The organism is Alteromonas mediterranea DE, assembly GCF_000020585.3.
GTDB classification, from domain to species: domain Bacteria; phylum Pseudomonadota; class Gammaproteobacteria; order Enterobacterales; family Alteromonadaceae; genus Alteromonas; species Alteromonas mediterranea.
In genome coordinates, this window is the sequence record NC_011138.3 from 2,419,385 (window position 1) to 2,534,727 (window position 115,343).

Annotated in this window: 107 protein-coding genes and 2 pseudogenes (2 of these 109 running past the window's edge); 62 read left to right on the plus strand and 47 right to left on the minus strand. The window is 44.5% G+C overall.

Annotated elements, in window-relative coordinates; translation table 11 throughout:
* Positions 1–197, minus strand: the 5' portion of a protein-coding gene (locus MADE_RS10755; protein ID WP_012518629.1) for an AI-2E family transporter. The gene continues 877 nt to the left of window position 1, outside the view; only the first 197 of its 1,074 coding nucleotides appear in the window; it begins with the start codon at positions 195–197; its stop codon lies off the left edge, out of view.
* A gap of 329 nt (positions 198–526) precedes the next feature.
* Here MADE_RS10755 and bepA point away from each other — a divergent pair, with 329 nt between their 5' ends.
* Positions 527–1,990, plus strand: a complete 1,464-nt coding sequence (bepA, locus tag MADE_RS10760; RefSeq protein ID WP_012518630.1) for a beta-barrel assembly-enhancing protease — start codon at positions 527–529, stop codon at positions 1,988–1,990.
* Between the two features lie 15 nt (positions 1,991–2,005).
* Here bepA and MADE_RS10765 read toward each other — a convergent pair whose 3' ends face one another.
* On the minus strand, positions 2,006–2,512 hold the full coding sequence (locus MADE_RS10765; RefSeq protein WP_012518631.1) for a TlpA family protein disulfide reductase: 507 nt from the start codon (positions 2,510–2,512) through the stop codon (positions 2,006–2,008).
* A 258-nt stretch (positions 2,513–2,770) separates the two neighbouring features.
* Between MADE_RS10765 and arsC the strand changes: the two genes are divergently transcribed.
* From arsC to MADE_RS10780, 3 genes are all read left to right on the plus strand, one after another.
* A complete protein-coding gene (gene arsC / locus MADE_RS10770; protein ID WP_012518632.1) occupies positions 2,771–3,124 on the plus strand; it encodes an arsenate reductase (glutaredoxin) in 354 nt (117 codons plus the stop codon).
* Positions 3,124–3,726: an NAD(P)H:quinone oxidoreductase gene (gene wrbA, locus MADE_RS10775; RefSeq protein ID WP_012518633.1), complete on the plus strand. Its 603-nt coding sequence runs from the start codon at positions 3,124–3,126 to the stop codon at positions 3,724–3,726. Before arsC ends, wrbA begins: the two co-directional genes overlap by 1 nt.
* A gap of 92 nt (positions 3,727–3,818) precedes the next feature.
* The gene (locus MADE_RS10780; RefSeq protein WP_012518634.1) at positions 3,819–4,241 is read left to right on the plus strand and encodes a DUF2069 domain-containing protein; all 423 of its coding nucleotides are present in this window, start codon (positions 3,819–3,821) and stop codon (positions 4,239–4,241) included.
* Positions 4,242–4,396: 155 nt separating this feature from the next.
* Here the strand turns inward: MADE_RS10780 and hda are convergent, their stop codons facing one another.
* Positions 4,397–5,134 (minus strand): DnaA regulatory inactivator Hda, encoded by a 738-nt coding sequence (gene hda / locus MADE_RS10785; RefSeq protein ID WP_012518635.1) that lies wholly within the window; start codon positions 5,132–5,134, stop codon positions 4,397–4,399.
* 6 nt (positions 5,135–5,140) lie between these two features.
* Positions 5,141–6,538 carry a DUF2066 domain-containing protein gene (locus tag MADE_RS10790; RefSeq protein WP_012518636.1) on the minus strand — a complete coding sequence of 466 codons (1,398 nt, stop codon included), beginning with the start codon at positions 6,536–6,538 and terminating at the stop codon, positions 5,141–5,143.
* Positions 6,539–6,842: 304 nt separating this feature from the next.
* On the opposite strand from MADE_RS10790, the gene purM reads away from it, so the two are divergent.
* The 5 genes from purM to MADE_RS10815 all read left to right on the plus strand — a co-directional run bounded on the left by purM (position 6,843) and on the right by MADE_RS10815 (position 12,753).
* A complete protein-coding gene (purM, locus tag MADE_RS10795; RefSeq protein ID WP_012518637.1) occupies positions 6,843–7,883 on the plus strand; it encodes a phosphoribosylformylglycinamidine cyclo-ligase in 1,041 nt (346 codons plus the stop codon).
* Positions 7,880–8,530, plus strand: coding sequence for a phosphoribosylglycinamide formyltransferase (gene purN / locus MADE_RS10800; protein ID WP_012518638.1), 651 nt, complete (start codon positions 7,880–7,882; stop codon positions 8,528–8,530). The genes purM and purN overlap by 4 nt, the downstream gene beginning before the upstream one ends.
* A complete protein-coding gene (locus MADE_RS10805) occupies positions 8,490–9,233 on the plus strand; it encodes a DUF3108 domain-containing protein (RefSeq protein ID WP_012518639.1) in 744 nt (247 codons plus the stop codon). Before purN ends, MADE_RS10805 begins: the two co-directional genes overlap by 41 nt.
* 372 nt (positions 9,234–9,605) lie before the next feature.
* On the plus strand, positions 9,606–12,068 hold the full coding sequence (gene fadE / locus MADE_RS10810; RefSeq protein ID WP_012518640.1) for an acyl-CoA dehydrogenase FadE: 2,463 nt from the start codon (positions 9,606–9,608) through the stop codon (positions 12,066–12,068).
* 169 nt (positions 12,069–12,237) lie between these two features.
* On the plus strand, positions 12,238–12,753 hold the full coding sequence (locus MADE_RS10815) for a CAP domain-containing protein (protein ID WP_232363058.1): 516 nt from the start codon (positions 12,238–12,240) through the stop codon (positions 12,751–12,753).
* A gap of 26 nt (positions 12,754–12,779) precedes the next feature.
* Here the strand turns inward: MADE_RS10815 and MADE_RS10820 are convergent, their stop codons facing one another.
* Positions 12,780–13,415 carry a response regulator gene (locus MADE_RS10820; RefSeq protein WP_012518642.1) on the minus strand — a complete coding sequence of 212 codons (636 nt, stop codon included), beginning with the start codon at positions 13,413–13,415 and terminating at the stop codon, positions 12,780–12,782.
* Between the two features lie 173 nt (positions 13,416–13,588).
* Between MADE_RS10820 and cmoA the strand changes: the two genes are divergently transcribed.
* From cmoA to MADE_RS10865, 9 genes are all read left to right on the plus strand, one after another.
* Entirely contained in the window at positions 13,589–14,320 is a 732-nt protein-coding gene (gene cmoA / locus MADE_RS10825) for a carboxy-S-adenosyl-L-methionine synthase CmoA (RefSeq protein ID WP_012518643.1), read from the plus strand.
* A 59-nt stretch (positions 14,321–14,379) separates the two neighbouring features.
* Positions 14,380–15,378 (plus strand): tRNA 5-methoxyuridine(34)/uridine 5-oxyacetic acid(34) synthase CmoB, encoded by a 999-nt coding sequence (cmoB, locus tag MADE_RS10830; RefSeq protein WP_012518644.1) that lies wholly within the window; start codon positions 14,380–14,382, stop codon positions 15,376–15,378.
* A gap of 94 nt (positions 15,379–15,472) precedes the next feature.
* Positions 15,473–16,345, plus strand: a complete 873-nt coding sequence (locus MADE_RS10835) for a kinase (protein WP_012518645.1) — start codon at positions 15,473–15,475, stop codon at positions 16,343–16,345.
* Positions 16,342–17,151: an HAD-IIB family hydrolase gene (locus MADE_RS10840; protein WP_012518646.1), complete on the plus strand. Its 810-nt coding sequence runs from the start codon at positions 16,342–16,344 to the stop codon at positions 17,149–17,151. The genes MADE_RS10835 and MADE_RS10840 overlap by 4 nt, the downstream gene beginning before the upstream one ends.
* Before the next feature lie 12 nt (positions 17,152–17,163).
* Positions 17,164–18,387 (plus strand): glycosyltransferase family protein, encoded by a 1,224-nt coding sequence (locus MADE_RS10845; protein WP_012518647.1) that lies wholly within the window; start codon positions 17,164–17,166, stop codon positions 18,385–18,387.
* Positions 18,388–18,392: 5 nt separating this feature from the next.
* Entirely contained in the window at positions 18,393–20,147 is a 1,755-nt protein-coding gene (locus MADE_RS10850) for a sugar phosphorylase (protein WP_012518648.1), read from the plus strand.
* 80 nt (positions 20,148–20,227) lie between these two features.
* Positions 20,228–20,899, plus strand: a complete 672-nt coding sequence (locus MADE_RS10855) for a phosphoglycolate phosphatase (RefSeq protein WP_012518649.1) — start codon at positions 20,228–20,230, stop codon at positions 20,897–20,899.
* Positions 20,900–21,036: 137 nt separating this feature from the next.
* On the plus strand, positions 21,037–22,251 hold the full coding sequence (moeA, locus tag MADE_RS10860; protein WP_012518650.1) for a molybdopterin molybdotransferase MoeA: 1,215 nt from the start codon (positions 21,037–21,039) through the stop codon (positions 22,249–22,251).
* 130 nt (positions 22,252–22,381) lie between these two features.
* Entirely contained in the window at positions 22,382–23,755 is a 1,374-nt protein-coding gene (locus MADE_RS10865) for an MATE family efflux transporter (protein ID WP_012518651.1), read from the plus strand.
* A 17-nt stretch (positions 23,756–23,772) separates the two neighbouring features.
* Here MADE_RS10865 and MADE_RS10870 read toward each other — a convergent pair whose 3' ends face one another.
* From MADE_RS10870 to MADE_RS10880, 3 genes are read right to left on the minus strand one after another with little or no spacing between them, the layout of a single operon-like run.
* Positions 23,773–24,642 carry a nucleotidyltransferase family protein gene (locus MADE_RS10870; protein ID WP_012518652.1) on the minus strand — a complete coding sequence of 290 codons (870 nt, stop codon included), beginning with the start codon at positions 24,640–24,642 and terminating at the stop codon, positions 23,773–23,775.
* A gap of 19 nt (positions 24,643–24,661) precedes the next feature.
* Positions 24,662–25,843 carry a vWA domain-containing protein gene (locus tag MADE_RS10875; protein WP_012518653.1) on the minus strand — a complete coding sequence of 394 codons (1,182 nt, stop codon included), beginning with the start codon at positions 25,841–25,843 and terminating at the stop codon, positions 24,662–24,664.
* Complete coding sequence (locus tag MADE_RS10880) at positions 25,843–26,679, minus strand: AAA family ATPase (RefSeq protein WP_012518654.1); 837 nt, start codon at positions 26,677–26,679, stop codon at positions 25,843–25,845. Before MADE_RS10880 ends, MADE_RS10875 begins: the two co-directional genes overlap by 1 nt.
* Positions 26,680–26,949: 270 nt before the next feature.
* On the opposite strand from MADE_RS10880, the gene cysK reads away from it, so the two are divergent.
* The 3 genes from cysK to MADE_RS10895 all read left to right on the plus strand — a co-directional run bounded on the left by cysK (position 26,950) and on the right by MADE_RS10895 (position 29,039).
* Positions 26,950–27,915, plus strand: coding sequence for a cysteine synthase A (gene cysK / locus MADE_RS10885; protein WP_012518655.1), 966 nt, complete (start codon positions 26,950–26,952; stop codon positions 27,913–27,915).
* Positions 27,916–28,158: 243 nt separating this feature from the next.
* Complete coding sequence (locus MADE_RS10890) at positions 28,159–28,617, plus strand: nuclear transport factor 2 family protein (protein ID WP_012518656.1); 459 nt, start codon at positions 28,159–28,161, stop codon at positions 28,615–28,617.
* Between the two features lie 239 nt (positions 28,618–28,856).
* Positions 28,857–29,039 (plus strand): hypothetical protein, encoded by a 183-nt coding sequence (locus MADE_RS10895; protein ID WP_012518657.1) that lies wholly within the window; start codon positions 28,857–28,859, stop codon positions 29,037–29,039.
* 467 nt (positions 29,040–29,506) lie between these two features.
* Here the strand turns inward: MADE_RS10895 and MADE_RS10900 are convergent.
* Positions 29,507–30,680 (minus strand): annotated as a pseudogene (locus MADE_RS10900) (IS110 family RNA-guided transposase).
* A gap of 134 nt (positions 30,681–30,814) precedes the next feature.
* Here MADE_RS10900 and MADE_RS10905 point away from each other — a divergent pair.
* From MADE_RS10905 to MADE_RS10920, 4 genes are all read left to right on the plus strand, one after another.
* Positions 30,815–31,105 (plus strand): hypothetical protein, encoded by a 291-nt coding sequence (locus tag MADE_RS10905; RefSeq protein ID WP_023559733.1) that lies wholly within the window; start codon positions 30,815–30,817, stop codon positions 31,103–31,105.
* Positions 31,106–31,259: 154 nt separating this feature from the next.
* Positions 31,260–32,108, plus strand: coding sequence for a S1 family peptidase (locus tag MADE_RS10910; protein ID WP_012518660.1), 849 nt, complete (start codon positions 31,260–31,262; stop codon positions 32,106–32,108).
* A 564-nt stretch (positions 32,109–32,672) separates the two neighbouring features.
* Complete coding sequence (locus MADE_RS10915) at positions 32,673–33,098, plus strand: hypothetical protein (RefSeq protein ID WP_012518661.1); 426 nt, start codon at positions 32,673–32,675, stop codon at positions 33,096–33,098.
* A gap of 138 nt (positions 33,099–33,236) precedes the next feature.
* Positions 33,237–33,518 carry a hypothetical protein gene (locus MADE_RS10920; RefSeq protein ID WP_012518662.1) on the plus strand — a complete coding sequence of 94 codons (282 nt, stop codon included), beginning with the start codon at positions 33,237–33,239 and terminating at the stop codon, positions 33,516–33,518.
* Between the two features lie 243 nt (positions 33,519–33,761).
* Here the strand turns inward: MADE_RS10920 and MADE_RS10925 are convergent, their stop codons facing one another.
* Complete coding sequence (locus MADE_RS10925) at positions 33,762–34,799, minus strand: IS110 family RNA-guided transposase (protein ID WP_012517136.1); 1,038 nt, start codon at positions 34,797–34,799, stop codon at positions 33,762–33,764.
* Positions 34,800–34,978: 179 nt separating this feature from the next.
* Here MADE_RS10925 and MADE_RS10930 point away from each other — a divergent pair, with 179 nt between their 5' ends.
* A complete protein-coding gene (locus MADE_RS10930) occupies positions 34,979–35,356 on the plus strand; it encodes a hypothetical protein (RefSeq protein WP_012518663.1) in 378 nt (125 codons plus the stop codon).
* A 103-nt stretch (positions 35,357–35,459) separates the two neighbouring features.
* On the opposite strand, the gene MADE_RS10935 is transcribed toward MADE_RS10930, so the two are convergent.
* Positions 35,460–35,741 carry a type II toxin-antitoxin system RelE/ParE family toxin gene (locus MADE_RS10935; protein WP_012518664.1) on the minus strand — a complete coding sequence of 94 codons (282 nt, stop codon included), beginning with the start codon at positions 35,739–35,741 and terminating at the stop codon, positions 35,460–35,462.
* On the minus strand, positions 35,738–36,022 hold the full coding sequence (locus tag MADE_RS10940; protein ID WP_012518665.1) for a type II toxin-antitoxin system TacA family antitoxin: 285 nt from the start codon (positions 36,020–36,022) through the stop codon (positions 35,738–35,740). Before MADE_RS10940 ends, MADE_RS10935 begins: the two co-directional genes overlap by 4 nt.
* A 224-nt stretch (positions 36,023–36,246) precedes the next feature.
* On the opposite strand from MADE_RS10940, the gene MADE_RS10945 reads away from it, so the two are divergent.
* Both MADE_RS10945 and MADE_RS10950 read left to right on the plus strand, forming a co-directional pair.
* Positions 36,247–36,594: a type II toxin-antitoxin system RelE/ParE family toxin gene (locus MADE_RS10945; RefSeq protein WP_012518666.1), complete on the plus strand. Its 348-nt coding sequence runs from the start codon at positions 36,247–36,249 to the stop codon at positions 36,592–36,594.
* On the plus strand, positions 36,587–36,871 hold the full coding sequence (locus MADE_RS10950; RefSeq protein ID WP_012518667.1) for a helix-turn-helix domain-containing protein: 285 nt from the start codon (positions 36,587–36,589) through the stop codon (positions 36,869–36,871). Before MADE_RS10945 ends, MADE_RS10950 begins: the two co-directional genes overlap by 8 nt.
* A gap of 110 nt (positions 36,872–36,981) precedes the next feature.
* Here the strand turns inward: MADE_RS10950 and MADE_RS10955 are convergent, their stop codons facing one another.
* The 3 genes and pseudogenes from MADE_RS10955 to MADE_RS10965 all read right to left on the minus strand — a co-directional run.
* Positions 36,982–37,272 carry a type II toxin-antitoxin system RelE/ParE family toxin gene (locus tag MADE_RS10955; protein WP_012518668.1) on the minus strand — a complete coding sequence of 97 codons (291 nt, stop codon included), beginning with the start codon at positions 37,270–37,272 and terminating at the stop codon, positions 36,982–36,984.
* Positions 37,265–37,486 carry a TA system antitoxin ParD family protein gene (locus tag MADE_RS10960; RefSeq protein WP_012518669.1) on the minus strand — a complete coding sequence of 74 codons (222 nt, stop codon included), beginning with the start codon at positions 37,484–37,486 and terminating at the stop codon, positions 37,265–37,267. The genes MADE_RS10955 and MADE_RS10960 overlap by 8 nt, the downstream gene beginning before the upstream one ends.
* A 378-nt stretch (positions 37,487–37,864) precedes the next feature.
* Positions 37,865–38,491 (minus strand): annotated as a pseudogene (locus tag MADE_RS10965) (IS110 family transposase); the annotation flags it as partial.
* A 191-nt stretch (positions 38,492–38,682) separates the two neighbouring features.
* Between MADE_RS10965 and MADE_RS10970 the strand changes: the two are divergent.
* From MADE_RS10970 to MADE_RS10985, 5 genes are all read left to right on the plus strand, one after another.
* Positions 38,683–38,940 carry a type II toxin-antitoxin system Phd/YefM family antitoxin gene (locus MADE_RS10970; RefSeq protein ID WP_012518671.1) on the plus strand — a complete coding sequence of 86 codons (258 nt, stop codon included), beginning with the start codon at positions 38,683–38,685 and terminating at the stop codon, positions 38,938–38,940.
* The gene (locus MADE_RS10975) at positions 38,928–39,230 is read left to right on the plus strand and encodes a type II toxin-antitoxin system RelE/ParE family toxin (RefSeq protein WP_012518672.1); all 303 of its coding nucleotides are present in this window, start codon (positions 38,928–38,930) and stop codon (positions 39,228–39,230) included. The genes MADE_RS10970 and MADE_RS10975 overlap by 13 nt, the downstream gene beginning before the upstream one ends.
* Positions 39,231–39,326: 96 nt before the next feature.
* Positions 39,327–39,764, plus strand: a complete 438-nt coding sequence (locus tag MADE_RS10980; protein WP_012518673.1) for a hypothetical protein — start codon at positions 39,327–39,329, stop codon at positions 39,762–39,764.
* A 148-nt stretch (positions 39,765–39,912) separates the two neighbouring features.
* Positions 39,913–40,152, plus strand: a complete 240-nt coding sequence (locus MADE_RS20520; RefSeq protein ID WP_012518674.1) for a hypothetical protein — start codon at positions 39,913–39,915, stop codon at positions 40,150–40,152.
* A gap of 354 nt (positions 40,153–40,506) precedes the next feature.
* Complete coding sequence (locus tag MADE_RS10985; RefSeq protein ID WP_012518675.1) at positions 40,507–41,298, plus strand: PhzF family phenazine biosynthesis protein; 792 nt, start codon at positions 40,507–40,509, stop codon at positions 41,296–41,298.
* Between the two features lie 158 nt (positions 41,299–41,456).
* On the opposite strand, the gene ggt is transcribed toward MADE_RS10985, so the two are convergent.
* Positions 41,457–43,214 (minus strand): gamma-glutamyltransferase, encoded by a 1,758-nt coding sequence (ggt, locus tag MADE_RS10990; RefSeq protein WP_012518676.1) that lies wholly within the window; start codon positions 43,212–43,214, stop codon positions 41,457–41,459.
* Between the two features lie 14 nt (positions 43,215–43,228).
* A complete protein-coding gene (locus MADE_RS10995; RefSeq protein ID WP_012518677.1) occupies positions 43,229–43,993 on the minus strand; it encodes an enoyl-CoA hydratase in 765 nt (254 codons plus the stop codon).
* Between the two features lie 113 nt (positions 43,994–44,106).
* Here MADE_RS10995 and rrtA point away from each other — a divergent pair, with 113 nt between their 5' ends.
* Entirely contained in the window at positions 44,107–44,691 is a 585-nt protein-coding gene (rrtA, locus tag MADE_RS11000) for a rhombosortase (RefSeq protein WP_012518678.1), read from the plus strand.
* A 186-nt stretch (positions 44,692–44,877) separates the two neighbouring features.
* Here the strand turns inward: rrtA and MADE_RS11005 are convergent, their stop codons facing one another.
* Complete coding sequence (locus tag MADE_RS11005) at positions 44,878–47,373, minus strand: S9 family peptidase (RefSeq protein WP_023559737.1); 2,496 nt, start codon at positions 47,371–47,373, stop codon at positions 44,878–44,880.
* Between the two features lie 171 nt (positions 47,374–47,544).
* Between MADE_RS11005 and MADE_RS11010 the strand changes: the two genes are divergently transcribed.
* The gene (locus MADE_RS11010) at positions 47,545–48,099 is read left to right on the plus strand and encodes a glutathione peroxidase (RefSeq protein WP_012517950.1); all 555 of its coding nucleotides are present in this window, start codon (positions 47,545–47,547) and stop codon (positions 48,097–48,099) included.
* A gap of 408 nt (positions 48,100–48,507) precedes the next feature.
* Here MADE_RS11010 and MADE_RS11015 read toward each other — a convergent pair whose 3' ends face one another.
* From MADE_RS11015 to MADE_RS11025, 3 genes are all read right to left on the minus strand, one after another.
* On the minus strand, positions 48,508–48,714 hold the full coding sequence (locus tag MADE_RS11015) for a hypothetical protein (RefSeq protein WP_012517740.1): 207 nt from the start codon (positions 48,712–48,714) through the stop codon (positions 48,508–48,510).
* Between the two features lie 118 nt (positions 48,715–48,832).
* The gene (locus tag MADE_RS11020) at positions 48,833–49,048 is read right to left on the minus strand and encodes a hypothetical protein (protein WP_023559738.1); all 216 of its coding nucleotides are present in this window, start codon (positions 49,046–49,048) and stop codon (positions 48,833–48,835) included.
* 406 nt (positions 49,049–49,454) lie between these two features.
* Positions 49,455–50,057 (minus strand): FMN-dependent NADH-azoreductase, encoded by a 603-nt coding sequence (locus tag MADE_RS11025; protein ID WP_012519162.1) that lies wholly within the window; start codon positions 50,055–50,057, stop codon positions 49,455–49,457.
* A gap of 226 nt (positions 50,058–50,283) precedes the next feature.
* Here MADE_RS11025 and MADE_RS11030 point away from each other — a divergent pair, with 226 nt between their 5' ends.
* Positions 50,284–52,743, plus strand: coding sequence for a CHRD domain-containing protein (locus MADE_RS11030; RefSeq protein ID WP_012519163.1), 2,460 nt, complete (start codon positions 50,284–50,286; stop codon positions 52,741–52,743).
* A 109-nt stretch (positions 52,744–52,852) separates the two neighbouring features.
* Here MADE_RS11030 and MADE_RS11035 read toward each other — a convergent pair whose 3' ends face one another.
* Complete coding sequence (locus MADE_RS11035) at positions 52,853–54,094, minus strand: cystathionine gamma-synthase family protein (protein ID WP_023559739.1); 1,242 nt, start codon at positions 54,092–54,094, stop codon at positions 52,853–52,855.
* A gap of 96 nt (positions 54,095–54,190) precedes the next feature.
* Positions 54,191–54,826: a 1-acyl-sn-glycerol-3-phosphate acyltransferase gene (locus MADE_RS11040; RefSeq protein ID WP_012519165.1), complete on the minus strand. Its 636-nt coding sequence runs from the start codon at positions 54,824–54,826 to the stop codon at positions 54,191–54,193.
* 313 nt (positions 54,827–55,139) lie between these two features.
* On the opposite strand from MADE_RS11040, the gene MADE_RS11045 reads away from it, so the two are divergent.
* From MADE_RS11045 to MADE_RS11055, 3 genes are all read left to right on the plus strand, one after another.
* Positions 55,140–55,922: an NRDE family protein gene (locus MADE_RS11045; RefSeq protein ID WP_012519166.1), complete on the plus strand. Its 783-nt coding sequence runs from the start codon at positions 55,140–55,142 to the stop codon at positions 55,920–55,922.
* A gap of 147 nt (positions 55,923–56,069) precedes the next feature.
* A complete protein-coding gene (locus MADE_RS11050; RefSeq protein WP_012519167.1) occupies positions 56,070–57,260 on the plus strand; it encodes an amino acid aminotransferase in 1,191 nt (396 codons plus the stop codon).
* Positions 57,261–57,540: 280 nt separating this feature from the next.
* Positions 57,541–59,706: a S46 family peptidase gene (locus tag MADE_RS11055; RefSeq protein WP_012519168.1), complete on the plus strand. Its 2,166-nt coding sequence runs from the start codon at positions 57,541–57,543 to the stop codon at positions 59,704–59,706.
* A 95-nt stretch (positions 59,707–59,801) separates the two neighbouring features.
* Here MADE_RS11055 and MADE_RS11060 read toward each other — a convergent pair whose 3' ends face one another.
* From MADE_RS11060 to MADE_RS11075, 4 genes are all read right to left on the minus strand, one after another.
* Positions 59,802–60,260 (minus strand): YaiI/YqxD family protein, encoded by a 459-nt coding sequence (locus tag MADE_RS11060; RefSeq protein WP_012519169.1) that lies wholly within the window; start codon positions 60,258–60,260, stop codon positions 59,802–59,804.
* A gap of 25 nt (positions 60,261–60,285) precedes the next feature.
* Positions 60,286–61,047 (minus strand): SDR family oxidoreductase, encoded by a 762-nt coding sequence (locus MADE_RS11065; RefSeq protein ID WP_012519170.1) that lies wholly within the window; start codon positions 61,045–61,047, stop codon positions 60,286–60,288.
* A gap of 155 nt (positions 61,048–61,202) precedes the next feature.
* Positions 61,203–61,970: an SDR family NAD(P)-dependent oxidoreductase gene (locus tag MADE_RS11070; protein WP_012519171.1), complete on the minus strand. Its 768-nt coding sequence runs from the start codon at positions 61,968–61,970 to the stop codon at positions 61,203–61,205.
* A 111-nt stretch (positions 61,971–62,081) separates the two neighbouring features.
* On the minus strand, positions 62,082–63,884 hold the full coding sequence (locus MADE_RS11075) for an acyl-CoA dehydrogenase (RefSeq protein ID WP_012519172.1): 1,803 nt from the start codon (positions 63,882–63,884) through the stop codon (positions 62,082–62,084).
* Positions 63,885–64,026: 142 nt separating this feature from the next.
* Between MADE_RS11075 and MADE_RS11080 the strand changes: the two genes are divergently transcribed.
* Together MADE_RS11080 and MADE_RS11085 are read left to right on the plus strand one after the other, a co-directional pair.
* Positions 64,027–65,016 carry a GlxA family transcriptional regulator gene (locus MADE_RS11080; protein WP_041912896.1) on the plus strand — a complete coding sequence of 330 codons (990 nt, stop codon included), beginning with the start codon at positions 64,027–64,029 and terminating at the stop codon, positions 65,014–65,016.
* Positions 65,017–65,280: 264 nt separating this feature from the next.
* Positions 65,281–67,557 (plus strand): TonB-dependent receptor, encoded by a 2,277-nt coding sequence (locus MADE_RS11085; RefSeq protein ID WP_012519174.1) that lies wholly within the window; start codon positions 65,281–65,283, stop codon positions 67,555–67,557.
* A 98-nt stretch (positions 67,558–67,655) separates the two neighbouring features.
* Here the strand turns inward: MADE_RS11085 and MADE_RS11090 are convergent, their stop codons facing one another.
* The 4 genes from MADE_RS11090 to MADE_RS11105 all read right to left on the minus strand — a co-directional run bounded on the left by MADE_RS11090 (position 67,656) and on the right by MADE_RS11105 (position 74,752).
* On the minus strand, positions 67,656–68,012 hold the full coding sequence (locus MADE_RS11090; protein ID WP_012519175.1) for a hypothetical protein: 357 nt from the start codon (positions 68,010–68,012) through the stop codon (positions 67,656–67,658).
* 154 nt (positions 68,013–68,166) lie between these two features.
* Positions 68,167–70,326, minus strand: a complete 2,160-nt coding sequence (locus MADE_RS11095) for a prolyl oligopeptidase family serine peptidase (RefSeq protein ID WP_012519176.1) — start codon at positions 70,324–70,326, stop codon at positions 68,167–68,169.
* A 47-nt stretch (positions 70,327–70,373) separates the two neighbouring features.
* Entirely contained in the window at positions 70,374–73,508 is a 3,135-nt protein-coding gene (locus tag MADE_RS11100; RefSeq protein WP_012519177.1) for an efflux RND transporter permease subunit, read from the minus strand.
* Positions 73,508–74,752 carry an efflux RND transporter periplasmic adaptor subunit gene (locus MADE_RS11105; RefSeq protein WP_012519178.1) on the minus strand — a complete coding sequence of 415 codons (1,245 nt, stop codon included), beginning with the start codon at positions 74,750–74,752 and terminating at the stop codon, positions 73,508–73,510. Before MADE_RS11105 ends, MADE_RS11100 begins: the two co-directional genes overlap by 1 nt.
* Positions 74,753–75,138: 386 nt before the next feature.
* Between MADE_RS11105 and MADE_RS11110 the strand changes: the two genes are divergently transcribed.
* The gene (locus tag MADE_RS11110) at positions 75,139–75,447 is read left to right on the plus strand and encodes an isoamylase early set domain-containing protein (RefSeq protein ID WP_012519179.1); all 309 of its coding nucleotides are present in this window, start codon (positions 75,139–75,141) and stop codon (positions 75,445–75,447) included.
* Between the two features lie 75 nt (positions 75,448–75,522).
* Here MADE_RS11110 and MADE_RS11115 read toward each other — a convergent pair whose 3' ends face one another.
* Together MADE_RS11115 and MADE_RS11120 are read right to left on the minus strand one after the other, a co-directional pair.
* Complete coding sequence (locus MADE_RS11115; RefSeq protein WP_012519180.1) at positions 75,523–76,449, minus strand: electron transfer flavoprotein subunit alpha/FixB family protein; 927 nt, start codon at positions 76,447–76,449, stop codon at positions 75,523–75,525.
* A complete protein-coding gene (locus tag MADE_RS11120; protein WP_012519181.1) occupies positions 76,446–77,198 on the minus strand; it encodes an electron transfer flavoprotein subunit beta/FixA family protein in 753 nt (250 codons plus the stop codon). The genes MADE_RS11115 and MADE_RS11120 overlap by 4 nt, the downstream gene beginning before the upstream one ends.
* Positions 77,199–77,569: 371 nt before the next feature.
* On the opposite strand from MADE_RS11120, the gene MADE_RS11125 reads away from it, so the two are divergent.
* Both MADE_RS11125 and MADE_RS11130 read left to right on the plus strand, forming a co-directional pair.
* Positions 77,570–79,219, plus strand: coding sequence for an electron transfer flavoprotein-ubiquinone oxidoreductase (locus MADE_RS11125; RefSeq protein ID WP_012519182.1), 1,650 nt, complete (start codon positions 77,570–77,572; stop codon positions 79,217–79,219).
* Positions 79,220–79,341: 122 nt separating this feature from the next.
* A complete protein-coding gene (locus MADE_RS11130; protein ID WP_012519183.1) occupies positions 79,342–79,740 on the plus strand; it encodes an H-NS histone family protein in 399 nt (132 codons plus the stop codon).
* Between the two features lie 126 nt (positions 79,741–79,866).
* Here the strand turns inward: MADE_RS11130 and MADE_RS11135 are convergent, their stop codons facing one another.
* Positions 79,867–80,823 carry an IS1595 family transposase gene (locus MADE_RS11135; RefSeq protein ID WP_023559741.1) on the minus strand — a complete coding sequence of 319 codons (957 nt, stop codon included), beginning with the start codon at positions 80,821–80,823 and terminating at the stop codon, positions 79,867–79,869.
* A gap of 134 nt (positions 80,824–80,957) precedes the next feature.
* Between MADE_RS11135 and MADE_RS11140 the strand changes: the two genes are divergently transcribed.
* From MADE_RS11140 to fldA, 3 genes are all read left to right on the plus strand, one after another.
* Positions 80,958–81,650 carry an alpha/beta fold hydrolase gene (locus MADE_RS11140; RefSeq protein WP_012519092.1) on the plus strand — a complete coding sequence of 231 codons (693 nt, stop codon included), beginning with the start codon at positions 80,958–80,960 and terminating at the stop codon, positions 81,648–81,650.
* 124 nt (positions 81,651–81,774) lie between these two features.
* The gene (locus tag MADE_RS11145; protein WP_012519093.1) at positions 81,775–81,993 is read left to right on the plus strand and encodes a DUF2788 domain-containing protein; all 219 of its coding nucleotides are present in this window, start codon (positions 81,775–81,777) and stop codon (positions 81,991–81,993) included.
* 26 nt (positions 81,994–82,019) lie between these two features.
* Positions 82,020–82,544, plus strand: coding sequence for a flavodoxin FldA (gene fldA / locus MADE_RS11150; protein WP_012519094.1), 525 nt, complete (start codon positions 82,020–82,022; stop codon positions 82,542–82,544).
* Positions 82,545–82,679: 135 nt separating this feature from the next.
* Here fldA and MADE_RS11155 read toward each other — a convergent pair whose 3' ends face one another.
* A complete protein-coding gene (locus tag MADE_RS11155; protein WP_012519095.1) occupies positions 82,680–84,686 on the minus strand; it encodes a methyl-accepting chemotaxis protein in 2,007 nt (668 codons plus the stop codon).
* A 315-nt stretch (positions 84,687–85,001) separates the two neighbouring features.
* On the opposite strand from MADE_RS11155, the gene fur reads away from it, so the two are divergent.
* Positions 85,002–85,430: a ferric iron uptake transcriptional regulator gene (fur, locus tag MADE_RS11160; protein WP_012519096.1), complete on the plus strand. Its 429-nt coding sequence runs from the start codon at positions 85,002–85,004 to the stop codon at positions 85,428–85,430.
* A gap of 55 nt (positions 85,431–85,485) precedes the next feature.
* On the opposite strand, the gene MADE_RS11165 is transcribed toward fur, so the two are convergent.
* The 4 genes from MADE_RS11165 to MADE_RS11180 are packed head-to-tail and all read right to left on the minus strand — an operon-like array spanning position 85,486 to position 88,814.
* Positions 85,486–86,352 (minus strand): D-amino acid aminotransferase, encoded by an 867-nt coding sequence (locus MADE_RS11165; protein ID WP_012519097.1) that lies wholly within the window; start codon positions 86,350–86,352, stop codon positions 85,486–85,488.
* A complete protein-coding gene (locus MADE_RS11170) occupies positions 86,349–87,296 on the minus strand; it encodes a 5-oxoprolinase subunit C family protein (RefSeq protein ID WP_012519098.1) in 948 nt (315 codons plus the stop codon). Before MADE_RS11170 ends, MADE_RS11165 begins: the two co-directional genes overlap by 4 nt.
* Positions 87,286–88,020, minus strand: coding sequence for a 5-oxoprolinase subunit PxpB (gene pxpB / locus MADE_RS11175; protein WP_012519099.1), 735 nt, complete (start codon positions 88,018–88,020; stop codon positions 87,286–87,288). Before pxpB ends, MADE_RS11170 begins: the two co-directional genes overlap by 11 nt.
* Positions 88,021–88,076: 56 nt before the next feature.
* Positions 88,077–88,814, minus strand: coding sequence for a 5-oxoprolinase subunit PxpA (locus MADE_RS11180; protein ID WP_012519100.1), 738 nt, complete (start codon positions 88,812–88,814; stop codon positions 88,077–88,079).
* A 65-nt stretch (positions 88,815–88,879) separates the two neighbouring features.
* Between MADE_RS11180 and MADE_RS11185 the strand changes: the two genes are divergently transcribed.
* The 5 genes from MADE_RS11185 (at position 88,880) to MADE_RS11205 (ending at position 98,044) form a co-directional block, all read left to right on the plus strand.
* Entirely contained in the window at positions 88,880–89,764 is an 885-nt protein-coding gene (locus MADE_RS11185; RefSeq protein ID WP_012519101.1) for a CvfB family protein, read from the plus strand.
* A 73-nt stretch (positions 89,765–89,837) separates the two neighbouring features.
* The gene (locus tag MADE_RS11190; RefSeq protein ID WP_012519102.1) at positions 89,838–90,230 is read left to right on the plus strand and encodes an OsmC family protein; all 393 of its coding nucleotides are present in this window, start codon (positions 89,838–89,840) and stop codon (positions 90,228–90,230) included.
* 213 nt (positions 90,231–90,443) lie between these two features.
* The gene (locus MADE_RS11195) at positions 90,444–91,574 is read left to right on the plus strand and encodes an efflux RND transporter periplasmic adaptor subunit (RefSeq protein WP_012519103.1); all 1,131 of its coding nucleotides are present in this window, start codon (positions 90,444–90,446) and stop codon (positions 91,572–91,574) included.
* Positions 91,575–91,598: 24 nt separating this feature from the next.
* Positions 91,599–94,967 carry an efflux RND transporter permease subunit gene (locus MADE_RS11200; RefSeq protein ID WP_012519104.1) on the plus strand — a complete coding sequence of 1,123 codons (3,369 nt, stop codon included), beginning with the start codon at positions 91,599–91,601 and terminating at the stop codon, positions 94,965–94,967.
* Positions 94,964–98,044 (plus strand): efflux RND transporter permease subunit, encoded by a 3,081-nt coding sequence (locus MADE_RS11205; protein WP_012519105.1) that lies wholly within the window; start codon positions 94,964–94,966, stop codon positions 98,042–98,044. The genes MADE_RS11200 and MADE_RS11205 overlap by 4 nt, the downstream gene beginning before the upstream one ends.
* A 104-nt stretch (positions 98,045–98,148) precedes the next feature.
* Here MADE_RS11205 and MADE_RS11210 read toward each other — a convergent pair whose 3' ends face one another.
* Together MADE_RS11210 and MADE_RS11215 are read right to left on the minus strand one after the other, a co-directional pair.
* Positions 98,149–98,478, minus strand: coding sequence for a DUF3718 domain-containing protein (locus MADE_RS11210; RefSeq protein ID WP_012519106.1), 330 nt, complete (start codon positions 98,476–98,478; stop codon positions 98,149–98,151).
* Between the two features lie 399 nt (positions 98,479–98,877).
* Positions 98,878–99,672: a DUF2189 domain-containing protein gene (locus tag MADE_RS11215; protein ID WP_012519107.1), complete on the minus strand. Its 795-nt coding sequence runs from the start codon at positions 99,670–99,672 to the stop codon at positions 98,878–98,880.
* 272 nt (positions 99,673–99,944) lie between these two features.
* Here MADE_RS11215 and MADE_RS11220 point away from each other — a divergent pair, with 272 nt between their 5' ends.
* The 5 genes from MADE_RS11220 to MADE_RS11240 all read left to right on the plus strand — a co-directional run bounded on the left by MADE_RS11220 (position 99,945) and on the right by MADE_RS11240 (position 105,183).
* Positions 99,945–101,165, plus strand: coding sequence for a pyridoxal phosphate-dependent aminotransferase (locus MADE_RS11220; protein ID WP_012519108.1), 1,221 nt, complete (start codon positions 99,945–99,947; stop codon positions 101,163–101,165).
* Position 101,166: 1 nt separating this feature from the next.
* Positions 101,167–101,766 carry a 5'-deoxynucleotidase gene (gene yfbR, locus MADE_RS11225; protein ID WP_012519109.1) on the plus strand — a complete coding sequence of 200 codons (600 nt, stop codon included), beginning with the start codon at positions 101,167–101,169 and terminating at the stop codon, positions 101,764–101,766.
* A gap of 79 nt (positions 101,767–101,845) precedes the next feature.
* Positions 101,846–103,189, plus strand: a complete 1,344-nt coding sequence (locus MADE_RS11230; RefSeq protein WP_012519110.1) for an anti-phage deoxyguanosine triphosphatase — start codon at positions 101,846–101,848, stop codon at positions 103,187–103,189.
* A gap of 200 nt (positions 103,190–103,389) precedes the next feature.
* Entirely contained in the window at positions 103,390–104,397 is a 1,008-nt protein-coding gene (gene msrP, locus MADE_RS11235; RefSeq protein ID WP_012519111.1) for a protein-methionine-sulfoxide reductase catalytic subunit MsrP, read from the plus strand.
* Between the two features lie 108 nt (positions 104,398–104,505).
* Positions 104,506–105,183 carry a protein-methionine-sulfoxide reductase heme-binding subunit MsrQ gene (locus MADE_RS11240; protein WP_012519112.1) on the plus strand — a complete coding sequence of 226 codons (678 nt, stop codon included), beginning with the start codon at positions 104,506–104,508 and terminating at the stop codon, positions 105,181–105,183.
* A 24-nt stretch (positions 105,184–105,207) separates the two neighbouring features.
* Here the strand turns inward: MADE_RS11240 and MADE_RS11245 are convergent, their stop codons facing one another.
* Positions 105,208–105,639 (minus strand): YqaA family protein, encoded by a 432-nt coding sequence (locus MADE_RS11245; protein WP_231125022.1) that lies wholly within the window; start codon positions 105,637–105,639, stop codon positions 105,208–105,210.
* A 271-nt stretch (positions 105,640–105,910) separates the two neighbouring features.
* On the opposite strand from MADE_RS11245, the gene MADE_RS11250 reads away from it, so the two are divergent.
* From MADE_RS11250 to MADE_RS20590, 3 genes are all read left to right on the plus strand, one after another.
* Complete coding sequence (locus tag MADE_RS11250; RefSeq protein ID WP_012519114.1) at positions 105,911–106,321, plus strand: hypothetical protein; 411 nt, start codon at positions 105,911–105,913, stop codon at positions 106,319–106,321.
* A 249-nt stretch (positions 106,322–106,570) separates the two neighbouring features.
* Positions 106,571–106,981, plus strand: coding sequence for a YchJ family protein (locus MADE_RS11255; RefSeq protein ID WP_232363059.1), 411 nt, complete (start codon positions 106,571–106,573; stop codon positions 106,979–106,981).
* Between the two features lie 262 nt (positions 106,982–107,243).
* Positions 107,244–107,411 (plus strand): hypothetical protein, encoded by a 168-nt coding sequence (locus MADE_RS20590; RefSeq protein ID WP_012519117.1) that lies wholly within the window; start codon positions 107,244–107,246, stop codon positions 107,409–107,411.
* A 174-nt stretch (positions 107,412–107,585) separates the two neighbouring features.
* Here the strand turns inward: MADE_RS20590 and MADE_RS11260 are convergent, their stop codons facing one another.
* The 4 genes from MADE_RS11260 to MADE_RS11275 all read right to left on the minus strand — a co-directional run bounded on the left by MADE_RS11260 (position 107,586) and on the right by MADE_RS11275 (position 111,629).
* The gene (locus MADE_RS11260) at positions 107,586–108,560 is read right to left on the minus strand and encodes an NADPH:quinone oxidoreductase family protein (protein ID WP_012519118.1); all 975 of its coding nucleotides are present in this window, start codon (positions 108,558–108,560) and stop codon (positions 107,586–107,588) included.
* 74 nt (positions 108,561–108,634) lie between these two features.
* Complete coding sequence (locus tag MADE_RS11265) at positions 108,635–109,693, minus strand: phosphotransferase family protein (RefSeq protein ID WP_012519119.1); 1,059 nt, start codon at positions 109,691–109,693, stop codon at positions 108,635–108,637.
* Positions 109,694–109,695: 2 nt separating this feature from the next.
* Positions 109,696–110,931, minus strand: a complete 1,236-nt coding sequence (locus tag MADE_RS11270) for an acyl-CoA dehydrogenase family protein (RefSeq protein WP_012519120.1) — start codon at positions 110,929–110,931, stop codon at positions 109,696–109,698.
* Between the two features lie 11 nt (positions 110,932–110,942).
* The gene (locus tag MADE_RS11275) at positions 110,943–111,629 is read right to left on the minus strand and encodes a histidine phosphatase family protein (protein WP_020743764.1); all 687 of its coding nucleotides are present in this window, start codon (positions 111,627–111,629) and stop codon (positions 110,943–110,945) included.
* A 334-nt stretch (positions 111,630–111,963) separates the two neighbouring features.
* Here MADE_RS11275 and MADE_RS11280 point away from each other — a divergent pair, with 334 nt between their 5' ends.
* Complete coding sequence (locus tag MADE_RS11280) at positions 111,964–114,546, plus strand: TonB-dependent receptor (protein ID WP_012519122.1); 2,583 nt, start codon at positions 111,964–111,966, stop codon at positions 114,544–114,546.
* Here the strand turns inward: MADE_RS11280 and MADE_RS11285 are convergent.
* On the minus strand, positions 114,543–115,343 hold the 3' portion of the coding sequence (locus MADE_RS11285; protein ID WP_012519123.1) for an XdhC family protein. It continues 192 nt past the right edge of the window; the window shows 801 of its 993 coding nt (coding positions 193–993); its start codon lies beyond the right edge, outside the window; the stop codon is at positions 114,543–114,545. The genes MADE_RS11280 and MADE_RS11285 overlap by 4 nt on opposite strands.

Here is a 115,343-nt window from a genome sequence, read left to right on the forward strand (position 1 = left end):
CTCCCAAGCCCAACATTAACCAAGCGACACACCGGCCAATCGAGTAGATACGCAATGACCGCAGCTACAAGCACTGGCATGATTAATTCGCCCCACAGTAAAAGCACTGCGGTAGTCAGAAGAATAAGAATAAGCAGCATTGCTGCATCAGGATCGGAAAATTTGCGTCGGTACCATCGACCAAAAACGCTAAACATAAAAACGCCCAGAAATTACTAAGAATAGGACACGCATCATAGTTGATAGCGCTAGCAATTAGCAATAAGTAGCACTTAAGAATCTTTGAAAATCAAACTGGTATGATGTTTTTACAGTATATTAAGTGACAGATTGTTTTCTTATCATTAGTTGATTTACGCTACGGTAAGTGAGTTTGTAGCAAAAAGCGTAGTATATGTGCATCGACTTCGGCATTATATCCATTCGAAACGCACACACATAAGAAAAAAATAAAATTTGAAACTGTTTAGCAACTTAGCGCTCTAAGCGTTATGCATTATTAAACATGTACAACGATTGTAGGTTCATGAGAAAAAAGTTTTCAGCATCTTTAGTTGCCCTCTCCTTCGTGCTCACTTCGAGTATTACAGCTGTAGCGCAAGATGCCAATTACAGTAATAAAAACGCATTGCCTGAAATTGGTGTGGTTGCCTCAGATGCAATATCGCTAGACAAGGAAATGATTGTCGGTGATGCGGTTATGCGCCAAATGCGCGGTCAAAGCCCCGTTATTTCCGATCCCGTGCTTGACGAATATCTGCAGGACGTCGGTAATCGTCTTGTGGTTCATGCCGATAATGCAAAGTTTCCCTTTGAATTCTTTTGGGTGAATAACGATGCCATTAATGCCTTCGCTTTTTTCGGCGGTCATATTGGTGTTCACACGGGGCTTATGCGCCGAGCTGAGAATGAAAGTGAATTAGCTTCAGTACTGGCTCACGAAATCTCTCACGTGACCCAGCGTCACATTGCCAGGCGCATGCAGGCGCAGCAGCGCTCGTCTCCCTTGGCATTAGCTTCACTCATTGGCGGCGTACTTATTGCTATGGCCAACCCTGAAGCGGGTATCGCGGCTATGCAAGCAGGGTCTGCTGCATCCGCTCAGCTACAAATAGACTATACCCGCTCTAACGAACAAGAAGCCGACCGCATTGGTATAGCTATGTTGGCGCGCGCAGGTTTTGATCCCAACGCCGCAGCGTCTTTTTTCTCAACCATGGCAGAAGAGTATCGCATGGTTTCACGTCCGCCAGCGCGCTTATTAACTCACCCATTAACAGAAAGTCGTATCGCAGATGCGAGAAACCGTGCCGGCGATTATCCGCGCCGTTATTTGCCCATTAATAAACAGTTTGAGCTTGCTAAGGCGCGCATAAAAGCGCGTTATTCCTTTGAGCCTGACTACGCAGTGGAATACTATGAGGCAGCAGTCGAACAAAATGTTCAGCGCAGTAAAGAAGCGTCGCTTTATGGATTGGCACTGGCGTATATGCGCGATGATAAAACTGAAAAAGCAAAAAAAATCATGGACGAACTTATTGCAGGTGACAGCAGCAACCTCTTTTATCTTGATGCAATGACAGACATTCATATTTCGCTTGGCGAGCCACTTAAAGCGGTTAACTTGCTCAAACCACATGTTACGCATAACCCAAGAAATCAAGTTTTAGCACTTAACCAAGCGAATGCCTACATCAGTGCTCAAAATTACGATGAAGCGATTTCGCTGTTAAAAGACTTTTTACTGGTTAATAAGGATTATCAAATTGCTCATCAGTTAATGAGTGAGGCATATCAAAAATCGAAGCGCTTTTCACAAATGCATCAAAGCAAAGCGGAAGTCTATGCGCTTTATGGCGCCTACAACCGCGCCGTAGATGAGTTACAGTATGCCTACAACTTCGCCGGCGATGATCATTTAATAAAGCAAAGAATTAGAGCAAGAATAAAGCAATTTAGAGATCAAGAAGAACGGCTAGAACGCCTGTAGAATGCTTTCTTTTATTTACTCGCGCCTTAAAGCTTGAAGGCGCTGAGTTAAATGCGCAGCGGTTAATTCACCCATTATAGTGTCAACGACCTTCCCCTCTGGCCCTATAATAAAAGTGGCCGGCAAATAGGGCGGTTTCTCCATAGGAAGCGCCGTACTCTGTGAACTCACTATAACCGGAATGGTAATATTATATTTTTCTGTCATCTCTTTTAGCTCAGAGAGTGTTTTCAGGTCGTAGTTAACAGCGAAGAGCTTAGTATTGCTTGGCAGTGATGCATTAAATTTAGCAAGTTCCGGCATTTCTCGTAAACACGGTGCGCACCAAGGAGCGAAATAGTTTACTACAACCCACTGGCCTTTTAGTGTGCTCCAGCTATATGTTCGCCCTTCTAAGGTTTCAAAATCATGCTGAAGGTGCTGATACGTAAAAATCCCGCCCATGGCCGCCGTCACTAATAACAGCAGAGTTAAAAGCGGCTTTAGTTTGTTTGTATTGGCCTTTGCTTTTAATAACCCCATTGCGTTCCTCTATATTTGCGCTCTAGCACTGCATTGTGTAACAGCGTAATTTAATCATTTCACACACATTTCATATGCCACTTTGCTTACTCTAAGCTAATTTAGTGCGACGGGAAACCGCGATTTCATATGGATTGAATTACATTAAACATTAGTTATTGGCCAATTTTCTGGCAGTTATCGGTAAACTGCTTGATATTAGAAACCAAAAACGCAATAGTTCGCGCCAATTGAAAAAACTATGCAATGAGGTCGCTTATGACAGACATTACTATAATTCACAATCCTCGCTGTTCTAAAAGCAGACAGACACTAGCGCTGCTAGAAGAAAAAGGGTTATCGCCCGTGGTTGTTCAGTATCTAAAAGAGCCTCTCAACGCCTCAGCGCTTAAAGACATATTTAAAAAACTTAACGTTGAATCGGTTAGAGAGATGATGCGTACAAAGGAAAACGAATATAAAGACGCCAATTTAGGCGACGAAACACTGTCTGATGACGACCTGTTTAACGCGATGGAAGCAACGCCAAAGCTCATCGAACGCCCTATCGTTATAAAAGGTGATAGTGCGCGAATTGGGCGCCCACCTGAATCGGTGTTGGAAATACTATAGTGCAACCTGTTCTCGTACTCTATTACAGCCGCCACGGAAGCACCAAGCGCTTAGCCGATGCTATTGCGCAAGGGGTTTCATCTCAAAATGTACCGGTGATCGTGCGCACGGTGAAAAGTATTAGCGAAACAGACGGCGAAGCTTCGCCTGACAACGCCTCAGCAGAGGTACCCGTGGTGACCGCTCAGGAATTAGAGCAATGCAGTGGTTTAGCATTAGGCAGCCCTACTCGCTTTGGCAATATGGCCGCGTCCGTTAAACACTTTTTAGATTCTACGAGCAGTCAATGGCTTAAAGGCGTGTTAATTAACAAGCCAGCCTGTGTGTTTACATCCTCGTCATCGATGCACGGTGGTCAGGAGTCGACGCTACTCTCGATGATGCTACCGCTTATGCATCACGGCATGATTATATGCGGATTGCCCTACAGCGAACCTGAATTGCACAATACGATGACGGGAGGCAGCCCCTATGGGGTAACTCACGTTGCGCATCATAGCCATGCTTCGCCAGAGCAACTCAGTGATGATGAAAGAGCGCTCTGTTTTGCCCAAGGTAAACGGTTAGCTAGATTGGCTGAAAAGCTAAAAGAAGAACGTTAACGCTGTCACGTACAACGCTGAAAAAGACGCTTTGGAAAAACGCAAACACTTACGTTTTACATTTAAAAACACGATCTCATCGGAGAATTAATATGTCATCAGATACGCGCTTTTTTCGCTATCTCGCACTTCTTAGCCACACAGGGCTAATTATTTGGATAACATTATGGCAATTTACCTTTACTAAAGCACATACGTATTCGCCGATTTTTATTGCCCTGTTTTATATTTTACCTTTATTGCTACCCTATTGGGGCATACTCAAGGGCAAGCCTTACACCCACGCCTGGGCGAATTTCGTTGTCTTGTTCTATCTCATTCATGGTTGCACCGTAGCGTACGCCGTGCCGGCTGAACGTTGGTACGCCGTGGTTGAAATCATTTTATGTACGGGAATGTTCGTAGGTTGCAGTGCCTTTGCAAGGAAGCGAGGTCGGGAATTAGGGTTGGGCTTGAAAAAGCTAAAAGAAGAAATGAAAGAAGAAAAGGCCCGTTTCGAGCAAAATCAGCAGTAAAAAGCCTGCAGTAATAAGTAACATACCAAGAAAAAAACTTTTATTAAAAGGTGACAAGGGCACGTCGCTAGCCCAAGCGTTTAGCCATTTTTGTGACGATAGCGTTAGTTGCAATATGTATATGTGGAGGCGTTGGCTCTAGCGACGGCGTTTTCTTAACCTAAGTTAAGTTCACGTTTTACCATGGCTACTGATAGTCTCTTTTGCTCTTGCAGCGAACGTGCATCTAACCTTGCAAGTAGCGACATCAAGCTTTTCAAGTCTCGTTCGCTATGGTGTAAGAGAAACTGTAAGGCTTGGTTTGAAAGGGTTAACCCGCGCTCTTCAGCACGCAGCCGCACGGCTTCTTCACGCCCACCATCATCTAATTGATTTACATGGTAAATCACACCCCACGCTAATCGCGAGCGCAAGTCAGGCAACGTAAACGCCGGGTTCGATGGCCCAAGGTGACTGGTGCAAATGATCAACGCGCGCTTGGTCTCAATAACACGGTTAAAAAGGTCAAATAACGCTTCTTCCCACTGCACATTGCCTGCAATGGCGTGGATATTGTCCAACGCTATCAGTGAAAGGTTTTCAAGGCCTTCGAAAATGTCTAACGACCACGCCTGGTAGTCGTTTAAATTAAGATACAGGTGGCTTACAGACTTACCCGCCAATTGATGACAAGTAGCAAATAATAAGTGGCTCTTACCAATTGCGCTATTGCCTAGCAAAGTAACAAGGGGAAGCTGTAGTGAAGACAACGGCCCCAATGCGGGGGCCTCTCGCCAATATGGCAACGCTTCTGCAATTTGCCTGAGAATTGATACGACTTCTTCATTACCCTTATTTACGAAACTATCGAAGTTTTCGTCTACGGGTAACGTTATAGGCAAAGGCAGTTGCATGTTAAATTAATTGCTCCAATAGAAACTATGCCCTTTTACGGTTTGCCCGTAAGCGTCGGTAACTGAACGTAACCGACCTTCCAGCTGGATGCTATTAAGTAAATCATCAACCGTTCCTACCAAAGTTAACGAGTAAGTAGCCACTGTACCCGATTGTTCTACTAACGTAGCACTCTCAATGACACTTAAGCTATTAAGGTAGTCTGTAGCACTCGCATAGCTGTTTATTGAACCGATGTTTGCAATTGATACCGTAATCACTTCTCGTTCTGAAACCTCAATTCCAACAACAGCATACAGCGACGATAAGTAATTTGAATAGGCATCAATGAGCTGTTTACCCAAAGCCTGTGGTGAATCACCATAAATACTGCCGTAGCTGACCTTGCCGCCACCAACGAACACCCAATCTAATGCATATTTTCCTTCATCAGCGCGTTTAGCGTAATCGGCAAATTCGTTCATGGTAAATGGTACCGCGCTATCGTCACGGTTGTTTAGAGCTGCATCAAACGCTTGCTCGCTATTGCTCACGTTACCGTTGCTCTCTGTGTCGTCGCCATTCACTTCGCTCTGGGCCTCACCTTCTGCGCTATCACCGGTGACAGTGGCGTCAGCGCCCATTTCCGACATGGTGTCCTGACCTTCTTTGCTAAGCACATCGTCTAAAGACTCAACTGTACCAGAAGGCACCACGTTCTCCGGCAAATCAGGGATGGCACTAGGGTCGTTCGGATAAACACGTGCGCCGATAATATTATCGATATTGTAACGTACAGAAGCCTGACGCAAAGGCTCAACAAAGCGCCCCCATACATCATACGTAGAAATATTTACGTTATCGGTAAGGTCCATTAAAGGTAAGCTTATCGGCACGCCGCGTTCTTTTGCCGTTTTTTTAAGCGCCAGTTGTAGTTCTGTATTTACTGACTCATCGAGAATAGACCGGGTTTCATTTTCGGTCTCTTCAACAAGCCATACGATAGTTTCGGGTCGCCTGTCACCCCATAGTGGGAGCATTTCGCGTTGCAGTATCTCGTTAAGTTTAGCTTGGTCGAATTCAGCAACGTAATAAGTTTGACCATTTTCGTAGGCAAACCGGTATGAGCGAAGCAAAGATTGAGGAGAACTAAGTGCGGCTCTCACCCCTGCATTATCTAAAACATGAGTACTGCCAGACATCTTTATAAAAACTTGGCGAAGCGCTTTTTTAAGCGCAGCTTGCTGGGTACGTTGAGATTGATCATCTACTTGAATTTGCGCTTCGCTGACGACAACCCGCTGGGCGGCAAAGGTAAACGCAGAATAGTTTAGCAATGCTATTAGTGAAAGCCCTATAGCGGGTGTGAGACGTCGCCCCTTGGTATTTGCTTTCTTGGTGTTACGCTTTACTGCGGTTAACATTGACACTCCATACTCTTTAAAATCAATTCCTTACCCATCGAATTGCTACGCCGATTTATTGTTGCGAAAGACGCAGACAAAACATCAAACAAGCACACTATTTTCTCTACTCTTAGCGCGAGACATTTTATTAAGTAAGTTGTTCACCAAAAGATAGCCTTCTATTGTCTTTTATATTCGGTTTAATTTCACCCATAAAATAAAAAAGATCAAAAAGCGCATAAAATAGCCGTCACAAATTGGACTTGTGACGACTTGCTGGTAGAATCCGCGGTTTTCTACCTCTTAGTTTCAGGGCCCAACCGTGAGCGAAAATAAAACCTCTTTAAGTTACAAAGATGCAGGCGTAGATATCGATGCAGGTAATCAACTTGTTGAACGCATAAAATCTGTTACCAAGAAAACCCATAGACCTGAAGTGAAAGGCAATTTGGGTGGATTTGGTGCACTTTGCGAACTGCCTACTAAATATAAAAAGCCGCTACTTGTTTCAGGTACGGATGGAGTGGGTACAAAACTAAGAGTTGCTATGGATGCTAACCGTCACGACGGTGTGGGCATCGATTTAGTCGCAATGTGTGTAAACGACCTTATTGTACAAGGCGCAGAGCCCCTATTCTTCTTAGACTACTATGCAACAGGAAAACTTGATGTTGATGTTGCTGCTTCAGTGGTTACTGGTATTGGCGCAGGCTGCGAACAAGCAGGCTGTGCACTGATTGGTGGTGAAACTGCTGAAATGCCGGGCATGTACCACGACGGCGACTACGACATTGCCGGTTTTTGTGTAGGTGTCGTTGAAGCTGACAACGTCATTGACGGTACTAACGTTAAGCCTGGTCAGAAACTTATCGCTCTTGGCTCATCTGGCCCGCACTCTAATGGCTATTCATTAGTAAGAAAAATTATCGAAGTGAGTGGTGCTGATGTAAACGCAGAGCTTAACGGTAAGCCTATCATCGACCAGTTGTTAGAGCCTACACGTATTTACGTGAAGTCAGTACTAGCGCTGTTAGAAGAAGTGCAAGTGAGCGCTATTTCTCATATCACCGGCGGCGGTTTCTGGGAAAATATTCCACGAGTTCTACCTGAGGATGCAAAAGTAGTCATTGACGAAAAATCATGGGAATGGCCAGCGGTCTTCTCTTGGCTACAAGAAAACGGCAACGTTACCCGCCATGAAATGTACCGCACCTTTAACTGTGGTGTTGGCTTAGTTATCGTAGTTGATGATGCCGATACAGAACAAGCGGTAAACATTCTAAAACAACACGGTGAAAATGCGTGGGTAATTGGCGATATCGCGTCTAAAGATGGCGAAGAACAAGTAGAGATCAACGCGTGAGTACTCGTGTAACTAAACTTTGCGTACTTATTTCCGGTAACGGTAGTAATTTGCAGGCTATTATCGACGCAGTACAAGCAGGCCGTCTTAACGCGCAAATTACTGGCGTTATTAGCAACCGGCCAAATGCTTATGGCCTTGAACGAGCCAGAGAAGCAGGTATAGAAGCCGTTTGCTTGGATCATATGGAATATGATGATCGCGCTTCCTATGATGAAGCACTAAAATCGCAAATTAATGCGTTCGGTGCCGACTGCGTAGTGCTTGCGGGCTTTATGCGTATTTTAACGCCTGAGTTTGTTGATAGTTTTACTGGAAAATTAGTGAACATTCATCCCTCTTTGTTGCCAAAGTACAAAGGTTTGAATACGCACCAACGGGCTATTGACAACGGTGACAAAGAGCACGGTGTAAGTGTGCACTTTGTTACGCCAGAGCTCGACGGCGGCCCCGTTATTATTCAAAGTCGTGTACCTGTATTTGAAGAGGATACTCCAAGCGACTTGGCCGAGCGTGTTCAAGAACAGGAACGTCGCATCTATCCTCTTGTGCTTTCTTGGTTTAGCGCAGGTCGGCTTTCAATGCGAAACAATAAGGCAGTTTTAGATGAGCAAGAACTTCCAGAATCTGGTTATGCAAACGACTAAGCCTTTCGCGGTAGGCGCACTGTTAGCGATTTCGCTTTCATGTGAAGCGCAAGCTGATACTAGCGCGCAACTGCCCCTTCAGCCTTACAAGGCCACGTACACCGCCTATAAATGGGGTGATGATGTAGGTGAAGCGAACATAGAGCTTACTGAATTGGGCAACCAACAGTACTCGATGATTTACACCTCTAAGGTTTCTAAGTTTTTTTTGTCCGACGAACGTAGTGAGCATTCTATCTTCTTTGTGGATGACAACACGGTAGTACCTTCTGAATACTACTATAACCGATCGGGTACGGGCCCAGATAAAGAACTTAAAGTCACGTTCAGTCAACAGGGCGAAGGTAAAATCTCCGTAGATAATGGGGATACCTTTAAATGGAACGGTGAATTTGACAATCAAATTTATCGCATTGACCTTGCTAAGCAATTAGCAAAAGGCGAGACCTCTTTGGACTATGACTTCGTTAATTACCGCGGTCAACTTAGACACTACGGCGTACAAGTTATCGATGAAGAAGTGCTTTCTCTGCCTTACGGTAAAATTGAAGCTGTAAAAGTAAAACTCATACGGGACTCGAAAAAACGAGAAACCTTCGCGTGGTTTGCCCCTTCATTGAACTACACGTTAGTTCGGCTACAGCAGTTTAAAGAAGGCGATGAGCAAGGCGACATTAAGCTCAAATCTTTTCAAATGCAGTAGTTTTTTAACGCGTTGTTAAATTCCTCAAAAAAGCACGCTAATGGCGTGCTTTTTTTATCGCTATTCCCCCCACAATGTTGCTGCTTGCCTACAGGGCGGTACGCGCTAAATAATCACGTTTTTCAGCGAGTTAATTCACGTGGTAAATGGTTTCAATAAGTAACGTCTATACTTATAGGTATTGCTGTGTATCGCTCTATTATTTATTACGTTGTTAATAGATTATTCATGTAAAAATCTTGATCTTTGCCCTATTAAATAATACGTTTACAGCATGCTGGTCTGACCTCGATCCAAACGTGCTTTTTGTTAAGCAAAAACAGCATCGAGAAACAGATAAGTGTAACGTTTAACGCCTTTCAGGAGTGAAGTATGGCAGATTTTATATGGTTTTTACTGGTGGTACTGACACTAGCGGTTGCTAGCTATCAGCGCACCAGCTTGGTAACAGCAGTTGCCATAGGCGCAGGTGTAATGATTTTAGGCACCTTATTTGGTGACATTGGCCTGTTAGGTTGGGTGGTGTTTCTTGCCTTAACGCTTCCTTTCACCCTTGCCAATATCAGACAACAGTACATTTCTAAAAAGCTGTTAGCCTTTTATCGCAAAGTTATGCCAGAAATGTCTAGCACCGAACAAGAAGCAATCGACGCTGGTACCGTATGGTGGGATGGCGATATCTTTAGTGGTAAACCTGACTGGGATAAGCTTCACCGCATTCCAAAAGGTCGCCTTACTGCAGAAGAGCAAGCATTCTTAGACGGCCCATGTGACAAAGTGTGCTCAATGGTTGATGAATGGCAGATTAACCATAAAGATGCGGACCTTCCTCCTGAAATTTGGCAGTTTTTAAAAGAGCATAAGTTCTTTGCTATGATCATCAAGAAAGAATATGGTGGTTTAGCGTTTTCTGCGTATGCACAATCACGTGTTCTACAGAAGCTTGCTGGCGTAAGTGCTGTATTATCAAGCACCGTTGGTGTACCTAATTCATTAGGCCCCGGCGAGCTGCTTCAACACTATGGAACAAAAGAGCAACAAGACCACTACTTACCTCGCCTTGCTGCGGGTGAAGAAATTCCTTGTTTTGCACTAACAGGCCCTGAAGCGGGTTCTGATGCAGGTGCGATCCCGGATGTAGGCGTGGTATGTAAAGGCGAATGGAATGGTGAAGAAGTGTTAGGCATGCGCCTAACGTTTAATAAGCGCTACATTACGCTTGCGCCTGTGGCTACGGTTATTGGTCTTGCCTTTAAACTACAAGACCCTGAGGGCCTTCTTGGCGATAATAAAGAGCCCGGTATCACCTGCGCACTTATTCCTCGCGATACCAAAGGCTTGGAAATTGGGCGTCGTCACCTCCCCCTTAATACGCCATTTCAAAACGGGCCAATTAAAGGCGAAGATATCTTCGTACCTATCGACTACATCATTGGTGGCCCGCAAATGGCAGGTCGCGGCTGGCGTATGCTTGTTGAATGCTTGTCTGTAGGTCGCTGTATTACGCTTCCTTCATCAGCTGCTGGTGGTGCAAAATCAGTATCACTTGCCACCGGTGCATACGCACGTATTCGTCGCCAATTCCGTATGCCTGTCGGGCACATGGAAGGGGTTGAAGAAATGCTGGCGCGCATTGGCGGTAATGCATACTTAATGGACGGAGTCACGCGTTTCTCAACGGTTGGTGTAGACCTTGGCGAGAAGCCGTCGGTTATCTCTGCAATTTGTAAGTACCACCTTACCGAAAAAATGCGTCAGGTCATTAACGACGCAATGGACGTTCACGGCGGTAAAGGCGTAATGCTTGGGCCAAATAATTACTTGGGCCGCGGCTACCAGGGCGTGCCAGTGTCCATTACGGTAGAAGGTGCAAACATTCTAACCCGTAATATGATGATATTTGGTCAAGGTGCTATGCGCTGTCACCCTTATGTACTTAAAGAAATTGAAGCTGCTTCAATTGAAGATAAAAAAGAAGCACTACAAGCGTTTGATAAAGCGGTATTTGGTCACATCGGCTTTGCTGTAGCTAACACGGTTCGCAGTATTTGGTTCTCGTTAACCAATGGCGCGTTTAGCAGTGCACCGTTTACTGATGAAACAGCCCGCTATTACAAACTTCTTCAAGGGTATAGCGCAAACCTAGCGTTACTTACCGATGTGTCTATGGGTGTACTGGGTGGCGATCTTAAACGCCGCGAGCGTCTATCTGCGCGTTTAGGCGACATTTTAAGTGGCCTATACATGGGCAGCACAACGCTTAAACGCTTTGACGAAGAGGGTCGTTTGAAAGAAGATTTACCGCTTCTACATTGGGCAATGCAAACCACGTTGCACGATATTGAAACGGCAATTGACGACTTCTTAGCGAACTTCCCCAACCGTGCTATCGCTGCAGCGCTTCGCGTTATGGTAATACCGTTTGGCCGTCGTATTGGCAAGCCCTCAGATAAGACAGAGCATGCCATTGCTAAAATGCTTCAAACGCCATCCACTGCACGTAGCCGCTTAGGGTATGGGCAGTACCTAACGCGCGAAGAAGGCAGCCTATTTGGCGACCTTGAACAAACGCTTGACGATGTATTAGCGAGCGAGCCTATCTTCGAACGCATTTGTAAGCATAAGAAAGCTAAACTTCCATTTACCCGTTTAGACACTCTTGCTGACGAAGCGCTTGCCGAAGAGGTGATTAACGAAGAAGAAGCGAATCTACTTCGCAAGACTGAAGCCGGCAGACTTCGTACTATTAACGTTGATGACTTTGACCACGAAGAACTGGTCGCTAAAGTTAACTCTACCAGCGCCACGAAAAAGCGAGGTGGTAAAGCTGCTTAGTTTAACGTTGAAACGTAAAGGCCGCGCTCGCGGCCTTTTTCATTACACACTTCCACTCGCCTGTATATTTGCCCCCCTAAGTTTTGCAGATGGGTCCCCTTGCGGTAATAGCAAACAAGCACAAGCGCTTTCATTGCTCATCGCTAAGGACACGAAACAGCAACGAAAAGTGTTAACGTGCAACCCTACGCTTGTAAAACTTGCTGAAGAAAAAGCTAAAGACATGGCACAGAGAGGGCTGGTATCACATTTTCTAGGTGGAAGCCCTAATACACGTATTCGCAATGCTGGATTAACGTTGCCTGAGTATTATGGCGACGCTATGAGTAATCAAGTAGAGGCCTTAGCCGGCGGCTACAAAACAGCAGATGACGTATGGTATGCACTTAAAACCTCTACATCGCACCGTCAGCATTTATTGGGAGAGCTCCCCTTCTATCAAGAACAAGATCAGATAGGCATTGCTTTCTTTAAAGACTATTCGACGCCTCATGTAGAATATTGGGCCATATACTTAACCAAATTGGCTGATACACAGCGTTTGCCAGAGGCCGAAACGAAAAGACCGTCTACTTTATTATTGTCGAAGCGAAAGAAGAAGTTTGAGCAGGTGCCCGACAAAGGACTGGGCATTGTTACCGAAAGTGGTGAGGTTATTTTACAAACGAAAAAACCGGATGAATAATCCGGTTTTTATCAAACAAAACGCGTTTAGCTGAGTTGAAGCTTATCCATTAACAATACCGCTTGAGTACGAGTGTTAATTTCTAGCTTGCGTAAGATTGCGCTTATGTGAGCTTTAATTGTCGCTTCTGTTACGTTCATCTCGTGTGCAATTTGCTTGTTCATTAGACCCGCACGCAAATATGAAAGCACTTGAATTTGTTTAGGCGTTAACTCGCGAAAACGTTGGAGCAACACTTTAAGCTCGTCATCGACTTTCTCTAGTTCTTCTTCCATACCTTCAGGAAGCCACTTCTTACCGCCAATGATATCAACAATGGCTTGGGCAATTTCACGCGTTTCAGACACTTTCGGTATAAAACCTTGCGCCCCTAAACTCATTACTTGTGCCACAACTTCTACCGTGTCACTACCAGATACAACACCAATCGGAATATTCGGGTATTGTTCACGAAGCGTGATTAAACCGTTGAAATATTCACCACCAGGCATATTTAGGTCAAGGAGCACCAATTCAACACCGTCAAACTCATTAAGCTTTTCCAATGCATCGTCCAAGCTTCCCGCTTGAATTATTTGCGCATTTTCAAAGTAAGGTTCCAACGCGCCGCTTAATGCCTCGCGAAACAATGGGTGATCGTCTGCTACTAGAATTCTCGTCATTAGCGTTACTGCTTCCTTATTATATTATGAGTATAGATTAATACTTTCGTTTAGTGACGAAAAGCCCTAATCCACAAAAATCACTCAAAATTTAACAAAATTAGCGTTTTCCATTGGCATTTGCGTATCAGACGGTAAAATTGCGCTCCAAATTAGGCAATTGAAGAACAGCAGTGAAGAAGCACGACAATATTTACGCAAAGGCACTCAATAAAGTAGATGACTTTAAATTTGATGAGTCTGTGGTTGATGTGTTTCCCGATATGATTCAAAGATCGGTTCCAGGCTATGAGACCATCGTTCATACCATTGGCGAGCTCGCCAAGTCATCAGTAACGCCGAACTCCATGGTTTACGATTTAGGTTGTAGTTTGGGTGCGGCGAGTTTATCAGTGTCACGAGCAGTGAGTGCTAATACGTGTGAGATTATTGGCGTAGATGCCTCAAGTGCTATGGTTGAACGCTGTAGACGCGTTGTGCAGACATTTACGCTACCAAACCCGATAAGTATTGAGCAAGGGCTTGCACAAGACGTAGATATCAACAACGCTTCAATGGTAGTAATGAACTTTACGCTACAGTTTATTCCTCCTTCCGATCGCGAAGGGCTACTTGCCAGTATTTATAAAGGTTTAAACCCTGGCGGCATCTTAGTGCTGTCGGAAAAGGTGAAACACCCAACTCGGTCCGGCAATGAACTACTAATCGACCTTCACCACCAGTTCAAAAGAGACAACGGATATAGCGAGTTAGAAGTGAGCCAAAAGCGCGCAGCACTTGAAAAAGTAATGCTTACCGATACATTTAATGAACATGAAACTCGCTTAAAGAAAGTAGGCTTTGCCGACGTGGTTATGTGGTACAAATGCTATAACTTTACGTCAATGGTTGCGATTAAAGCCTAGCCCTTTCAATTTATTTCTTCGCCGCGATTTAGCGGCTTAAAGCACACATCGAGAACACCATGAGTAAACTAGAACAGACTTGGTTTAACGAATGCTACACGTCGTTAATTGACAGCCCATTAGCACATTGGCTGCAAACTTTACCTGCACTTATGGATACTTGGCAGCGCACTGCTAAGCACGGCGAGTTCGATAAATGGTGCCGATTACTTAACAAATTGCCTAATACCTCGCCACAGCAAATAGACCTTTCGACAAGTGTTACCATCGGCGCTAAAAGCGATGTAGATGAGTATACTCAAAAACAAATCGAAGGGCTTTTAAGGCAGTTTATGCCATGGCGTAAAGGCCCCTTTCACGTGCACGGTATCCACATAGATACGGAATGGCGTTCTGACTGGAAATGGGACCGAGTAGCGCCTCATATTAGCTGCCTAAAAGGGCGAAACGTGTTAGACGTCGGTTGTGGTAGCGGCTATCACATGTGGCGCATGTTGGGCGAAGGCGCAAACAGGGTTATTGGTGTAGACCCTACACAACTTTTCTTTATTCAATTTCACGCAATCAAACAGTTTATACGCAACAGCTATGGGCCTGCTAACAATATTCATTTTCTGCCAATGGGAATTGAAGACATGCAGCCTCTGCAAGCCTTTGATACCGTATTTTCAATGGGTGTGCTTTACCACAGAAAAGACCCCATGGCATTTTTACAACAGCTGAAAGATCAGCTTCGTAAAGGCGGCGAATTAATACTAGAAACCTTGGTCGTAGACGGCGATGAAACTACTGTGCTTATGGCGGGTGAGCGATATGCACAAATGAGAAACGTTTGGTTTTTACCAAGTACCGACGCCCTCACCGTTTGGCTTAGCCGATTAGGCTTTGAAAATATTCGCGTTGTTGATGTGAACCATACTACGTTAGATGAGCAGCGCTCAACATCTTGGATGGATACACAGTCTTTGAAAGATTTTCTCGATCCGGAAGATATTACTCGCACCATCGAAGGTTACCCTGCACCACAACGGGCCGTCATTGTCGCGAACAAGAAGTAGTTACTCGCGTAGCGTCTTTACCAACCTATTGGCATAAATGTTGTTACCCCAATCCAGTTGAATGTGCGAATTCTGCAATGATTGAGGTGACAACATGGACATACATGGCTTTTTAACTACGCATCAATTGCCAAGTAGTTACGCGGAGACTGCACAAAAATGGTTCACTCCATTATGTGAACAGCTGCTAAAGCACCAAGAAGGTGCAACCAAACCATTTATTGTTGGAATAAATGGCAGCCAAGGGTCAGGAAAATCTACGCTGACCAGTTTTGTTGAATATTATCTATCATCGGTTCACGGCAAACAGGTGGTATCGCTATCTATCGATGACTTTTATTTTGATCAGTCACAGCGCAATGCACTAGCGATAAAAGTACACCCATTGCTCGCAACTCGCGGCGTACCGGGCACCCACAATATACCGTTAGCATTAGACACCCTGCGTAATTTAGATTCGGGGTCACGCACCTTGCTTCCCCGCTTTGACAAAGCAACCGACAACCCCTTCCCTACTGAACAATGGCCTGTAATAGCGTCGTCACCTGACTTCATCATACTTGAAGGATGGTGTGTAGGGGCTACACCACAGTCACAAAGCGAACTGAAGCCCCCTATAAATCACTTAGAGGAAGTTGAAGATCCGCTGGGTATTTGGCGTTCTTTCGTCAACACCGAACTTGCAGGCGATTACCAAACGTTATTTGCCAAAATCGATTACCGTATTATGCTCAAAGCACCAAGTTTTGATTGTGTGTATCAATGGCGACTAGAGCAAGAACATAAACTCGCTAAAAAAGCCGCAAAAAATAGCACAGGCGTGATGTCAGATGAAGAAGTGGCAAACTTTGTGCAACATTACCAACGGATTACCGAACACGCCCTTCGCCAACTGCCTAAAGAGAGCGATACCGTGTTTTATCTTGATGAAACAAGAACGATTACTAAACAGGACGTAAAACAATGACGAAAACGCTTGTTTTCACCGATATGGACGGCACGCTGTTAGACCACCATACCTACTCATTCGAGGCGGCGAAACCGGCTTTAAAAGCGTTAGAAGAAAAAGACATCCCGGTTGTTCCAACAACGAGCAAAACGTTTGCCGAGCTTCAGCCACTAAGGGAAAGCATTGGTTTAGATGGCCCATTCATCATTGAAAATGGCGCGGCTATTTTTATTCCCCACGGATTTTTTAAGCAAAAGCCCAGTGGTACCGTTTGGATAGATGGCTATTGGTGTAAAGCATTTATCTCTAATAAAAACTACTGGATTAAACTGCTTGAGAAAATGGGCAGTGAGTTCGATGGCAAATATAAGCAGTTTTCTAAGATGTCTATTGAAGAGATCCAAGAATGCACTGGCTTAGATGAGCGTTCTGCAGCCCTCGCGGCCAAGCGTCAATTTGGGGAGCCTGTTTTGTGGCTAGGTAGCGAGGAAGAAAAGCACCGCTTCTTAAAAATTGTTAAAGACCGAGGCGCGTTTCCTTTAGAAGGCGGTCGCTTTATTCATATCTCTGGTAATTGCGATAAAGGCCAAGCGCTTAAATGGCTGGCGAGTGAATACCAGAAACAGTATTTAACGAAAGTTAACACTATCGCCCTTGGCGATGGTAAAAATGACGTGGCAATGCTTGAAGCTGCACACGTTCCTATTCGCATTTTATCTCCGGTAAATCCTCCACCTGAAGTACAAAAAGAAGAGGTATACACCAGCACCCTAACTGGCCCCGAAGGCTGGAACGAAATGCTTACTCAATTGCTATCCCTATGATCAGGAGGACACATGGCTGATTTTTATCAAAATGGTGTGGTTACTACGTTACATAACTTGGCTCGTCGTCCTACCGAAGAGCTTGAAGCAGAGTTGCTTCAGTTTTCACAAAAGCGCCCGATGGCACTTATTTTACCGTCTCTTTTTTCCGAACTTGAAGGCGAAGCTCTTCCGCATATTGTGAATGAACTGACCAACGTGCCCTATCTTTCAGAAATTGTTATCGGTTTAGATAGAGCTAACGAAGAGCAATACAAGCACGCACTAAAATTCTTTGGCAAACTTCCTCAGCACCACAGAGTGCTATGGAACGATGGCCCGCGACTAAAAGCACTTGATGAAGAGCTACAGGCACAAGGATTAGCCCCTAAAGAGTTAGGCAAAGGTAGAAACGTATGGTACTGCATGGGTTACGTTTTAGCGTCTAATCGCGCTGAATCTGTAGCGCTGCACGATTGTGACATTGTGACTTACGAAAAAGATTTGCTTGCCAAGCTAATTTATCCGGTTGCAAACCCTATGTTCAACTACGAATTCTGTAAAGGTTATTACGCTCGTGTGGCTAATGGAAAAATTAATGGCCGAGTTTCGCGCCTGTTAGTAACGCCTTTACTACGTGCCTTAAAGCGCATAATGGGTGATAACGAATATTTGGAATTCATGGACAGCTTCCGCTATCCATTGGCCGGTGAATTTTCATTCAGACGTGACGTTTTGAACGATATCCGCATTCCCAGCGATTGGGGATTAGAGATTGGTGTGCTTTCTGAAATGCATCGAAATTATTCTCACAACCGCCTATGCCAGGCTGATATTTGTGACATTTACGACCATAAGCACCAAGACCTATCGCTAAATAACGACCAGGGCGGTTTGTCTAAAATGTCTATCGACATTACTAAAGCGATATTTAGAAAGCTCGCGACTCAAGGCTATACCTTTAGTAACGAAATGTTCCGTTCAATAAAAGCTACCTATTTCCGTATTGCGCTAGACTTTATAGAAACCTATCACAATGACGCGGTAATGAACGGCTTAAACTTAGACATTCACAGCGAGGAAAAAGCGGTAGAAATGTTTGCCAGCAATATAATGAAAGCGGGACAAAATTTCTTAGAAAACCCAATGGAAACACCGTTTATCCCTAGTTGGAACCGCGTTACTAGTGCGGTACCGGATATTTTAGAACGCTTATTAGAAGCGGTTGAAGCTGACACTGCAGAATATATGGAGTAAGTAATATGGCATGGGAGCACCTCCATGACAAAGTAAAGCACCATTTAGAAAGCATTTACGCCGATGTAGCGCTAGACGTCTCTTATGAGACGCTAGCCACAGAGCTAATGAATACAATAGGTATTCAGCAACAAACAGATATAGCTTCACCTCAATCTCATCACAACTATTGGGATGAAGAAGACATTATCATGATCACCTATGGTGATAGCGTGATTGATGAAGATGAGCGCCCTCTTGTTACGTTGAATAAGTTCATGCATCGTTATTGTAAGAACACAATCAATAACGTGCATATTCTTCCCTTCTTTCCTTATAGTTCCGATGACGGGTTTTCTGTCATCGACTACTCTACGGTAAACGAAGCATTAGGATCGTGGGATGATATCGAAGCTATAGCCAAAGATTATGGCTTGATGACAGACTTAGTGATAAACCACTGCTCTGCGCGGAGCGTTTGGTTCGACAACTTTGTTAAAGGTGAAGGGCCGGGATCTGACTTTTTCTTTACCGCAGATCCGGCTGACGATTTATCGCTGGTGACCCGCCCTCGTGTTTCCCCTTTGTTGCGTGAAACCGAGACCGCCGATGGCACTAAGTATGTGTGGTGTACCTTCAGTCACGATCAAGTAGACTTTGACTTTAGAAACCCCAAAGTGCTTTTAGCGTTTATCGATATCATTAAACTGTACATTGATAAAGGCGCCAAGATATTCCGTTTAGACGCGGTTGCCTTTCTATGGAAAATTGTGGGCACAAACAGCATTAATCTGTTTCAAACTCACGAAGTCATTCGTTTAATAAGAACCCTGATTGAACACGTTGACCCATCCATCATTATCATTACCGAAACAAATATTCCAAACAGGGAAAATCTAACCTATTTTGGTAATGCAAATGAAGCCCATGCAATCTATAACTTTTCGTTACCGCCACTGCTTGTAAACACATTGGTAAGTGGTGATTGTACTTATTTGAAGAGTTGGATGATGAGCATGCCTCCTGCACAAAACGGCACGGCATACTTTAACTTTATTGCTTCGCACGATGGTATTGGGCTGCGCCCTGCAGAAGGCCTGCTTTCTGAAGAAGAAATATCTGATTTGGTTCACGCCATGCAGCACTTCGGTGGAAAAGTATCTTGGCGGGCCTCTGAGCATGGTCAGCAAAAACCGTATGAAATTAACATCACACTGTTTGACGCTCTGCAAGGCACGATAAAGGGGCCTGACAAGTATCAGGTCGACCGTTTTATTTGTGCACATGCCATTATGTTAGGCATGGAAGGTATTCCTGGTATCTATATTCATAGTTTACTGGGCACCTCTAACGACTATGAGAAAGTCGCTAACACTGGCCAGAACCGCTCGATAAACAGAAAGCGCTGGGACTTTAACGAGCTAGAAGCCTTGTTAGATTCTCCTTTCTCTCAGCATCACAAGGTTTTAACTCGTATATCTCAGTTAATCCGCATACGTAAAGCTCAGCCTGCATTCCACCCTAATGCTACGCAGTTTACGCTGCAATTGGGCAATCAAATATTCGGCTATTGGCGTCAGAGCTTAGACAGAAAGCAAAGTATTTTCTGTATCAGCAATATTTGTGACGAAGAGCAAACTATTTTGCTTTCTGACATTAACTTGATAGGTACAGACAACTGGATTGACCTCATTACCCGTGATGAGATTTCACTTTCCAGCGGCTTTTTACAAATGAAGCCCTACCAAGTACTGTGGATCAGTAACCAAGATTTTGAATAATCCAACTGGTCGATAAATATACCGCGGTACGGATACTGCGGTGTTATGATTAACCTACCACTCCCCCCTATTATATGTTCATGCAAGATATTAATACCTTTCTATTCGACCTAGATGGAACACTAGTAGATTCTGTGCCAGATTTAGCGAAAGCCCTGAACCTGATGCTAAGTGATTACAACCTGCCAACCTATGAGGAGGCGAAAGTAAGGCACTGGGTGGGCAATGGCGCTCGGGTTCTGGTTGAAAGAGGTTTGAGCGGTAATACAAAAATTAACCACGCTTTTAACCAAGTAGAAGTTGATATCGCGCTAGACAAATTTCTTTTCTGTTACAGAACATTAGAAACCAAAAGCACCGTGCTTTACGATGGTGTTGCCGCCACACTCAAAACTCTTAAAGCGCATGGCTGTACTCTTGCGTTAGTAACAAATAAACCTTCAGAGTTTATAGAACCAATCCTTACATCGTTTTCATTGTTGCCCTTGTTTTCAATTACCATTGGCGGTGACACGCTTTTAGAGAAGAAACCCTCTCCTTTACCGCTTATGCATGCCTGTGAAAAATTGGGCGTTTTACCCTCTGAATGCGTAATGGTAGGCGATTCTAAGAATGATATTCTTGCCGCTAAAGCCGCGAATATAAAAAGTATAGGCCTTACCTATGGGTACAATTACGGTGAAAGTATTGCGACCTACCAGCCTGACTGGGTGTTCGATAGCTTTAGCGACATTCTGTCGTTGCGCGCTTAAATTAAACCCAAACACGGGGGCCAAAAGCTGAAGAAGGAAAATACTCCCCGCTTTCTTTTATTTCACGCTTTAACCTTTGGTATAACGCGGCTTTTTCTGTAATATCCGCGTGTTAAATATTTCAAGGAGTGACGGGTATGTCATCAAAATGGCTTTCATTAGAAGAAGCTCTGGCCAAAGCATTAGACGCGGCGTACGCCATTGACGACGTAGAGCAAGTGAGCATTTTTGAGGCTAACAATCGCATTTTGGCGCACGACCTTGTTGCCACCCTTGATGTACCGCCTTGGGACAATTCAGCAATGGACGGCTACGCCGTTAACGTTGAAGACCTTTCTGGCAGCAATGAACTCGAAGTTCAAGGTATTATCACAGCAGGTATGGAAGCCGATACCCCGCTACAAAAAGGTAAGGCATTTAAAATAATGACTGGCGCCCCTATTCCGAACAACGCCAATGCCGTTGTTATGGTAGAAAATACCTCTGAGTGCAACGGCAATGTGGAGATAAACAAACGCCCCATCGCCCACGAAAACATTCGTAAAAAGGCCAATGATATTGGCTGTGACGATACGCTCGTTCATAAGGGCACTCGACTGCGCGCCGAGCACCTCATGCTACTGTCTTCACAAGGAAAGTGTAAAATAGACGTTTTCCGAAAGCTGCGCGTGGGCGTTGTCGCTACAGGCTCTGAACTAGCTGCACCGGGCGAAAGCCGCGCCGCCACTCAAATTTTCGAATCGAACAGGGTAGGCATTGCCAGTATTTTGCAAAAGGAAAACGTTGAGCTTATCGACTTTGGCATTGTTGAAGATAACGAAGTTTCGCTACGGGAACTTTTCATTGAGGCTAGCAAGCGCGTTGACGTCATGGTAAGTAGCGGCGGCGTATCGGTAGGCGATGCAGACTATGTTAAAGATATTATTGCAGAGCTAGGCAGCATAGACTTTTGGAAAGTGGCAGTTAAACCAGGTAAGCCTTTTGCCTTAGGTAAAATAAATAATACGCTTTTCTGTGGCCTACCTGGTAACCCTGTGTCGTCGTTTGTCACCGCAAAGTTACTGGTTGTGCCCGTTATTAAAAAAATGCAACGAGAAGCAAAGCCCCACGAGCCGCTCTTTATTAACGCCACTATCACAACGCCTCTAAAGCGCCGTGCAGGCCGTCGGGATTTTCAGCGGGCCACCATGGCTAAAAATGCCCAAGGTGAATGGGAAGTCACGCCATTTAAATCGCAGAGTTCTGGGGTAATGACGTCAATTACATCTGCAAACTGCCTGATGATAGTACCTGAGGAAGTAAGCGAATTAAAAGAAGGCGATACGGTTCAAGTAATGCCTCTTCATTTTTAAATAAAGTATGCACTTGAAGGGTTAACGTACATTATTCAATTCCACACGCTTTAACCTATTAAGCAAGAGCACTAATACATAAACCGACACACTGCTCGCACCTTAGCGATAACTTAAGAGACACATTGCCGTGAATAAAAAACGCTTTCTTTTAGAAGGTAGAGATATTTTAAAACTAGCTTGGCCTTTACTGGTTGCTCAAATTACGCAAATGCTAATGGGCGTGAGCGATACCATCATGGCAGGCCGTTACAGTGCAACCGATATGGCAGCCGTAGCGCTGGGCTTCAGTATTACCGTACCTTTGCTGTGTTTTATTCAGGGGATTGCGTTAGCGCTGCCCCCTATTATTTCTCGTTTACAAGGAAATCGGAATTTAAATGGCATTGCCGATGCTAGTCAACAGGCAGGCTACTTGGTCTTTTTTGTAGGCGTACTGGTGGCGGGTTTAATTCCCTTTACAGCAAGTATTGTTGCTTTATTCCCAATGGCCTCAGAACTATACAGTATAACCGTGGACTACGTACTATACGTGTTATTTGCAATGCCCGGTTTTGCACTTTACCAGTGGCTAAGAAACTACTGCGAAGGGTTAGGCAAAACCAAGCCAACAATGACTATTACTGTCATTGGACTGATGGCCAACATAGTAGGTAACTATCTATTCATTTACGGCGCTGGACCGATACCCGCAATGGGCGGTGCAGGGTGTGGTATTGCAACAGCCATCGTTATTTACACCATGCTTGTCGCCACAGTGATATACGTACGCTTTGCGCCAGCTTTGCAAAAATATAACCTGTTCGGGCAGCTATACAAACCAAACTTGGCCACCATAACGAGAACGTTTAAACTTGGGTTACCTATCGCCATGACCATTCTGTTTGAGGTGACCTTATTTTCACTGGTTGCACTGCTGCTCGCTCCATTTGGCGCAACAACCGTTGCCGCACATCAAGTTGCACTTAATTTTTCAGCCCTCATGTTTATGTTTCCCATGAGTATAGGTATGGCAGCGGCTATTCGAATAGGCTACCGAATTGGCCAAAACAATCAGCGGCAGGCTAAAATTGCAGCTCGCACCGCCATTTTTATTGGTTTTTGCTCTGCCGCGTGCACCGCAACATTTACACTGCTAGCTAAAGGCTTCATCATTGGCCTTTATACCAGTGACGACGCGGTTTACACCCTTGCCAATGCGCTCCTTATCTACGCCGCCCTATTTCAGCTATCCGACGCGGTACAGGTTATTTCGGCCAATGCATTACGTGGCTATAAGGATACTACAGCGATGTTTCTCATTACCTTTGTCTCATACTGGTTAATCGGCCTACCGACTGGCGTAGTCTTAGGCAGAACCAGTTGGATAACTACAGAGCCAATGGCAGCTGCGGGCTTTTGGATTGGTATTATCGTAGGTTTAAGCGCGGCGGCGATCATGTTGGGCGCACGCCTTCTTTATGTTCAACGCCCTAGTAATGCAGCGCGTTTAAACGCCGTGTAGCTAAGCTTACTGTTTGCCTAAGCGTCTTTTGGCTTTTTACTCTGGGCGAGATTATGACTGGGTAAAATAAAAAGACGGCTTATGCGCGACCAATCCTGTGGCGTGTCTATATCGAATTGCGCATTCGGTGTAGGCACCATGGTTACCCTTCCCGCCTTTAAGTATTTGTTAATAACTGGCTTAGCGCCCACATCCCCGCGAAGTGAAAGTAGCTCGTTAAACATGTCTTTAGGGAATATGGCTGGTACCGTTAACCGTGCCCCCGAATTGTTTGCTACGCCTGGCTTTTCACGACTGATATGCCATTGGCTGCAAACAATATTATTAGGGTTCTTTTGCGACGCTTCGATAAGCCGCAACACGTCACTTTCAACAAGGCACGGCAAATCTGCCAATGAAAATAAAACGTGAGTGGGCCAGTCCGCTTCCTTTTGGCAATCTGGTTTAAGTGTACCTTCAGAAATGGTTTTATCTTTTAGCGCGGCTTGTGAAGAAATCGACAGAACATGTTTTACACCTACCCGAATACTGGAAGCCATCCCCTCTTTCCACGCCGTGTTACATACAAGGTTAACCGGTAGCTGACTCAACTGAGCTTCTATACTTGAATGCCACTTACCCGTAACAACAGTGACTTGGTTTTGAACCGGTAACGTTGACTGATTGCACGCCCTTGTAGACACAGCCCTAGAAGCAGAAGCTGATGGCGCGGTAAGGTATGTCTCTTTTGCTTTAATGAGCGTACGTACGCTGTGCTCAATAAGAGGTAATGAAGAAACGGGATGAGTAGAAAGCAGCTTATTACCCTTGTAACGGGCGCTTTGCCCGCCAGCAAGTAATACGAACGCTATATTATAATCACCTAAATTCAAATTCCGCGTGCTCATCAGCGATTGTCGTTTATACCTAACGGCTACGACTTAGCCCTTTTATGGCTTCAGTTAGACCTTCAAGGGTTAACCCATACATTCTCTGTTCCATGATCTCTCGGATGATCTTGATAGATGAATAATAAGGCCAATAGTTTTCAGGTTGCGGATTAAGCCACACGGCATTGCTAAAATGATTCAACAAACGCTGCATCCACACACTACCCGGCTCTTCATTCCAATGCTCTACGCTGCCGCCTGGATAGGTTATTTCGTAAGGCCCCATAGTGGCGTCACCGACAAATATCACCTTGTAATCTTTACCGTAGCGATGAATGATATCCCAAATAGGAATACGCTCTTTCTCCCGCCGTAAATTATCTTTCCACACCTCTTCATATACACAGTTATGAAAATAAAAGTACTCTAAGTACTTAAATTCGGTTTGTACGGCAGAAAAGAGCTCTTGGGTACTCTTAACGTGGGGATCCATTGAACCGCCTACATCAAAGAACATTAACACTTTAACCGCGTTGTGGCGCTCTGGCGCCATGTGAATATCAAGCAGGCCGCCTTTCTTCGCGGTTTCGCCAATGGTAGTAGGTACATCTAAGTGTTCGCTAGCACCTGTGCGCGCGAATTTACGCAGTTTCCGAAGCGCCACTTTAATGTTGCGCGTACCTAACTCAACATCAGAACTTAAGTTTTTAAACTCTCGCTTATCCCACACCTTAACGGCAGAGAATTTGCGGTTTCCTTTCTGACCTATACGTACACCTTCCGGGTTGTCGCCATAGGCGCCAAACGGCGATGTACCGCCAGTGCCTACCCACTTATTTCCCCCCTGATGGCGCTTTTCTTGTTCTTCCAAGCGCTTTCTCAAGGTGTCCATAAGTTCGTCAAGTCCGCCAGCTTTACGCAGCGCTTCACGTTCCTCCGGGCTCAAGTTTTTTTCAATCTCTTTACGCAGCCACTCTTCTGGGATGTCTTTACCGAACAAATCGACAGACTCTACCCCTTCAAAATAATCAGCAAATGCCCTATCGAACTTATCGTACTGGGTTTCGTCTTTCACCATAATGGTACGAGACAAGCTGTAGAAAGCTTCGATGTCGGCATATACCACGTGATGCTCCAACGCTTTGAGCAAATCAAGTAACTCGCGGAGCGTGGTTTTAACCTGATACTTTCGCAGTGTATAAAAAAACTGAATAAGCATTAGCGACGCGCCATAAAGACCAGTTTTTCAAACAAATGAATGTCTTGCTCATTTTTAAGTAAAGCACCGTATAGTGGCGGTATTGCTGCTTTGCCGTCTTTTGAATGCAGCGCTTCAGGTGGAATATCTTCAGCGACAAGTAGCTTTAACCAATCTATCAGTTCAGAGGTAGAAGGCTTCTTCTTGAGGCCTGGTACATCGCGAATTTCGAAAAAGGCTTTCAACGCTTCATCAAGCAGCTTTTTCTTTAGATCCGGGAAATGCACATTTACGATTTCTTGCATTTCATCTGGGTTCGGGAACTGAATATAGTGGAAGAAACAACGACGCAAAAAGGCATCTGGCAGCTCTTTTTCATTGTTCGACGTGATAATTACAATAGGACGCTGCTTCGCGACTACACGCTCTTGTGTTTCGTAAACGAAGAATTCCATCTTATCGAGCTCTAACAGTAAGTCGTTAGGAAATTCGATATCGGCTTTATCAATTTCATCGATGAGGAGAACAGGACGTTTTTCCGCACTGAATGCTTCCCACAGCTTACCTTTTACAATGTAATTACTGATGTCGTGAACGCGGTCGTCACCTAATTGGGAATCGCGAAGGCGCGATACCGCGTCGTATTCGTACAAGCCCTGCTGCGCTTTCGTAGTTGACTTAATATGCCATTGGATGAGTTCAGTACCTAAACTCTCGGCTAGCTCTTCGGCAAGCATGGTTTTACCTGTGCCCGGCTCACCTTTAATAAGTAGCGGGCGCTCTAAGGTAATGGCAGCGTTAACCGCCAGCTGTAAGTCTTTGGTTGCGATATAATTAGACGTGCCACTAAAAGCCATTATTGTTGTACTCCGTTTAATTTTTCGTCTTTGCAATTTTTACTATATTATCAAGGCACCTAGATGATTGCCCATAGATATAACATATAGCTAAAAAACACTTTGCATTTTACAGTTTGGGACCAATGATATAGGGGTATGACGAAATCCCCTAATTTAGGCTGTGAATTATTAACTATCACGTGCGCTGAATTATTAACTACTAAAAAGGTCGTACAGATCACGACAGACGGGGTTTCCTTTAAATCAGGAACGAGGTAAGGATTTATAATGAACGTATTTGACGACAATTCCCTATCTATTGGCCGCACGCCACTAGTTAAGCTAAACCGCGTAACATCAGGTAATGTGTACGCTAAGATTGAATCGCGCAACCCAAGTTTCAGCGTTAAGTGCCGTATTGGTGCGAACATGATTTGGGATGCTGAAAAGCGCGGTGTCCTTACCGAAGGTAAAGAGATTGTAGAGCCTACCAGCGGTAACACAGGTATAGCTCTTGCGTTTGTCGCTGCCTCTCGCGGTTACAAACTAACGCTTACTATGCCTAGCAGCATGAGCCTAGAGCGCCGCAAGCTACTTAAAGCATTAGGCGCAAACCTAGTGCTAACAGAAGCGCCTAAAGGCATGAAAGGTGCGGTTGCTGCTGCACAAGAAATTGTGGCTTCAGATCCAGATAAGTACGTATTGCTGCAGCAGTTTGACAACCCAGCTAACCCAGCAATTCACGAAAAAACCACTGGCCCTGAGATTTGGGAAGATACAGACGGTAAAGTAGACGCGTTTGTAGCAGGTGTTGGTACCGGTGGTACGATTACCGGTGTAAGCCGATACCTAAAAAATACCCAAGGTAAAGCTATTACGTCTATCGCAGTAGAACCAACGGACTCACCGGTTATCACGCAAGCGCTTGCGGGTGAAGAACTCACACCTGGACCACACAAAATCCAAGGCATTGGCGCAGGTTTCATTCCAGGTAACCTAGACTTAGACTTAATTGACGAAGTTGAGCAAGTAACCAACGATGAATGTATGGACATGGCGCGTAAGCTTATGACCGACGAAGGTATTCTTGCCGGTATTTCTTCTGGTGCTGCAGTTGTGGCTGCAAAGCGCTTTGCCGAACGCCCAGAGAACAAAGACAAAGTTGTGGTTGTTCTGCTAGCTAGCGGTACCGAACGTTATCTAAGTAGCCCGCTATTTGCTGGTGCATTTGACGAGCAAGAAGAAGTTCAATAAAAACGCTATGTTTTAATTAGAGAAGCGAGGCATTTGTTGAAGCCTCGCTTTTTTGTTTCAATCAGCCTTAGATGACTTCCCTATCCTACCTCTTGCGTTACGCCCCTCCATTCCTTACTTTGCTTTTCCATTAAATATTGTGAATAATCAAGCAATAGCTTATTGAAGCGAGCAGTACATTGACTTCATTAAGATATAAAACTATCAATAAGAAACGGACGTCTTTAATTTAAGGTATATCAAATGAAAACGCGTATGTGGTACGCCCTTTTGGGGCTTTTTACAGTTTTGATTTTATCCGGCTGCGGTGAAAAAGAAGAAGGCATTGGCCGCTACGGCATGCTAGACGAGAGCACTCCCGAGTACACTACCGTGAAATTTCTAAAAAGTGTTTATGAAGACGACAACTTAGATACTGCGATACAGCTTTCTAGCGAAAAATTATCCAGAATACTCACCCGATATCATACGAATAGTAACGTTCAACGCCACTTGCTTAATTTAAAATACGACACAGTGACAGTTACCCCTCAAAGCGCGGGACGGGTTGGCAGAAACGAGTTTTCAGAAAAATCAACGATTACCGTGTTTTTAAGCGGCAACTATAACGGCGATAAAGTAGAAGACCTACGAAGCCTGGATTTGATTAAAGAAGATGGCGAGTGGAAGGTTAACAAGATTCACCCTGACGCCTATTTATAATTAGCAAGAATTACTGTTTTTATAACCAGCGCTTCAGTCTTTTGCTATAGGTAAAAATAAAAGAGAAATTTTCCGGCTTTCAATCTAAAAAACCTTTTGTTTTTATTTGATAATCTGTTCCAAATAAAAAGTGATATACGGAAATTTTCCACCTTACATAAAGGATTTTTCCTTACACTAAATTGTTATGTGTTTTGCCCCGCATATAACTTTTTTATTCATGGGCATGGAGAAATAAAATGAAAAAAATAACTGTATCTTTAGCTGTAACCGTTGCTTTATTTACTGCTAGCGCTTTTGCGTCACCTTTAATCAATCAGTGGGCAGGAAGTGGAGCTGATGCCGATAAATGGTTTTGTGAATATGGTGATGGTGAAATAATAGTTATTTATGCAAATAGGAATTGCCCTATGTCTAATTAATCACAAGCAATAATAGTTCGATAGAGTACAAATAAAGCACATAACAAGCGCATAAAGACGGGACTGCTAACAGTTTGCTCGGTTCCGCTCCGCTTCACATTTTAGCAAACTATTATCAGCCCCTTATGCGGGCGTTGGTATGACTCCCTTTGTCAACCCTGAACGCGTGCTTCCCTGACATTGTTTCAGCCCATAATTAGCTTTGTTTCTCACTCATAATAAATGAGCTAACGCACCGGATGAGGCAGTAATGTCGTCGGTTGGTATGCTGGTATTCGTAGATTACTTATTCATTGAATAAGCAGAGCTGACCTTACATGTTCCGCCGTAGCCCGGTGACCGCTCAGCCTTTCTCATCAGTCTAGGCTCGTGGTTCAACAACCGTTAGGTTGTTGCCATCATAACGCCCTCGTAGGTTGTGCCACATCCCGCGGCCTGATCCGAATGCGTTAGCTCAAACTCGTTTATCATGCAGGTACTCGGCTCAGTCTTAGTTTTGGATTAACCGGTGTAAGTACCACTTCCTTTGCAATAGCCCAGATGTATGCCGCCATTTCTCTAGCTATTGCGGTAATGATTAAATTGTAGTGTTTACCCTTTTTACTCATGCGCTGGTAGCGTTTGCACAAGCGAAGCTGTGCTTTCCAAGCGAAGCTGTGCTTTCCAAGCGATATCGACGATGTCTTTAGGTAAGCCTTCCTGCCTTAACTGTAATTCGGTAGAGACATTGGCCGGATAACGATAGCTGTGTGCACCTTCAATCAGTAAACGCCTTGCTCTTCCATTTCCCGCTTTAGTAATGGCGCCTAAGTGTCGCTTTCCACCTGATGATTGTTCACTGGGAACTAAGCCCAGATAAGCCATGAGCTTTCTGGGATGGTCGAAGCGGTGTAAATCACCGAGCTCTGCCACCACACCAACAGCAACGAGCAATCGAACGCCTCGCATCGCCTGAACGGCTTTCACAACTGGATAATAACGCCATTGGTGTACATGATGGGTTAACTCATTGTCGAGCCTTTCCAGTCGCCGGATACGCTCTTCTATGGTTTGCAATTGTTCTTGTAAGACAATTTGCTGGGCCGGGTGAGGCAATATCAATTCCGTGAGCCAACGAAGGTGCTTCTTCGACCAGTTGGCAGTACCTTCATAGCGTATGTTATTTCGCAAAAGTAGAGCTTTAAGCTGGTACTTCGCTTCTTTTAAATCCTTCATTGCGGCTTCTCGAGCTCGAGATAAATCCCGCACAGCTTCATCTTCCGGCTCGGGCACATAGATGGGTGTAAGGTCTTCAGACTTTAGCGACCTAACGAGTTTAAGCGCATCTCGGCGGTCGGTTTTAATTCGCTCTCCTGGCTTTTTGGGAATAAGAGACGGAGCCACTACATAGCAACAATGCCCAAGACTGGTAATGAGACGATATATCCAGTAGCCACATGGCCCTGCTTCGTAAACAACGTGAAGTGTTGCACCAGGGTATTTAGATTCAAACTGGCGGAGCAGCTTTTTGACACTGACCTTAGATGAGGGAATACGCCCATAATGAACAGGTGCTGCACCTCGCTGTTCTTCACAATAAGCAACCTCATGAAACTCTTTATGCGTATCCAACCCTATAAAAATCATGCTATGTTTGTTCATGCTAGCCTCCAAATTGATTTAGTATTGAACAAACTAATTATGGCTCTGGCTGAAAAGTTAACCCACGAAAATGCGGGGGCTAGCACTTTTACAGGGAGTCATTGTGTCTATGTGCCACTTAGAATAAGAAACCTATGACTAGAATTTTTCATACTCAACTCAACTTAAAGTCACTTATCAAAATATCTGCAACCATCAACTTTATAGGTGGATTAGTATTTGGAGTTCTCATTTTTATTATTGCGCTTTTCGGAGAACCGACCATAGTCGATTTAATTTCAGTGATAGCAACACCGGCAGTTTCGGTTGTAAATGGCGTTATGATGGCCTTAGTAGCGTATCCATTTTATAAACGGTGGTGTGCAAAAATTAAAGGTCAGAAAGTTAGTGGTTTTTTCGTGGAAGTATCAAGCGATGGTACATAACAAAAAAATCAAGTCACTCACTTCGTTCGCTGGGACGCAAACACGCAGGGCGGCTGCGCCATTATGCCCCACATGTCTGCGCCCGTTATTGGAAAGTTATATGCGCTGAAGATTCAGCTTGTTCGTCAGGCAACTAATAATATTAAGGAATGATATGTCAATCGAAAATGCACTTGTTCGCTCAACTGTTAGAGTAATGGCGGGTAAAAATGGACAAGAACCTTTTTCCGTAGGGACTGGGTTTTACTATAAAGTGCAAGACCCAAAAACATCGAATGCGAAAATTTTTATCTTAACAAATAAGCACGTTGTGAATGGTGCAGATTATATTAGGTTTGTTCATTCTTATGCGGACTCTCTTGAAGACTTAGACGAACATCACCAGCCTGTTGGAAGAGTTGATAAAACAGAACAACTTCCAATTGCACCATTTGTATATAACCATCCAAACGCCGATATAGACCTTTGTGCTATTGATGTGACCATCATATTGGCTCCTATACTAAATTCAGGGAAAAAGCTTCGAAGTATGGTTCTTGATTCAAGCTGGATGGTTAAAGACGAAGATAAAAAGCATGTTAGGGATATAGAGCAAGTTTTGGTAGTTGGCTATCCCCGAGGCATTTGGGATCATCACAATAATATGCCCATCTCTCGCATCGGAAATACAGCGACTCATCCTTTCGCGAATTATCAGGATAAACAGGATTTTCTTATTGATGTAGCAGCTTTTCAAGGCTCAAGCGGATCACCAGTTTTCTCGTATGAAGCACCAATGTTCAGGCAAGCTAGTGGTGCATATACTCCGGGAACCAAAGTAAACCTTATAGGTGTTGTTTGGGGCGTTATCGAGTCAAGCGTAGAGGGGGATTTAAAAGTCATAGAAATCCCTTCTGCATTAAAGCATGTGCCAGTTATGAATGCTTCATTGAACCTTGCCTTAGCGCTTCATGCTGATGTAATTAAAGATCTAGATGCGTTAATTTTGCCCACAATTAAATGACGTTGGCATGCGCATATAACAACTCAATAAACTCACTCACTTCGTTCGCTGGGACGCATACACGCGGGGCGGCTTCGCCATTATGCCCCACATGCCTGCGCCCGTTATTGAAAAGTTATAAGGCGTCAGCCTAAACTTCGTTTGGCTTTATAAAAATCCCAGTACAACTACCCTCACCTGTTCTCATTAGCATCGCTCTGGCTTGTGGTAAGTTTAAATCCGCCGCTTTCAATTCAAAGCTGGTGTAATAGGCGCTTTATCGCCAAATTCTTATTTTCAGCCAGCAAGCGCCATTACACTTGATAGTTAAAATGGCGGCTAGCTTCTGCAAAATCAAAAATATCAATGCACAGTCGTTTTGCTTGTTTGTGTTAACAATCAATCGTATGCTGGCTTTATCAGTTTTTAAAAAGACCAAAGGAACTGGCTTTGCTTATAACAAGGCGCTCAAGACCACTCCCTTAGGTCTCCTGGGACGCAAACATGTGGGCTGCTCACTTCGTTCGGATTTTAGCCCACATGCCTGCGTCCCTTATTTAAAAGTTATGTTCACAAGGACGAATTATGAAATCAAGAATCTTAATTGGCATTTCTGGCGGCATTTTTACCATTGTGGTCTTCATTCTTGGCTTTATCACGTCTATATACTTAATGACATCTACTGATGCAGCTAGCTACGCGAAGGAGCACGTAGATAATGGAAGGTTCATGCTCTACGCTTTAAAAAACATCGAAGATGGAGAAATCGAAAAAGCCAGAACCTCTCTAAGAAGTCATGTATCAATGAAAGTGCTTTTAGTAGATTCCTTTAGACTTCCGCCCACCAGTGAACGAGAAGACCAACTCATCAAAGACTTTTATATGGAAGTGGCTGACTATTTCAATTCGCAAGGTGGCTTCAACGAAACAATGAAAGTAATGGAAAACGGGGAGTGGGTTACAAAGCCTACGCCAACAATGGAGATCCTCAAGGGGTTTTCAACGAAGTGAACATAACAAGTCAATCAACATACTCACTCCGTTCGCTGGGGCGCATACACGCAGGGCCGCTTCGCTATTAAGCCCTGCGTGCCTGCGCCCGTTATTGAAAAGTTATATTTCCCTCAAATTTTAAAAAATGGAGTTTTAATGAGACCATATGCAAACTTAAAAACAAATAATTTAGGACTTGTCCTTATTATTGCTAGACTTCTCGCTTATGTGGGATTTGGTCTTTTATTTTTGTCTCTTATCATAGCGGTTAGTAAATATAGCGCGGGTATAAATACCTTTATGCATATCTCAGCTATTAGCCTCTTGCCCCATTCTCTATATTCTTTATTTGGGTCTTCTGTTCTTGCTTCTCTAATAGCTATAGAAGACACCCTTAAAACAAAGAGCAATCGCTCTGTAAGTGAAAATAAAATATAACAAGCGCATTAACACTCGCTGCGCTTATGTGGACTCCCCATAGTCAACAACTATTTTTACCGTTCAAGATGTAATGCGTGCTTATGTACGAGCTCATAATGGGAAGCTATCCCGGCTCTATGATATTTACGCGAACTTGATGCCACATCTCGCTGGCGGGCTTTTATTCCCTGAGCGCAGCACTGGCTTACCAAGCTGATTTTTATCTTGTATGGCGCATTTAGTTGTTAACTTAAAACTAAACTAAGCAGATAATAGCTCTGCTTTGTAATCAGTTCCGTTGCGTAGCAACGAAAATGCTGTTCTAACTGTTTTGTTGGCCAGCGCTACAGCTGCACAACGTTTACCTCTCCGCTCTACTAGCCCTTTAATCCATTCATCTTTCTTCGTTCGCGAATCACGTTTAACCGCCTGGTTTATTGCTGACATCGCACCTGCGACCAAGTTAGCGCGCAATGACGAGTTCCGTATATTTTTACCTATAGACCCCAAACGCACTTTACCACCTGAAGAATGTTGTATTGGCGTTAAACCGATACACGCAGCAGCGTCTCGGGCTTTTTTGAAAACGCCTAACTCACAACAACCTAGCGCTATGTACAGGTTAACCGCATTTGTCGGGCCAACACCTTCTATCTTCATGAGATTTTTGCAAGCTTCTGATGCTCTGCTGGCTCTAGCTACACTCTTTTCGTAGTGTTTTACGAGCTCTATACTCTTGAGATATTGATGCCATGCCGTGTGTAATGCCTCTCTGAATATCGCGCTAAATCCATTTTCTGCATCTTCCAATATCGACTGTATTGCACTGTTCAAACCCGCATCTGTTGGTGACAACTTAATGTTGAACTCTAAAAGTAACGAACAGAGTTGATTCCCGTAAGCAACTTTATGCTTTACTGATAGTTGATGCATACGGACAAGTGATTGAAGCTCCTGCTGCTCCTTAGACTTCCCGCTAATAAAATTCACGTTACTAAGTTGTGATGCCTGTAAAACCGCTTCAGCATCGTTCTTATCAGTCTTTTGGTTTTGACGAATATTCGATACAAGCTTAGCTGATATTAAACGGGCATCATGCCCGTATTCACGCGCACATTGATACCAATAATTTGACGTCGCACACGCTTCAAAAACAACTGTCATTGGTTTTTGAGTGGCTAGCCAATTAGAAAAAGCAGTGGGCGTCATCGGCATATTACGAACTATCTTATTCGATTTGGCGACACAAACCTGGATCTCTTTTTTTGCTAAATCTACACCAGTGAGCATATTATACATAGATGGACTCCTATCTAACCTTTGTGTGTGACAACGTAAATGTTAGACCAACCTATTAGGTTGGGGAGTCCAATTATCTCGTTGGGGACAAAAACACGTGGGCTCCTGGCGCTTCGCTAGAAATTGTAGCCCACGTGTTTTTGCCCGTTATGCGGGTGTTATGTTTTAAGGAGAAATTTATGATTCATAGGATTTTTAAACAATTAATTTTGGCAACTCTGCTGTTTGCTTTTAGCAACGCAAGCTTCGCGAATAACAATGCATCTCAATCAATTGCTTTCAGCGCTTCAAGCTCTGAATCGGAGCTCACAATATCGTGCAAACCGCTAAATGATGCTGTTGCAAAGGATGCATCTTGGGTTGAAAAATGCAACCAGGCCGCATTGGAATTTTTAATTGCACAGCAAGAACAAGGAGTTCAACTAGAAAAACAGGTTCCAGAAAAGCCATTCGGTATGGCTGCTGAGTTCATGGCAAATACTCTAAAGAGTAACCCTTCAAACTTTGAAGCTGTTAGTATTAATAGGGCTTTCGCTCTTATCAGCAACAAAACATAACAAAACGCTGTTGGCACTCCCTTAGGTCGCTGGGACGCTAACACGTGGGCTCACTAACTTCGTTCGGATTTTAGCCCACGTGCTAGCGCCCCAAAGCTTAGCGTTAGTTGCCTACAGGAAATTTTTGCTTTTGGTGTAAAACTCGAAGAATGTGAATAATGTCGTCTTTTATGAAATATGAAACAATCATTGAAACCTCTGAAATTATTAACAGTCTTCCCGGTATATCCTCTCTCTCCACTCCCATAAAAGGTTGCTGGTTCAAGTTTTCAACTTTCTTCTCAATTATTGCATCAGTTTTTTCTGCTGCTAATGGGTTAAATTCGTATAAAAACTCGAAAATAGCCTCACGATCGTCCAACGAACTTTTTTCCCATAAGATCATTTTTTGGCTTTATTCCTAATTTTCATTTTTCGAGCTTCCATGTCCAAGTTCGCTTCTTCATGACTGACAAACTTGCTTTGCCCACTCTCTAATTTACTGAACGCAGCATTAACCTCTTCAGTAAGCCACTGATCATGATTAATTATTTTTCGTTGCTGTTCAGCGAGTTCTTCCGTAAGCTCTCTACAAGCGTCACTTAAAGTGCGTCCTTGGCTTTCGGCCATTATCTGAGCTAGCCGTTTAGTTTCTTCATCTACTCTAAACTGAATACGGGTATCCATAGTAAACTCCTTATGAAATGTACACACAAATGTTAGCACACCTATTGAATTTACGGCAACTAACAAACGCATTGACTCTGTCGCTGGCGCTCCTTGGGACAAAAACACGTAGGCTCCTTGCGCTTCGCTTAGTATTGTAGCCTACGTATTTTTTCCCGTTATGCGGGTGTTAGCCCTTATTTCTCTCTTTGACCAAAGTAATCCAATGGATTACAATCAGCGTTATGCTTACCACAATAACTGAATTACCTGAATACATTAAACGAGCAGATTCATTACTTTACGAATCTGAGCGTAAAGCCTTAATTGATTATCTTTCTGAGCACCCAAAAGCGGGAGATATCATGGAAGGTACTGGCGGTATTCGTAAGTTACACTGGAGTAGAGGCAATAAAGGTAAAAGCGGTGGTGTAAGAGTTATCTATTACTATCACGATGAGCGTATTCCTTTATATCTTCTTACCATGTTTGGGAAAAGTGAGCGCGCGAATTTGTCCAAGGCTGATAGGAATGAATTGGCTAAACTCGTTGAAATTCTAGCAAAGAAAGCATTGGAGAAAGCTTATGAATAATGCATATGAAAGTATTGCCCAAGGGCTTCAAGAGGCAATCGATCTTAATGACGGCAAAAAGGTGGCTGCTAAAGTACATCGCCCACCTCACGTTGATGTAGCCAAGATTAGGCACGGCTTGGGATTAACACAAATGGAGTTTGCTTCCAAATTTTGTATTAGTGTGTCAACTCTTAGGCATTGGGAGAGAGGCGACCGAACTCCTCATGGTCCAGCATTAGCGCTGTTAAATGTGGTCGCCAAAGAGCCAAAGGCAGTTTTGCGTGCGCTGGGCTAAAAAACCAATCAACACACTCACTTCGTTCGCTGGGACGCATACACGCGGGGCGGCTTCGCCATAATGCCCCACGCAACTGTGCCGCTTAGCGTAATGTTATACGCAATTGGTCATAATAACTTTTTAACATCACGGTAAAAGTTTTCATGAGAACCAAGAGCTATCAATTCAAGTATTACAGTGCCATCCTCGTAGCTGTAACCTAGTAAGGTTAACTGCTTGACCATCTTGAATTTGTACACGCGAAGAAAGGCTAGGTCGCCTTTTTTTTGCTCACCTAGAAGAGGATCGGCCATTAGTTCCTTAACGGCTTTATCCAAGTCTTTTTTCTGATTCTGATGTAACTTCTTTACTGCTCTCTTAAAATTAGCTGTCTGTAAAACATTGGTAATCTTAGCCAAAATCGTAAGGCTCCAATTTTCCAGCCTCTTTTTCAGCTTTAGAAATAATTGCCTGTTTCACAAATTCGTATGGCAAATCGGGATTATCTTCCATCATTTCACCTATCTTTGCCCAATGCTCAATCTGTTTTGGCATAGTTCGATTTAGTGCTTTGCCCATAATGGTAGCTTTCTCAACTAGATCTTGGTCTAGTCTTACGCTCGCGGTTGCCATAATATGTCTCCCAATAGTTAGCCGCTACATTGTAGCAATACGCTACAGATGTAGCAAATTGCGTATAACAAAAGCATTAACACTCGCTGCGTTCGCTGGGACAGTAACACGTGGGCTCTGTCGCTTCGCGCGGATTTTAACCCACGGGTTACTGCCCCTTATGGGGGTGTTGGTATGACTCCCTTTGTCAACCCTGAGCGAGTGCATCCCTGACACTATTTCAGTCCATAATTAGCTTTATTTCTCACTTAAAATAAATGAGCTAACGCACCGGATGAGGCAGTAATCTCGTCGCTTCTAATGCTGGTATTCGTGGATTATTCATTTCTCAATGAACAGCGCCTACCTTACTCACTCCGCCGTAGCCCGGTGACCGCTCATCCTTTCCAGTCGCCGGATACGCTCCTCAATGGTTTGCAGTTGTTCCTGCAAGACAATTTACTGGGCTGGATGAGGCAAAATCAGTTCGGTGAGCCAGCGAAGGTGCTTCTTCGAACAGTTGGCAGTGCCTTCATTACGTATGTTGTTGAGAAGTAATAAGGCTTTGAGTTGATACTTTGCTTCTTTTAAATCCTTCATTGCCGCTTCACGAGTACGGTATAAGTCGCGAAAGGCTTCGTCCTCAGGCTCGGGAACATATATGGGCGTGAGATCTTCAGACTTTAATGACCTAACGAGCTTAAGCGCATCTCGGCGGTCAGTTTTAATTCGCTCCCTTGGCTTTTTGGGAATAAGAGACGGAGCCACGACATAGCAACAATGCCCAAGACTGGTAATGAGACGATATATCCAGTAGCCACATGGCCCTGCTTAGTAAACAACGTGAAGTGTTGCACCAGGATATTTAGATTCAAACTGACGAAGTAGCTTTTTGACACTAACCTTAGATGAGGGAATACGCCCATAATGAACAGGCGTCGCTCCACGCTGTTCTTCACAATAAACAACCTCATGAAACTCTTTATGCGTATCCAACCCGATAAAAATCATGCTATGTTTGTTCATGCTAGCCTCCAAATTGATTTAGTATTGAACAAACTAATTATGGCTCTGGTGAGCAGTTTTGCTGTTAGCTAACCCACGAAAATGCGGAGGCTAGCATTTCTCAGGGAGTCATTGTGTCTAGCCGTTTGAAAACTTGCCATGCTCAGAGTGATAGAATAGTATCACTTTAATGTTACTTTGGAGCAGCTCAAATGAAAGTAGAACTTGTGACGTCACTAAAACGGCAGGCTACTAAGATCCTTGCCGATCTTCATGATACGAAAGAGCCAGTATTAATAACTGAGCACGGAAAGCCGTCAGCTTACCTTATTGATGTAGAAGATTATGAATTTATGCAAAATCGTTTAGCGATCCTAGAAGGCATTGCTCGTGGCGAGCGAGCTCTAGCGGATGGCAAAGTGGTAAGCCATCAAGATGCTAAGGACAGAATGTCAAAATGGTTGAAATAATTTGGACGGAGCCGGTTCTATCCGATATGAATGGCATTGCTGAATACATCGCGCTTGAAAATGTCGTGGCTGCTAAACAACTGGTGCAAACGGTTTTTACAAAAGTTGAACGTTTGGTTGATTTTCCAGAGTCTGGACGCGTCCCACCAGAACTGGAACACCTCAATTGTTGTGAAGTCGTTGTAACTCCGTGTCGTGTTTTCTACAAGTATGATGATGAAAAGGTTCGTATTCTTTTTGTTATGCGTGCGGAGCGAGATTTGCGTCGGTTAATGCTAACGAAACAGTAGGTTTGGTAAAAACGGCTAACAACGCGCTCAAGTGGGACACATACATGCAGCGGCTTGCGCCATTATAGCTGCATGTATGTGCCAAAAGGAATTTGAATGCACAAGAATAATCAACTAATAATCGCTGGCAGTTTAAGCATCTTGGCTGCACTACTTCATATAAGTTGTATTATCGGCGGTCCTGATTGGTATCTCTTTTTTGGTGCTGGTCAACGCATGGCTCAACTCGCAGCTCAGGGTGACCCGTACCCCACAATTGCAACTTTAGTAATTGCCTCAATTCTTACGGGCTGGGGCTTATATGCGTTTTCTGGTGCAGGCATAATCATCAAATTACCTCTACTAAAAACCTGTTTAGCTCTAATCACAGCCATCTATTTTTTGCGTGGTATCGCAGGCTTAATTGGCCCCTTTCTGACTTCAGACCCTGTGGTACATCAGAATTCAATAACCTTTTGGTTAGTAAGCTCAATTATATGCTGTATTTATGGTATGTTTTATTTATTGGGCACAGTAAAGTTATGGCAGCAGTAGAAAGTACGCTGGCACATAACAAAAATTAAGCTCGCACGCTACGCGGCCTGGAACGCAAACATGTAGGCTGGCTCACTTCGTTAGACTTTTAGCCCACGTGCCTGCGCCCCTTATTTAAAAGTCTATATACCTAAAAGGATTTGACTAAGTGAAGTACCTCATATTATCTCTTTTTTCACTTTCCATTGTTGGCTGTGGCACAATCAATACGCCTAATGACGGTGTCGATGCAATCTACAACACCACTTCGGCAGTGATAAAAGGTGAGAACAGTAACTGCTCGACGGGGCATATTGAAGATAGGAAGAAGTGTAAGAGTCGTTCGCAAGAAAAGACAAATGCTATTTCAGAGTCAATCAAAAAGCATCGTCGCGACAGCGGCGTCTAACAAGGAAAATTTTTATTTCATAAGCTTTCATTAATATACGCTATGCTCTTTTTACTGTCAGCTTCCACAACAGGAAAGCTGTATTACACGCAAGAGTCTGGGAAACGAGTTTTAGATTGCGATGTAGAGTTACGCCTTAAAGGTGCTTTGTTTATAAGCCAATAATCGTTGACGGTAAGAAAAACTAGCATGACAATGGACACGCAGGTTTTGGCCAAGTACTTACAATTGCAGGCGCTGCAACGAAAACTTTTATGACCTTGCACTGACTGGAAACACGGGCGATACGAATAGCAGCCCATTTTACTTAATGCCAATTCAAAGCTTTAAAAATAATAGAAAAAGCGCGTTTGTATGAAAATTAAAATTAACGTTGTTGATGCATTTACCAGTGTAAGATTCAAAGGTAACCCTGCCGCTGTTGTTATCACTGGCAAATGGCTCAGTAATGAAAAAATGCAGGAAATTGCTGCCGAGAATAACCTGTCTGAAACCGCATTCTTGGTTGAAGACGATAACGGCGTATTTACTATCCGCTGGTTTTCACCCATGACAGAAATCGACTTTTGTGGGCACGCAACGTTGGCTTCTGCCTATGTGATTTTTAGCGAAAATTATCAGCTATCACATATTTCACTTTTCGCAGAGTCAGTAGGAATGATGAAAATCGTTAAGAAAGACGAAGGATTCATTCAAATGGATTTCCCAAATAGAATGCCCCACCCAGTCAACGATGTGCCTGAAGCGTTACTGCAAGGGCTTTCTATCAAGCCCAAAAGCGTTTTAAAAAATAACCAAGCTTATTTTGCGGTTTATTCTGACGAAGATGACGTTTTAAGCGTAATTCAAGACAGCGAACAACTAAAAACACTCGCACCCTATGATGTGGTAGTGACAGCGCCTGGTACGCAATTTGATTTTGTTTCGCGTTATTTTTGGCCCGCGAACGGCGGTGATGAAGACCCGGTTACCGGTTCAATCCACACGGGGTTGGCGCCGTATTGGGCAAAAGTGTTTGGACGGTCAAAGCTTATGGCTTATCAAGCATCTAAACGAGGCGGTATAGTGAAGTGTGAGGTGACAGGCGACCGCGTGCTTATTTCTGGCCAAGCGGTGTCTTACCTTGAAGGTTATATTAATATTTGATGGTTGATTGCCTTACACGAACTAATCGATAAAAGAGAATTCTTCTCTCGAGTGTTACCGCTCGCCTCAAACAAAAAAAGCGGAAGATATTTAACCTTCCGCTTTCTCTCACGCAATAGCGCATTGCTGAATCTAGTTTTAACTAGGCAAACGCCAAATTAGCGCCCTACTGCAATACCTTCCCTACGAGGGTCAGCACCGCCAATTAGTTTGCCTGATTTAAACTGAATTCCGTGAAGACCGCTGTTTAAATCCACCACTTTTACGTTATGACCAAGTGCCTTTAATGGCGCTTCAAGCTCAGCTATAGGTGTGCCCTTCTCTAACGCCGTATAATCGTTTCTATTGGTGATTTTAGGCAGGTTTATCGCTTGCTGAATGTCTAAACCGAAGTCCAAAACACCAATTAGCGTTTGCGCGACATAGCTTACAATTCTCGAGCCACCCGGTGAGCCTACAACCACTTCTAAGTTACCTTCTTTGTCGAACACCATTGTGGGGCTCATAGCACTTCTAGGTCTCTTACCAGGCTCTACGCGGTTAGGGACAGGGAATCTATTTTTCGTTGGAGAGAACGAGAAGTCGGTGAGCTGATTGTTTAGCAAAAAGCCTTCTACCATAATCCCAGAGCCAAACATGAATTCAATGCTTGTGGTCATGGATACTGCATTGCCTTCTTTATCTACGATTGAAACGTGCGAGGTGTTAGGCAACTCCATTGAGGTGCCAAGCGCTACGTTTGCGTCAGCGTATGGATTACCGGCGCGCTTGCGACGCCATTCTTTATCAACACTAATGCTTTCTGCACGGCGCTCAAGGTAAGCCGTATTGATCATGGCAGCAAATGGCAAATTGGTGAAATCGCTATCCGCTATAAACTTTTCACGGTCGGCATACGAAAGTGCGCTTGCCTGCGTGTACAAATTCGCAAATTCGACTGAATCGGGCGCATACTGGCTAAGGTCAAAGCCTTCTAACATTTTCAAAATTTGATACACGTTCACGCCGCCCGAGCTCGGCGGTGCCATCCCGCAGATACGTTTTTCGTGATATAGGCCACAAACAGGTTCACGTTTTACCGGCTCGTAGCTTGCTAAATCTTCTAACGTCATCTGACCTGGGTTGATTTCAGCGCTATTCACCGCTTTTACTATTTTTTCAGCGACTTCACCTTTCAATAAATAGTCGCTGCCCTTTTCAGCAATGCCTTTAAGGGTTTTAGCGAGTTTCTTATTTTTCTTTACTGTGCCTTCTTTTAAAGGAAGGCCTGCTGGAAAGAAATAGGTCGAACTCGCTGGAAAGGTCTTTAGCCCTGGGTGATAATCTAGCGCAACCAGTTTGGCTAAGCGAGGCGAAACCTTAAAGCCGTCTTCTGCTGTTTTGATTGTATCGTCAAACAGCGTATTCCAAGGCAGCTTGCCGAACTCTTTTTGTGCCATTTCTAGCGCTTTAACTGCACCAGGCACGCCTACTGACTTGCCGCCTACTACAGCGTCTATCCAACGCATTGGTTTGTTCCCTTGGATAAACCAATGAGAATTTACTGCTTTTGGTGCCGTTTCACGCCCGTCAAAGGTATGAAGTACTTTGTTCTTGTTATCCCAATAAAGGATAAACGCACCACCGCCAATACCCGATGATTGCGGCTCAACTAAAGAAAGCATAGATTGAACGGCCACGGCCGCGTCAATGGCGCTTCCCCCCTTATCTAAAATATTCTTTCCCGCCCAAGACGCATAGGGATTTGCCGCCACAACCATATAGTCTTTGGCTTCAAACGCCTGTTTCTCGACGTATCCCGTTGCCGCTTCTGGCTCACCCACTTCGCGAGCTTGTTTAGCGTTCGCACCAAAAATAAAACAACTAGATAATGCCAGGGTTACTACTGAAGCTCTGAACAAAGCACTGCGTCTCAAAATAATACTTCCTCTTATTTAAACTTTTCGGGGTTAATGGGGCGTTTTTTAAGAAACGCATCAAACGCTTCTTGGGCTGCGGTAGTACCCAACGCTTCTAAAAATATATCAAACTCTTCGTTCATTTGTTGGTTTGTTCGCTCCCCGTCACCTTTTAACAGCGCTTTTGTTTGTTTAAGCGAAAATGAAGGCTTGGCAACGAGTTTTTCTACCGTGGTTTGAACCGCTTGATCTATTTCCTGCGCGTCGACAATCTTAGTCAGAATACCAAATTGATAGGCATCGGCAGTGGTAAAGGGTTCGCCCAGCATAAGCCACTCTGCCGCTTTGATATGACCTGCAACCTTAGGCAAAAGATAACTTGATGCATACTCAGGAACAAGCCCTAAGTTGATGAACGGTAGAACAAATCGGGTATCTGGGGTGGCGTATACAAAGTCACAATGAAGTAAAAGGGTTGTACCTATTCCCACGGCTAACCCATGAACTTGCGCAATAACAGGTAAATTACATGCTGTGAGCGCACGCATAAAAGCAGCGGTTTCTGGTACTTGAGCGTGATCCTGCTGCTGTGCAAAGTCGCTGATGTCGTTGCCGGCGGTAAAACAATCCCCCGCCCCCTTAATAACAACAACTTTAGTAATACCGTCGTTTTTTATTCCTAAAATGGCGTTCGCCATGTCTTGGTACATATCGCGGGTTAGTGCATTTTTCTTTTCTGGTCGATTGAGGGTTATGGTGAGGCACTGCTGTTTTATTTCGGTAATGATGTGAGACATAATTACTCCTTTACTGTCGTCTTCGTTATTTTTAGGCGTACTTCAGTTTTCACCCTGTGGGCAATTTCTGTATCATAGCCAGCAAATTCGAAATTCAAAAATAACTAACACTGATGAATTCACTGCCGTTTTCGCTTAAGTATAGTGCTGGCCCCTTACTTATTGCGCTATGTTCTCTTATCGCGTTTTTCTTTGAACCCTTATCGGGTAATTATTTAGCTTACGACCGCTTCGCCATTCAGGGTTTAGAAACGTGGCGAATAGTGAGTGGCAACATCGTTCACACTAATGGCTACCACCTGCTTTTAAATATAGCGGGTCTAGCACTTTTGTGGGCGTTACACGGCGAACATTATCGCGTTGGTTTGTTCTTGAAAGTCTTTGTGTGGTGCTGCTTAGGCACCAGTGTTGGGCTTTACTTTTTTTCACCAGACCTTATTTGGTATGCGGGGCTTTCTGGCGCACTTCACGGCATTTTTGCATGGGGCGCCTGTGTTGATATTAAGGAAAAGATGAAGTCGGGTTGGTTACTACTTATTGGATTAGCGATTAAAGTGGGATACGAACAAATAGACGGTAGTAGCGAACAAGTCGCTAACCTTATTGATGCTAAAGTTGCTGTCGATGCGCATTTATTCGGAGCCCTTACGGGTATCACCATCTTTTTGCTGATGTTTATTACGGCAAAGCGTATATAGGTTGTTTTGCATGGTAGCGCTATTCATACGCGCTGCTGACTTCAATAACATGCTATAAGCAGACAAAGAAAAATATCACACCAGAAAAAGGCCCGAACTCTTTTGAATTTGGGCCTTTTTATATTGACTGTGCGATAACAAACCCCGTGCATTTAAACACGGGGGAAATCGCTCGTTAAGCGCTGTTTATAAGTTTTCTTCGAAAAGTTTATAGATACGGCGATATTCGTCTAACCATGAACTTGGCTGTACAAAGCCGTGGGGTTCAACTGGGTAAATAGCAGTTTCAAAATCTTCTTTTTCAAGCTCTATAAGACGCTGCACAAGTCGCACGGTATCCAAAAAGAATACATTATCATCCACCATAGGCGCATTGATAAGCAGCGGTTTTTCTAACCCCTCTGCGAAGTAGATGGGTGAGCTGCGCTCATAGGCGATGGGGTCGATGTCAGGCGTATTTAGAATATTTGCTGTATAAGGCGTATTGTAATGCGCCCAGTCGGTTACCGGCCTAAGAGCTGCACCTGCTGCAAACAGATCTGGTGCGGTAAACATAGACATAAAGGTCAAGAAGCCGCCGTATGAACCGCCGTATGTGCCAATACGCTCACGATCTACATTTGCATTCTCTACAAGCCAGTTAACACCGTCACGCAAATCTTGCACTTCTGGCGTCCCCATTTGGCGATAAATAGCCGTGCGCCAATCTCGCCCGTACCCAGCACTGGCGCGATAATCCATATCAAGTACCACATAGCCTTGTTGAACAAGCATGCTATGAAACATGTATTCCCTGAAGTAACCCGACCACCCCATGTGGGCGTTCTGCAAATAGCCCGCACCGTGGTTAAACACCACCGCTTTATTAGGTGCTGACGTGTCGTAGTTTTCTGGTAAATAAACACGAGCGTAAATAGGTGCCTCGGTATGCGATGACTCAATAGCGACGATGTTAGGCACTGCCCATGGTAGCGCGTTAAAATCGGCGCTAGTGCTTTGTGTAATTTGTTTTGCCGCAGAAGTTTCATTAGCCGGCTTGATATAAAGCTCTTGTGGCTTATTTACTTTACTGTGACTCAATAGCAAGTTTTTACCATCAGGACTAAGCGAGTAATCCGTCATACCATTTAAATCGGTCATGGTATCGATAGTGTTGTCGGTTAAGTCAGCGCGATAGACTTCGTAAAGCCCTGGGTGCTCCATATTCGCTTTGAAGTAAATGTAGTTGTCGTCATGAGAAAGTGTTAAGTCATCCACAATAAAGCGCCCACTTGTTAGCGCAATTGGCGCTTCGTCAGGCTTTTGTATGTATAAATGCGAGAAGCCTGTATGTTCAGACTGGTAGTACAATGTCTCGCTATTATTCATCCAACCAAATGCATTAAAACGATAGTTGATCCATGCATCGTCATGTAGCCTATGTTGGTTTTCTAGCGTTTTATTCGCCAAATCGATGGTGGCTATCCAGCGGTCTTTGTTGTCCCACGCTTCAAGCATTACCGCGACAGCGTTTCCGTTTTTGTGCCAGCGAATTGAAGGCTTGGTCCAGTACCAACTCTGTAGCAGCGTAATGTCCCGTGGTAAGCGATTCACTTCATACGATTCGCCCTTTGCTTCGGCATTTTCCGCTTTTACATTAGCCAGAACATCATCGTTATAGCCCGGCAAGTTGAAGTATTTAAGTTCGTTTTTCTCACCTGTTTTTAAATTGAGAAGCCATAATACGTGATTCACCGGCTCAGCATCGGCAACCCGCTGGCGTACTGGCTTAGCAGCAATACGACTGTCTTCCTGAATGTAGTGCGGCATGATGTCGGTATCATCGCGGCTAGGCTTGCTTTCAGTTGTTGCAACCACCGCATAATTTCCCGCAGGAGATACGCTGATCCCAGCTAGCCTATGAGACTTGTCAAAGTAAAAAGGCGTTGGTGCTACGCTCTTGTTTTCGTTGGCAAGCGCTTTGTGGGCCTTATCTTTATCTTGTCTATTTTTACGCTGTAGTTTTATATATTCCACCAGCGATTGCTGCTGCTTGGCGATATAGTCCTTCGCTGGTTCAACGGCTTCAGGCGCATCTTTAAACGCCCAACTTAGTAACTCTTCACGTGTGCCATTAGACAGGTCGATAGCTATGAACTTGTTGCCACTCAGGGCCATCAACCGACCATCGGTCATAAACGAAAGCGTAGAGAGTGCGTTCCCTCCTCGTGCCAGATGCACCGTTTCACCGTTAGTGAACTGAACATACACACTATCTTCAAACGAGTACGCAATAACCCCATCATCTCGCACTACTCGTTCGTCAAAACGGTACTTATGTAAATCTGATAAAGGCGCTTTAACCGCACGTGCTGGATTTGAAAGCTCTGCAATATAAACATCTTTTAATGCGCTGTTTTGCTTTTCTCTTTCAAAAACTATTTTACCGCCATCTACCGACCAGCCCATTGATGTCGGCAATGCACCAATCCACTGCGGATCTGACATTATCTGTTTAAGCGTGATTTCACCGGTTTCCGCGTCACTTTGCGATGCAACATCAGGGGTGACTGTTTGCTGTACCGTAGCGGCTGGAAGTGAAGGGAAAGCCGCCTTAGCTGCTATATCGTTAGTTGTGCTGGCGCATCCGCCTAGCGCGAAAGCCACGCTGGCTGCGATGACTAAAGAAGAATATTTTTTCATTATTTTAAGTCGTTGTTATGTAAAAAGCGTTAACATTATACGCAGAGTAACCTTGATTGCTCTAACGTTCATCGTTAGTGGTAGTGAACCAAACGTAAACCAATCCCGTTAATGGTTTGGACAAATAACAACGACTAAAATAACAAACATTGATATGAGAGGTAAAACACTATGAAGACTAAAGGTTATGCGGCTGCCCTACTTTCACTTAGTTTATTCACATCTTTGAGCTACGCGAACGAGTGCCCTAGCGTACTTAAATTTATGAAGCGTAAACTCAATTCTCAAGAAACCGTAAACTTGTGTGACGAGTACGCAGGAAAAACCTTGTTGGTCGTTAACACTGCGAGTTATTGTGGTTACACGCCCCAGTTTGAAGGTTTAGAAGCACTTTACCGCAACTACAAAGACAAAGATTTTGCCGTGTTGGGTTTTCCTTCTCACGATTTTAATCAAGAAGATAGCGATGAAGGTAAAACTGCTGAATTGTGTGAACTAACCTATGGCGTTAAGTTCCCGATGTTTGAGCCGATTTCTGTTAAAGGTGACGATGCCGACCCTATGTACCGTATGCTTAAAAACGCGACAGGCAAAGCCCCATCTTGGAATTTCAACAAGTACCTTATTGATAGTTCAGGGAAACAAATTACCCACTACCCTAGTTCAACTAAGCCCACAGATGCAGCGTTTATTGCAGATATAGAAGCCTTGCTTAAAAGCGAATAGTCGTTAGTTTATTCACTGCGTAAACAGAGTGGGTAACAAAACCGAACAATATATCGCCCATATCGAGTAGGGTGAGGCTTGCGCCTCATCCCTCTCACAGAACCGTACGTACGGGCCTCGTATACGGCTCCTGCATACTTCATATCACTTGCTAAGTGACACAATGCTAATTTGCAATCTAGTATCGTGCGCCCTATGGACATCGTTCATTTTCTAACATTGTGGTAACTTTCATTGCAGGGTTTGGCGTTCTAGCACTGAGGCAATCTACCAAATTTGACTACAATTACTTCCCATATACGGCCTGTCTCACCAGACATCACTATTCCTAGCGCACCGATTCGACTTGTCCCGCTGATCAGGCGGCTTGTGTATCAATGATAAAAAAACTCACAACTCATCAGAGTCTTAAAGTCTGCTTCCCCCCTTCGCAATCCATTTAAGCTTTTGGCTAAAATGGATCCTATCAAACACAATGCTGATAGTCGGCTTGGTTTTACCCTCCACACCATTACTGGCTTTCATCGGCCTAGCCTTACTCACTACTACGGGTTCATCTGCCACCTCACACTCGCAACATTCTTGGATCACTCCTTGAACGATACGTCCAACCATTTGATTGGATCCAATGCCAGGCTTCCCCAGTTACTGTTCTGGTAACCACGTTATGGCTCCCTGTTAGAAATTCCACCCTCAAACACAAAACAGGTCTGACTGAGTATCGGGCTTCGCGCTATTTTGCACGCTTACCCACCTGCCTTGCCGAATCAGGTTCACTTTCATTGTGTACCTCTAACTTCCTATGGCTTCCTTCGGACCCTGTCGTTGGCCAACAACGCCCTGCCTTACTGGCTTTCATCGGCCTAGCCTTACTCACTACTACGGGTTCATCTGCCACCTCACACTCGCAACATTCTTGGATCACTCCTTGAACGATACGTCCAACCATTTGATTGGATCCAATGCCAGGCTTCCCCAGTTACTGCACTGGCTCCCTGTTAGAAATTCCACCCTCAAACACAAAACAGGTCTGACTGAGTATCGGGCTTCGCGCTATTTTGCACGCTTACCCACCTGCCTTGCCGAATCAGGTTCACTTTCATTGTGTACCTCTAACTTCCTATGGCTTCCTTCGGACCCTGTCGTTGGCCAACAACGCCCTTGCCATTCGGATTATCTTCCCCTCAGTCAGGGTGATTCAGGTTTCTTTCAACCTGACGGGTTTGCCAGCTTCGCTGGGCAAACAAAAAAGCCCCGCGTAATACGCGGGGCAATCAAGCACACTCAACTTGGAACACACTTATAGCTGAAAACATACTTCCTACGTTTTAGCTAACTGCATTAATTTAGTGTGTTTAGCCCTTCGTTAGTTCAATAATTTTTTCATTCGCATCGGCAAAAGCGCTATTCGCTTGTTCTTCACCCATGTTAAGTCCTTCAGCATAAACGAAATTTACATCGCTGATCCCGATGAAATTTAAAAAATGTTTTAAATATGGTGTTTGTGTATCAAAGTCTGAACCAGCGTAAACACCACCACGGGCTGCAAAAACCGTGGCTGATTTATTCTCTAACAAGCCTACAGGGCCTGTCTCTGTATATTTAAAAGTAATACCAGCCCTTGCGATACGGTCGAAGTAGGCCTTAAGGCTAGAAGGAATGCCAAAGTTATACATAGGTACTGCAAGTACAATTTCGTCCGCCGCTTTCACTGCCTCAACAATATTGTCAGAAATTTTTGCCAATGCATGTTGAGACTCGTTCCTTTCAGATGCATCCGTCATCCACGCCTGCATTTCTTCGCCAGTTAAATGCGGCAGCGCCAGTGAAGCAACATCCACGCGGTTAATGCGCACGCTATCGTCGTTCTCAATTTTTAGTAGATACTCGTTGGCGAGTTTAGATGAGTTGCCCTCTGTACCGTTAAGGCTAGAAAAAATCGCTAGTACTGTCTTCATGCAGACCTCCAATATCTGTTATCTCGAAAGGACTCATATATTAGGCCAACCAGCTTGGATGAAAATATCAAAATTAAGAAGGCTTTGTTCTATTTAATAGAACAAAGTCTTGACATGTAAACATTATGAAAACATTACATTGCGTTAACGTTGCAAGGAGGTTGATCTTCTCTATTTCGCTTTGCGTAATCGAGTTTGCCACAACACAATTAAGAGGATACGAAATATGAGAAGGACCAAAGCACTCCTTGCTTGTTCAATACTACCACTGTTTTTATTCGGTTGCTCAGATGACGACGACGATGTGGTTCAAGAGCCCACTCCAGAATTTGCCAATGTTAGGGTTGTTCATGCCGCATCGGATGCCCCCATGGTTAACGTTACCGCAAATGATGCCATATTAAACAGCCTTGAAAATGTAGACTACCAAGTCGCTTCTTCCCGTTTTGAAGTGGAAACGGGTACCTACGACATTGGCGTAACCGGCATTCTTCCAGGTGAAAACGCTGAAGTTTTACAAGCCGATGTAACGCTTGAAGCTGATATGAATTATGACGTTTTTGCCGTGGGGAATGTAAGCGATGAAACACTTGCGTTATTAACGGTAACCAGCATGGAAACCGCCGTTGAAGCCGGTAATGCGCAAGTTCAGATTGTACATGCAGCATCTATGGCACCGACGGTCGACATTTATGTTACTGCCCCCGATACAGACATCACTGCGGAACAACCACTTGTCACTGCTGAATTTACTGATTCTACAGACCTGATTCAGGTTCCAGCAGGAGATTACCAAATTCGTATTACACCAGCAGGTGAAACCACGGTGGTGTACGATTCAGGCACGGTTAATCTCGCCGATGGTGCAGACTTGCTTATCGCAGCTACTAACAATGTTGGTACGGGGGAATCACCCGTTACGCTGCTTGCAGCAGATGGTGATGGCAGCTTTAAAATATGGGACAAAGAAGCGGGTGCAGCGATTCGCGTGGTCCATGGTATCAGCGACGCGCCAGCGGTTGATGTAATTGCTAATAATGAAATTGTGTTGGTAGACGGCATCCAATTCCCTCGTACAACCGATTATCTTTCTGTTGCTGCCGGCGATTATTTAATTGATGTAGTAGCGGATAGCGATAGTAGTGTTGTGGCAATTGACGATGCAGAATTATCGCTAGAAGTCGGCATGTCGTATACCGCTATCGCAAATAATACTCTAGCAGCGCCAGAGTTAGACGTACTGCTTGATATGCCACGTTCTGTTGCAACTGAAGCAAAAGTGCGAATTATTCATGCTGCACCCTCTGCTGGAAACGTTGATATTTATGTGACAGCGGATGGCGAAATTGATGCCATTGACCCCGCCTTTGCAGATATAGCCTATGATACAGGCGAGCTTGTCGAAACAGGTTACGTTAGCCTGGCGGAAGGTGACTATGTGGTAACGGTTACGCCAACAGGCACAAAAACCGCTGCTATCGAAACGGGTGTACTATCACTAGTAAACGGTGAGATATACACGGCAATCGCACTTGATGGTGCGATGGAAGGTGATTTACCGCAGTTAGCGTTACTTGATGGTCTAGCACCACCCCCACCAGCGTTTAATGCTGATATGACTTACAACGTTAATTTAAGCGGATCACAAGAAGTGCCTGCTGTTGATACTATGTCTACTGCAACGGCAGTGATTGAGATTGACGAAGACCTACCCGCGTTTAGCGTAAGTGTTGATGTTTCAGGCCTAACTGACGTTACTGGTGTGCACGTACACGATGGTGGTATTGGCATGAACGGGCCGGTTGCTTTCCCACTGACTGATGCTGGCAATGGTACCTATGTTCTCGCTGAAACTAACATTTCGCCGAGTAACCTAGATGCACTGACTAGTGGTGAATGGTATCTAAATGTTCACACCACAGCTAACCCTAGTGGTGAGGTCCGTGGCCAAATAGTGCCTGACACAACAGCGGTCGTGACATTCTCGCTAAGCGGTAGTCAAGAAGTACCAGCAGTAGATACTATGGCAATGGGTTCTGGCTATGCTCTTTTCGATACCACAAACAACAATGTTTCTCTTGTGGCGGTAACCACTATCGAAAATGCAACCATGGCGCACATTCACACTGGTTTTGCTGGTGTAAATGGTCCTGTGCTAGAAGCGCTTGTCGAGAGCGAAGAAACAGCTGGTGTGTGGATGACCGACGGTAGCTTGATGCTTGATGAAGCCACAGCTACGCAACTTCTATCAGGCGGCCATTATGTGAATGTGCACACAGCAGGCAATACTAGCGGTGAAATTAGAGGTCAGATTACGCCTGACAACATTGAAGTGTACGGCATCGTTGCCGATGGCTTACAGGAAGCGCCTGCAGTGACAACAACAGCAAGCGGTGCGGGCGCATTTACACTTAACACATCCACAGGTGCACTATCTGGTAGCGTAACTATAACTGGTATGACAGCCAACATGGCGCACATTCACGAAGGTGCGGCGGGTGTAAATGGGGGTGTATTACTGGGGCTTACTGACGGTTCAAATGGAATGTGGTCCGTGCCTGCTAATACAACGCTAACGGCCGAACAAATGGGCGTGATGGCTGACGGAGGTCTTTACACAAACTTCCATTCAGACGCATTCCCAAGTGGTGAAATTCGCGGTCAAATCACGCTAGGTTTTGATTAATCGAATTGGTAGAAAGCTTTTTAAATGATAAGTAGCAAGAAGCAACTTGCTTAAATTGAAAAAGGGGCTTTCGCCCCTTTTTCTGTACTTTAACATAGCAAAACATTGTCTAAATCGTGTTTAGCGCTGCTTCGAAATCTGCGATCAGATCCTGAGTGTCTTCAATACCTACCGAAATACGTAGCATGGTATCGGAAATCCCCATAAGCTCACGTTCTTCTGCCGTGTTCTCGAAATAAATAGTAGGTGCCACAGGTAGTGCAAGGGTGCGATTATCGCCTAAGTGGGTAGCGCAGATTACCAGCTCCATCTCGTTTAAAAACGCAACAGGGTCAGCACCATCAATTAGATCAAAGCTTAAAATTGCTCCGTAGCCACCGTTTAGGTATTCACGTGCCATGAAATGCTGAGGGTGATCGGCAAGACCTGGATAAAACACTTTCGATACTTTTGGGTGATTGTCTAAAAACGTTGCTAGCTGCATAGCATTGTGCTGGCTTCGTGCTAAACGCAAATCAAGGGTTTCCATGCCCAATGCAATAGCCGTAGCTGACTGTGGTGCTAATGTAGCACCTAGGTCGCGCAGACCTTTCTTTTTAATTTGAGTGATGCCCCATTGCGCAATATCTGCGACCTGATAAGCAGGCTTGAGATTGTCAAACTTTGTCCAGTCGAAGTTGCCTGTGTCAACCACTGCGCCACCTAATACATTGCCGTGACCTGCGATGTATTTGGTTAATGAGCAAAACACCAGTGATGCCTTAACGTCTTTTGCGTAGAAAACTGGCGGCGGTGTCATGGTGTTATCAACCATAAACAGCATGTGCTTCTCTTCACAGAATTGACCAATGGCGTGGAGATCAGCAACCTGAGTTACAGGGTTTGCGACGGTTTCCGTGTAGACACCTTTTGTATTTGGCTGATACGCCTCTTTAACTTGTTGAATGTCGGTCACATCTGTGTAGGTAACCTGCACACCAAAGTCTTTAATCGTTTCGAAAAAGCTTCTTGTGTTGCCGAAAAGGTATTGGCTTACGATTAAATGATCGCCCGCCTTTAACAAGGCAAATAAAGAACTGCTTATAGCCGCCATCCCGGTTGAGTAGCATAACGTACCTACACCGCCTTCTAAGTCATTTAGCATATTTTGTAATGCAGCCACAGAGGGCGAAGAAGAACGAGAGTAAACGTGAGCTGCGCGCTTGCCTTGAAACGCATCTATAATGCCTTGCGCATCTTTAAACTCAAAAAGAACCGAATTAGATGTGCTGCTGTGTACACCACCATGTTCTGGGGTGTTTAGCATGCGATCAGAATGTACCTGACGGGTTGTGAATCCCAATTTTGTCACGGGTGAAGCTCCGAAAATAGATGTTTGCGATCTAGCCAAATACGCATCGTATTAGTCTATTTATGACAGATGCGTAAATACCACTTACAAAAATGGTTATGACTTTATAATGCAGTTTTTAGGATATTTTGCGCAAACATTATCATAAAACGTATAAATAGTTTGCATTTGTTCATCTATATTAGTCACTTTCTGAATAATTGGCCCCAATACAATTCTTTTTCTAGCGTAGTCCAAACCTATGACTTGGACAGGAATTTCAGCTTGTTGTGCAATATGCATAAACCCCATTTTCCATGGATAAATGGGGCTACGAGTGCCTTCTGGCGCTAAGGCAAGAATAAGCTGATCAGCCTCTTTAATTTTATTTGCAATAGAGGTGACCACGCCGTGGGCTTTACTTCTTTCAATGGCAATGCCCCCTAGCCTCCTCACAATGGCACCTAATGGTGGCTTAAAGATGGTGTGCTTGCCAAAAAAATTAATGTTTAGCTTGAATGAAAACACCACGAATAAGCCAATAAAAAAGTCCCAGTTTGATGTATGCGGTGCTACCGCTAAAATGGCTTTTTTTTGATTAATGAGTTCGCCTTCTACTTGCCAGCCTTTTTTCGTGAGCACCCACGCGGCAAACGACGACAGCCACTGTGGCCATTTTCGTGGTATATCGTTCCCCACGATGACCTTACTGGCTAATTGAGAGTGGTTATTAGGGTGCGAGGGTTTTGTCATTATTATTATGCTCTGCTTTTGTTCTATATTGGGTTTTATTTCAGGCTTGCTTTAGGGCTTTATATTCCGGTGAGCTACATCGGCATGACATTATTGGCAAGTTGCTTTCAATACTTCATAGGCCTTCGTGCTTTCTTCTTCTGTTTTGTACCCGCATATTCTTTTATTACCTAACACACTATACTGCACGTAACACATCATACTGCGCATACATTGACGAAGAGTAATCAAAATAGAAATGTAACGCAATTGTTAACAGAAGCAATTAAGCGATGTGTGGTGAACAGGTTAAGAAAAGGACACTAGGTACGCTATGTGTATTTTATTTATCGCAAACAAGATGCGAGACGACTACCCTCTTATCATTGCGGCAAATCGAGACGAGTTTTACGCAAGACCGACTGCACCTTCAACATTTTGGAAAAGCCACCCGCACTTGCTTGCAGGGCAGGATTTAGAAGCTGACGGTACCTGGATGGGTGTTACGCGTAACGGAAAAATTGCAGCGCTTACCAATGTGAGAGACCCACACAACATCAATAAAAATGCAGTATCCCGCGGGGAATTAGTTGCTAATTGGCTTAAACAAAACCCGGCCCAAAAAGATTATGCCGAGCAGTCAGCATATTTAGCTACGCTTGAAGAAACTCGTCACCAGTACAACGGATATAACTTACTATTTGGCGATGTAACTGCACTTCGCGTTTACAACAATGTAAACAATTCGACCCACTCAATTGATACCGGTGTGTATGGGTTGTCAAATGCTGATATTGCTACTCCATGGCCAAAAGTCACTCAAGGGGTTACTGCCTTAAATGTCTATGTGCAGCAGCAAAACACAATCAATGCTGACGATTTATTTAATATTTTACGCCACGAAAATAAAGCAGAGGATGCCCTGCTACCCGACACGGGTGTAGGTTATGAATGGGAGAAGGCATTATCTTCTATTTTCATTCAAACCGAAAAATATGGCACGCGCACGTCGACTTTGTTGTTGGTTGATAAAAACAATACGCTAACATGGAAGGAGCGTCGGTTCTCAGACAAAGGAAAAACAGTGGAAACGCGTGCTTTTTCTTTTTCAATTTAGGGTATTTCTGAAATGAAACTTTCGTTTACGTTTTCCTTAGCCGAATAATTGAAATATTTTCAACCTTTAGGGGTCGTTTTTTCTACCATCGGTGGCATAATGCCTGCCTGCTAACTTTTGCACACCAACGTAACGTGAGGACATATCGTGTTTGAAGTATTACCCCATCTCGCCCCAGATCCAATTCTTGGCCTGTCAGCTGCTTTTCGTGAAGACACCAACCCAAATAAAATCGATTTAGGTGTTGGCGTATATAAAGATGAGCAAGGTAATACCCCTATTCTTTCAAGTGTTGCCAAAGCACAACAAGTGCTTTTAGACACCGAAACCAGCAAAACCTATATCACGCCTCAGGGTAATCAAGGTTTTATTGATGGCATGTTGTCTTTGCTTTTAGGTAAGAATAGTCCAGTACTTCTTGCAGACCGCGTTGCGGCGGTTCAAGCGCCTGGTGGTTGTGGTGCGCTGCGTATTCTTTCAGAACTGCTAGTTCGTTGTAATGAAAATGGCAAGGTATGGGTAAGCGACCCTACATGGGCTAACCATATTCCACTTATTGGCTCTGCTGGCCTTAAAATTGAAACCTATCCGTACTTCGATAAAGCGTCTGCAAGCATTCGTTTCGACGCTATGATGGATACCCTTCGCAAAACTGAAAAGGGCGATATCGTTCTTCTTCACGGATGCTGTCACAACCCAACAGGTGCTGATCTTACTAATGCACAATGGGATGAAGTACTCGAAGTCGCGAAAGAGCGTGAGTTCTTACCATTTATTGATGTGGCTTACCTTGGTTTTGGTGAACGCCTAGACGAAGACGCCTACGGCATGCGTTTGTTAGTTGAGAATCTTCCAGAAGTAATTGTAGCGGCCTCTTGCTCTAAAAACTTCGGTCTTTACCGCGAGCGCGTTGGTCTTGCAGCTATCATTACTGAAGACTCAGCAACCCGTAAAATTGCACAGGGTCAAATTCAGTCAATCGCACGTGGCATCTACTCTATGCCACCAAGCTACGGTGGTGCATTGGTAGACATCATTCTTGCTGACGAAGCACTGAACAACGAATGGGTATCTGAAGTGAACGAAATGCGCGACCGCATGAAGTCTCTACGAGCCATGCTTGTTCAAAACCTTCACGACAATGGTTCACCGAAAGACTTTAGCTTTGTGAACGATCAAAAAGGTATGTTCTCGTTCTTGTGTATTACACCTGAGCAAGTGCGCGAAGTGCGTGAAAAGCACAGCGTGTACTTTGTTGATTCTAGCCGCGTAAACATTGCAGGCATCAACCAAGAAAACGTTGAAACACTAGCGAAAGCGTTGGTATCAGTGCTTTAAGCGTTAGCCAACGTTTTTAAAAATTCAGAAGGCAGAGTTTAAACTCTGCCTTTTTTGTTTTGTCTCTTCTCCTCACTCCCCTGCGACGAAAGGCTTATAAACGCTTTAAACGACGTCTCGTTACACTTGCTAACAAATTTGTGTTGCACGCCCGGTGCTTTTTCATAGGGCAAACAGGAAATAATCGTTACACTATAACAATGTTGACGTATACGTTAACTTGGTATGTATTAAGTTTGGTTTATAACAATTAGATTAACGACAAGAACAAGGAACACCCATGTCAAAAGTAAGTGTATTTTGTATTTCTGCCGCGTTGCTCGGCACGGCAATGCAGGTAGATGCTAAGGAAGGCATGTTCACGCCAGAGCAACTCCCTTCAATTGCTGGCGATTTAAAAGAAACCGGTTTGGAAATTCCTGCAAGTAGTATTAACAACTTAACCGCGTTTCCAATGGGCGCTATTGTGTCGCTTGGTGGTTGTTCAGCATCGTTTGTGTCTGACAAAGGCTTAGCGGTAACCAATCACCACTGTGCCCGCGGTTCAGTGCAGTACAACAGCACACCAGAAAACAACTACTTAAAAGATGGCTTCTTAGCAAAAGAAATTGGCGACGAACTGCCAGCAGCACCAGGCACTCGCATGTTTGTTACGGTGGATTTTTCTGACGTAACCGACAAAGTTGTTGGCGGTATCAATGATGACGTTCAAGGGCGCGAGCGCTACGACCTTATCGAAGCAAACCGTAAAGCGCTAATTGCAGAATGTGAGTCAGAAGCAGGCTTTCGCTGCTCTGTTCCGTCATTCTTCCAAGGCCTTGAATACAAGCTTATTAAGCAAATGGAAATCCGTGACGTGCGTATTGCTTATGCGCCCGCTGATTCTATCGGTAAATACGGCGGCGATGTAGATAACTGGATGTGGCCTCGCCACACCGGTGATTTCTCTTTCTATCGCGCTTACGTAGGTAAAGACGGTAAACCCGCTGATTACAGTGAAGACAACGTGCCGTTTGAACCTGATCACTTCCTTAAAGTTTCGGCAGCGGGCCTTGAAGACGGCGACTTTGTAATGGCGGCGGGTTACCCTGGCTCAACGAATCGCTATGCGCGTTTGTCGCAAGTTTCGTACATGTTTGACTGGTTATACCCTACCTACCTTGAACTGGTAGACGAATGGATTAAAACCATTGAAACCTCGTCAGAAGAAGGTAGCGATGCTCGTATTAAATATGAAGCAACACTTGCAGGCTTGAATAACTTTCATAAAAACACGTTAGGTCAGCTTTCTGGCGCTAAGCGTGTTGGGCTTGTTCCTCGCCGCGCCGAGCGTGAAGAGCAACTGGCAGCATGGCTTGATAAAAATGGTAAGAGTGAACTAAAACAAGCCCTGGCCGATCTTGATGCGGTTAGCGCAGAACAAATGCAGATGAACAAGCAAAACTTCTGGTACAACAACCTAGGTCGTGCACAACTGTTGTCATCCGCGCAAACCTTATATCGCAACGCAATTGAAAGGGAAAAGCCAGATGCAGAGCGTGAACGTGGGTATCAAGAGCGCGATCAAATTCGTCTTAAAGAAAGCGCAGAGCGCATAGAGCGCCGCTTCGACGCTGTGGTAGATCAAGCTGTGTGGCAAAAAATGATCAGCATGTACCTAGAGCAGCCTGAAGAAAACCGTGTTGCGGCTTTCGATAAAGCAGTAGGCATTGACGGTAGTACTGACAGCAAAACGCTTCATAATAAGTTAAAAGCGTTTTATGACAACACGTCACTGAACAATACTGAAGAGCGTTTGAAGTGGTTAACCGCAAGCCGCGAAGCGTTTGAGAAGAGCAACGACCCATTCATCAAACTAGCAGTTGCATTATTCGATACTGAAATGGCTATTGAAGATAAAAGTAAAACGCTTAGCGGTAAAGCTGCTGCACTTCGCCCTAAATACATGAGCGCGATTATCGAATGGCAAAAATCTTTGGGCAGCCTCGCTTACCCAGATGCAAACAGCACGCTTCGAGTAACTTACGGTAACGTGATGGGCGGTTCGCCAAAAGATGGCCTCATTTACGAACCCTTTACCCGTCTTGAAGGCATTACTGAAAAAGATACCGGCGAAACACCGTTTGATTCACCGAAAAAGCAGCTTGAGCTTATTAAAGACAAGCAGTACGGTCCGTACAAACTTGAAGACATCAATAGCGTACCGGTAAACTTCCTAACGGACTTAGATTCTACAGGCGGTAACTCAGGCTCTGCAACGCTTAATGCAAAAGCAGAACTAATCGGTTTGTTGTTTGACGGTACGTTTGAAAGCGTTAACTCAGATTGGGACTTTGATCCGAAAACAACCCGCACCATTCATGTAGACACGCGCTACATGCTATGGGTAATGGAGTACGTTGACGGTGCAACAAACCTGATCGAAGAAATGACCATCGTAAAATAATTACTAAAACCAAATGGAGTCAGAGTACATTTTTGTCAATGTAAAAGTACTCTGACCCCATCATTAGAGGCGAAATGTACTCTGACCCCATTATTTTATTTGAGGGCGCGGAGGCCTTGGGTTAGGAGGCGGTCTAGCGCATTGGCGAAGTTTTGCTTGTCGCGCTGGGAGAACGCCTTTGGACCGCCAGTGTGTTCGCCACTTGAACGCATGGTGTCCATGAAGTCTCGCATACCCAGTATTTGCTTAATTGACGACTTGTCGTATTCCTCACCACGGTTGTTTAACGCAAGCGCATTTTTCCCTAGTACATCAGCAGCTAAAGGAATGTCGTTGGTGATGACTAAATCCCCCGCCTCGCACTTCTCTACAATGTAATCGTCAGCTGCATCGAAGCCAGAAGGCACCTGTGTAAGGGTTATGTGCTTGTCTGGTGGAACAGACATAGAATGGTTAGCCACCAAAGATAAAGGCAGCTTGGTACGCCTAGCTGCCTTAAAAAGTATATCTTTGATCACTGCAGGGCACGCATCGGCGTCAACCCATATATGCATGGTCGTATCTCGTAATTATCTCTATTTACGCTAGCATACCACCATCTACAACCACTGTCGTGCCCGTGGTATAGCTTGATGCATCTGATACTAAATACAACACCGTGCCCGCCATTTCATCTGGATCGGCTACGCGGCCCAGCGGAATTACTTTAAGCGCATGCTTAAGTATTTGTTCATTGGTAGTAAGCGCAGATGCAAATTTGGTGTCAGTTAAACCAGGTAATAAGGCATTCACTCGAATATTTAGGCTACCGCACTCTTTTGCAAACGACTTAGTCATGCTGATAACCGCAGCTTTGGTGATTGAATAAATACCCTGCATATCGCCCGGTGTTACACCATTTACTGAAGCGGTATTGAGTATGACGCCACCGCCCTGCTCTTTCATCATTTTACCCGCTTCAATCGACATGAAGAAGTAGCCGCGAATATTTACATCTACTGTTTTATTGTAGGCACCAAGGTCGGTATCCAGAATATGACCAAAGTACGGATTTGCCGCAGCGTTATTCACAAGAATGTCCAATTTACCGAAATCTCGTTTAATCGCATCAAACGCTTCGGTAATTTGCTCCATCTCACCCACGTGACAAGCCAATGCCGTTGCTTTGCCGCCCGCATCGCGAATTGAAGAAGCAACCGCCTCACAACCGTCTATTTTACGGCTAGATACAATAACGTGCGCGCCGTACTGAGCAAGTAAACGCGCAATAGATTCACCAATACCGCGACTAGCGCCAGTAACTAGTGCCACTTTTCCTGTTAAATCGAACAAGTCTTTCATTAAATATTCCTTCTCTTGCTGTTTTCGAGCAAACTATGCAGATTGTGATTTATTCTCTTCTTGCATAGTTTCGTAATCGTTTTTAAGGCTTATATAGATAAGGTACACAACCTTTTATATCGCCCCTACGCTTAGTGATAGCGCCATAGTGAAGCTTATGCCAGCATGCCCCCATCCAATACAACTGACTGGCCCGTCATAAACGATGATTCATCGCTACATAACCAGGCAATCGCATTTGCAATTTCTTCTGGCTTACCTAGCCGCTTCATCGGGTTTGCGCCAATCAGACCTTTTTGACCACGCTCATCGAGTTTTGACAGCACACCCTGCACCATAGGGGTATCTACAAAACTGGGGCAAACAGCGTTAATGCGAATATTGGCACGCGCATATTCTACTGCCGCTGATTTGGTTAACCCAATGACACCGTGTTTTGATGCACTGTACGCGCTGATCATAGGCGCAGAGCGAAGCCCAGCAACGGAAGCGATATTAATGATGTGTCCACCACCTGTTGCTGTCATATGCTTCAACGCATTTTTCATGCAGTACCATACCCCCGCTAAATTCACCTGAATATTTTTCATAAACATAGCGTCATCGACTTCGGTAAGCGGTGATGGAAAATGATCGATACCCGCATTATTGATGATCACGTCTATTTTATCGGTGCGAGATAACGCCGTATCGAACATGGCCTTAACCTGGCTAGGTTCAGTAACATCTACCGCTACGGCGTACGCCTTACCACCAGCCTGTTCAATTTCGCTTGCCAACGATTTCGCGTTGTCTTCATTTAAATCGGCAATACCCACTAAGGCCCCACGAGCACTTAAAACCCGGGCAGAAGCAGCCCCTATACCAGAGCCACCACCGGTGATAAGAATATGTTTACCTTCAACATTTGCAGCTACGTTCATATAATGAACTCCAAAAAATGTACTTCAATTCAATGATTGGCTGAACAAGCATGAATGTAATGCTTGCCGCCTGATGCTATAGCATCATTCCCTTTTAAGGCTTATCTCAATTTAGAAATAGCTCGCTTTAACGTTATTACATGTGGCGTCTTGTGACGTGAGTACTTCGATGTCGCGACTAACCAGCGGCAGTTCCCAATTTAAAAAATACTCGGCGGCTGCTAACTTGCCTTCGTAGAAGTCAACGTCTTGTTCGTCTGCCCCTTTCGCGAGTGCTTGTTCGGCAACATTCGCTTGGCGCAGCCAAATCCAGCTCACTACACAACTTGAGAATATATTTAAAAAGCAGCTTGCGTTAGTAAGCAATACCGGTTGTTTGTCTGAACGCAAATCGGTGGCAGCTTGTTGAATAAGTGCCCCTAGCTTGTCTAGGTAAGGCTTTAGCTTAGCGGCAAGTGTCTGTGCACGTGGCGTTTCTGCACGCTTCATGTCGCCCGTTACACGAGAAAGCAACGCCTCTAGCCCCTTACCGTCGTGTTGCCACAATTTTCGACCAAGCAGGTCAAGTGCTTGAATACCATTAGTCCCCTCGTGAATGGGGTTTAAGCGGTTGTCACGCCAGCATTGCTCAACAGGGTATTCACGGGTATAACCCGCGCCCCCCAAAATCTGAATAGCTAAGTCATTCGCTTTAGGACCAAACTCTGATGGCCAGGCTTTAAACACCGGCGTTAATAGGTCTAACAGCTGGGAAAGCTCGGTACGCTTTTCACTATCCGTCTCGGTTTCCATTTTGTCTATCAGCATGCTGCCATACAGGCAAAGCGACATACCACCTTCACAGTAGGCTTTTTGCGCGAGTAACATTCGGCGCACGTCGCCATGATTGATAATAGGTGACGGGTCATCTTCTGGCGCTAAGTTAGGAGCAGCACGGCCTTGGGTGCGATCTTTTGCGTATTCCAATGAATAGCGGTACCCGCGATACCCTATCATGGCAGCACCGTAGCCCACGCCAATACGCGCTTCGTTCATCATCATGAACATATAACGCAAACCTTGATGAGGCTCGCCAATAAGATAGCCGTGGCAATCACCGTTTTCGCCAAACGTAAGTGCCGTAGATGTAGTACCGCGGTAGCCCATTTTGTGAATAAGGCCCGCAAGGGTAACATCATTGCGCACATCTGGATTTCCGTCTGCATCTAAACGGTATTTAGGTACAGCGAAAAGTGAAATACCTTTCACGCCTGCAGGACCACCTGGTATCTTCGCCAGCACCAAATGCACGATATTGTCAGATAGCTCATGCTCACCGCCTGAAATATAAATCTTGCTACCTTTGATGCGGTAAGTACCGTCATCTTGCGGTTTGGCTGAAGTGCGGATATCAGCAAGTGAAGAACCCGCGTGAGGCTCTGTCAATGCCATGGTTCCTGTGAAGTCACCTGTAAGCATCTTTGGCAGGAACGCATTTTTGATATCGCTAGAAGCAAAATGCTTAATGACGTTTGCAGCCGCTGCGGTTAGAAACGGATAAGCTGTAGATGATGGGTTAGCCGCTAAAAAGAAACCCGCACAGGCATTCATTACCGTAACGGGTAGCTGCATGCCGCCGTCTTCAAAATCAAAGTGACCGGCAATGAAACCAGATTCACGGTACGTATCAAACGCGACTTTAACCTCATCGATCATCGAAACCTTTGAACCATCAAACGTAGGCTCATTTTTATCAGCCACCGCATTGTGAGGAAGAAATAGCTCTTCAGCCATTTTCTCAGCCATATCAATAACAGCGTTGAATGTTTCTACGTTATGTTCTTCAAAGCGTGATTTTTCGCAGAGCGATGCGGTATTTAATACCTCATAAAGTTGGAATTGCATTTCACGGCGAGGAATGAGTTGATCGGCCATGGTGTTTTGTCCTTCACGAATACTTGTTAACACATTGTGTCATATTCGTTATCATGCCATTATTGTCAATAATGACACAATAATGGTGAATACCGCCAACAATAACTCAGCCTTATTTTTTAAAATAACTCTAATTACTTTTATGAATAGCACCAAGTTCACTGTTACCGTATTAGGCTTCGACCAAGCCCTTGCCTCAGCCATCACTGGCGCGCTTGATGTCTTCGCTTTTGCTGGCATCAGTTGGCAGCGTATTCACAAACTTTCCCCTTCTCCACAGTTTAGGGTGCAGTTGGCAAGCCACCACGGCCAGCCTTTTATGTGTTCGAACCAAATCATGTTACAACCCAACATCGCCATTGAGGATGTATCACACACCGATATCCTTCTTATTCCCACTATTGGCGGGAATATCGACGAAGTACTGAGAGATACACAGCCTCTACTCGTACATATAAAACGTTTGCAAAAAGTAGGCGCTGACATTGCGGCGAACTGCACAGGAACATTTTTACTCGCCCAGACAGGTCTTTTAACGAACAAAACCGCAACTACTCACTGGGGCTACGCTGACAAGTTCAAATCTATGTACCCGAACGTTAATTTACAGCCAGACAAAATGGTAACGGAAGACAATGCGGTTTATTGTGCAGGGGGTGGGATGGCATGGATAGACTTATCCACGCAATTAATTGAACGTTACTGCGGGCACCAAATTGCAAGTGATACCGCTAAATCACATGTGCTAGATGTGTCTAGAACAAGCCAAACGATTTACGCGAGCAGCAGGCAGCGCCGGCTTCATGCTGACAAAGACATCATGGAAATTCAGTCGTATTTAGAGAAAAACATGCGCAGCAAAACCACGCTTGCAGAATTAGCCAAGAAACACAATATGACTGAGCGCACAATGATCCGCCGATTCAAAAACGCCTGTGATATTACACCTGGTCAGTACTTACAAGCACTACGTATTGAACAAGCTCGCAAACTGTTAGAAACATCTACTATGCCGCTAGAAAACTTAATAAACGCTGTAGGTTACGAAGATTTAAGTTCCTTCACTCGCTTGTTTAAGAAGACGACGGGGCTCTCTCCGTCACAATACCGCATAAAATTTAACCGCAGCTAATACAGGCTGTGTTTATGGCCTGATAACTGTGCACTAATAAAAACCATAGTTGTCTCTCATTGCTTTACCTCAGTGCAATAAATATTCATCGATATATTCACTGCTGCTAATGTTGTGCATTAAGGGGGCAAAAATTTGTAAAGTTGCACAAATTTGAAGTTTTTATTGCAAACTTTGTGTAAAATGCAACGCCAAGCATAGATTGTTAATTTTTGTGCTAAAAACACTACAAAAGTATAATTTTAAAATCATCTTGGTGGAAACATGAGAACACATAAAATCGCCACGCTAGCGTTAGCAGTTAGTGCAGCGTTCAGCTCTTCAGTTCTTGCACAAGAGGCCGCAACGACAGAAAAAAAAGAAGCCTCACTTGAACAGATTACCGTTACTGCGCAAAAGCGTACACAATCAATTCAAGAAGTACCAATTTCTGTTGCGACATTAAGCGGAGAAAAATTCGAAAGCCTATTCTCAGGCGGTGAAGACATTCTAGCACTTGCAGTTCGTGTTCCGGGCCTTTACGCCGAATCATCAAATGGTCGTGTAGCACCACGCTTTTATATTCGTGGTCTTGGAAACACCGACTTCGACCTTGCCGCTTCTCAACCTGTTTCTATTATTATGGACGAAGTGGTAATGGAAAATGTTGTATTAAAAAGCTTCCCGCTTTTCGACGTACAGCAAGTAGAAGTACTTCGCGGTCCTCAAGGCACGCTATTCGGCCGCAACACTACCGCGGGTATTATCAAGTTCGACACCGTTAAACCTACACAAGATTTAGAAGGCTACGCAAAAGCTGGCTTTGGTTCTTACGGCACAATGAATTTTGAAGGCGCAATCAGCGGCGGCTTAACAGATGAGCTTTCAGCACGTCTTTCTCTATTATCACAAGAACGTGATGACTACATCGACAACGCATTCACAGGCGAAAACGATGCAATTGGCGGATACGACGAAAAAGCGTATCGACTACAGCTTCTTTGGGAACCATCAGCAGACTTTTCTGCCCTACTAAACGTACATGGTCGCGAGCTTGAGGGCACAGCGTCTATTTTCCGTGCAAACGTATTCGATAAGGGTAGTAACGAGCTTAACGCTAACTACGATCGCGAAACGGTATATTATGATGGTGATCTTCAAGGCGACGGCATCGATAATAACCCTCAAGAGTACGATGGTTTTGGTGCGTCACTAAAACTTGAGTACGACATGGATGAAGTAACATTTACGTCAATCTCTGCGCTTGAAACAGCTGACGGTTCAAGCCTTGGTGATGTTGATGGTGGTTTCAACCTTGCTGACGGCACATCAGGACCAGGCTTCATTCCTTTCTCAGCGGTTACTCAAGACAATCTTGACGATCTAGAGCAGTACACTCAGGAATTTAGACTTTCGAGCAACAGTCGTGATGCGCTGAACTGGCAAGTAGGTGCATTTTATTATGATGCCTCATTCAACGTAACCAGTATCGACGGTTACTTTGGCGCAACGACGGTTTTCCATGACAACCAAACATGGGCAGTATTTGGTCAAACGTCTTATCAAGTGAATGAGAAATTAAACGTTACCGGTGGAATTCGCTATACACATGACTCTAAGAGCTTGGTTGTTGGCGATCAAAACGTTGACGGCTTCGCACTGGTTACTGGAGATGCGCTGATTCAAGATTATGACGACATTGATGTAGATGATGGTCAAACTAGCTTTGAATTGAGTGCTAACTACCGTGTGACAGACGATATGTCACTATTTGCTCGCTATGCTAACGGTTTCCGAGCTCAAACGATTCAGGGTCGTGACGTTGCATTTGAAGGTGCACCTTCTGTAGCTGATGCAGAAACTATCAATTCGTTCGAAGTGGGTATTAAGTCTGATTTGTTCGACGACTCACTACGTCTTAACGCTGCAGCATTTTACTACACAGTGGATGATATGCAGTTCTCGGCGATTGGTGGCGGCAACAACTTTACAGCACTTGTAAATGCTGACAAAGGCGAAGCGTATGGTTTTGAAGTAGACGCACAATGGCTCGCGACTGATGAGCTTACCTTCACTGCAGGCTACAGCTACAACCACACCGAAATTAAAGACGACACGCTGACCGTTTCACCATGTGGTACTAACCCTGTTTTTGGTTCTACAGGTAACTGTACAGTGACTGATCCTCGTCCAGACGGTTTTGTTGCTTCAATCGACGGTAACCCGTTCCCACAAGCACCAGAGTCAATCTTTAACTTTACTGCGCGTTACACTATCCCCATGGGTGACGACGGTGAGTTCTTTGTGTTTACTGATTGGGCGTTCCAAGGTGAAACTAACATCTTCCTATACGAAGCTGTTGAATTTACTACTGAAGACAACTTCGAAGGCGGTCTACGCATTGGTTACGAAAACTTTGCGCATAACTACACAGTAGCGCTATTTGGTCGTAACATCACTGACGAAGATAACGTTAAAGGTGCTATCGACTTCAACAACCTAACGGGTATCGTAAACGAACCACGCGTTTGGGGTGTTGAGTTTAAGTACACGTATTACTAAGCGAAGATTAGTTAGCTACTTTCAATTTTTGTAGCTATTCAATTATTTAGTATAAAAGCAGAAGCGTTGAAAAACGTTTCTGCTTTTTTTATGCCATTCTACGCCGCCATATGAATATCTGAAGTAGGCGTTTGCACAAGCTGCTGTAGCTTTCGGCACACCTTTACCCAGCGCGCCACTTTTTGATAGTAAACCTGCTCTATCAATTGCCCTTTCTCATCAAACAAAAAGCTAGCAAGCTTTCCTTTATTTCCTGGCATATAAAAGTGATGTACCGTGAACTGGTTAGACAAGGGCGCATTTACGATTTTTTGATACATGCAGAACGGCAGTGTATTAGCTCGCTCATCGCCGCCAGTTAAACGACTACGGCGCTGAAACGTATCTGAACCTAAGTCAGCTAATATGCCGTGCTTTGTAATAAGTTGATCGACCGCTTTGATGCCTGTTTGCATAATCATCTCCAAAAAGGTGCCGACGCCGACACACCACAATAAGAGTCAAAATAAACCATACTGATATTTATACAGTATATGGCCATTTGATTAAAATGCAAACAAAAAAAGCCGCTTTAACAAGCGGCTTTCGTTTAGTGACGGGCGATTAGCATTATTCGAGGGCCGATTCTAAAAATGCCCACTGGTCAGCATAGCCTTCAATACGCATCCACGTTGGTGTACCAGCGCCGTGGCCTGCACGGGTTTCAACACGAAGTAATACGGGGTTATCGCAGCCTTGATCGGCTTGAAGTTGTGCCGCAAATTTATAGCTATGCCAAGGAACTACGCGGTCATCGTGATCGCCAGTAGTAACCAAGGTTGCCGGATAACAGGTTCCAGGTTTTGTATTGTGAACAGGAGAATAAGCATACAAGGCTTCAAATTCGTCGTTGTTTTCACTCAAACCATAATCAGACGACCATGCGCGAGCATTAGCGCTTGGCGTGTGATAGCGAAGCATATCTAGTACCCCTACAGCCGGTAAGGCGGCAGCGAAAAGATCGGGGCGCTGCGTTAACGTTGCACCAACCAGCAAGCCACCGTTAGAGCCGCCTTGAATTCCCATTTTTTGAGGGTTGGTATAACCACTTTCGACTAGGTACTCCCCTGCAGCAATAAAATCATCAAACACGTTTTGCTTATTTAACTTAGTTCCCGCTTTGTGCCATTGCTGGCCATACTCACCACCTCCTCGCAAGTTAGCGATGGCAAGCACATTGCCTTGCTCAACCCATACCATTCTGGACACTGAGTAGCCGGGTTTTAGTGAAATATTAAAGCCACCGTAGCCATACAGTAAGGTTTTATTATTCCCATCAAGCTTTAATCCTTTCTTATGTACAATAAACATAGGCACTTTGGTGCCATCTTTACTGGTGTAAAAGACTTGCTTGGTTACATAATCATCATAGTTAATGCCAGTATCTATGCGCTTAAATAATGTTGACTCGCCGCTTTGAACATCATAAGCGTAAACTTGGCCAGGATTAGTGAAGCCCGTTAACTTGTAAAACGTCGTGTCGGCAGTTTCATCTCCATAAAAGCCGTTTACGCTGCCAATATCAGAAAACGAAATGTCATCAATTTGTTTGCCAGACAAGTCAAATACACTCACTTGCCCTTTTACATCTTTAAGGTACTGAGCGAATAACTTACCACCTAATAGCGATACACTATTTAAGGTATCTGACGTACTTTCAATAACAGTTTCGCTTGACTGAACGCCATTGTCGAACTCAACCTTTACAACCTTACCTGTTGGCGCATCGGCCGTTGATGTAAAGAAAAGCGTGTCTTCTTTTTCACCAATAAAATCGTAGCGACCATCCCACTTATCAAAGATTGGTATCAACTTACTGTTTTTTTCTTTTAGCGACTTAGCGTATACCCCATTGGCTTCATAGCCTTCAAATACCGAGATTAATAGTGTTTCACCGTCTTGAATAACCAGTGGGTATGGGTTCCAGGTAGGTTTGCCGTCAAATGAGAACACTTTTGTATCTTCATTTTGCGCTGTGCCTATTGCGTGAAAATAAATAGACACGGTTTGGCTATCGTCAAACTCACCTGCGTCATTTTCTGGGTAACGCGAATAGAAAAAACCACTTTCGTCAGGTAGCCACGCTACGTTTGAAAATTTAACCCCTTTAATAACATCGGTTAAATCTGATTTGTTGCTGGTTTCACGTATATGAATGGTTTTCCAGTCTGTACCACCGTCGGATAGCATGTATGCAAGATACGACGCTTTCGGGCTTAGTTCAGTTGACGCCATCGATACAGTGCCATCATCACTTAGGGTGTTGGGGTCAATGAGCACTTCAGGCTTACCGTTTAGCCCATCAGCCATATAGAGGACATATTGGTTTTGCAATCCGTTGTTATACGTATAGAAGAGTTTGTCATTTACCATGTAGGGCGTTGAATACTTTTCATAATCCCACAATGCGGTTAAACGCTCTTTGTACAACGCTTTAGAAGATAGCTCAGCTAGATAAGGACGAGCAAGCTCGTTTTGGGCCTCTACCCACGCGTTTACCTCTTCACTTTCTTCTTCTAGCCAGCGATAAGGGTCGCTCACTGTAGTACCGTGATAATTGTCCTGCTGCGCGACGGTTTTTGTTTCTGGATAGCTAGACACTGTCGGCATCGCTGTATGTTGCATCTCGCTTTTCGCCGGCTCTGCATTGTTACTGTAGGACGTTGAACAAGCAAAGGTTACCCCTGCAGATGCTGCAACCACGGCTGCGTATATTAGTTTTTTCTTCATTTTTAGTCCTTATAAGAAAAATGCCGGTGTTACCCGGCATTCTCTACTTAGCTTTCTGTCGTAATTTGAGCCTGTTTTCTGCCTTTAAATACATTCTTAAGGTCGTTAAGAATGAGGTAAAGTGCTGGAACAAGTAGTAGCGTAATCACCGTGGCAAACAAAATACCAAAGGCCAGCGAGATTGCCATAGGGATCACAACTTGTGCTTGTAAACTGCGTTCGAAGACAATGGGCATCAACCCCATAAATGTTGTTAACGAGGTGAGAATAATCGCTCTGAAGCGCTGGGTGCCTGCGCTTATCGCCGCGTCCATTAGTGACATTCCTTCCTTGCGAGCGCGGTTTACAAAATCCACCATAATTAAGCTGTCATTCACTACAACGCCAGACAACGCGATAATTCCGCAAATAGACAATACACTGACTGCCATACCAAGCACTAAGTGACCGACAATGGCACCAACAATACCAAAGGGTATAACTGACATAATAATTAACGGCTGACTGTAGGATTTAAGCGGTATAGCTAGTAAGGCGTAAATAGCAAAAAGCGAAAACAATAATCCTTGCATTAAGCTAAACATTGCATCGGCCTGCTCTTTTGAATTCCCTTGTAGTTTGAATTCTACATTGGGATAGCGCGCTAATAGGTCTGGCATCAGATTATCAATAACGTCATTGGTTACCTCTGATGGGTCAAGTAACGCCTTATCGACTGCTCCTGATACTGTAACAGAACGCTTACCATCAACGCGGATAATCGAGTCGAAGCCTTGACCTACGGTAAACGTAGCGACTTGTTCGAAAGGAATTTCTTGGCCATTTGGTGCGCGAACTCGCATATTTTTAAGGTGTTCTACTGAGCTACGTTCGGCTTTGGGGTAACGTACCATCACCTTTATTTCTTCGTCATCGCGCTGAATTCGTTGTACTTCAGCACCATAAAAGCCAAATCGCACCTGTTGCCCTAAGTCCCGTAACGAAACTCCTAGCGCGTCGGCTTGCGGCTTAAGGGCAAGCTGAATTTCTTCACTGCCGCCAGAAAAGGTATCATTAATATCTGTAACCCCTTCGTAACCGTCAAGCGCCTCTTTTAACTCATCACTAATTGCCCGTAATGCCTTTATATCGCTAGAGCTAAATTCAAAACTTAGATCTGAGCCTCCACCAGGCCCACCCGGCGAACTGATATTAAAAGACTTCACCCCTGGAATTTCAGGTAACTCTTCACGCCACATATTCTGGATTTCAAAGTCGGTAAGCGTTCGCGTTTCGCCTTTGGTAAGCTCCGCGAATATCTCCCCCCCTAGATTACCGTTATCAAAGGCAATGGCGTGTTTGATAACATTGTCGCCTGACTCTTGTGCAACTTTATCGTCCATGCGGTGCATGGCTTCACGTAACGTTGTTAACACGTTATCGCGTTGTTCTAGCGACGAGCCCGGTTCCAGTTCAAAGCTTGCAATCATAAAGTCGCTGGGAATATTCGGGAAAAATACGAATCGGACAATACCGCCACCAAATAAACCTACGGTTAATATCAGCATCGCCATGAAAACCGCAACCGTCGTATAACGATTGCGTACCGCTTTAGCGAGAAATGGGGCATATTTGTTATTAATAAAGGTTTTTATTCCTTCGCTGAAAAAGTCTCTAAACCGTTGAAATGCGTTTGCCTTTGCCGGGTCATATGGCTTTAGCTTCATATGTACAAGGTGAGCTGGCAAAATAAGCTTAGATTCTATGAGCGAGAAAATTAGGCAGACAATGACCACCATGCCTATGGTTTTCCAGATAATACCAAACGGCCCTGACACCATTAACATAGGAGAAAACGCCGCAATAGTGGTAAGTACACCGAAGGTTGCCGGCATTGCTACCTTTTTTACACCCGCAATAACGTTCTCAGCACTGTGGCCCTTCTTATCAATTTCGGAATAAGCCGACTCGCCCATAATGATGGCATCGTCAACGACTATCCCCAACACCAGAATAAAAGCGAATAAACTCAGCATATTTATAGATACGCCAATCATATCTAGCGGCATCACCAATAACGTGCCAAGGAAACATACCGGAAGACCAACGATTACCCAAAAGGCGAGTTTAATTTTCAAGAAAAGAGACAGCACTAAAAATACGAGTAGCGCACCAAAGAACATGTTTTCAAGCATCATATTTAGCCGGTCAGCCAAATAAAAGGAACTATCGCCCCACGTGTCAGCCGTTATATGCGCAGGAAACTCTGACTTTTGGCTGTCTATATAGTTGTTAACTTGCTCTGAAATTTCCAGCGCGTTTTGATCGCCCACCGCACGGACACGAAGGCTTACGGCGGGTTTATCATCAAATAACGCGTATTGGTTATTCTCGATAAAGCCGTCATTGATATAGGCCACATCTCCCAGCGTAACGCGGGTGCCGTTTGCATTGGTCAATAAGATAATTTGCGAGAAGTCCCAGCCCGTGTAGGCCTGCCCTTTCGTTCTCAGTAAGATATCGCCATTTTCCGTGCGAATTGAACCACCAGGTAAGTCAACACTGGTTTGGCTTAAACGCGATACCACTTCAGCAAATGTAAGGTTGTATTTCTGCAAATCGACTTCAGACAATTCGACCGAGATTTCATAATCTCGCGCCCCCACTACTTGCACGCTTGAAATGCCGGGTAAGTTCGCAATGTCGTCACGTAAATCTTTGGCAAACTCTTTCAGTTCCCGCTCTGAAGCATCGCCATATACTGAAAGCCAAATAACATCCTGCTGTATTTTTTGACGGTAAATGACCGGTTTCTCAGTATCAGCGGGAAAACTGGGAATGGCATCCACTTGCACTTTTACTTCATCAAGAAGCGAGTCAACGTCGTAATCTTCTTCTACTTGAATACTCACCGTGCCCATACCCTCAACGGCAGTGGCGTTTAGCTGCTTGATACCTTCTAAGTCTTTTATCGCTTCTTCAATTTTTAATATCACGCCCTCTTCTACTTCCTGAGGCGCAGCACCTAAATAAGGTACTCTTACATTTATGACGTCTATATCGAAGCTGGGAAAGACTTGCTTTTGAATGCTGAATGCGCCGAATAAGCCACCGACTATTAACAGCCACATAAGCAAGTTTGCCGCAACACTATTTCGAGCAAACCAAGCTATCAAGCCTTTTTGCGTATCTATCCGGCTCATTAACGGCCTCCTTCGGAGGTATTGCTTTCCACTTTCTCGCTTTCGTCAGTACTGGAAGATTGTGCATCTGCCTGCGCTTCATCTGACAGCACCGGCTCATCGCCAGGCAGTCTTACCTTCATGCCGTTGTAGGGGTTTGGCACTGCGCTCGTAACCACTAGCGTACCTTCTTCAATACCTGAACGAATAAACACTTCTTTCGCCGTGGTACGCGCCACTTCAACCGGTTTAATTTCAATTTCGCGATTGTCATTTACGGTAAGAACGGTGTTGTCTAAGCGCAAAATGCTTCGGGGTAATACAAGCAACTGCTCATTTTGACGTGACGTGATCTCTGCTTCAACAAATTGACCGAAACGCAGAGGCGCTTTATGAGACGCTTTGAAGTTATACGGGTCTTGAACTTCGACAATGGCATATACCACTCGACTACCCGTGTCTAAAATGCCTTCTGAGCGCACAAGTTGACCTTGCCACGTGCGTTTAACACCGCCCACAGAAGCCGTAAGCGAAACAGGCACGCCTTCACTCGATTGCCCGGCAATATTGATGAACATCAAATCACTATCGGTGATGGGCAATCTTACTTCCGCCGTATCCGTTGAATAAACGGTACCAAGCACAGAGCCCATTGCCACGAACTGACCAAGATCGATATTACGCTCTACCACAATGCCATTATAAGGCGCCGTGATTTTGGTTCTTTCTAAGTTACGTTTTGCGCGCTCAAGTTTTGCTTTTGCCGCTTTTACATTAGCCTGCTCTTTAGCCAACTGAGGCTTTCTTAACCCTAATTCTGGCGGCGCCACACTGCTTACAGAGCGCCATTCTTGTTCAGCAACTTTACCCCGTGCGATTTCTTCTTGAAGCGCCGCCTGTGCCTGCGCTAATTCAGCTTCTGCTAATTTAAGGTCGGTGCGATAGTCGTCCTGCTCTAGGGTTGCTAGCACGTCACCTTTTTTAAACGTTCCCCCAGCAATAAACACGTCAGATAAACTCACTACCTGCCCGCTCACCTGTGCACTTAACGACGTCTTGTTGCGCGGTACCACATTACCTTGCGATTTAACGATGAAGCTTACCTGCTCTGAGTTAACGGCTTCGGCGTCAACAAGAAACGCAGGAATGTCCACGGGGACTTGCTCAGGCGGTTTACGCGATTTGATCATAACAGCGGCGGCGATAAACGCGATTAACACGATGAAAAGTGGCAATCCACTTTTCATTAACATGGAGTTTTTCATTTACTATCCCTAGGAACGAAAGGAAACCAGCATGGCATTAGTCATCACAAACCGTTCGTAAGCAGACATAATTACCAAGCCGTCACCCGACGACTTTCTATTATTATTGTTTCAACACTAGTGTACTGACTTATTAGTGCGTATGCCCACTTAACATTGTTAGATTTTGTGTCTATTTATTGTTTTTTAAGTGAACGCTTTAATCAGTAGTCCTAATATAAAAAATTATCGAAAGAATACAAAGTAAGATTGATAATTATCATTTTTTCGTTGATTATTTAAGCACTCATTGGTTATGAGTTGACCGGTGGCTTTAATTTTAACCTCGTCTAACAACTAGAGGGAGGCACTGGAACAATTTCGCTACGTTGAAGGGAAAACAGATTATGAGCCTTAAGAAACAATACCTTAAATCAAAACCTCTGTGCAAAGTGACATTTCGACTAAACGCGGAAGCAGCGCAAGATGCAAAAGAAGCGGCGCTTTGCGGAGACTTTACCGACTGGAAAGCCCAGCCACTAACAATGAAGAAACTAAAGAGCGGCGACTTTACTTTGACCGTTAATTTAGAAAAAGATCATGAATATCAATTTCGTTACCTTATTGACGGTGAAAAATGGGAAAACGACTGGGAGGCCGATGCTTATATGCCATCTCCAGTAAGTATTGAAGACAACTCGGTAGTTCGCGTATAGCGTCGCCCATGCGGGAAAAACGCCCAAAAAAAAGGCTGCAAAAATGCAGCCTCATATTGTTACAATAAAAGTAGCTTAAAGAGAGCTTTCAAGCTCTGGAAGCACTTCAAACAAATCACCGACTAAGCCGTAGTCTGCAACTTGGAAAATGGGTGCTTCTTCGTCTTTGTTGATAGCAACGATAACTTTAGAGTCTTTCATACCTGCAAGGTGCTGGATAGCGCCTGAGATACCTACCGCAATATAAAGCTGTGGCGCAACAATCTTACCTGTTTGGCCTACTTGCATATCGTTAGGAACGAATCCAGCATCTACCGCAGCACGCGATGCACCAATAGCAGCACCTAGTTTGTCTGCAATACCTTCAAGAAGTTTGAAGTTGTCGCCGTTTTGCATACCACGACCACCAGAAATCACTACTTCTGCTGCTGTGAGTTCAGGGCGCTCTGACTCAGTCAGTTCTGCTGAAACAAAATCAGACTTTTCGCTGCTTTTAACCACATCAATCGCGGTTACTTCAGCGCTGCCGCCCGTTGCAGCTGCATCAAACGAAGCAGCGCGAACCGTAATGACTTTTTTCGCATCAGATGATTGAACAGTTGCGATAGCGTTACCCGCATAAATTGGGCGCACAAAAGTGTCTTCGCTTTCAACACCAATAATGTCTGAGATTTGCGCTACGTCTAACAATGCCGCTACGCGAGGCATGAAGTTTTTACCCGTAGTTGTAGCAGCAGCCACAACATGGCTGTAATCACCTGCCAGTCCAAGAACTAAGTCAGCCGTATTTTCAGCTAATTGGTGCTTGTACGCTGCGTTGTCGGCAACCAATACTTTTGCAACGCCGTCAATTTGCGACGCAGCTTCAGCAACCGCTTGGCAACCTTCACCTGCAACTAGTACATGGATATCACCACCCATTTTCTGTGCGGCATTAACAAGCTTATGCGTTTCAGTCTTTAAGCTTGCGTTGTCGTGTTCTGCATATACGAGTACGCTCATGAGATCACCTTTGCTTCATTTTTTAACTTTTCTACCAGTTCAGCAACGTCTGCTACCTTAATACCACCCTCGCGCTGTGGTGGAGGCGTGACTTTCAGCACTTTTACGTTGGATTCTAGTGCTACACCGAAGTCAGCTGCCGCTTTCACGTCAAGAGGCTTGCGTTTCGCTTTCATGATATTCGGTAGAGATGCATAACGAGGCTCGTTTAAGCGAAGGTCTGTAGTTACCACAGCAGGAAGCGAAAGCGCTACTGTTTGAAGGCCGCCGTCGATTTCACGGGTTACATTGACTTTTTCACCGTCTACAACCACTTCAGAAGCGAAGGTGCCCTGAGGCATGCCTGTTAATGCGGCAAGCATCTGGCCCGTTTGGTTGTTATCAGAGTCAATGCTCTGCTTTCCAAGAATAACCAGTTGAGGTTGCTCTTCTTCAACGACTTTAGATAGAAGCTTAGCCACTTGAAGTGAATCAAGATTTTGGTCGGTATCGATTTGGATACCGCGATCAGCGCCTAGGGCAAGCGCTGTACGTATTTGTTCTTGGCAGCTTTTATCACCAATTGAAACAACAACGATTTCAGTGGCCACGCCTTTTTCTTTTAAGCGAACGGCTTCTTCAACCGCAATTTCACAGAAAGGGTTAATGGCCATTTTCGCGTTTGTAAGATCTACGCCTGATTCATCGGCCTTCACTCTTACCTTAACGTTGTAGTCGATCGCGCGTTTGACCGGTACGAGTATTTTCATATTTACCTCAATTGTTGAGTTCGTCGGTGTCTATTACGTTTCACTAATAATTAACTATTAATAATTAAAAACGTATTACTTCACCACGCTTTTTGAAACTTTAACAATGTGCTCTACGTTAATAAAAACACTGTGGAACGTACGTTTTTCAAAGGCTAACCTTAAAACGTCGTTAACACCACGTTTACGAGCAGTTATAATGCACTGCCAGTTGACGTTAACGTAAACTGCTTTGCAATGTACTTACTGTTGACGTAAACGTCAACCTGCATTACCTTGCAAAACGACAATTAATTTACATGTTTTTGACACAAAGCATTATTTGTTTCATCAATAGTGCATTATAAAAATACAAACATAAGGAGCCTCCCGTGGAACGAGAATCGATGGAGTTTGACGTAGTCATCGTCGGTGCCGGCCCAGCTGGATTATCAACGGCTTGTAAGCTAATGCAGCTTGCAAATGAAAAAGACCAAGAGCTAATGGTTTGTGTGGTCGAAAAAGGCTCCGAGGTGGGTGCACATATTCTTTCTGGCGCCGTATTTGAACCTCGCGCGCTAAATGAACTTTTTCCTGATTGGAAAGAGAAAGGCGCCCCATTAAATACGCCGGTAACTGAAGACCACATCTATTTACTTAGCGATGAAGCATCGGCCAAAAAATTACCAAATGGCATCACGCCTAAAACTATGCACAACGACGGTAACTACATTGTTTCAATGGGTAACGTCAGCCGTTGGTTAGCAGACCAAGCCGAACAACTTGGTGTTGAAGTGTTCCCAGGCTTTGCTGCATCTGACGTTATCTATAATGAAGACGGCAGCGTAGGCGGTGTACTAACCGGCGATATGGGTGTTGGCGAAGATGGGGAGCCCAAAGACGGCTACATGCCGGGCATGGAGCTTCGCGCTAAATACACGGTATTTGCAGAAGGCTGTCGCGGTCATTTGGGCAAAGAGCTAATTTCTCATTTCAAACTAGATGAAGACAGTTCACCACAGCACTATGCAATCGGCTTTAAAGAGATTTGGGATATCGACCCCGCAAAACACCAGCCGGGCTTAGTGGTTCACAGTGCGGGCTGGCCACTGGATGACGCCACGGGCGGTAGCTACCTATATCATGCCGAAGACAACCAGGTGTTCGTTGGCTTAATCGTTGACCTTAATTACGACAACCCATATTTGAGCCCCTTTGATGAATTCCAACGCTTGAAGCACCACCCAGTATTCAAGCAATATTTAGAAGGCGGTAAACGGGTTTCTTATGGTGCTAGAGCGATAGCTAAAGGCGGGTTTAACTCGTTACCTAAAATGACCTTCCCAGGCGGTCTTTTAGTAGGTTGTGATGCAGGCACATTAAATTTTGCCAAAATTAAAGGCAACCATACCGCGATGAAATCAGGCATGCTGGCAGCAGAAAGTATTTTTGAAGCAATTACAGAAAATGCAGAAGCGCCAGTTAAAGAATTAACCAGCTTTACAGACAAATTTAAATCGTCTTGGTTATATGATGAATTATTCCGTTCACGTAACTTTGGCCCAGCTATTCACAAGTTAGGTAATTTCTGGGGCGGCGCTTTTAATACATTAGAGCAAAATGTCTTTAACGGTAATATGTTTTTTACTATGAAAGACGAGCACAAAGACTATGCTCAGCTTAAAGAAGCAAAAGATGCGCAAGAGATCAGCTACCCAAAACCAGATGGCGTGCTGAGCTTTGATAAGCTGTCATCGGTATTTTTATCTAATACCAATCATGAAGAAGATCAGCCCTGTCATTTAAAACTGAAAGATCCTTCCATTCCTATTCAGGTTAATTTGCCTAAGTTCGCTGAGCCTGCTCAGCGCTACTGCCCTGCTGGGGTTTACGAGGTAATTGAGGAAGAAGGTGAAAAGCGTTTTCAAATTAACGCGCAAAACTGTGTGCACTGTAAAACCTGTGATATTAAAGATCCAAGTCAAAATATTAAATGGGTTGTACCAGAAGGTGCAGGCGGTCCGAATTATCCAAACATGTAAATTAACGCCTTAATTAGTTATTTAACGGATATTTTTTAAAAGCGAGCGTAGCTCGCTTTTTTTTTGTGCTACTTTTAATTATCATCTAGTGGAAATTAAGTACAACGTATTAAGGTTAATTAATGAGCGAATTTTTAGATATTTTAACCCATGGAAGACGTTTACAAGGTGCTGTTAAGGAATTAAGCATAGAAGAACTTGAACAAGTTCAGGAAAAACTTAGCGGTATAATTGAAAAAAGAAAAGAAAAACTACTAGAGCAAGAAAAGCTTAAAAAAGAGAAATTAGAAAAGCTTGCTGCAATTAAAAAGCAAATGGAAGAAGCAGGTCTTAACGTAGAAGATTTACAGGCGTTAAATACAGACGTGAATAAAAAAGTAGGTAAAAAGCGCCCTGTTAAATATAAGCTTGTGGATGAGACAGGCGAAGAACATCTGTGGACAGGTATTGGCCGCATGCCTCGTGTTTATAAAGAAGCGCTGGATAGCGGTAAGTCTCTTGACGATTACGCCATTAGTTAATTTATTTATTCAGCACGTAAATAAGGTCTGTTTTTACAGGCCTTATTTTGTTTTTATGACGAGGTCAGTATCTTATAGTCAATAATTCATGGGTAAGTTAATTGTGAAGTTAAATTATAAACTTGGCTATGTTCTGATTAACTGTTGTTGAATCGAAAAGAGCCTGTTTCCGTTAAGGTTTTCTGGGTTATCCATAAACCTGAACCAACCAAGGTAATGTTCTAGGTATTTTGTGGCTACTCCGTGAAACCGTTTTATCCACGCTTTCAGACGACTGTGATAGGCGTTAACATTTTGAATATGAAAGACTTTATCTATCACCTTAACACCTCCCGCCACGTCTAAGCGCTTGTGTATTAAATCATTTTTCTCAGAAAGAGCTATGTAGGGCTTATATCCATCACTACATAACACACTGTCTTTCTCTAATTTTCCTGCTAGCTCCTTATGCAGAGTTGCCGATGTAACACTTGGCACAACGGCCTCATACGTATTCTTGGCTCTGTCTCTGACCGTTAAAACGGGCACCCAGTCATCTTTTGAACGCCCTCGTTTTTTCGCTTTCATCCCTCTTTTGCGGGGCTGACGAGTCATCCGTTTTGAGCCTTTCTCTGAGTAGGGAAAANGTGTTTCGTCAGCCTCGATANTACCTTCTAGTTTGCTCGCCTTCAGTGCTGATGGTAGCGCTAGGANTCGATGCCGCNACNTGAACGATGTTTCAANGTGGAGACCACATTCTTCGGCACATTTACGCAATGGCTTACTGTCCAGCATACAGCGAATATATTCTAACCACAGCTCTTTGTATCTTAGTCGAGCTAGCGGTGTCGCCGTTGTCGCTACAAAGGTTTNACCGCAGTNCTNGCAACGATAACGTTGCATCTGATNCACTTTGCCATGCCGATTGATCAGTGAGCTATGACAGTGCGGGCACTCAGGGTTTTCAACCATCCGCTCCTCAAGCTCTGTTATCAACTGTGAGACGCTATCAGTGCCTTTCAGCAGCTTCTCAACATAACGGGTTTGGCTATCTGTTAAGTGTTCTAACTCGGCTATAAGCTTTCTAAATTGTGCTGGGATCATGATTAACCCTCAATAACTGTATCTATATACAGTGTAGCAACAATTTAGCAGAACATAGCCATAAACTTTCAAAGTGTGATGCCTCATCGCCATGGCTAATTCTAATCCACGGGCTATTCGGCAATGCCGACAATTTGGCTGGGATAAAACGTCATTTTGAATCAAGTTTTAATATTGTAAGTGTAGACCTCCCCGACCATGGCGAGTCTCCATGGACCAATGGTTTTTTAGTGTCAGACGCCGCCGATGCTATTTACGATATTATGCAGTCGCTAAATATTGAAAAAAGTGCTGTATTAGGGCATTCCCTTGGCGGAAAAGTGGCGATGAAATTAGCGTTAAACCACAATGATAAAGTAACGCATTTAATTGTCGCTGATATTGCCCCTGTGAGTTACAACCACAGCCATCAGGCCGTATTTGATGGCTTGAAATCCGTTCCACTAGATACCATTGAAAGTAGGAAGGACGCTGACAAAATCATGTCTGCCCACGTTAAAGAAATGGGGGTTCGGCAATTTCTTCTAAAAAGCTTGTATCAAGACGAGAATGGTAGCTGGAAGTGGCGATTTAATGTAGACGGCCTTATTAGCAGTTATTCGCACATTATTGATTGGGAACAAACAACGCAGACGTTTAATGGCGTAACCTTGTTTATCAAGGGCAGCGAGTCTGACTATATCACGGCAGAGTATCGCGATGCGATAACCCGCTATTTCCCAAGTGCTAAAGCACATATTATTGAAGGCACGGGTCATTGGCTTCATGCAGAAAAACCGGCGGCATTTAATGCCATTGTAGAAAGAACGCTCAACAAATCGTCTTAAAGAAGGGTTTTCATCATCATTTAAGATGAGAATGACTATTATTACATATTTTTGAACGTTTTAGGCTCTTACAGGCGTATATACTATGATATAGTTGCGCCAGAAATTTTTAAGTAACAACACTATGCTTGCAGAAAATTACGAACTCATTGAGTCCATTATGCTGTATGGCGGCTTGTCTATTCTTTTTGGATTGATGGGTTTTGCTGTACACGATGTATTACGTAAGAACGATGTTCCTCTTATTGGAAGAGTGGTAACGTACGGTGTGCTAGGTTTAGGCGCATTGGGATTTCTTGCGAAAGGCATTATTGAATGGTTTTGGCTAAGCACAGGCGTTTAATTAGTAATGATTAATAGAGGTTAGATATGGCAAGCGTTGGCCTATTTTTCGGAAGTGACACGGGTAACACCGAACATGTTGCGAAAATGATCCAGAAGGAATTGGGTAAACAGCTAATTGATGTAAAAGATATTGCTAAGAGCAGTAAAGAAGACATCGCTGAGTTTGATTTGCTTATCTTCGGTATCCCTACGTGGTACTACGGTGAAGCACAGTGTGACTGGGATGACTTTTTCCCTGAGCTAGAGCAGCTAGACTTTAATGATAAGCTTGTGGCTATCTTCGGCTGCGGCGACCAAGAAGACTATGCGGAATACTTCTTAGACGCGATGGGCATGGTACGCGATATCGTAGAAGCCAAAGGCGCAATTTTGGTAGGCCAATGGTCTACTGAAGGCTATGATTTCGAAGCATCTAAAGGTATGGCTGACGACAATCATTTCGTGGGCCTGGGTATTGACGAAGACCGTCAACCAGAACTAACCGAATCTCGCGTTAAAGATTGGTGTAAACAGATTCACGACGAACTTTGTTTGGCCGAGCTTGCATAATCGCTCGACCCGTTAACACCTTCAAAAAACCGCTCAATTGAGCGGTTTTTTTATGGGTAATTCAATGCGCATTACTTTTCAAGCTTGCTGTTACGTAAGACAGCCTCGGCTTTGAAAACCCTGTAGCCCGGCTTGCTATAAGTGAAACCGTTCTACCGCCTTTCTCAAACTTTCTGTTTGGGCATCTAGCATCATGGTTGATTCATTAGACTGCCTAGTGCTTTGCGCACTTGAATCGGCAAGCGCTACAATGCGGTTCAAGCTATTAGCCACTTCGCCGAGCAGTACATCCTGTTGCTCAGTATCGGCTACAATATGCTCATTTATGTCACTTAAACGCTCAATAATTTCACGAATACTTTCTACTTGCTGTGAAACCTGTTGCGTTATTTGCACACCCTCTTGCGCTTGCTCACGCCCAGCATTTATAGCTTTGACAGCCTCAGCCGCATCTTTTTGCAAGTTTCCAATCATTTGCTCAATCTCTTCGGTAGAGTCGTGCGTGCGGTTTGCTAAGGTGCGTACTTCATCTGCGACTACCGCAAAGCCCCTCCCCTGCTCACCGGCCCGCGCTGCTTCTATCGCTGCATTTAATGCCAACAAGTTGGTTTGCTCTGCGATGGTTTTAATCACATCCAAAATGCTACCAATACTTCGCGAGTTATCATCTAATCGCCCGATAATTTGTGCTGACGATTCCGCTTGTTCAGCTTGATTTCCTACTTGCTGACGGTTTCTCTCAACTAATTGCCCGATGTCTGTACTTTGATGAGTAATATCCCGTAGCGCCTCCATGGCGTCATTAATTTGAGCCAAATTACTTCGGCTTTTATCTTGGACATTTTTCGTATTGGTTGAGGTCACAGTGACTTGCTCGCGCTGCTTATCTACTTCCGACAAGCTCTTGTTACCAAGCTCTACGCTTTCTTTCGTAATTTCAATTAACCGCTTCTCTTGCTCTAAAATATTGCCAACAAGCTCCCTTAAGCTTTCTGTTAAGCTATTTACCTTTGCAGATAGCGCTGAAAATTCGTCATTGCCCTCTTGCGGCAGTGTGGTGCTCAAATCCCCTTTGCTAAGCTGACTTAACCCCTTGTTGATCCGACCAAGTGGTTTCGAAATGCTTCGGGTTACAATAACGGCTAAGAAAATAGCCGCGGTTAACCCCAGCGCCGCCACAATAATGTTTCGAACTAAATTTGCCTGGACTGACTCAAGAATTGCGTTTTGCCCTTCAAGCGACTGAGTCTGCACCGAATCAAACAAGGTGTTAATGTCTGTTAATGCTGTTTGTAATGCTTCTTTCGCACGCTTTTGTGCCTGCGTCGCTTTTTCAACCTCTGCGAGCTTTTGCAGCTGCAGAGCAATAAGGCCATTTGCCCCCTTCACCGCATCGATAAGTAAATTATATTGTTCGTTGAACGCATCAATTGTACCGCCATCATCAATACCTGTGGCAAGCCGGTTCACGTAGTCTTTATCTACTTGAAGGTTACTTAACTGATATTCTAAATCTTCAATAATATTGGCGCTTTGCTCTGCGTTATGTGTCTCGGCTAACTCAATGAATGAATCGTTCATTGTGAGAAGTTTATTGTCGATAGCGGTACCCGCTCCGATGAGTGTTTCAATACTGGGGTCGCTGCTTTCTAGGTAAGAGAGATCCAGCATTAATGCACTGGCCTCATCGGCTGTCATTAGTACTTTTTCCAGTTGACCAGCAAGGGCTTTTTCAATGTTCATTCGCTCGTTGATGGCGTCATACATTTGGTTACTACTACTTACGTAGGCCAAGCTTACTTCCACCGCATTCGTCGCTACCGCATTTTTCGGCATAAGTGATTTTAGGCGCGAGAGATCATCGGAAAACGCCGATGATAAAGTATCAAATGTCGATTTATTCGCTGATAGCTCAGCAATATCTTCAACGTGATAACCGTTAGCTGTTATTACAGATAGCGACAAGATTTCGGTTTTAACCTTGACCATGCTGGTTTGCACCGGCATTTTCTGCTCTACAACATCCAGCGCAGAATCCTTAATGCCGCTAAGACCGAAATAGGAAAGAATACTAGTGAGTAAAAGTAAGCAGCCGAATAGACCAAAGCCAAGCGTAATTTTATTTATAATTGTTAACTGCATGGGCACTTCCATTAAAACTACATGCCAAAAAACAAAAGGTTTATTACTACCTCTTTAAGTTTAGTTTAACAGGGCGTTAATTCAATGCATTAAAACTTTTATTTATTTTACTTATTTAGCTGAATTATCTTGCACTTACATTCTGGTCAGGCCAGATGAGTTAAGGGGTGCAACGCATGCCCTAAATTTCAATTCAAAGGCCAATGGGTAATTTTTCAGCGAGAAAACAAAGTTTCCACAGTTTTACTTTTAAATTGTTTCAACTTACCTATAATAACCCCCAAATACTTATTCACTCGTTCTTAGTAGGTTGTAATGGATCAAAATAAAGAATTGAAAAAAGCAGGGCTTAAAGTCACTCTGCCTCGCCTTAAAATTTTACAAATTCTGCAAGAGCCAGAAAACCAACACATCAGTGCTGAGGACGTATACAAAATTCTTATCGAACATGGCGAAGAGATTGGACTAGCAACCGTTTATCGTGTTTTAAACCAGTTCGATGACGCAGGTATTCTTAACCGCCATCACTTCGAAGGTGGGAAGTCTGTATTTGAAATTAGTCACAAAGATCACCACGACCATTTAGTATGCCTTAAGTGCGGTAAAGTAATTGAGTTCGAAGATGAAATTATCGAAGAACGCCAAGAGATGATTGCTAAAAAGCACAAGATGAAACTTACCCATCACAGCCTTTATCTATATGGTGAATGTACAGACGGCAACTGTGACAACATGCCTGAGTAGACATTATAGCTACTGTGCTAAAGCCCGCATTATTAAGCGGGCTTTTTTGTAGGTATTAAGCGTTAAACTTATAGGCATGGTATGCTTTGATCGCCTGCTCCCAGACGTCGCCCACTTCCCCAGTTCCAATAGCTTTTCCATCAACCTCTATTACCGGCGCGACTTCTTTACTCGACGAAGTAAGCCACACTTCATCGGCCTCAAGAAGCGCTTCTTTGCTAAACCAAGCCTCGGTTACAATTAAGCCAGCTTGTTTGAATGCTTCAATAGCGATAGCTCGCGTAATACCGGGCAGTAACTCGTGATTTAACGGCGGTGTGGTAATGCTGCCATCTTTCACCATAAATACATTGCACGAACTAGCTTCTGTTATCATGCCTTCATTATTGAACAAAATAGTTTCATTTACCCCTGCATCAACCCCAGCTTGAAAGTGCATAACGTTGCCTAGTAAAGAGGTAGACTTGATGTGGCAGCGTTGCCAACGTTTATCTTGTTGCAATGCCACTTTAAACGGTTTCACGTCAGCTTTCGCTAAAGGTTGCGGCGGGGCTATTTCAAAGGCAAAACCAAATACGGTAGGCGGTATGTCTTTTGGATAAGCATGGAAGCGCTTTGAGTCTGTCCCGCGGCTTACATGAAAATAAATGCCTATATTGCCACTGTCTATAAACGATGCATTTTTCTCTACTAAATTAGATAAAATTTCATGCCACTGGCTTGCCGTATAAGGGTTTGTGATTGCAATAGCTTCAAGGCCTTGAGCCATTCTTGAGGTGTGCCCTGTAAAACCTACCGGGTGTCCAGCGTAGGTGGGGATAACTTCGTAAATACCATCACCGAAAAGAAACCCTCTATCCATTGGAGAAATTTTTGCCTCATCAAGAGGCATATACTCGCCGTTTAAAAACGCAATTGTCACAATATTTCTCCTTCTAAGCGCCGGCGCCGACTTGTCATCAAAAGCCAATCAGCCCGCGCTTCTTCTTCGTTCTGAAACGTAAAATTAACTTTTTCGCCAGGCACCGCTTGTGCCAAGCGACTGATATCACAGGGGCTAACACAACCCAGCTTAGGGTATCCGCCGAGCGTTTGCCGATCGCACATCATAACAATAGGTTGACCATCGCCCGGCACTTGAATCGCCCCCAGATGTATAGCTTCTGAGCGCATCCGCACCATATCTGATGCGACGCTTTCGCCTGTCAGTCTAAACCCCATACGATCTATCGATGTAGACACTGTATAAGTGCTCGTTTCAAAGGCGCGCACAGCAACCCGACTGAAACTTGAATACTGATAGCCTGGCACAACCCGAATAGACTCAACAAACCCGTAATCCTCTCGATACTGCTGGGGTAATACTCTTAGCTCTGGCTTCTCTTTCGGCTTAGTATTCGCGCTTATTTTAAAACAATCCCCTTTAACCAAGGCACTGCCTTTGCCGTCTAGACCACCTAGTTTCTCACGTACAACAGTGCACGCGCTGCCCACCACTTTCGGTACTTGCCAGTTCCCACATATCGCCAGGTAGGTTTTGCTTCCTAACAACTTACTGCCAAAACGGATATGTGAGCCAGCCTCAACAGCATAGGTTTGGTAAACTTCTGCCGACTCTCCGTTTATTAAAAGCGAAGGCTCTCGGCCCGTCACTGCAATGACACAGTCTTGGTCAACCTGCAATTCCATTTCGCCAATCGCTTCGATACAAGGCGTACCGTCTAAATTAAAGGCTAAAAAATTAGCCCAATGATAAGCTTGGCTATCCATGGGTCCAGACTCACAAAAACCGTCCCGCTGCCGCCCTACTCTGCCGCTATCAACAATAAGGCTGAACATTCCTTTGTCGAGTACTTCAACTTTCATAGTGCGACCTGTATTCCTGCTCTGTAATGGATACAAATTTAACGATATCACCTGCTTTTAACCGAGACTCGCTATGCTCTTCACTGTGCAAAAGCATGTCAAACGACGTGATCCCTAATAAATTCCAGCCACCCGGCGATTCGCTAGGGTAAACCGCGGTTTGCCTGTCTGCGATAGCTACTGCGCCCTTAGGCACGCGCTTACGCGGTGTACCTAACCGAGCACAGTTCATTGCTTCGGGAATGTCTCCCATGTAGGCAAACCCTGGCGCGAAGCCCACCGCGTACACCTTGTAAGTTACGCTCGTGTGCAGTTCAATAATCTCATCGATAGAAAGCGACGTCTTCTTACTCACCACGCTTAAGTCACTCGCATGTGGCGCGCCGTACCAAACGGGTATTTCGATCACGGCGCTTGTACCCTCTACAGAGTTAACTGAATTAGCCCCCTTGCTTTGCGCGAACTCGCTTGTGTCTGAAAGCGCATGTAGCGCTTGATATACACCATGGCTATCAATGAGGGCCATATCGAAAACGACAAGCAGGCTATCGTAGGAAGGCACGCATTCTTTTAACCACGACCACTGATTGCGTTGCGCATCTATGGCTGCGAGCATGTGGTGACACGCATTATTTGCCTCATCTAGGTTTACGCCGTCAAAATACACGATTATGGCATCGGCGCCAGCCGTTACTAATCGCTTGATACGACCGAAAGCTTGCATCTACTGTCCTTGATACTGTTATTATTCTTAATAAATGTGTTTTTTATGGGGCAAGTTTATAGAAAACTTCTGATCCTTTGCGCAATACTTACAGCACCTTGCGTGTCACCATGAACACATAGTGAGTCGGCTTCGACGGTTAACGTTTTTCCAGAAGCGGTAGTCACCGTGCCTGATTCAATTAGCTGCTCTGCTTGCATTAGCGCGTCGTCTTCGTCTAATACAGCACCTTCGATACCGCGAGATTGAAGCAACCCCTCATCGGTGTAGCGCCTGTCAGAAAATGCTTCAAAATACAGGGGCAATTCCCACCCTTTTGCCTCTTCTTTAAGCGCGGCATTTTGTGCAGTGGCTTGGACCATTAAGGTTAATGGCGCACCAGTCGATGACGCATTAATTTCAGCAATGCTCTGCATAACTGTACGCCTTACTTCTGCGTTTTTCATCATATCATTGTATAGCGCACCGTGAGGTTTAACATAAGTAACGTTCACGCCATAAAGTGCAGCCATGCCTGATAACGCGCTAACCTGATACTGTAGCATTGCATTAAGTTCATCGGATGCTATGGCCATGCTTCGCCGGCCAAAGCCCTGTAAATCTGGATACGCTGGGTGAGCGCCTACTGCTACCCCGTGTGTTTTTGCAAGAAATAGTGCCTGTTTCATCACTAGCGGATCGCCAGCGTGAAAACCGCACGCAATGTTTGCTTGGTCAATTTCCGCCATAATGGCTGATTCCACCGGCATAGACCACGCGCCAAAACTCTCACCTAAATCGCAATTTAACTTCATAATGGTTTTGCTCTTACCTTCATTCCAGTATCATGTTACCTGTTCTTTTTAAAAAGTCAGTGCTGATGATAAATATTGGAAAAATTAATACACTACGCGTGGTAGCCCAATACCCTTTTGGCTACGCGTTAGCGCCACTTGTCGAAAAAACCGATGATGGTGACGGCGTAATAGAAATTGATGATGCTGATGAACAGCAAACCGTCACTCTCGCTATCGATGAAGTAAAGGCATCGCTTGCTGAAGACCAAGAGGTTGAGGTATTTGTTGCTACTGATCAGCGCGGCGACCTCTATGCAACCATGAAGAAGCCGCTTATTCAAGTTGGCGAAACAAAAGTGCTAAAAGCGGTATCAGCGACCAACTTTGGGGCGTTCTTCGAGTGGGGTTTAGATAATGACTTACTTGTCCCTAACGACTACCAAGCGCAGCCGGTTAACCCCGGTATGTATTATGTGGTTCACACGTTTTTCGATGACAAGACCCAACGCATTTTAGGTGCAACTAAACTTCACTATTTCTTAAAAGAAGGCAGTGCCTATTTAAGTGAAGGCGATACGGTTGAGTGCTTAGTATACGCTAAGACCGATTTAGGCTTTAAAGTGGTAATTAATGAAAAAAGCCTAGGGCTTATTTTCCATAGCGATGCCTTTAAGCCGCTTAAAGTAGGGCAAGCCACTGAAGGTGTTATCAAAACCATTCGTGAAGATGGCAAGGTTGATGTCGCGCTGCAGCGTGTTGATAAAGGCGGCCGCGACGCCCTTCAACAAGCAATACTCGATGATCTAGAAGCTCACGGCGGCATTTCAACGTTAACCGATAAAAGTGCGCCGGATGCCATCTATTCACATTTCAATGTGAGTAAAGCGGCCTACAAAAAGGCACTGGGCGCCCTGTACAAGCAAAAGAAAATAACGCTTAGCCCTGACGCTGTTCGCCTTATCAAATAATCGCAATGTTTACTGCTGCACTTTTCCTTAAGTGCAGCCACCTTTTTTAATCATTAAAACGCTAGGACATAAAATGAAAGCACGTGTTTCTTGGGATAAAGACCTGACATTTACCGGTACAACTGACAGCGGCTATAAAACCGTAATGGATGGAAGCGGTAATGCTGTATCGCCTATGGAATCAGTACTTTTGGCTGTGGGTGCATGTTCAAGTATTGACGTGGTAGATATCCTTAAGAAAGGCCGTTATTCTATTGAAGCGTGTAATTGTGAAATGGAAGCTGAGCGTGCTGAGGAACCCCCTCGCGTGTTTACAAAAATTCACGCCCATTACACAGTGTCAGGCGAAGGTATTAGCGAAAAAGCACTCGCTCGCGCTGTTCAACTTTCCGCTGAAAAATATTGTTCAGTAATGCTTATGCTGACGGGTAATGTAGACATCACCACCAGCTATACTTTGGTTTAATAAACTATAGTGCAATACACCGCTTATTAGCGGTTCTGGCTAAGCATTAGTATAAAAAGCTAACCCTATCGGTTAGCTTTTTTCGTTTGTGCGTCTCAAATCATGCTACCCTGTTGAAATTATTGAAATTTAACATTGTGTAACATCATTGGCATGCTAGATGCTGTATACGGTCATTATTATATAACGACATTAACGTTAAGGTTATTGACCATGGAAACAGCAACGCGCAGCACCGCTTTATTATCGCTTAATTCACTTTCTCACTTCGCCCCTTCTTCATTTAAACGCCTATTAGGCTGCAGTATTGTTGTGTTGTCTTTAGCGACAACCGCATGCTCTGACGCCGACGCCATAGACGCGAATGCAGAGTCTGCAACGGTTGAAGAGACGGTTTTTGCCATACCCGTTGAAACGCAAACGATTATTACAGGGGATATCACCTCTACCTACGACACAACAGCGATACTAGAGGCGCGAGAAGAAGCGTTTGTGGTCGCCCGGGCCTCTGGCATTATTGAAGAGATATTTGTTGAAGAAGGCGACTATGTCGAAAAAGGGCAAGTACTTGCACAACTCGACAAACGCCGCTACGAATTAAACCTCTCCAAAGCACAGGCCGATTTAAAGGGTATTGAAAGCGAGCTTGAAAAGGTCAATAAAGTTTATTCTCAAAAGCTGATAAGCGATGACACCTACGACAAGCTTACCTCGCAGTTTGAGTCGGCAAAGGCCTCAGTTCGTTTGGCTGAACTAGACTTAAAAGAAGCAACGATTACGGCACCTATCGATGGATATATTGCAGAAAGAAACGCCAAGGTAGGTAACTTAACTGAGTCTTTCCAACGGGAAAGGATGTTTCATATCGTTCAGCAGCGAAACCTTCAAGGCATTGTGTACTTACCCGAAAATGAGCTACCTAACGTGGTGATTGGGCAAGGTGCGACGCTGACTATTGCTGCATTAAGCGATAGAAGCATTAGTGCAAACGTGGAGCGAATAAGCCCCGTAATTGATGCCACCACAGGTACATTTAAAGTCACCCTTAAAGTGCCCAACCAAGATAACATGCTTAAAGCAGGCATGTTTACCGATGTATCTCTTGAATATGCTACTCATGCTAACGCTACACTGCTTCCTCGTAGAGCCCTTGTCACTATCGACAACAATCACAGCGTATTCGTTGTAGATAACGGCAAAGTGAAAAAAGTAGATATTTCTACCGGCTTTGAAAATAACGAGATGATTGAAGTGATAAATGGCCTAACTGGAAGCGAAGAAGTGGTCACTGCGGGTCACCAAAATTTAAAAGACAGCGCCCCTGTTGAAGTTGTAAACAGCTAATTCGGCCAATCAAGGATTTAGACTATGCGTATCGTAGATATAGCCGTAAAACGCCCTGTTGCCGTAAGTATGTTCATCTTCGCGGTATTGTTATTTGGTATGGTGTCGTTAGGCAGACTATCGGTGAACTTGCTGCCAGACTTGTCTTACCCCACCCTTACTATTCGAACCGACTATGACGGCGCAGCGCCTGGTGAAGTAGAACAGCTAGTATCCAAACCAATAGAGGAAGCCATTGGCGTAGTTAAAGGTGTGCGTAAAGTAACCTCTACTTCGCGAGCGGGTCAATCTGATGTGGTGCTGTCTTTTGCTTGGGGGACCGACATGGATTTCGCAAGCTTAGAGGTGCGAGAAAAGCTTGATGTATTGCAGCTTCCCCTCGATATAGAAAAGCCACGACTGCTTCGCTTCAACCCAAGTTTAGACCCCGTTATTAAACTGGGGCTTACCGCACAAAGTGACGCATCAAGTTTGAGCATAGCGCAAATGAAGCGCCTTCGGTTGTATGGCGAACAACAAGTAAAGCGTTCTTTAGAGTCAGTCGAGGGGGTTGCTGCCGTTCGGGTTGGCGGTGGTTTAGAAAATGAAATTCACATTCTTATTGACCAGCGAAAAGCCAGTCAACTCTCTATTCCTATTACCCGAATTACAGAGCGAGTAAGGGCTGAAAATATTAATGCGGCGGGAGGCAGAATTGATAACGCCGCACAGGCATTTTTAGTAAGAACCCTTAATCAGTTCGAAACACTAAACGACATAGAAAACCTATTTATAGGTCGTTTTGAAGGTAGAAACATTCAGCTTAAAGATGTAGCAACAGTAGAAAATGCGTATAAAGACCGAGATGTAGTAACGCGCTTCAACGGTAGCGAGGGGATCGAAATTGCCATCTATAAAGAGGGTGATGCTAATGCGGTAAACGTCGCGCAGAAAGTGGCGAAGCGTTTAAGTGAAGTGAACGACAATTTGCCCGCTAATTATATGCTTAGTGAAATTTACGACCAAAGCGTATTTATAAAGCAAGCCATAGACAATGTTAAATCGGCTGCTGTTATGGGCGGTGTACTTGCCATGTTAGTCCTGTACCTATTCTTGAAAGACTTTTGGGCAACGATCATTATTTCCGTGTCTATTCCGGTATCAGTCATTGCTACCTTCAATTTGATGTATGCCAATGACATCAGTTTGAATATGATGAGTTTGGGCGGTATTGCCCTTGCCGTAGGACTGCTTGTCGACAACAGTATTGTGGTGCTTGAAAACATTGATCGTCATAAAAAGCTAAAAGCGTCAGCAAGCGATGAAGCGGTAGCGGGTGAAGGCGTTGCATCGGCCGCTAGCGACTCTGCTGCTAGCGAGGGCACAAAGGAAGTCTCTGGAGCTATTATTGCCTCTACCCTTACCACCATGGCGGTGTTTGTACCGCTTATTTTTGTTGAGGGCATTGCAGGGCAACTGTTTAAAGACCAAGCCCTAACCGTGTCATTCGCCTTGGCCGCATCGTTAGTGGTAGCGCTAACCCTTATACCTGCCATGGCGCATAAACGGAAGAAGCAGCAGCTTGATCATGAAGACGTATTTACTACGCCACCTGCTGTGCGCCCTACTTCGACATTGGGCAAAATGATGTACTGGGTTACGTTACCAATTCGCTGGGTATTTAAACTGGTCTTTGTATTTTTACCTGCAGCTTTAGTTACGCTAGTAATAGGTGGATGGCATATCACGAGTAGGGTTTTAGGCGCAGCGTTTAAACCCCTAATTTGGGCGTTCAATAAAGGCTTTGACCTACTTGCCTCAGCGTATGAAAAACTACTTAGCATCAGCCTTCGCGCAAGAACCGCGGTGCTTTCTATTGCTTTCGTACTGGCTGCTGGTGCCGTTGTACTTGTACCTAAACTTGGTATGGAGCTTATACCCACCTTATCTCAAGGAGAATTTTCAGTAGAAGTTACGCTACCTGCAGGTTCGCCCCTCGCCCGCACCGATGCGATTATTAACGAGCTTGCCAATGTGGCATCTGCGAGTGAATCGAACGTGCTGCGCACCTATGCTATGTCGGGAACAGGCAGCCTAATAAGTGCTGCACCTAATCAAGGGGGTGATCATTGGGGCCGTTTAAACATTGTTATGCAGCCCATTGCAACCCCACAAGATATGGCTGATGTTAAAAATGCGCTACGAGATAGCTTAGCGTTTAAACCTGAGGTTCAGGCCACGTTTTCAGAACCCGAACTGTTTAGCTTTGCCTCGCCTATTCAAATTGAAATTGCAGGGTACGATCTCAAGCAATTACAACAATATGGCGACGCTATTGCCACGAAACTTGCCAGCTACGGCAACTTTACCGATGTGACTACCAGCATTCGCGATGGAAACCCTGAACTTAAAATTGCGTTTCACCATGCTAAACTCGCTCGCTTGGGGCTTGACGCAGCAGGTGTTTCGCAGCTTATTGCAGCAAAAGTAGGCGGCCGTATTGCCACACAGTACAGTGTTGAAGATAGAAAAGTTGATGTACTGGTTCGAACGCAGGAAAACCAGCGAGATGATATAGCCAGCATAAGGGCGATAGTAGTAAATCCGGGCTCGGTACAGCCTATATCGCTTAGCGCCGTGGCAGATGTGTATATGAGCGTAGGCCCTAGTGAAATAACGCGTGTGGGCCAGCAGCGTGTAGCGCTGGTTTCAGCAAACTTAGCCAAAGGGAAACTCGATGAAGCCGTTGCCATCGCCAATACAGTTATTGACGGCACGCAGCTTCCCCTATCGTTAAGCGCCTCGGTAACCGGTCAGAGCGAAGACATGCAAAGTAGCTTTCGCTCGCTACAGTTTGCGCTAGCGCTTGCGGTATTTATGGTTTATCTGGTTATGGCGTCGCAATTTGAATCATTACTTCACCCTTTGCTAATCCTTTTTGCTGTGCCTTTAGCCGGCGCAGGCTCGGTTTATGGTTTGTGGCTAACCAATACACCACTTAACGTAGTTGTGTTTATTGGTTTGATCATGCTTTGTGGCATTGTAGTGAATAACGCCATAGTGTTGGTAGACCGCATCAATCAGCTACGTCGCCAGGGGTTAGAAAAAAACGTGGCTATTATGCAAGCCGCAAAAACCCGTTTGCGCCCTATTGTAATGACAACCTTAACCACGGTATTAGGTTTACTTCCAATGGCATTCGGCCTAGGCGAAGGAGCAGAGATTCGTACGCCGATGGCCATAACCGTTATTTATGGACTGCTGTTTGCAAGCTTACTAACCCTTATATTATTGCCTGTGCTTTATAGCTTATTCGATGTTAAGAAAACCCTTGTTAAAAAAGACCCGGTAAAAACTAACGCGAGTTTAAGCTACAGCGACGAAGACAGGTTGTCAAAAGGGGGTGTGCTATGAGTACGCCTTCTAAGATTGCTGGTGTAGGCGCATCACTGGCGCGCTTTGCACTCAATAAGCCTGTGACGATAGGCATGCTGTTTTTGTCTATGCTGCTTTTTGGCATTGTTTCTGGACGTCTATTACCGCTGGAAAAGTTTCCTGGCATAGATATTCCAGAAATGGTGGTGCAAATTCCTTATCCCGATGCTACACCGGTTGAAATTGAAACCATGATCACCCGGCCCGTAGAGGAAGCCGTTGCCACGATGTCGGGGATAAAGCGTCTACGCGCTCGTTCATACGACAACATGGCAGAAATCATTGTAGAGTTCGATTGGGACGAAAACCTCAAAGCAAAAAGCATCGAGGCACGCGAAAAAATAGATGCCATTCGCCACGAGCTTCCCGACGATATTGAGCGAATTATGGTGTACAAATTCAACACCAACGACATGCCTATTTTTCAGCTTCGCGTGTCTAGCGACAGAGACCTATCCAATGCGTACGACTTACTTGAAAGAAATTTAAAACGGCCCTTAGAGCGCGTACCCGGCGTGTCAAAAGTAGAGCTATACGGCACCATGAAGCGGCAAATTACCATTCGCTTAGATCCTAAGAAAATGGCGGCATATCAAATTGATGGCACCCGTTTAGAACAACAACTTCAAAACGCAAACTTTTCGCTGACTGCAGGCTACATGTACAACAACGGTGAAAAAATATTGGTAAACCCGACTGGCGAATTTAGTGACGTTAACGATTTTAAAAACATGTGGGTTACCCGCAGCGTTCGCTTATCTGATATTGCCAGCGTGACTTACGAGTTGCCGCAGCGCAACGAAGGACGTCATTTAGATCGCACCTTTGCTGTAGGTTTTAACGTCTTTCGCGAATCAGGCAGTAATTTAGTAGAAGTGTCCGATGCGGTAATGAAGGTTATCGATAAAGCGAAAGAAGACCCAGAATTCACTGGCATTAGTCTGTTTGTTATGGATGATACTGCCAAAAGCGTCACTTCATCGTTAAGTGATCTTTTAAACGCAGGCCTTTTAGGCGCTTTGCTGTCGGTTATTGTGCTGTATTTATTCTTACGGCAACTCACCACAACGTTAATTGTCGTGCTTTCTGTGCCCTTTTCTATTTGTATCACCCTTGGGGTTATGTACCTCTTAGGCTATACGCTAAACATTTTATCGCTAATGGGGCTACTGCTGGCAGTAGGTATGCTGGTTGATAACGCAGTGGTTATTACTGAGAGCATTTTTCAAGAGCGCCAACAAGAAGGCAATGTTAAACGGGCCACGCAGATTGGTGTGAACAAAGTAAGCCTTGCCGTTATCGCAGGAACGGCAACCACTGCCATTGTGTTTTTGCCAAATATTATTGGCGTAAAAATAGACGTGACAATCTTCTTAGAGCACGTAGCAGTGGCCATTTGTATCTCTTTATTTGCGTCACTATTTATTGCAAAGACGCTTATCCCGTTACTGACTACCAAAGTTAAGATACCTGTCGTAAAAACTGCCCTAACACCTGCTTACATTACGCGATATGGACGGGCGCTAAAGTGGATGCTCAAACACCAAGGAGCAACCTGTGTTATCGCCTTAGCGATCCTGGCGTCTACCTTTGTTCCCATGCAAGTAGTCACCTCCGATGATGAGGGGAATAACAACCAAGAGCGCATATGGCTAAACTATCATGTCACACAAAACTTCACGCTTGAGGAAGTTGAAAAGACCGTTGATAAAATGGAAGCTTACCTATATGAAAACCAAGCGCGTTTTCACATCAAGCAAGTATATACCTACTTCACACCTGGTCACGCAGTAAGTGGTATTACGCTTAACGATGAACTCCCCGTCAGCGTTGCGAGCATTAAAGAAGATATTCGCGAAAATATGCCTTCTTTCGTACGTGCTCGTCCGTCTTTCCAGTGGGATAGCGGCAATGGGGGTGGCATACGAGTAACCTTGTTAGGTGAGTCTTCAGAAACACTGCTTAGCATTTCGAAGCAAATTATCCCTATCCTTGCCGCTGTTGATGGGCTAGAAGATGTTAAAGCGGATACGGGATCTACACGCGACGAAGTGCAAATTCGTATAGACCGAGAAAAAGCGAACCGCTTTGGTATTCAAGTTAACGACGTTGCAAAATTAGTATCGACAGCCTTACGCGGTAGCAACTTGCGTACATTTCGCTACGGTGACGCTGGAGAAGTAGCAGTACAGTTAAAGTTTGGCAGCGATATTCAGGCGTCGTTAAGCGCGCTTAAAAATATCAATATTGGGTTTACACAGGGGCAGTCAGTAACCTTAAATATGATTGCAGATTTTTCTGTTGTACCACAGTTATCACAAATTAATCGCAATTATCGCCAAACTGCACTAGCGATTGGCGCTAATTTAGAAGGTGAAACCACAACCGAGCAAGCCCGAGAGCGCATAGAGCAAGCGCTAGCGAATATTGAACTGCCTACGGGCTATAAATGGACGTTAGACGGAAGCTTTTCTCGCCAAGATGAAGCAAACGCGGTTATGCAAATGAACATGCTGTTAGCCCTGTGTATGATATACGTGGTTATGGCTGCCCTGTTCGAGTCGCTAATTCTTCCTACGTCAGTGATCACTTCCCTGCTTTTTTCGTTCACAGGCGTGTTCTGGGCGTTTATGGTAACAGGCACGTCTATGTCTATTATGGGAATGATCGGCATGCTCATTCTCATGGGTATTGTGGTGAACAACGGCATAGTGCTAGTAGACAGAATCAATCAACTCATAGGTGAGGGTTTGTCGCTGTATGACGCCGTCATTGAAGGCTGTATGACCCGAGTCCGTCCCATATTAATGACGGTTGCTACAACAGTGCTGGGTTTAATTCCTCTGGCGCTAGGCAGTACGCGAATTGGGGGAGACGGCCCGCCTTATTCTCCAATGGCCATTGCCATCATAGGTGGGTTAGTGTTTTCAACATTAACCAGTTTATTCTTAGTACCCCTGGCTTATGTGCTGCTACTTAAGCTTAGGTTCAAAACTCAACGCCTATTCAAAACCAGTAAGGCACGGGTGGCCGCATGGGGGCGAATAGCTAATTAACGTTAAAAAGCGGGTCTAGTTTTCACTGTCGTCGTTACAAATAAACGCCGTTTTGTGAAACCTACCCCGCTTTTTCTGGCTTTAACTTTACCGCCGTCAATGCCTTAGCTACGCGACATTAGGTAATCGTGAACGGCATCAGCATGACGCTCTACAGAAAACTCAATAAGGCTACTACCGTTACACGTTAAGCCTTCTTCAGACGTTACCATACGCAGAACTTCACGCTGGCTCGCACCAATACGACCTACATTACGCGAAAGGCTCGAACGAAGTACACGAACGTCGTCATTGATGATAGCTTTGCAAAAACCAGCGAACTGGGTTTCACCAACAAAACGAACATCTTTTTGTGGTGCGGCGGCGCTTGCGTTAATACTGAACGCAACGGTTGCTGTAGCAGCAAGTACTTTCACTGTTTTGGCTAATTTCATTTTTAAATCCTCAATGTGTGGATAAAGGTGTTAAACAAGTTTGTGGCAAACTCTTACATAGTGGTTGAAGCAGCCAGAAGAACTGCTCAACGCCCTTTATTTATGCATCAAGAATGAAATTTATTCTGTTGAATGTTTGTGTAAGGCGAGTAAAGGTAAGGTAAATCCAGTTGTTACATAAAGATTAACAACTCATGCCGCTGATTTTAAAAGATTTTCTTACATTTCATATTACTAATATATCTAAAGGGGGGATTTAATGGAAAAAACAAATATAACACTAAAGTATAAAAAGGCCCCTATCGGAGCCTCAAAACTGTAATTTTAACAAAATATATTGCAGTTTAGCGCAAATACCACACGATAAAAGCCACTCTTCCTGTAATTAAATTACAAATTTTACTCGTATTTACGCGCTCTTTTCGTTTCAATTGCATCTATATATGCATGCCAAGACCCATAGCCAATGATAGGCATAAGTACAATAAAACCTATGAACCCAGTCACATAACCTATCGCAACCGCACTAAAGATAATCGCGCCCCAAATAAGCATAGGTATTTTGTTTAGCCATACCGCATTGACGCTGGTTAATACCGCTGTGGCAAGGTCAACTTTGCGCTCCATCAAAATTGGTTGAGTAAAAGCCGTTATGAACAGCATTGCTAATGTAAAGCCTGCGCCCACAATCGTTCCTAAAACTAAAAACGGTAGCAGGCTTTCTAAATCATTTTCTATGTAAGGTGGGTAAAGCGCATGAATTAGTGACGCCACCCGTAGCCAAAAGATCATCATTACCATAATCAAAATGGCAAATCCCCATTCGTTGAAGGCGTTGCGACGCATTGCTCTAAGTGAATGTCTAAGGGTGGGTTTATGGCCTTTTTCCATTTCCCAACTGACGTCGTACAACCCTGCTGCTAAAAATGGGCCAATAAGCATAAAACACACAATGGCAGGAAGTATAACCAGGTGCCAGCCAGTCATTTCAACCAAGTACATAATAAACCACGGAATTACAGCAAAGAGCACCCCATAAAATAAAGTTAACCCTGGTGCGCGCATGGCATCTCGAAGCGCCAATGACAACCATTTAATCGGGTCGCCAACGTCTAGTTCCTTACACGGAATAACGCGTGCTATACCGCTTTGCGTAATGGCGTTTTCCTGTGTTTCTTTGAAATGGTGCGACATATTCTAATCACCTCTGATTGTTAGCCTGTTCCTTATTAGCGTGTTTTTTATACACACCTTACTACTACGATAGGCATAGAATGAAAAGTTCACAAGCTATTAACATAATTTTTATACTTAAGTGATAAGTGGATTATTCATCTCGTTATATGTCTAATAATTGGCCACTCGATGAAAAAAGTGTCGTTTTCAGACGAAATACTGCAAAAATGCCATCGCATATAGCCTTGTATTGCGATAATCTCAGGGTATGTAAATCAACCAGATAGACCATGAAAACTGTATCTCGCTCACATAAATTAGATAACGTTTGTTACGACATCAGAGGCCCTATTGCTGCGCAAGCAAGAAAAATGGAAGATGAAGGTCACCGCATTTTAAAATTAAATATCGGTAACCCTGCCCCATTTGGTTTTGAAGCCCCTGACGATATCGTAAAAGACGTTATTCATAACCTGCCCACGTCTCAAGGCTATTCAGACTCAACAGGAATTTATGCCGCCCGCGTAGCCGTGATGCAGTACTACCAGCAGCGCAACATCAAAGATATTCGCGTAGATGATGTGTACATAGGAAATGGTGTTTCTGAGCTTATTATGATGGCAATGCAGGCTTTGCTAAATCATGGTGACGAAGTACTGATCCCGAGCCCAGACTATCCGCTGTGGACGGCAGCAGTAAGCTTGTCTTCAGGTTCTCCAGTGCATTACCGCTGTGACGAGCAGGCAGGCTGGTTCCCCGATATCGACGACATCAAAAGCAAAATTACCAGTAAAACCCGCGCGATTGTTTTAATTAATCCAAACAACCCAACTGGTGCGGTATACGACAAAGCACTATTACAAGAGGTGGTTGAGGTTGCCCGGGAACATGGTTTGGTAGTATTCAGTGACGAAATTTACGATAAAATTTTGTACGACGAAGCCCAGCACACAAGCATAGCATCATTGGCTGACGACGTATTTTTTGTCACGTTCGGCGGTTTAAGTAAGAACTACCGCGTAGCAGGGTTTCGCTCTGGCTGGCTAGTAGTAAGTGGAAACAAGCGACTGGCATCTGACTATATTGACGGGCTGAATATTCTCTCTTCCATGCGAATGTGTGCCAACGTGCCGTGCCAAAGTGCAATACAAACTGCACTTGGCGGCTATCAAAGCATCAACGATTTAGTTAATGAAAATGGACGACTGCGCATACAGCGCGACGTTACCACCGATATGCTCAATGGCATCGACGGTATTTCATGCGTTAAACCTAAAGGTGCAATGTACTGTTTCGCCAAGGTGGATGAGAAGAAGTTTAACATTCACAATGATGAGCAAATGGTACTGGACTTATTAAGCTCCGAAAAAATTCTTTTGGTTCACGGTCGCGCGTTTAACCTAACCGAAGGTACCTATTTCAGATTGGTATTTTTACCTCACAGTGACGTACTCGTACCGGCATTGCACCGTATAGGCAACTTCTTTAGAACCTATAAGCAAGGGACATAGCGTGAGTGATAAAAGCCACTTTTTTGCCCATTTAGCGCGCTTAAAGCTTATTAACCGCTGGCCGCTAATGCATAACGTGCGTACAGAAAACGTGCAAGAACACAGTCTACAAGTGGCGATGGTGGCGCATGCTCTTGCACTTATAAAAAACAAGTTTTTCGGCGGTACGTTAAACCCTGATCGTATTGCCACCATGGCGATTTTTCACGATGTGTCTGAGGTGCTAACGGGCGATCTACCTACCCCAGTAAAATATTTTAACCCTGCGATAAAAGAAGAATACAAAAAAATTGAGAAGATTGCCGAGAACAAGCTTATTGAAATGGCACCTGAAGCATTTCGTGAAGACTATGCGGCACTGATTGATCACCACTACCACAGTGAAGAAGAAGCCTTCATCGTAAAAGCAGCAGATGTGCTTTGCGCTTATCTGAAAACGCTAGAAGAACTTGCTGCTGGCAACCAAGAATTTAAGCTGGCTAAAAAGCGTTTAGATAAAACCCTTAAAGAGTATCATTCTGAAGAGGTAGACTACTTTTTAACACGCTACGTACCAAGCTTTTCATTAAGCCTTGATGAAATCACACAAGACGATATGTGATTAAGGTGAGTAACAGTCCACAAGTTACTTTATTGATGTAACAGAAACAGCAAACATCCAGCATGGCAGCGAGGTTTTTTTGGCAACAAGCAAATGGGAATTAGCATTACACGAGCGTCGTTTACCACGTAGTGAAACAAGAGACGGCGATCATCGCAATCCGTATCAGCGAGATAAAGCACGCGTGCTTCACAGCGCTGCCTTTCGCAGGTTACAGGCGAAAACCCAAGTACTTGGCGTGGGGCTAAGCGACTTTTATCGTACACGGCTCACCCACTCGCTAGAAGCCGCCCAAATTGGTACAGGCATCACCGCTCAACTATGGGTGAAATTTCCTGACATTACCAGTAGGTTGGCACTCGACCCTACGTTAATTGAAACCTTGTGCTTAGCTCACGATATTGGACATCCGCCCTTTGGTCATGGCGGTGAAATCGCACTCAATTACATGATGCACCAATACGGCGGGTTTGAAGGTAACGGGCAAACGTTTAGGATCATTACTCAGCTTGAGCCCTACACTGCCGAGCACGGTATGAACTTGTGCCGAAGAAGCGTGTTAGGCTTAGTCAAATATCCAAACTTCATTGATGCCTTACATAGTAAAGGTCCTACACCTGAACGCCCTCTTTCACTTCGTCAGGTTAAAGCCCATGACTGGCACCCGCCAAAGGGGCTTTTTCGCTGCGACGAACCTTTATTCGACTGGTTGCTTGCCCCCTTTAGCAATGAAGATAAAGACGCGTTTATGCAGTTTACGGCAAAACCGAATGGTCACAGCAAAACCCGGTTTAAGTCGTTTGACTGTTCAATAATGGAGTTGTCGGACGATATTGCCTATGGCATTCACGATTTAGAAGATGCCATTGTTATGGACATGGTAAGCAAACATCATTTTGTCGAGGACGTAACCACCCCACTAAAAGCCCTTGACGTACCATGGTTGTCAGACAATATAGAAGCCCTAACAAACAAGCTATTTAGCGCAGCACATCACGAAAGGAAGAATGCCATAGGTGCGCTGGTAAATAGCTTTATTACCGCTATTGAGATTAAGGGGGTAGACGGCTTTTCTCATCCACTACTTGCGTTTAACGCGGTTATGCCACAGCTGTTTGCCGAAGCGCTAGAGCTTTTCAAACGGTTTGTGTTTAACAAAGTAATACGCCGCCCCGACGTTCAGCTTCTTGAGTACAAAGGACAGTTGGTGGTTATGGAGCTGTTCGAAGCATTTGCGTCAGACCCAGACCGCCTGCTCCCTGAGAACACCCAAGAGCGATGGCGCAAAGCCTGTGAAGACGATAACGGCATGCGCGTACTGGCAGATTATATATCTGGCATGACCGACGAATTTGCCTCTCGCTTATACAGCAACATATTTTCCCCTAAACAAGGCGGCATTCAAGATAGTTTGCACATGTAAGCTAGCTTACTTTTTATAAATTTTTGAAATGAAAAGGCCGCTGCTTCGGTCTTTTTTATAATCTCGGTGTCAATAAATAACAATGCTATTGAAACTTAAACCCATTGTTCACGTAGTTAACACTGTTAGATACTCCCCAAGATAGTGAATATAGATACTCGAGTGGGTAAATCAGCCGTTTTTGTAAGTAAGGTGATGTAATGCCAAAACCATTTAAAGCCTCAGTAAAATTGACCGATAACGATGTAACTAATGAAGGCGTTTATATGAATCGTCGTTCATTGCTCAAATCTATGGGCTTTGTAGGCGCGTCTACGTTACTTGCGAAGTCAGCTGGTGCAGCAGGTTGGTTTTGGGAAGACGAAGAAGAGAAAGCTGCCTTTAAAGGTAAGGCGCTTGAGTTTAGTCAGCCTCCCAGGTTTCAAATAGCGGAAACCCGTACGCCTGAAGATAAAGTCACCAGCTACAATAATTTTTATGAATTTGGTACGTCAAAAGATGCACCAGCTAAAAATGCGACTGAATTTCAAACCAACCCGTGGACGTTAAAAATTGACGGCATGGTAAAAAATCCACTTGAACTTGACCATGACGCACTAACAAAACGCTTTCCTCTTGAAGAGCGAATTTACCGCCTGCGCTGTGTTGAAGCGTGGTCAATGGTAGTGCCGTGGATTGGGTTTGAACTCGGCGCGCTATTAAAGCAAGCCGACCCGTTGATGTCAGCTAAATACGTGGCGTTTGAGGCCTTATACGACCCAGAGCAAATGCCGGGGCAAAGAAGTCGCTTTACCGGTGGCGGTATTGAATACCCATATATGGAAGGCTTACGTCTTGATGAAGCCATGCACCCGCTAACACTTATGTCTGTTGGTCTTTATGGTAAAACGCTGCCACCGCAAAACGGCGCGCCAATAAGATTGGTTGTCCCTTGGAAATACGGATTTAAGAGCATTAAGTCTATTGTTCGAATTCGCCTTACCGATAAAAAGCCCCCTACAACCTGGAATCGACTGGCAGCCAACGAATATGGCTTTTATGCCAATGTGAACCCTAACGTGGCACACCCTAGATGGAGTCAGGCCAGCGAGCGTAGAATTACAACAGGGGGGCTTCTTGCGAGAAACCGTATCGACACGCAGATGTTCAATGGTTATAGCGAAGTTGCGCCACTTTATAAAAGTATGGACCTTACGCGTAATTACTAGTTTCGCTGTTGCTAGTAGAGAAATTGCATTGCTTTGCATAGGTGTACATAACCAGCGCAGGTTACATGTACGCCCCGCTCGTTTTTATATTATCAGGTTGTGTTATTAATGCGCTTAAGAAAAAAACCATTTAGATTTACCCCATGGCAACGCCGCGGTTTAAAGGCCATCATCCACGGTTTTGCTTTAGGTTATGTCGCGTGGTTGTTTTTGGCAGGTATCACCGACCAGCTCGGCCCCGACCCCGTGAATACGTTAATCAACGAAACCGGCACATGGGCCATTCATTTTTTACTATTAACACTAACCCTAAGCCCACTTGCCAAATGGCTCCCCAGTCCAGAGCCAATACAATTCAGGCGCATGATTGGTGTTTACGCCTTCGTATATGCCTTTGCCCACTTGTTTACCTACATTTTCTTCGAACTTCAGCTAGATATGGCATTGGTTGCCAGTGAAATAGTGAGTAGACCTTACATTATTGTTGGCATGATTGCGCTCATACTGCTTGTTGCACTTACGGCTACGTCATTTAAACGCCTTCAGCGAAAAATGGGAAGAAAATGGCAAACGCTACATAATAGTATTTATTTGGTTTTGCCCCTTGCACTGCTTCATTTTAGCTGGTCACAAAAAACCTTTTGGCAAGAACCTGTATGGTATTGGCTGGTAGGTTTGCTCTTAATGAGCCCTAGAATTAAGCGATGGTATTCAACTTACCAGAGAAAACAGCAAGGGAGAAAAAGCACGGCGAAAAAAGGAAGAGGTAAAGAGAATATCGCCTAGTGCAAAAGTGATGCTCCCCCCTTCTTAAGACAAAACATAAAGCAGCGCAGCATACCGTCCTGTTTTGCTTAGCGTGACTGCAAGCATAAAAAACCACAGGGGGCTTCTCAACACGCCCGCGACTAGTGTTATAGGGTCGCCGATGATCGGCACCCAGCATAAAAATAAGCTCCACTTGCCCCATCGCGTAAACACACTGCTCGCTCGATTAAATGTAGCCTCGCTAATATTAAGTTTTTGAGTGGCGATATCCTTTCCAAACGCATACCCCAGTAAATAGTTAACCAGCGACCCCAGTACATTTCCTATAGAAGCAACAACGAGCAATATTGCCCCATTTAAGCCACTACCATACAGTGCGCTTAAAACAATCTCTGAACTAAAAGGCAAAATAGTGGCAGCTAAAAATGCCGATAAAAACATGCCTAAATAGCCTAAATGTATTAGTGCACTCAATGTTTTCCCACGTTTATACAGTAGTTAGTGTTGTGAAAATCATGCGCATTCTACCCTATCGAGTTCAGAAAAGTCTTTGAAAGAAATAAGCGGAATAAAAAACTTATTACTTTTTATAGAGTTACATTTCCTCCCGCAAATTGTGCGAAAAAAGTACAACTAACCACTTGCCAAAACAGCAAATTATCAATACTGTATACACATACACACTGTATAAGAAGCCAGTATTAAGAAATTGGGCTTTAACGTTACATTCATTAAGGGTTTTATTATGAGCACATCTTCAGTTTCACGATTAAATGCATTGCGCGCTTCGGTTTCAAATGTTGTTCAGCTTCCTCTACCTATAGAAGGTTTCCCTAGTGAAAAGAACAACACGGGAAAAGGCGCTAACGATAAAGGCTGGAATTACTTGCTTTCAAATACAGTTTCTTTTTCGAAAACGGTTGACCATGCCATACGTATTCAGAAGCCAGAAAAAGAAAAAATGCCGGAGTGGATCAGCAAGCTTATTACGGGTGGACAGTGTAAAACACTGTATGTCGAAAATATTGATCTAGACCTACAGCCTACTGACAGCGAGATGATTAGAAAACTTTGTGAACTTTATTCCGTTAGCTTAGTTAACGTGCGCGTAGATAGCGTAAACGATGTACAGAATGTTGCGTTAGGTCCGTGGTAAGTAGTTTTTCCCTAACCAGCGGTGCTAGCTCTTTTTTGGCAGGTATCGTGCCATGCTTGCGCGTAACAACAACAGCATATATTCAAAAAGTTTGGGCCTAATGGCACATGCAATTATACTGTGGCGTTTTGTACACCGTTATTTATGAGTTGCCCTATGCGCTGTTTTTGTTGCTCTTCAAAACCCTTCCAAGCATGTTGCGAGCCTTTTATAAAAGGCGATAAAACCCCTGTTACTGCCGAGCAACTTATGCGTTCGCGATTTTCTGCCTACGCCACTGCGCAATACGCCTATATTCTCGACACCTATACTCAAGAAAAACAGCAAGGTCTGTCTGTAGATGATTTAGCGCAAAGCGCTCAAGGCGCTAAGTGGTTTGCTCTTCAGGTACATTATGCGCAATCTGAAGAAAGCGCAGAGCCAAATACAAGCGCTACTTTACATTCAGATACCGTTGAATTTACAGCCTTTTATTTTGAAGATAAAAAAATGTATCAGCTGCATGAAACCTCCAACTTTAGAGTTGAAAACGGCGCGTGGCGGTATCATGATGGCACACTGCACGATGACTGCGGAAAAGTTAAATATGGCAGGAACCTTCCCTGTGTATGTGGAAGCAATAAAAAGTTCAAGCAATGCTGCGCTAATAAAAGCCATTAACTACGTGCAAACGACACGCTTCATGTTCTAACGTATATCGGTTCAATAAGCTCCTTTAACAGAACAAAGCAACCAACTTTCCCCCTCTCGTTAACGATTCACTTTTTAGTCAATGGTGCTATTATAAAAAGTGAGCTGATTTTTTTAACCCGTTGATCTAAAAAGTTTGTTCGCCAACACAGTACTGCGAAAGGGTTGCTAGCACCTTTGAATTGCTGAATACCCTCTGCAGTATTTAAAACATGCTAAAACAAGGACAGTTATGAAAAGCTTCGTACGATTTGCGACAACACTTATTGCCACTACTTTGCTTTTTGGATGCGGAGGTAGCGACTCGAGTAATACACTCGATGAACTTAATAAAAATCGAGCAAAATGGGAGAACGCGAATATTGATAGCTACCAGTTCGAGTTTAGGGTTGTATGCTGAAGTAAATGTTGAATTGATCCCCGAATAATTTAACCTTGATACGTTCAAAAAAGCCTAAACACACTGTCGTGTTTAGGCTTTTCTATAGATTAAACCATTGCTAATAAGACGCTTTTTTAGAACATAATCAGTGCTAGCGCACGGTCTTTACTACTGCTCACTCAACCGTCGTCATTAAGGCACTAACACCATCTTGCCTTTTACCTCTCGATTCATAACTTTAGCCATGGCTTTGGTCGCTTGCTCTAATGGCAGCGCTTCATCTACCACCACTTTAACTTTGCCTTGCACATACCAGGTAAGAAGCTCTTGCATATTTTCAGCGAACCCTTTCGGGTCGTGCTGAGTAAACGAACCCCAGAATACGCCCATAACTGAGTAACCTTTAACCAAAGCAAGGTTAACCGGAAATTTAGGTATCTCACCACCGGCAAAACCAACGACAAGTAACCGTCCTTCCCATGCCATGCTTCGGCTACATGCGTGAAAGGTATCGCCACCAACACATTCATAAACGACATCAGCGCCTTTCCCGCCAGTTACTTCTTTCAGCGTTTCTTTTAGGTCTTTTTCTTTGTAGTTAATTAAAACATCAGCCCCGTACTCTTTAGCAAGGGCAAGCTTTTCTTCCGTTGAGCAAACGGCAATAACTTTAGCGCCCATTATCTTGCCTATCTGCACAGCCGCCAAACCAGTACCACCAGCAGCACCGGTTACAACCAGTGTTTCACCAGGTTGCAGCTTCGCGCGCTGTTTCAAAGCGTGATGCGCTGTTGCATGGGCAGTTACAAGGGCTGCCCCTTCATTCACATGAATAGGGTCAGGTAATGGCATAACATGGGTGGCTGGAATAAGTGCTTTTTCTGCATAGCCACCTAAGTTAGAAAGCGCAATAACGCGCTGACCTTCTTTTAGATGACTCACACCCTCGCCCACTTCGGTGATTGTACCCGCCACTTCGTTACCCGGAATAAATGGGAAGTCGGGCTGCATCTGATACAAACCCTGCACTAAAAGCCCATCAGGAAAGTTAACCCCTGCCGCTTCTACATTAACAACGACATGGCCCTTTTTTACTACTGGGTCTGCAACATCTTTAAATTGAAGGTCATCAAGTGGACCAAAGGCTTCACATACAATTGCTTTCATACTGTCTCCAGTTTTTTGTTCGACCCGTAAGTTGAGTTGAGCGAATACAGGCCGTTAAATGGGTTATATTTCGTTTATTCGCTATGGTGTATGGTTTTATTGGCAATTTGCGCAAGCGGGCGCACCATTGCACCTAGCTGCATGGCTTTTTCACTTGATGCATTACCCTCGTGTGCGCGCTTTACTACACCTTGTAAAATAGCGGCTAATCGGAAAAAGCTAAAGGCAAGGTAAAACGTCCAATTATCGATAGCGTCAATACCTCTGCGCTGGCAGTAGGTATTTATGTATTCCTGTTCACTGGGAATGCCTAACTGCTTCCTATCTAGCCCTCCTAGACCAGCAGCATGCGCAATATCAGACGGAAGGCGCAGCTGCATACATTGGTATGCTAGATCGGCATACGGATGCCCTAGGGTAGATAACTCCCAATCCAAAACGGCAACAACCTTTGGCTGTTCGTTGTTAGACATATCAAACATCATATTGTCTAAACGAAAATCACCGTGAACTAAAGACACCTGCCCATCGTCTTCAGGTAAATTCGACTCGAGGTACTGAATTAAACTTTCAATTTCTTCGATATGCTCTAATTCAGACGCTCGGTACTGCTTTGTCCAGCGACTTAGCTGACGTTCAAAGTAGCTGCCCGGTTTTCCGTAATCACGTAAACCTGCATTTTCGATATCTACACTGTGAAGCGCGGCCAGCACGCGGTTCATTTCATCGTACATAGCACCGCGAGTAGCACAAGACGCAATTTCAGGTAGCGCACTATTCCAGTAAATGTCACCTTCAACAAAGGCCATTATGTAAAACATACTTCCGATAATGCTGGTATCTTCACACAAATGGTACACTTTAGGCACCGGCACATCAGAGCCTTGCAGAGCGTTAATAACCCGGAATTCCCGGTCTACCGCATGGGCAGATTTTAACAGTTTGCCCGGAGGTTGACGGCGTAGTACATATACGCCGTTATCCGTCGTTAACTTAAACGTTGGGTTTGACTGTCCGCCTGCAAACTTATCAGCACTTTCTACGTGGCCAACACTGGGGCATGCCTTAGCAAGGTATGAATTTAGCACCGCCAAATCTATTGCATGGGCGTTTTTAGTATTGTCTTGAGACACACTTACTCCTTAGGCATTTTTTCAGCAATCAGGTTACGCCCAAGCTGCATCATATGAACCTCGTCAGGGCCGTCAGCCAACTTAATTGTGCGTGCATAGGCATACATAGCAGATAACACGAAATCCTGACTGGTTCCCGCCGCACCGTGCATTTGAATCGCTTGATCAATGACTTTACACGCCATAGTAGGTGCCACTATTTTGATGGCAGCAATGATGTCTCGCGACACTTTGTTCCCATAGCGGTCCATCTTGTCTGCCGCTTTTAGCGTAAGTAACCGCGCTTGCTCAATATCACAATGCATTTGCGCAATGTTTTCTCTTATCGACTGCTGTTTAGCTAACGGCTTACCAAACGCCACGCGTTGTTCAACACGCTCACAGGCCATGTCTAATGCACGCTGGGCGCATCCAATTAAGCGCATACAGTGATGAATTCGACCCGGGCCCAAACGGCCTTGTGCTATTTCAAAGCCTCGCCCTTCACCGAGTAATAAATTTTCAGCCGGTACGCGTACCTCTTCGAACAATACTTCAGCATGACCTACAGGCTCGTCGTAATAGCCCATTGCGGCCATTGGGCGAACAATGGTTACGCCTTTGGTATCCATAGGTACCAGAATTTGTGACTGCTGTTGGTGACGAGGCGCATCGAAGTCTGTCTTACCCATTACCACCATAATTTTGCAGTTTTCGTTCATCGCTCCGCTGGTGTACCACTTACGACCATTGATCACGTATTCATCGCCATCGCGCTTTATCGAAGTTTCAATGTTGGTGGCATCACTCGATGCTACAGCCGGCTCAGTCATTGCGAACGCTGAGCGAATTTCGCCGTTTAACAAAGGCTCTAGCCATTGCTTTTTATGACTGTCGTTGCCGTATTTGGCTAATACTTCCATATTGCCGGTGTCAGGTGCGCTACAGTTAAATATTTCAGCGCTGAATAGCACGCGCCCCATCTCTTCACAAAGGGGCGCGTATTCTGCGTTAGTAAGCCCTGCACCATAGGGTTTGTACTCTTCTGGTAAAAACAAATTCCAAAGACCGGCGTCTTTGGCACGCTGTTTCAGCGTTTGCATCATTTCAGGCGTTTTCCAACGACCTTCGCCGTTGGTCGCTGAGCTATTTTCTACGGCGTGAATATATTCCTTTTCAATTGGATACACTTCGTCTTTCATAAACGCTTTTAGCTTTTCTAAAAGTGCTTGGGTCTTTTCATTATATTCAAAGTTCATAATTGCCCCATTTAGCTGTAGGTAATGGCGTGCAACCTGTCAGTCACATCCAGGTGAGGTACGCTGTTGAAGTTATTTAAATGAACACCTCGCGCATTAGCGAAGCATTGCGAAAAACTGGCGTTTCGTATCTGCAAGTTCATATTCACAACCGTGGCTGAATCGTAGCCAAGTATATGTTTAAGCATCATGGCAATAGCGCCCCCAGAACTAACCACTAATACCCGTTTAGCGTCGGTACTTTTAAGGTGAGTGAGCATTGAATGCACTCTATCTTCAAACTGTCCCCAAGTTTCATCGAGCAGATCGTGGGCAAGTTCGTCTTGCGACCACGCAATCATGGCTTTTTTGAGCAGCCGGTAATATTCGGATGGCGACGCCCCTTCCGGCACTTTCGCTTCGGGGTAACGGATTAAGTACGCTTTGGCTACGGCTTGAAAGTTAAATTCATTTAGCGCACTGTTTACCGATGCTTCGGGTAATGTGTATCGGTTTGACGCTAGGCCAGCGGCTATGCCGTCTTTGGTTTCGTGATGGCGCACCATATCGCCAGTGAAGACTTCATCGAAATGAATATCGCGGTGTTTGAAATAATCCCCAAGCCAAATGGCTTGCTGCCCACCTAAGTCGCTAAGTTTGTCATAGTTAGCTTTACCAAATGATGCTTGACCATGGCGCACTAAGTAGATGTCTGTCATACCACTGCCTGATGTTATTAATATGTTAACTTGCTTTCACCATACTAAGGAAAACAGCAATATAAGTTTAATTGATATTTTGAATGAGTATGCATCAGGTGAAACTATTCGCTGAAGCGAGTTGAGCATTTTTGATACGTTCAAAACAAAATTGGACATGGTGAGATCAAGTACGTGCAATTTTAGTGCTTAAGATTGTATATTAATGCAGCATTAGTGATGTCGTATGGATGTAGACAAAGGAAAAGTGTAAGGGACTGCGCGCAATTGGACGCGACCTCGTCGTGATAAGTTTTGCTGGAAGCGCACGGCTTCCCCACTCAAAAGAAACAAAATGAAATCGCCTACACCTGCTCTACCTACGTTAAATAAAATCACATTTTACCTATTGGGTGCGCCTTTACTCGTGGCTATACCTATTCTGGCTTATGCAGAAGTTGATGATGTTTCTCAACCCACTACGAGCACGCTTGAGCACATTGTTGTTCATGCCCAGAAAACACCGCAGAATTTGCAGGATGTGCCAGTGGCAGTTACTGCGTTATCTGGCAAGGATTTAGTCGAAACCGTAAGCAGAGATGTGTTTGACCTTCAAAATTACGTGCCTGCTTTCGGCGCGTTTCAAAACCAAAGTGTAACTAACTCAGGCTTTTCTATACGAGGTATCGGTACTTCTTCACAAAACTTTGGTTTCGAGTCTTCTGTTGGACTCTATGTTGATGGCGTTTATCGCTCTCGGCAGAATGCTCTTATCAATGATGTAGTCGATATTGAATCGATAGAAGTTTTACGCGGCCCGCAGGGCACCTTGTTTGGCAAAAATACTGCTGCGGGGGCCATGACACTTACCACTACTCCCCCTTCCCATAACGATCGCGACGGTTTTGCTGAAGCTATTGTCGGGAACGATGCGCTTGTGCGCTTAAGCGCCGGCTCGTCCTTTTCACTTGTTGAAGATATTCTGGCGCTTCGCCTATCCGGCTTCACGTCGCACAGCGACGGCTTTATTACAGACAAAGAAAGTGGAAAAACGCTTAACAACCGAAATCGCTCTGCTATCAAAGCGCAGTTGCTGTATACACCTAGTGACAGCGTTAGCGTAAAGGTAATTGCCGACTATGGCGAGTTAGACGAACGCTGCTGCGGCGCTCTTACCTACCAAAACAATATACAAGCAAACCAAGTAGAGGGTAAGTTCGGTACTGATGCGTTACTTTTACAGCCCCCCTTCGACGCCACGGTATACGGGCGCGAAGACTTTTACCGTTTCAATACGTCGTTGTCTCAAACGCCCATATCTCAAATGGAAGATAAAGGCCTATCGGTTCAAGTTGATTTCGATATTAATAAGGCGTGGCATTTAGTAAGTATAAGTGCCTATCGGGCATTTGACAGCCTAGACTCGGTAGATACTGACTTTTCTAACGCGGATTTACTTAATGCGACCAACGATGCGCAGCAACAGTCGTTCTCTCAGGAGCTAAGGCTTCACTATCGCAGTGGTGTACTTGAAGGACTCATTGGTGCCTACTATTACAGTCAAAATTTAGACCTTACTTTTGATACAACAACTCAGGCCGATTTCAGCGTGTTTTTTAATGCGGTCGCAGGTGACTTACTCCCATTAGCAAACGCTATAGATGAACTCAGTGCGCTAACCTCTGGTCTTATTGCCCCTTCTGCTTCTCCAGCGCCACCCAACACCGCTTTTATACATAATGCAGATCAAGAGCAAGACAGTTTTGCAGTGTTTACTCAATTCGATTGGCGGTTTAGCGATATGCTAACCCTGACCTCGGGGTTACGATTTACGCAAGAAAAGAAAACAATTAAAGGCCAATTTGATGAACAAGGGCCAGGGATTGATGGCCTGGAACAAGATCCTACAAAGTGGCCGAATATCAACATCGCTCTCCTTGGCTTGCAAGAAATTGGGGCCGCATTGGCGCAAGGGGACTTTCCTTCACAAAGTTCGCTTAACGCCATAGCCCCCTTCCAACAAACGGGCTGGGGTTACTTCTTTTTCGGCTCAGCTGCCGTAATGCCCCGCCCAGATTTGAATGAAAGCATAGAAGATGACCAGCTCACAGGTACAGTAAAGCTAGCTTACCACCCTCAAGACAACACCTTAGCGTATGCAAGCTTCGCCACTGGCTATAAAGCGGGAGGGACTAACACAGATAGAATTCTTCCGGGCCTAAGCCCGCTATTTAACGCAGAAAAATCTCGAAGCACTGAAGTCGGTATAAAACACGACTTTGAGGACGTCGGCCTTAGGGTAAATGCGGCGGCGCACTACACAAAAATTCAAGATTTTCAGGCAACCACGTTTACTGGCACCGGGTTTAACTTGCAAAACGCGGGAGATATCGCGGTTAGAGGTATTGAGCTAGAAGCAACGTGGCTAATCACATCAAACACAGAATTACACGCTAACGCATCGCGCACGCTTGCTAATTTTGACGAGTTTAAACAAGGCACGTGTTGGGTGGCTTACACCTGGCATACCGGCATCGACGACCCGGGCCGGGTTAATCCTGGCGATCCGTTTTGTGCAAGAGACGGCGATCGCGTGGGGTTCGAGCCGCAAAATTCTCTATCACTGATGCTTAACCACCATTTTGCGCTTGGTAATTACCCGCTTACCGCCAGTATTGACTATCAATACACAGGTGATGTTTTTCTTGATGATGCCAACGACCCTTACAAATACTCAGGCGCATTTTCGCAGTTTAATGCAAGATTACGCGTGAAGATTACTCAATGGGACAGCGAAATCATAGCGTGGTCGCGCAACCTATTCGATGAACAGTACGTTGCGCGAAGCGGTTTCGACGTGCCGGTACAAACCGGCAAAATCATGGCCTATCCCGGCGCACCAAGAAGCTTTGGCGTGACTTTCAGAAAGACGTTTTAACGCTTTAAATTCGTAGGTTTCGTGTGAAAAACAGCGTGGCACTGTGCTATCACAGACAAGGCAATGTGCTCAGGCAGTTCGCCACCAATATCGAAGCCCGCGGGACTGGCGAAGTACTGGCTAAAGTCGGTGTCTTGAATGCCCGCTAAATCCATAATTTCTTGCTTGCGATGAAGGGGCCCTAACATGGCCGTATAGGTTAACGCGCGTTTACTCAGTACTTGCAAGGCTTTGGCGTCTATTTCACGGTGGTGCGACATCAGCACGGCAGCTTGAATGTTATGCTCGCTTAAGTGTAAGCGCAAACCTTCAACAGATGGGTCTTCTATTAAATAATTAACCTCGGGGAAATGCTCAATTCTGGCTTGGGCGGGCCTTGGGTCCCAAAGGCTTACCAAATACCCTTGAAGGCTGGCAAGGCGCGTCATAAAGGTAGCGTCATAGCCCCCACCAATAACAAGCAGGTGAATAGGCGGAAGCATTAGTACCGATAAAGTACGCATTCCCTTGATGGTTTCAAGCGATGCCTTCCTTGGTTTAGCATTCGAATACTCTACTGCCTCGCACACGCCTCGCGTGCCGTCTACCGTACAGGCCCACTCGCACGCATCGCCATTTGTTAGCGTTTTACTGACCGCATCAAGAGAAAGGTACTGATTGTCTTGGTTAACCGGTACAAGCGATAGGTGCACCACGCCACCACAACCTACGCCCAATTTAAAGGCGATATCTTCTTCATCTTCATCATCGTAAACCGCCGTGCGACTCACACCATCAGTCATTACCCGCTGCGCTTT

Excerpts from the sequence above, each read along its gene's own strand:
- bepA (WP_012518630.1), top strand. The coding sequence starts at position 527 with ATGAGAAAAAAGTTTTCAGCATCTTTAGTTGCCCTCTCCTTCGTGCTC.
- MADE_RS10765 (WP_012518631.1), bottom strand. The coding sequence starts at position 2,512 with ATGGGGTTATTAAAAGCAAAGGCCAATACAAACAAACTAAAGCCGCTT.
- arsC (WP_012518632.1), top strand. The coding sequence starts at position 2,771 with ATGACAGACATTACTATAATTCACAATCCTCGCTGTTCTAAAAGCAGA.
- MADE_RS10780 (WP_012518634.1), top strand. The coding sequence starts at position 3,819 with ATGTCATCAGATACGCGCTTTTTTCGCTATCTCGCACTTCTTAGCCAC.
- hda (WP_012518635.1), bottom strand. The coding sequence starts at position 5,134 with ATGCAACTGCCTTTGCCTATAACGTTACCCGTAGACGAAAACTTCGAT.
- MADE_RS10790 (WP_012518636.1), bottom strand. The coding sequence starts at position 6,538 with ATGTTAACCGCAGTAAAGCGTAACACCAAGAAAGCAAATACCAAGGGG.
- MADE_RS10805 (WP_012518639.1), top strand. The coding sequence starts at position 8,490 with ATGAGCAAGAACTTCCAGAATCTGGTTATGCAAACGACTAAGCCTTTC.
- fadE (WP_012518640.1), top strand. The coding sequence starts at position 9,606 with ATGGCAGATTTTATATGGTTTTTACTGGTGGTACTGACACTAGCGGTT.
- MADE_RS10820 (WP_012518642.1), bottom strand. The coding sequence starts at position 13,415 with ATGACGAGAATTCTAGTAGCAGACGATCACCCATTGTTTCGCGAGGCA.
- cmoB (WP_012518644.1), top strand. The coding sequence starts at position 14,380 with ATGAGTAAACTAGAACAGACTTGGTTTAACGAATGCTACACGTCGTTA.
- MADE_RS10835 (WP_012518645.1), top strand. The coding sequence starts at position 15,473 with ATGGACATACATGGCTTTTTAACTACGCATCAATTGCCAAGTAGTTAC.
- MADE_RS10840 (WP_012518646.1), top strand. The coding sequence starts at position 16,342 with ATGACGAAAACGCTTGTTTTCACCGATATGGACGGCACGCTGTTAGAC.
- MADE_RS10845 (WP_012518647.1), top strand. The coding sequence starts at position 17,164 with ATGGCTGATTTTTATCAAAATGGTGTGGTTACTACGTTACATAACTTG.
- MADE_RS10850 (WP_012518648.1), top strand. The coding sequence starts at position 18,393 with ATGGCATGGGAGCACCTCCATGACAAAGTAAAGCACCATTTAGAAAGC.
- MADE_RS10855 (WP_012518649.1), top strand. The coding sequence starts at position 20,228 with ATGCAAGATATTAATACCTTTCTATTCGACCTAGATGGAACACTAGTA.
- moeA (WP_012518650.1), top strand. The coding sequence starts at position 21,037 with ATGTCATCAAAATGGCTTTCATTAGAAGAAGCTCTGGCCAAAGCATTA.
- MADE_RS10870 (WP_012518652.1), bottom strand. The coding sequence starts at position 24,642 with ATGAGCACGCGGAATTTGAATTTAGGTGATTATAATATAGCGTTCGTA.
- MADE_RS10875 (WP_012518653.1), bottom strand. The coding sequence starts at position 25,843 with ATGCTTATTCAGTTTTTTTATACACTGCGAAAGTATCAGGTTAAAACC.
- MADE_RS10880 (WP_012518654.1), bottom strand. The coding sequence starts at position 26,679 with ATGGCTTTTAGTGGCACGTCTAATTATATCGCAACCAAAGACTTACAG.
- cysK (WP_012518655.1), top strand. The coding sequence starts at position 26,950 with ATGAACGTATTTGACGACAATTCCCTATCTATTGGCCGCACGCCACTA.
- MADE_RS10890 (WP_012518656.1), top strand. The coding sequence starts at position 28,159 with ATGAAAACGCGTATGTGGTACGCCCTTTTGGGGCTTTTTACAGTTTTG.
- MADE_RS10895 (WP_012518657.1), top strand. The coding sequence starts at position 28,857 with ATGAAAAAAATAACTGTATCTTTAGCTGTAACCGTTGCTTTATTTACT.
- MADE_RS10905 (WP_023559733.1), top strand. The coding sequence starts at position 30,815 with ATGACTAGAATTTTTCATACTCAACTCAACTTAAAGTCACTTATCAAA.
- MADE_RS10910 (WP_012518660.1), top strand. The coding sequence starts at position 31,260 with ATGTCAATCGAAAATGCACTTGTTCGCTCAACTGTTAGAGTAATGGCG.
- MADE_RS10915 (WP_012518661.1), top strand. The coding sequence starts at position 32,673 with ATGAAATCAAGAATCTTAATTGGCATTTCTGGCGGCATTTTTACCATT.
- MADE_RS10920 (WP_012518662.1), top strand. The coding sequence starts at position 33,237 with ATGAGACCATATGCAAACTTAAAAACAAATAATTTAGGACTTGTCCTT.
- MADE_RS10925 (WP_012517136.1), bottom strand. The coding sequence starts at position 34,799 with ATGTATAATATGCTCACTGGTGTAGATTTAGCAAAAAAAGAGATCCAG.
- MADE_RS10930 (WP_012518663.1), top strand. The coding sequence starts at position 34,979 with ATGATTCATAGGATTTTTAAACAATTAATTTTGGCAACTCTGCTGTTT.
- MADE_RS10935 (WP_012518664.1), bottom strand. The coding sequence starts at position 35,741 with ATGATCTTATGGGAAAAAAGTTCGTTGGACGATCGTGAGGCTATTTTC.
- MADE_RS10940 (WP_012518665.1), bottom strand. The coding sequence starts at position 36,022 with ATGGATACCCGTATTCAGTTTAGAGTAGATGAAGAAACTAAACGGCTA.
- MADE_RS10945 (WP_012518666.1), top strand. The coding sequence starts at position 36,247 with ATGCTTACCACAATAACTGAATTACCTGAATACATTAAACGAGCAGAT.
- MADE_RS10950 (WP_012518667.1), top strand. The coding sequence starts at position 36,587 with ATGAATAATGCATATGAAAGTATTGCCCAAGGGCTTCAAGAGGCAATC.
- MADE_RS10960 (WP_012518669.1), bottom strand. The coding sequence starts at position 37,486 with ATGGCAACCGCGAGCGTAAGACTAGACCAAGATCTAGTTGAGAAAGCT.
- MADE_RS10970 (WP_012518671.1), top strand. The coding sequence starts at position 38,683 with ATGAAAGTAGAACTTGTGACGTCACTAAAACGGCAGGCTACTAAGATC.
- MADE_RS10975 (WP_012518672.1), top strand. The coding sequence starts at position 38,928 with ATGGTTGAAATAATTTGGACGGAGCCGGTTCTATCCGATATGAATGGC.
- MADE_RS10980 (WP_012518673.1), top strand. The coding sequence starts at position 39,327 with ATGCACAAGAATAATCAACTAATAATCGCTGGCAGTTTAAGCATCTTG.
- MADE_RS10985 (WP_012518675.1), top strand. The coding sequence starts at position 40,507 with ATGAAAATTAAAATTAACGTTGTTGATGCATTTACCAGTGTAAGATTC.
- MADE_RS10995 (WP_012518677.1), bottom strand. The coding sequence starts at position 43,993 with ATGTCTCACATCATTACCGAAATAAAACAGCAGTGCCTCACCATAACC.
- rrtA (WP_012518678.1), top strand. The coding sequence starts at position 44,107 with ATGAATTCACTGCCGTTTTCGCTTAAGTATAGTGCTGGCCCCTTACTT.
- MADE_RS11005 (WP_023559737.1), bottom strand. The coding sequence starts at position 47,373 with ATGAAAAAATATTCTTCTTTAGTCATCGCAGCCAGCGTGGCTTTCGCG.
- MADE_RS11010 (WP_012517950.1), top strand. The coding sequence starts at position 47,545 with ATGAAGACTAAAGGTTATGCGGCTGCCCTACTTTCACTTAGTTTATTC.
- MADE_RS11015 (WP_012517740.1), bottom strand. The coding sequence starts at position 48,714 with ATGGTTGGACGTATCGTTCAAGGAGTGATCCAAGAATGTTGCGAGTGT.
- MADE_RS11020 (WP_023559738.1), bottom strand. The coding sequence starts at position 49,048 with ATGGTTGGACGTATCGTTCAAGGAGTGATCCAAGAATGTTGCGAGTGT.
- MADE_RS11025 (WP_012519162.1), bottom strand. The coding sequence starts at position 50,057 with ATGAAGACAGTACTAGCGATTTTTTCTAGCCTTAACGGTACAGAGGGC.
- MADE_RS11030 (WP_012519163.1), top strand. The coding sequence starts at position 50,284 with ATGAGAAGGACCAAAGCACTCCTTGCTTGTTCAATACTACCACTGTTT.
- MADE_RS11040 (WP_012519165.1), bottom strand. The coding sequence starts at position 54,826 with ATGACAAAACCCTCGCACCCTAATAACCACTCTCAATTAGCCAGTAAG.
- MADE_RS11045 (WP_012519166.1), top strand. The coding sequence starts at position 55,140 with ATGTGTATTTTATTTATCGCAAACAAGATGCGAGACGACTACCCTCTT.
- MADE_RS11055 (WP_012519168.1), top strand. The coding sequence starts at position 57,541 with ATGTCAAAAGTAAGTGTATTTTGTATTTCTGCCGCGTTGCTCGGCACG.
- MADE_RS11060 (WP_012519169.1), bottom strand. The coding sequence starts at position 60,260 with ATGCATATATGGGTTGACGCCGATGCGTGCCCTGCAGTGATCAAAGAT.
- MADE_RS11065 (WP_012519170.1), bottom strand. The coding sequence starts at position 61,047 with ATGAAAGACTTGTTCGATTTAACAGGAAAAGTGGCACTAGTTACTGGC.
- MADE_RS11070 (WP_012519171.1), bottom strand. The coding sequence starts at position 61,970 with ATGAACGTAGCTGCAAATGTTGAAGGTAAACATATTCTTATCACCGGT.
- MADE_RS11075 (WP_012519172.1), bottom strand. The coding sequence starts at position 63,884 with ATGGCCGATCAACTCATTCCTCGCCGTGAAATGCAATTCCAACTTTAT.
- MADE_RS11080 (WP_041912896.1), top strand. The coding sequence starts at position 64,027 with ATGAATAGCACCAAGTTCACTGTTACCGTATTAGGCTTCGACCAAGCC.
- MADE_RS11085 (WP_012519174.1), top strand. The coding sequence starts at position 65,281 with ATGAGAACACATAAAATCGCCACGCTAGCGTTAGCAGTTAGTGCAGCG.
- MADE_RS11090 (WP_012519175.1), bottom strand. The coding sequence starts at position 68,012 with ATGCAAACAGGCATCAAAGCGGTCGATCAACTTATTACAAAGCACGGC.
- MADE_RS11095 (WP_012519176.1), bottom strand. The coding sequence starts at position 70,326 with ATGAAGAAAAAACTAATATACGCAGCCGTGGTTGCAGCATCTGCAGGG.
- MADE_RS11100 (WP_012519177.1), bottom strand. The coding sequence starts at position 73,508 with ATGAGCCGGATAGATACGCAAAAAGGCTTGATAGCTTGGTTTGCTCGA.
- MADE_RS11105 (WP_012519178.1), bottom strand. The coding sequence starts at position 74,752 with ATGAAAAACTCCATGTTAATGAAAAGTGGATTGCCACTTTTCATCGTG.
- MADE_RS11110 (WP_012519179.1), top strand. The coding sequence starts at position 75,139 with ATGAGCCTTAAGAAACAATACCTTAAATCAAAACCTCTGTGCAAAGTG.
- MADE_RS11115 (WP_012519180.1), bottom strand. The coding sequence starts at position 76,449 with ATGAGCGTACTCGTATATGCAGAACACGACAACGCAAGCTTAAAGACT.
- MADE_RS11120 (WP_012519181.1), bottom strand. The coding sequence starts at position 77,198 with ATGAAAATACTCGTACCGGTCAAACGCGCGATCGACTACAACGTTAAG.
- MADE_RS11130 (WP_012519183.1), top strand. The coding sequence starts at position 79,342 with ATGAGCGAATTTTTAGATATTTTAACCCATGGAAGACGTTTACAAGGT.
- MADE_RS11145 (WP_012519093.1), top strand. The coding sequence starts at position 81,775 with ATGCTTGCAGAAAATTACGAACTCATTGAGTCCATTATGCTGTATGGC.
- fldA (WP_012519094.1), top strand. The coding sequence starts at position 82,020 with ATGGCAAGCGTTGGCCTATTTTTCGGAAGTGACACGGGTAACACCGAA.
- MADE_RS11155 (WP_012519095.1), bottom strand. The coding sequence starts at position 84,686 with ATGCAGTTAACAATTATAAATAAAATTACGCTTGGCTTTGGTCTATTC.
- fur (WP_012519096.1), top strand. The coding sequence starts at position 85,002 with ATGGATCAAAATAAAGAATTGAAAAAAGCAGGGCTTAAAGTCACTCTG.
- MADE_RS11170 (WP_012519098.1), bottom strand. The coding sequence starts at position 87,296 with ATGAAAGTTGAAGTACTCGACAAAGGAATGTTCAGCCTTATTGTTGAT.
- pxpB (WP_012519099.1), bottom strand. The coding sequence starts at position 88,020 with ATGCAAGCTTTCGGTCGTATCAAGCGATTAGTAACGGCTGGCGCCGAT.
- MADE_RS11180 (WP_012519100.1), bottom strand. The coding sequence starts at position 88,814 with ATGAAGTTAAATTGCGATTTAGGTGAGAGTTTTGGCGCGTGGTCTATG.
- MADE_RS11185 (WP_012519101.1), top strand. The coding sequence starts at position 88,880 with ATGATAAATATTGGAAAAATTAATACACTACGCGTGGTAGCCCAATAC.
- MADE_RS11190 (WP_012519102.1), top strand. The coding sequence starts at position 89,838 with ATGAAAGCACGTGTTTCTTGGGATAAAGACCTGACATTTACCGGTACA.
- MADE_RS11195 (WP_012519103.1), top strand. The coding sequence starts at position 90,444 with ATGGAAACAGCAACGCGCAGCACCGCTTTATTATCGCTTAATTCACTT.
- MADE_RS11200 (WP_012519104.1), top strand. The coding sequence starts at position 91,599 with ATGCGTATCGTAGATATAGCCGTAAAACGCCCTGTTGCCGTAAGTATG.
- MADE_RS11205 (WP_012519105.1), top strand. The coding sequence starts at position 94,964 with ATGAGTACGCCTTCTAAGATTGCTGGTGTAGGCGCATCACTGGCGCGC.
- MADE_RS11210 (WP_012519106.1), bottom strand. The coding sequence starts at position 98,478 with ATGAAATTAGCCAAAACAGTGAAAGTACTTGCTGCTACAGCAACCGTT.
- MADE_RS11215 (WP_012519107.1), bottom strand. The coding sequence starts at position 99,672 with ATGTCGCACCATTTCAAAGAAACACAGGAAAACGCCATTACGCAAAGC.
- MADE_RS11220 (WP_012519108.1), top strand. The coding sequence starts at position 99,945 with ATGAAAACTGTATCTCGCTCACATAAATTAGATAACGTTTGTTACGAC.
- msrP (WP_012519111.1), top strand. The coding sequence starts at position 103,390 with ATGCCAAAACCATTTAAAGCCTCAGTAAAATTGACCGATAACGATGTA.
- MADE_RS11240 (WP_012519112.1), top strand. The coding sequence starts at position 104,506 with ATGCGCTTAAGAAAAAAACCATTTAGATTTACCCCATGGCAACGCCGC.
- MADE_RS11250 (WP_012519114.1), top strand. The coding sequence starts at position 105,911 with ATGAGCACATCTTCAGTTTCACGATTAAATGCATTGCGCGCTTCGGTT.
- MADE_RS11255 (WP_232363059.1), top strand. The coding sequence starts at position 106,571 with ATGCGTTCGCGATTTTCTGCCTACGCCACTGCGCAATACGCCTATATT.
- MADE_RS20590 (WP_012519117.1), top strand. The coding sequence starts at position 107,244 with ATGAAAAGCTTCGTACGATTTGCGACAACACTTATTGCCACTACTTTG.
- MADE_RS11260 (WP_012519118.1), bottom strand. The coding sequence starts at position 108,560 with ATGAAAGCAATTGTATGTGAAGCCTTTGGTCCACTTGATGACCTTCAA.
- MADE_RS11270 (WP_012519120.1), bottom strand. The coding sequence starts at position 110,931 with ATGAACTTTGAATATAATGAAAAGACCCAAGCACTTTTAGAAAAGCTA.
- MADE_RS11275 (WP_020743764.1), bottom strand. The coding sequence starts at position 111,629 with ATGACAGACATCTACTTAGTGCGCCATGGTCAAGCATCATTTGGTAAA.
- MADE_RS11280 (WP_012519122.1), top strand. The coding sequence starts at position 111,964 with ATGAAATCGCCTACACCTGCTCTACCTACGTTAAATAAAATCACATTT.